Annotated in this window: 104 protein-coding genes, 3 tRNA genes, 3 other RNA genes and 2 pseudogenes (2 of these 112 cut by a window edge); 55 read left to right on the forward strand and 57 right to left on the reverse strand. The window is 36.0% G+C overall.

The genetic code is table 11. The features are described 5' to 3' along the window. The 3 genes in view from J3U56_RS07090 to carA are tightly spaced (at most 42 nt apart) and all read right to left on the reverse strand, a layout consistent with a single transcriptional unit that may run on beyond the window. Positions 1-444: the 5' portion of a fumarylacetoacetate hydrolase family protein gene (locus J3U56_RS07090; protein ID WP_267367183.1), read on the reverse strand. 402 nt of this gene lie to the left of the window's left edge; only the first 444 of its 846 coding nucleotides appear in the window; it begins with the start codon at positions 442-444; its stop codon lies off the left edge, out of view. Between the two features lie 42 nt (positions 445-486). Further along, positions 487-3,702, reverse strand: a complete 3,216-nt coding sequence (gene carB, locus J3U56_RS07095; RefSeq protein WP_267367185.1) for a carbamoyl-phosphate synthase large subunit — start codon at positions 3,700-3,702, stop codon at positions 487-489. Between the two features lies 1 nt (position 3,703). Next, on the reverse strand, positions 3,704-4,864 hold the full coding sequence (gene carA / locus J3U56_RS07100; RefSeq protein WP_267348601.1) for a glutamine-hydrolyzing carbamoyl-phosphate synthase small subunit: 1,161 nt from the start codon (positions 4,862-4,864) through the stop codon (positions 3,704-3,706). A gap of 267 nt (positions 4,865-5,131) precedes the next feature. Here carA and argF point away from each other — a divergent pair, with 267 nt between their 5' ends. Both argF and J3U56_RS07110 read left to right on the forward strand, forming a co-directional pair. Continuing rightward, on the forward strand, positions 5,132-6,142 hold the full coding sequence (gene argF / locus J3U56_RS07105; protein ID WP_267367187.1) for an ornithine carbamoyltransferase: 1,011 nt from the start codon (positions 5,132-5,134) through the stop codon (positions 6,140-6,142). Between the two features lie 94 nt (positions 6,143-6,236). Further along, positions 6,237-6,740, forward strand: a complete 504-nt coding sequence (locus tag J3U56_RS07110; protein WP_267334013.1) for a phosphatidylglycerophosphatase A — start codon at positions 6,237-6,239, stop codon at positions 6,738-6,740. 107 nt (positions 6,741-6,847) lie between these two features. On the opposite strand, the gene nadK is transcribed toward J3U56_RS07110, so the two are convergent. Continuing rightward, entirely contained in the window at positions 6,848-7,726 is an 879-nt protein-coding gene (gene nadK, locus J3U56_RS07115; protein WP_267344474.1) for an NAD(+) kinase, read from the reverse strand. Positions 7,727-7,879: 153 nt separating this feature from the next. Between nadK and grpE the strand changes: the two genes are divergently transcribed. Then, a complete protein-coding gene (gene grpE, locus J3U56_RS07120; protein ID WP_267334015.1) occupies positions 7,880-8,464 on the forward strand; it encodes a nucleotide exchange factor GrpE in 585 nt (194 codons plus the stop codon). Positions 8,465-8,500: 36 nt separating this feature from the next. Here grpE and def read toward each other — a convergent pair whose 3' ends face one another. Then, positions 8,501-9,013, reverse strand: a complete 513-nt coding sequence (gene def, locus J3U56_RS07125) for a peptide deformylase (RefSeq protein ID WP_065633774.1) — start codon at positions 9,011-9,013, stop codon at positions 8,501-8,503. A 159-nt stretch (positions 9,014-9,172) separates the two neighbouring features. Between def and dprA the strand changes: the two genes are divergently transcribed. Continuing rightward, positions 9,173-10,276, forward strand: coding sequence for a DNA-processing protein DprA (dprA, locus tag J3U56_RS07130; RefSeq protein WP_267367188.1), 1,104 nt, complete (start codon positions 9,173-9,175; stop codon positions 10,274-10,276). 86 nt (positions 10,277-10,362) lie between these two features. Here the strand turns inward: dprA and rraA are convergent, their stop codons facing one another. From rraA to J3U56_RS07155, 5 genes are all read right to left on the reverse strand, one after another. Further along, on the reverse strand, positions 10,363-10,854 hold the full coding sequence (gene rraA / locus J3U56_RS07135) for a ribonuclease E activity regulator RraA (protein WP_267334102.1): 492 nt from the start codon (positions 10,852-10,854) through the stop codon (positions 10,363-10,365). Positions 10,855-10,939: 85 nt separating this feature from the next. Beyond that, the gene (locus J3U56_RS07140; RefSeq protein WP_267367189.1) at positions 10,940-11,842 is read right to left on the reverse strand and encodes a 1,4-dihydroxy-2-naphthoate polyprenyltransferase; all 903 of its coding nucleotides are present in this window, start codon (positions 11,840-11,842) and stop codon (positions 10,940-10,942) included. A gap of 87 nt (positions 11,843-11,929) precedes the next feature. Next, positions 11,930-13,045 (reverse strand): ABC transporter permease, encoded by a 1,116-nt coding sequence (locus J3U56_RS07145; protein ID WP_416379604.1) that lies wholly within the window; start codon positions 13,043-13,045, stop codon positions 11,930-11,932. Between the two features lie 58 nt (positions 13,046-13,103). Then, entirely contained in the window at positions 13,104-14,243 is a 1,140-nt protein-coding gene (locus tag J3U56_RS07150) for an ABC transporter permease (RefSeq protein ID WP_065633777.1), read from the reverse strand. After that, positions 14,225-15,196, reverse strand: coding sequence for an HlyD family secretion protein (locus J3U56_RS07155; RefSeq protein ID WP_267344471.1), 972 nt, complete (start codon positions 15,194-15,196; stop codon positions 14,225-14,227). The genes J3U56_RS07150 and J3U56_RS07155 overlap by 19 nt, the downstream gene beginning before the upstream one ends. A gap of 338 nt (positions 15,197-15,534) precedes the next feature. Here J3U56_RS07155 and J3U56_RS07160 point away from each other — a divergent pair, with 338 nt between their 5' ends. Beyond that, positions 15,535-16,824, forward strand: coding sequence for an NAD(P)/FAD-dependent oxidoreductase (locus J3U56_RS07160; RefSeq protein WP_267334020.1), 1,290 nt, complete (start codon positions 15,535-15,537; stop codon positions 16,822-16,824). A 103-nt stretch (positions 16,825-16,927) separates the two neighbouring features. Then, entirely contained in the window at positions 16,928-17,527 is a 600-nt protein-coding gene (locus J3U56_RS07165) for a YiiX family permuted papain-like enzyme (protein WP_267367190.1), read from the forward strand. 2 nt (positions 17,528-17,529) lie between these two features. On the opposite strand, the gene rnhB is transcribed toward J3U56_RS07165, so the two are convergent. Genes rnhB through fabZ form a run of 4 tightly spaced genes read right to left on the reverse strand, consistent with a single transcriptional unit; the run spans position 17,530 to position 20,537 of the window. Next, entirely contained in the window at positions 17,530-18,120 is a 591-nt protein-coding gene (gene rnhB, locus J3U56_RS07170; protein ID WP_267371127.1) for a ribonuclease HII, read from the reverse strand. Further along, the gene (gene lpxB / locus J3U56_RS07175) at positions 18,114-19,268 is read right to left on the reverse strand and encodes a lipid-A-disaccharide synthase (protein WP_267334023.1); all 1,155 of its coding nucleotides are present in this window, start codon (positions 19,266-19,268) and stop codon (positions 18,114-18,116) included. The genes rnhB and lpxB overlap by 7 nt, the downstream gene beginning before the upstream one ends. After that, positions 19,268-20,047, reverse strand: a complete 780-nt coding sequence (lpxA, locus tag J3U56_RS07180) for an acyl-ACP--UDP-N-acetylglucosamine O-acyltransferase (RefSeq protein WP_065633782.1) — start codon at positions 20,045-20,047, stop codon at positions 19,268-19,270. The genes lpxB and lpxA overlap by 1 nt, the downstream gene beginning before the upstream one ends. Positions 20,048-20,090: 43 nt before the next feature. Continuing rightward, positions 20,091-20,537 carry a 3-hydroxyacyl-ACP dehydratase FabZ gene (gene fabZ / locus J3U56_RS07185; RefSeq protein ID WP_065558097.1) on the reverse strand — a complete coding sequence of 149 codons (447 nt, stop codon included), beginning with the start codon at positions 20,535-20,537 and terminating at the stop codon, positions 20,091-20,093. A 229-nt stretch (positions 20,538-20,766) separates the two neighbouring features. On the opposite strand from fabZ, the gene fkpA reads away from it, so the two are divergent. The 3 genes from fkpA to tusC are packed head-to-tail and all read left to right on the forward strand — an operon-like array spanning position 20,767 to position 22,320. Further along, positions 20,767-21,582: an FKBP-type peptidyl-prolyl cis-trans isomerase gene (fkpA, locus tag J3U56_RS07190; RefSeq protein WP_267344468.1), complete on the forward strand. Its 816-nt coding sequence runs from the start codon at positions 20,767-20,769 to the stop codon at positions 21,580-21,582. Beyond that, positions 21,583-21,951: a sulfurtransferase complex subunit TusD gene (gene tusD, locus J3U56_RS07195; protein ID WP_267334025.1), complete on the forward strand. Its 369-nt coding sequence runs from the start codon at positions 21,583-21,585 to the stop codon at positions 21,949-21,951. Between the two features lie 15 nt (positions 21,952-21,966). Beyond that, a complete protein-coding gene (tusC, locus tag J3U56_RS07200) occupies positions 21,967-22,320 on the forward strand; it encodes a sulfurtransferase complex subunit TusC (RefSeq protein ID WP_267367192.1) in 354 nt (117 codons plus the stop codon). A gap of 210 nt (positions 22,321-22,530) precedes the next feature. On the opposite strand, the gene nagE is transcribed toward tusC, so the two are convergent. After that, positions 22,531-24,024 (reverse strand): N-acetylglucosamine-specific PTS transporter subunit IIBC, encoded by a 1,494-nt coding sequence (gene nagE, locus J3U56_RS07205; protein ID WP_267334027.1) that lies wholly within the window; start codon positions 24,022-24,024, stop codon positions 22,531-22,533. A gap of 246 nt (positions 24,025-24,270) precedes the next feature. Here nagE and nagB point away from each other — a divergent pair, with 246 nt between their 5' ends. Genes nagB through J3U56_RS07220 form a run of 3 tightly spaced genes read left to right on the forward strand, consistent with a single transcriptional unit; the run spans position 24,271 to position 27,498 of the window. Continuing rightward, positions 24,271-25,077, forward strand: a complete 807-nt coding sequence (gene nagB / locus J3U56_RS07210; RefSeq protein WP_267334028.1) for a glucosamine-6-phosphate deaminase — start codon at positions 24,271-24,273, stop codon at positions 25,075-25,077. Between the two features lie 11 nt (positions 25,078-25,088). Continuing rightward, positions 25,089-26,231 (forward strand): N-acetylglucosamine-6-phosphate deacetylase, encoded by a 1,143-nt coding sequence (nagA, locus tag J3U56_RS07215; protein ID WP_267334029.1) that lies wholly within the window; start codon positions 25,089-25,091, stop codon positions 26,229-26,231. A 37-nt stretch (positions 26,232-26,268) separates the two neighbouring features. After that, positions 26,269-27,498: an ROK family protein gene (locus tag J3U56_RS07220; protein ID WP_267334030.1), complete on the forward strand. Its 1,230-nt coding sequence runs from the start codon at positions 26,269-26,271 to the stop codon at positions 27,496-27,498. Positions 27,499-27,540: 42 nt separating this feature from the next. On the opposite strand, the gene asd is transcribed toward J3U56_RS07220, so the two are convergent. The 16 genes from asd to J3U56_RS07300 all read right to left on the reverse strand — a co-directional run bounded on the left by asd (position 27,541) and on the right by J3U56_RS07300 (position 39,494). Then, entirely contained in the window at positions 27,541-28,644 is a 1,104-nt protein-coding gene (gene asd / locus J3U56_RS07225) for an aspartate-semialdehyde dehydrogenase (protein WP_267344464.1), read from the reverse strand. Positions 28,645-28,917: 273 nt separating this feature from the next. Continuing rightward, positions 28,918-30,999 carry a prolyl oligopeptidase family serine peptidase gene (locus J3U56_RS07230; protein ID WP_267367193.1) on the reverse strand — a complete coding sequence of 694 codons (2,082 nt, stop codon included), beginning with the start codon at positions 30,997-30,999 and terminating at the stop codon, positions 28,918-28,920. A gap of 148 nt (positions 31,000-31,147) precedes the next feature. Then, entirely contained in the window at positions 31,148-31,579 is a 432-nt protein-coding gene (locus J3U56_RS07235) for a PTS sugar transporter subunit IIA (protein WP_267334033.1), read from the reverse strand. Between the two features lie 14 nt (positions 31,580-31,593). Beyond that, positions 31,594-32,592, reverse strand: coding sequence for an SIS domain-containing protein (locus J3U56_RS07240; protein ID WP_267367195.1), 999 nt, complete (start codon positions 32,590-32,592; stop codon positions 31,594-31,596). After that, entirely contained in the window at positions 32,589-33,674 is a 1,086-nt protein-coding gene (locus tag J3U56_RS07245) for an SIS domain-containing protein (protein ID WP_267367196.1), read from the reverse strand. The genes J3U56_RS07240 and J3U56_RS07245 overlap by 4 nt, the downstream gene beginning before the upstream one ends. A gap of 13 nt (positions 33,675-33,687) precedes the next feature. Then, entirely contained in the window at positions 33,688-34,509 is an 822-nt protein-coding gene (locus tag J3U56_RS07250; protein WP_065633795.1) for a PTS system mannose/fructose/sorbose family transporter subunit IID, read from the reverse strand. Next, positions 34,490-35,326 (reverse strand): PTS mannose/fructose/sorbose/N-acetylgalactosamine transporter subunit IIC, encoded by an 837-nt coding sequence (locus J3U56_RS07255; RefSeq protein ID WP_267334036.1) that lies wholly within the window; start codon positions 35,324-35,326, stop codon positions 34,490-34,492. Before J3U56_RS07255 ends, J3U56_RS07250 begins: the two co-directional genes overlap by 20 nt. A gap of 17 nt (positions 35,327-35,343) precedes the next feature. Then, positions 35,344-35,811 (reverse strand): PTS sugar transporter subunit IIB, encoded by a 468-nt coding sequence (locus J3U56_RS07260; RefSeq protein WP_065633797.1) that lies wholly within the window; start codon positions 35,809-35,811, stop codon positions 35,344-35,346. An 11-nt stretch (positions 35,812-35,822) separates the two neighbouring features. Continuing rightward, positions 35,823-36,506 (reverse strand): GntR family transcriptional regulator, encoded by a 684-nt coding sequence (locus J3U56_RS07265; RefSeq protein ID WP_267334037.1) that lies wholly within the window; start codon positions 36,504-36,506, stop codon positions 35,823-35,825. Then, positions 36,503-37,225, reverse strand: a complete 723-nt coding sequence (locus tag J3U56_RS07270; RefSeq protein ID WP_267344458.1) for a GntR family transcriptional regulator — start codon at positions 37,223-37,225, stop codon at positions 36,503-36,505. Before J3U56_RS07270 ends, J3U56_RS07265 begins: the two co-directional genes overlap by 4 nt. 177 nt (positions 37,226-37,402) lie before the next feature. Beyond that, a non-coding RNA gene (locus J3U56_RS07275) (RtT sRNA) lies at positions 37,403-37,527 on the reverse strand. Positions 37,528-37,568: 41 nt separating this feature from the next. After that, positions 37,569-37,693, reverse strand: a non-coding RNA gene (locus tag J3U56_RS07280) — RtT sRNA. Positions 37,694-37,734: 41 nt separating this feature from the next. Then, positions 37,735-37,859: non-coding RNA, RtT sRNA (locus J3U56_RS07285), on the reverse strand. 41 nt (positions 37,860-37,900) lie between these two features. Continuing rightward, positions 37,901-37,977, reverse strand: a tRNA-Pro gene (locus J3U56_RS07290). 22 nt (positions 37,978-37,999) lie between these two features. Continuing rightward, positions 38,000-38,075, reverse strand: a tRNA-His gene (locus tag J3U56_RS07295). Between the two features lie 123 nt (positions 38,076-38,198). Continuing rightward, positions 38,199-39,494 (reverse strand): serine dehydratase subunit alpha family protein, encoded by a 1,296-nt coding sequence (locus tag J3U56_RS07300; protein WP_267334039.1) that lies wholly within the window; start codon positions 39,492-39,494, stop codon positions 38,199-38,201. A 393-nt stretch (positions 39,495-39,887) separates the two neighbouring features. Here J3U56_RS07300 and J3U56_RS07305 point away from each other — a divergent pair, with 393 nt between their 5' ends. After that, positions 39,888-40,568, forward strand: coding sequence for a response regulator transcription factor (locus tag J3U56_RS07305; protein ID WP_065633815.1), 681 nt, complete (start codon positions 39,888-39,890; stop codon positions 40,566-40,568). 19 nt (positions 40,569-40,587) lie between these two features. After that, a complete protein-coding gene (locus J3U56_RS07310; RefSeq protein WP_065633801.1) occupies positions 40,588-41,883 on the forward strand; it encodes an ATP-binding protein in 1,296 nt (431 codons plus the stop codon). Between the two features lie 7 nt (positions 41,884-41,890). Here J3U56_RS07310 and J3U56_RS07315 read toward each other — a convergent pair whose 3' ends face one another. Beyond that, positions 41,891-42,643, reverse strand: a complete 753-nt coding sequence (locus J3U56_RS07315) for a M15 family metallopeptidase (RefSeq protein WP_267344456.1) — start codon at positions 42,641-42,643, stop codon at positions 41,891-41,893. 122 nt (positions 42,644-42,765) lie between these two features. Between J3U56_RS07315 and J3U56_RS07320 the strand changes: the two genes are divergently transcribed. Together J3U56_RS07320 and J3U56_RS07325 are read left to right on the forward strand one after the other, a co-directional pair. After that, positions 42,766-43,926, forward strand: coding sequence for a bifunctional tRNA (adenosine(37)-C2)-methyltransferase TrmG/ribosomal RNA large subunit methyltransferase RlmN (locus J3U56_RS07320; RefSeq protein ID WP_323849461.1), 1,161 nt, complete (start codon positions 42,766-42,768; stop codon positions 43,924-43,926). A gap of 28 nt (positions 43,927-43,954) precedes the next feature. Beyond that, the gene (locus tag J3U56_RS07325; RefSeq protein ID WP_267344454.1) at positions 43,955-44,569 is read left to right on the forward strand and encodes a hypothetical protein; all 615 of its coding nucleotides are present in this window, start codon (positions 43,955-43,957) and stop codon (positions 44,567-44,569) included. A 309-nt stretch (positions 44,570-44,878) separates the two neighbouring features. Here J3U56_RS07325 and J3U56_RS07330 read toward each other — a convergent pair whose 3' ends face one another. The 5 genes from J3U56_RS07330 to J3U56_RS07350 form a co-directional block, all read right to left on the reverse strand. After that, positions 44,879-47,008 (reverse strand): AAA family ATPase, encoded by a 2,130-nt coding sequence (locus J3U56_RS07330; protein WP_267367197.1) that lies wholly within the window; start codon positions 47,006-47,008, stop codon positions 44,879-44,881. Between the two features lie 18 nt (positions 47,009-47,026). Next, entirely contained in the window at positions 47,027-48,658 is a 1,632-nt protein-coding gene (locus tag J3U56_RS07335) for a hypothetical protein (protein WP_267334044.1), read from the reverse strand. 401 nt (positions 48,659-49,059) lie between these two features. Continuing rightward, a complete protein-coding gene (groL, locus tag J3U56_RS07340) occupies positions 49,060-50,706 on the reverse strand; it encodes a chaperonin GroEL (protein WP_065633806.1) in 1,647 nt (548 codons plus the stop codon). A gap of 46 nt (positions 50,707-50,752) precedes the next feature. After that, on the reverse strand, positions 50,753-51,046 hold the full coding sequence (locus J3U56_RS07345; RefSeq protein WP_034915350.1) for a co-chaperone GroES: 294 nt from the start codon (positions 51,044-51,046) through the stop codon (positions 50,753-50,755). Between the two features lie 133 nt (positions 51,047-51,179). Then, a complete protein-coding gene (locus tag J3U56_RS07350; protein WP_267344452.1) occupies positions 51,180-51,629 on the reverse strand; it encodes an FxsA family protein in 450 nt (149 codons plus the stop codon). Between the two features lie 158 nt (positions 51,630-51,787). On the opposite strand from J3U56_RS07350, the gene J3U56_RS07355 reads away from it, so the two are divergent. From J3U56_RS07355 to J3U56_RS07410, 12 genes are all read left to right on the forward strand, one after another. Further along, a tRNA-Phe gene (locus J3U56_RS07355) sits at positions 51,788-51,863 on the forward strand. A gap of 665 nt (positions 51,864-52,528) precedes the next feature. Then, entirely contained in the window at positions 52,529-53,998 is a 1,470-nt protein-coding gene (locus tag J3U56_RS07360) for a hypothetical protein (protein ID WP_267367198.1), read from the forward strand. Positions 53,999-55,101: 1,103 nt separating this feature from the next. Then, positions 55,102-56,715: an ABC transporter substrate-binding protein gene (locus J3U56_RS07365; protein ID WP_324101594.1), complete on the forward strand. Its 1,614-nt coding sequence runs from the start codon at positions 55,102-55,104 to the stop codon at positions 56,713-56,715. Positions 56,716-56,862: 147 nt separating this feature from the next. After that, positions 56,863-57,879 (forward strand): dipeptide ABC transporter permease DppB, encoded by a 1,017-nt coding sequence (gene dppB, locus J3U56_RS07370; RefSeq protein WP_267344759.1) that lies wholly within the window; start codon positions 56,863-56,865, stop codon positions 57,877-57,879. 14 nt (positions 57,880-57,893) lie between these two features. Beyond that, positions 57,894-58,817: a dipeptide ABC transporter permease DppC gene (gene dppC / locus J3U56_RS07375; protein ID WP_141671486.1), complete on the forward strand. Its 924-nt coding sequence runs from the start codon at positions 57,894-57,896 to the stop codon at positions 58,815-58,817. Between the two features lie 13 nt (positions 58,818-58,830). Continuing rightward, positions 58,831-59,808, forward strand: coding sequence for a dipeptide ABC transporter ATP-binding protein (gene dppD, locus J3U56_RS07380; RefSeq protein ID WP_267344757.1), 978 nt, complete (start codon positions 58,831-58,833; stop codon positions 59,806-59,808). Beyond that, the gene (locus J3U56_RS07385; protein ID WP_267367199.1) at positions 59,798-60,784 is read left to right on the forward strand and encodes a peptide ABC transporter ATP-binding protein; all 987 of its coding nucleotides are present in this window, start codon (positions 59,798-59,800) and stop codon (positions 60,782-60,784) included. The genes dppD and J3U56_RS07385 overlap by 11 nt, the downstream gene beginning before the upstream one ends. A 274-nt stretch (positions 60,785-61,058) precedes the next feature. Further along, the gene (locus J3U56_RS07390; RefSeq protein ID WP_267344755.1) at positions 61,059-62,336 is read left to right on the forward strand and encodes an MFS transporter; all 1,278 of its coding nucleotides are present in this window, start codon (positions 61,059-61,061) and stop codon (positions 62,334-62,336) included. Positions 62,337-62,348: 12 nt separating this feature from the next. Continuing rightward, positions 62,349-63,215 carry a pyridoxal kinase PdxY gene (pdxY, locus tag J3U56_RS07395; RefSeq protein WP_267367201.1) on the forward strand — a complete coding sequence of 289 codons (867 nt, stop codon included), beginning with the start codon at positions 62,349-62,351 and terminating at the stop codon, positions 63,213-63,215. Between the two features lie 127 nt (positions 63,216-63,342). After that, positions 63,343-65,082, forward strand: coding sequence for a gamma-glutamyltransferase (gene ggt / locus J3U56_RS07400; RefSeq protein WP_267367203.1), 1,740 nt, complete (start codon positions 63,343-63,345; stop codon positions 65,080-65,082). A gap of 377 nt (positions 65,083-65,459) precedes the next feature. Continuing rightward, entirely contained in the window at positions 65,460-66,317 is an 858-nt protein-coding gene (locus J3U56_RS07405; protein ID WP_267341148.1) for an NgoPII family restriction endonuclease, read from the forward strand. Between the two features lie 17 nt (positions 66,318-66,334). Beyond that, positions 66,335-67,330: a DNA cytosine methyltransferase gene (locus tag J3U56_RS07410; protein ID WP_065562764.1), complete on the forward strand. Its 996-nt coding sequence runs from the start codon at positions 66,335-66,337 to the stop codon at positions 67,328-67,330. Positions 67,331-67,504: 174 nt separating this feature from the next. Here J3U56_RS07410 and J3U56_RS12180 read toward each other — a convergent pair whose 3' ends face one another. Continuing rightward, positions 67,505-67,693, reverse strand: a complete 189-nt coding sequence (locus tag J3U56_RS12180) for a JAB domain-containing protein (protein WP_081299508.1) — start codon at positions 67,691-67,693, stop codon at positions 67,505-67,507. Here J3U56_RS12180 and J3U56_RS07415 point away from each other — a divergent pair. Next, positions 67,666-68,151 (forward strand): annotated as a pseudogene (locus J3U56_RS07415) (gamma-glutamyltransferase); the annotation flags it as partial. The gene J3U56_RS12180 and the pseudogene J3U56_RS07415 sit on opposite strands and share 28 nt — an antisense overlap. Before the next feature lie 314 nt (positions 68,152-68,465). Here J3U56_RS07415 and J3U56_RS07420 read toward each other — a convergent pair. Beyond that, entirely contained in the window at positions 68,466-69,863 is a 1,398-nt protein-coding gene (locus J3U56_RS07420) for an RtcB family protein (protein WP_267367206.1), read from the reverse strand. A 265-nt stretch (positions 69,864-70,128) separates the two neighbouring features. On the opposite strand from J3U56_RS07420, the gene J3U56_RS12185 reads away from it, so the two are divergent. The 6 genes and pseudogenes from J3U56_RS12185 (at position 70,129) to J3U56_RS07445 (ending at position 75,441) form a co-directional block, all read left to right on the forward strand. Continuing rightward, the gene (locus J3U56_RS12185) at positions 70,129-70,257 is read left to right on the forward strand and encodes a hypothetical protein (protein ID WP_416380313.1); all 129 of its coding nucleotides are present in this window, start codon (positions 70,129-70,131) and stop codon (positions 70,255-70,257) included. Next, the gene (locus tag J3U56_RS07425) at positions 70,199-70,351 is read left to right on the forward strand and encodes a hypothetical protein (RefSeq protein WP_267367208.1); all 153 of its coding nucleotides are present in this window, start codon (positions 70,199-70,201) and stop codon (positions 70,349-70,351) included. The genes J3U56_RS12185 and J3U56_RS07425 overlap by 59 nt, the downstream gene beginning before the upstream one ends. 69 nt (positions 70,352-70,420) lie before the next feature. Beyond that, positions 70,421-71,242, forward strand: a complete 822-nt coding sequence (locus J3U56_RS07430; RefSeq protein WP_267367209.1) for a hypothetical protein — start codon at positions 70,421-70,423, stop codon at positions 71,240-71,242. A gap of 197 nt (positions 71,243-71,439) precedes the next feature. After that, positions 71,440-71,622: pseudogene (locus J3U56_RS07435) on the forward strand (RtcB family protein); the annotation flags it as partial. Between the two features lie 546 nt (positions 71,623-72,168). Next, positions 72,169-73,239 (forward strand): AAA family ATPase, encoded by a 1,071-nt coding sequence (locus tag J3U56_RS07440; RefSeq protein WP_267367211.1) that lies wholly within the window; start codon positions 72,169-72,171, stop codon positions 73,237-73,239. A gap of 3 nt (positions 73,240-73,242) precedes the next feature. After that, positions 73,243-75,441, forward strand: a complete 2,199-nt coding sequence (locus J3U56_RS07445; protein ID WP_267367212.1) for a S8 family peptidase — start codon at positions 73,243-73,245, stop codon at positions 75,439-75,441. A 55-nt stretch (positions 75,442-75,496) separates the two neighbouring features. On the opposite strand, the gene J3U56_RS07450 is transcribed toward J3U56_RS07445, so the two are convergent. Continuing rightward, positions 75,497-76,189 (reverse strand): JAB domain-containing protein, encoded by a 693-nt coding sequence (locus J3U56_RS07450; RefSeq protein WP_267367213.1) that lies wholly within the window; start codon positions 76,187-76,189, stop codon positions 75,497-75,499. Between the two features lie 152 nt (positions 76,190-76,341). On the opposite strand from J3U56_RS07450, the gene J3U56_RS07455 reads away from it, so the two are divergent. The 4 genes from J3U56_RS07455 (at position 76,342) to J3U56_RS07470 (ending at position 80,972) form a co-directional block, all read left to right on the forward strand. Continuing rightward, a complete protein-coding gene (locus tag J3U56_RS07455; RefSeq protein WP_267367214.1) occupies positions 76,342-77,094 on the forward strand; it encodes a hypothetical protein in 753 nt (250 codons plus the stop codon). A 268-nt stretch (positions 77,095-77,362) separates the two neighbouring features. Beyond that, complete coding sequence (locus J3U56_RS07460) at positions 77,363-78,535, forward strand: HlyD family efflux transporter periplasmic adaptor subunit (RefSeq protein WP_267367215.1); 1,173 nt, start codon at positions 77,363-77,365, stop codon at positions 78,533-78,535. Continuing rightward, on the forward strand, positions 78,532-80,061 hold the full coding sequence (locus tag J3U56_RS07465; protein WP_267367217.1) for a DHA2 family efflux MFS transporter permease subunit: 1,530 nt from the start codon (positions 78,532-78,534) through the stop codon (positions 80,059-80,061). The genes J3U56_RS07460 and J3U56_RS07465 overlap by 4 nt, the downstream gene beginning before the upstream one ends. A gap of 101 nt (positions 80,062-80,162) precedes the next feature. Beyond that, positions 80,163-80,972 carry an AraC family transcriptional regulator gene (locus J3U56_RS07470; RefSeq protein ID WP_267367219.1) on the forward strand — a complete coding sequence of 270 codons (810 nt, stop codon included), beginning with the start codon at positions 80,163-80,165 and terminating at the stop codon, positions 80,970-80,972. 58 nt (positions 80,973-81,030) lie between these two features. On the opposite strand, the gene treC is transcribed toward J3U56_RS07470, so the two are convergent. The 3 genes from treC to treR form a co-directional block, all read right to left on the reverse strand. Continuing rightward, on the reverse strand, positions 81,031-82,704 hold the full coding sequence (gene treC, locus J3U56_RS07475) for an alpha,alpha-phosphotrehalase (RefSeq protein WP_267367221.1): 1,674 nt from the start codon (positions 82,702-82,704) through the stop codon (positions 81,031-81,033). Between the two features lie 76 nt (positions 82,705-82,780). After that, positions 82,781-84,208: a PTS trehalose transporter subunit IIBC gene (gene treB / locus J3U56_RS07480; RefSeq protein ID WP_267367223.1), complete on the reverse strand. Its 1,428-nt coding sequence runs from the start codon at positions 84,206-84,208 to the stop codon at positions 82,781-82,783. Positions 84,209-84,374: 166 nt separating this feature from the next. Next, positions 84,375-85,340: a trehalose operon repressor TreR gene (gene treR, locus J3U56_RS07485; protein ID WP_267334061.1), complete on the reverse strand. Its 966-nt coding sequence runs from the start codon at positions 85,338-85,340 to the stop codon at positions 84,375-84,377. Between the two features lie 265 nt (positions 85,341-85,605). On the opposite strand from treR, the gene J3U56_RS07490 reads away from it, so the two are divergent. Beyond that, positions 85,606-86,139, forward strand: a complete 534-nt coding sequence (locus J3U56_RS07490; protein ID WP_267367224.1) for a hypothetical protein — start codon at positions 85,606-85,608, stop codon at positions 86,137-86,139. A gap of 93 nt (positions 86,140-86,232) precedes the next feature. Here the strand turns inward: J3U56_RS07490 and J3U56_RS07495 are convergent, their stop codons facing one another. Next, positions 86,233-86,565: a winged helix-turn-helix transcriptional regulator gene (locus J3U56_RS07495; RefSeq protein WP_267334063.1), complete on the reverse strand. Its 333-nt coding sequence runs from the start codon at positions 86,563-86,565 to the stop codon at positions 86,233-86,235. A 186-nt stretch (positions 86,566-86,751) separates the two neighbouring features. On the opposite strand from J3U56_RS07495, the gene J3U56_RS07500 reads away from it, so the two are divergent. The 5 genes from J3U56_RS07500 to J3U56_RS07520 all read left to right on the forward strand — a co-directional run bounded on the left by J3U56_RS07500 (position 86,752) and on the right by J3U56_RS07520 (position 94,074). Next, positions 86,752-87,387 (forward strand): NAD(P)-dependent oxidoreductase, encoded by a 636-nt coding sequence (locus tag J3U56_RS07500; RefSeq protein WP_267334064.1) that lies wholly within the window; start codon positions 86,752-86,754, stop codon positions 87,385-87,387. Between the two features lie 615 nt (positions 87,388-88,002). Continuing rightward, entirely contained in the window at positions 88,003-89,595 is a 1,593-nt protein-coding gene (gene malX, locus J3U56_RS07505) for a maltose/glucose-specific PTS transporter subunit IIBC (protein WP_267334065.1), read from the forward strand. Between the two features lie 77 nt (positions 89,596-89,672). Then, the gene (locus tag J3U56_RS07510) at positions 89,673-90,845 is read left to right on the forward strand and encodes a MalY/PatB family protein (protein WP_267367253.1); all 1,173 of its coding nucleotides are present in this window, start codon (positions 89,673-89,675) and stop codon (positions 90,843-90,845) included. A 426-nt stretch (positions 90,846-91,271) separates the two neighbouring features. Then, positions 91,272-92,639: an allantoinase AllB gene (allB, locus tag J3U56_RS07515; RefSeq protein ID WP_267367227.1), complete on the forward strand. Its 1,368-nt coding sequence runs from the start codon at positions 91,272-91,274 to the stop codon at positions 92,637-92,639. A 46-nt stretch (positions 92,640-92,685) separates the two neighbouring features. Continuing rightward, complete coding sequence (locus tag J3U56_RS07520) at positions 92,686-94,074, forward strand: NCS1 family transporter (RefSeq protein ID WP_267334067.1); 1,389 nt, start codon at positions 92,686-92,688, stop codon at positions 94,072-94,074. Positions 94,075-94,181: 107 nt separating this feature from the next. On the opposite strand, the gene flhA is transcribed toward J3U56_RS07520, so the two are convergent. The 5 genes from flhA to flgA all read right to left on the reverse strand — a co-directional run bounded on the left by flhA (position 94,182) and on the right by flgA (position 99,049). Then, on the reverse strand, positions 94,182-96,269 hold the full coding sequence (gene flhA / locus J3U56_RS07525) for a flagellar biosynthesis protein FlhA (RefSeq protein WP_267367229.1): 2,088 nt from the start codon (positions 96,267-96,269) through the stop codon (positions 94,182-94,184). 17 nt (positions 96,270-96,286) lie between these two features. Further along, positions 96,287-97,417, reverse strand: coding sequence for a flagellar biosynthesis protein FlhB (gene flhB / locus J3U56_RS07530; RefSeq protein ID WP_267334069.1), 1,131 nt, complete (start codon positions 97,415-97,417; stop codon positions 96,287-96,289). 132 nt (positions 97,418-97,549) lie between these two features. Then, positions 97,550-97,984, reverse strand: coding sequence for a flagella synthesis protein FlgN (locus tag J3U56_RS07535; protein WP_267348675.1), 435 nt, complete (start codon positions 97,982-97,984; stop codon positions 97,550-97,552). A gap of 23 nt (positions 97,985-98,007) precedes the next feature. Further along, positions 98,008-98,307: a flagellar biosynthesis anti-sigma factor FlgM gene (flgM, locus tag J3U56_RS07540; RefSeq protein ID WP_267334071.1), complete on the reverse strand. Its 300-nt coding sequence runs from the start codon at positions 98,305-98,307 to the stop codon at positions 98,008-98,010. A gap of 82 nt (positions 98,308-98,389) precedes the next feature. Then, complete coding sequence (gene flgA / locus J3U56_RS07545; RefSeq protein WP_267334072.1) at positions 98,390-99,049, reverse strand: flagellar basal body P-ring formation chaperone FlgA; 660 nt, start codon at positions 99,047-99,049, stop codon at positions 98,390-98,392. Positions 99,050-99,204: 155 nt separating this feature from the next. Between flgA and flgB the strand changes: the two genes are divergently transcribed. The 9 genes from flgB to flgJ are packed head-to-tail and all read left to right on the forward strand — an operon-like array spanning position 99,205 to position 106,424. Further along, positions 99,205-99,615, forward strand: coding sequence for a flagellar basal body rod protein FlgB (gene flgB / locus J3U56_RS07550; RefSeq protein ID WP_065633081.1), 411 nt, complete (start codon positions 99,205-99,207; stop codon positions 99,613-99,615). Between the two features lie 8 nt (positions 99,616-99,623). Then, on the forward strand, positions 99,624-100,028 hold the full coding sequence (gene flgC / locus J3U56_RS07555) for a flagellar basal body rod protein FlgC (RefSeq protein ID WP_065633067.1): 405 nt from the start codon (positions 99,624-99,626) through the stop codon (positions 100,026-100,028). 13 nt (positions 100,029-100,041) lie between these two features. Then, positions 100,042-100,761 carry a flagellar hook assembly protein FlgD gene (flgD, locus tag J3U56_RS07560; protein WP_081297424.1) on the forward strand — a complete coding sequence of 240 codons (720 nt, stop codon included), beginning with the start codon at positions 100,042-100,044 and terminating at the stop codon, positions 100,759-100,761. Between the two features lie 15 nt (positions 100,762-100,776). Beyond that, on the forward strand, positions 100,777-101,988 hold the full coding sequence (gene flgE, locus J3U56_RS07565) for a flagellar hook protein FlgE (RefSeq protein ID WP_267334073.1): 1,212 nt from the start codon (positions 100,777-100,779) through the stop codon (positions 101,986-101,988). A 14-nt stretch (positions 101,989-102,002) separates the two neighbouring features. Then, on the forward strand, positions 102,003-102,758 hold the full coding sequence (locus J3U56_RS07570; protein ID WP_267367231.1) for a flagellar basal body rod protein FlgF: 756 nt from the start codon (positions 102,003-102,005) through the stop codon (positions 102,756-102,758). A gap of 20 nt (positions 102,759-102,778) precedes the next feature. Further along, a complete protein-coding gene (gene flgG, locus J3U56_RS07575) occupies positions 102,779-103,561 on the forward strand; it encodes a flagellar basal-body rod protein FlgG (RefSeq protein WP_065633064.1) in 783 nt (260 codons plus the stop codon). A gap of 14 nt (positions 103,562-103,575) precedes the next feature. After that, positions 103,576-104,262, forward strand: coding sequence for a flagellar basal body L-ring protein FlgH (locus tag J3U56_RS07580; RefSeq protein WP_065799319.1), 687 nt, complete (start codon positions 103,576-103,578; stop codon positions 104,260-104,262). An 11-nt stretch (positions 104,263-104,273) separates the two neighbouring features. Continuing rightward, entirely contained in the window at positions 104,274-105,383 is a 1,110-nt protein-coding gene (locus tag J3U56_RS07585; protein ID WP_323849470.1) for a flagellar basal body P-ring protein FlgI, read from the forward strand. Between the two features lie 15 nt (positions 105,384-105,398). Beyond that, a complete protein-coding gene (gene flgJ, locus J3U56_RS07590) occupies positions 105,399-106,424 on the forward strand; it encodes a flagellar assembly peptidoglycan hydrolase FlgJ (protein ID WP_267334075.1) in 1,026 nt (341 codons plus the stop codon). Positions 106,425-106,951: 527 nt separating this feature from the next. Here the strand turns inward: flgJ and flgL are convergent. The 8 genes from flgL to J3U56_RS07630 form a co-directional block, all read right to left on the reverse strand. Next, positions 106,952-107,899 carry a flagellar hook-associated protein FlgL gene (flgL, locus tag J3U56_RS07595; protein ID WP_267334076.1) on the reverse strand — a complete coding sequence of 316 codons (948 nt, stop codon included), beginning with the start codon at positions 107,897-107,899 and terminating at the stop codon, positions 106,952-106,954. 15 nt (positions 107,900-107,914) lie between these two features. After that, entirely contained in the window at positions 107,915-109,558 is a 1,644-nt protein-coding gene (gene flgK / locus J3U56_RS07600) for a flagellar hook-associated protein FlgK (protein ID WP_267367233.1), read from the reverse strand. Positions 109,559-109,701: 143 nt separating this feature from the next. Continuing rightward, complete coding sequence (gene motB / locus J3U56_RS07605) at positions 109,702-110,598, reverse strand: flagellar motor protein MotB (RefSeq protein WP_267334078.1); 897 nt, start codon at positions 110,596-110,598, stop codon at positions 109,702-109,704. After that, on the reverse strand, positions 110,595-111,485 hold the full coding sequence (motA, locus tag J3U56_RS07610) for a flagellar motor stator protein MotA (RefSeq protein ID WP_267334079.1): 891 nt from the start codon (positions 111,483-111,485) through the stop codon (positions 110,595-110,597). The genes motB and motA overlap by 4 nt, the downstream gene beginning before the upstream one ends. A gap of 64 nt (positions 111,486-111,549) precedes the next feature. After that, positions 111,550-112,152: a flagellar transcriptional regulator FlhC gene (gene flhC / locus J3U56_RS07615; protein WP_267334080.1), complete on the reverse strand. Its 603-nt coding sequence runs from the start codon at positions 112,150-112,152 to the stop codon at positions 111,550-111,552. Between the two features lie 12 nt (positions 112,153-112,164). Further along, complete coding sequence (gene flhD, locus J3U56_RS07620) at positions 112,165-112,485, reverse strand: flagellar transcriptional regulator FlhD (protein ID WP_141671490.1); 321 nt, start codon at positions 112,483-112,485, stop codon at positions 112,165-112,167. 178 nt (positions 112,486-112,663) lie between these two features. Beyond that, positions 112,664-113,380, reverse strand: a complete 717-nt coding sequence (locus J3U56_RS07625; RefSeq protein ID WP_267334081.1) for an RNA polymerase sigma factor FliA — start codon at positions 113,378-113,380, stop codon at positions 112,664-112,666. Positions 113,381-113,552: 172 nt separating this feature from the next. Next, positions 113,553-114,365 (reverse strand): flagellin, encoded by an 813-nt coding sequence (locus J3U56_RS07630; protein WP_267334082.1) that lies wholly within the window; start codon positions 114,363-114,365, stop codon positions 113,553-113,555. Between the two features lie 315 nt (positions 114,366-114,680). On the opposite strand from J3U56_RS07630, the gene fliD reads away from it, so the two are divergent. After that, positions 114,681-115,343, forward strand: partial view of a flagellar filament capping protein FliD gene (fliD, locus tag J3U56_RS07635; RefSeq protein ID WP_267334083.1) — the 5' end (the start) only. The gene runs 771 nt beyond the window's last position; the window shows 663 of its 1,434 coding nt (coding positions 1-663); it begins with the start codon at positions 114,681-114,683; the stop codon falls past the right edge of the window.

Here is a 115,343-nt window from a genome sequence, read left to right on the forward strand (position 1 = left end):
AGCAATATAAGTTAATGCCTCTTGCTCTTGAATATATTTGCCTTCTTTGCCTATGACAATACCTAGCTCTACTTCCCAATCGGTATGGGTTGAGCCTCGGGGTAATACAATATTATCATTAGCACCACTAATGGCACTGGTCCATTTATTGAAAATAACTGGTTCGTTAGGAATTGGCGCGCCAGTTTCTTTTGCATGATCGATATAGTTCAAACCAATACAGATAAATTTACCGACTTTACCAACACAAGGGGCAATACGCTCAGGACGATTAACTATTGGTAGCGTATCAATATCCATTTGGCTAATTTTTGTTAGCACATTATCGGCTAATGTTTGTGCATCAATATCGGCAATTACCGCACTGAGATCGCGCAGTTGATCTTTATCATCTAAGATGGCTGGTTTCTCATTTCCTTTCAAACCATAACGCAGTAATCGCATATTACTCCCCCTATCATTTTACAGGCTGATTTTGCCCAAAACTTATTGGTACAGTGCTTGTAATGGTATAACGGTTTTTGCCGGATCGCAATCGAGTGCAGCGGTGGTGGCATAGGCTGCATTCATCGTTGTATCGTAGTGTACTTTATATTGTATTGCACTTCGACGCAGGATTTTTGATGCTTCAATGGCTGCGCGTCCCGAAGTGGTATTAAGAATATAACTATATTCACCATTTTTAATGTGGTCATGAATATTGGGTCGACCTTCGTTCTCTTTTTTAACGATTTGACAAGCAATACCGGCTTGTTGCAATATTTTAGCTGTGCCGATGGTGGCATCAATTGTAAAGCCATGCGCAACAAGTCGCTTAGCCACTTGGAGTAGGCGAGTTTTATCTTGATCACGAACTGATAAGAGCGCTTTCCCCGATTTTTTCATATTCGATAAACTACCCAACTGTGCTTTAGCAAAGGCTTCGGCAAAGGTTTTACCAATTCCCATTACTTCACCAGTGGATCGCATTTCAGGTCCTAAAATGGGGTCAACGCCGCTAAATTTATTAAACGGTAATACCACCTCTTTAACTGAGTAATAAGACGGGATGATTTCTTTCGTAATATGTTGTTCAGCAAGTGATTGTCCTGTCATTACTCTAGCTGCAATTTTTGCTAAGGGCAAACCAGTCGCTTTCGATACAAATGGTACTGTACGTGCGGCTCGAGGATTGATTTCGATCAGATACACATCATTATTTTTAATCGCAAATTGACCGTTCATCAAACCTTTAACATGAAGTTCCTGTGCTAATTGTTTGGCTTGCTTGCGTAATTTATCTAAAATTTCTGGACTGAGAGTATACGTTGGTAATGAACAAGCAGAATCCCCCGAGTGAATGCCGGCTTGTTCAATATGTTCCATAATGCCACCAATGACAATTTGTTCACCGTCGGCAATCACATCAATATCAACTTCAATGGCATCATCTAGGAAGTGATCAAGTAATACCGGTGCATTATTCGATTCACTGACCGCAGTTTTAAAATAACGCCGTAGGTCTTGTTCGTTATAGACAATTTCCATTGCTCGTCCACCTAAAACATAAGATGGCCGAACCACTAAGGGATAACCAATCTGTTCGGCCTTAATCACCGCATCTTCAATATCGGTAACAGTAGCATTAACGGGCTGTTTTAATTTTAATTTTTCAACAATAGCTTGAAAGCGTTTTCGGTCTTCCGCTTTATCGATCGAATCAGGTGAGGTACCAATAATCGGTATGCCAGCCGCTTCAAGCGCACGAGCCAATTTTAAAGGTGTCTGTCCGCCATACTGCACAATAACCCCATTTGGTTTTTCTACATAAGCAATTTCTAATACATCTTCAAGCGTGACAGGCTCAAAATAGAGTCGATCTGAAGTATCATAATCGGTTGATACCGTTTCGGGATTGCAATTCACCATAATGGTTTCATAGCCATCTTCACGTAGCGCCAGCGCTGCATGCACGCAACAGTAATCAAACTCAATTCCTTGCCCAATTCGATTCGGTCCACCACCTAATATCATGATTTTAGGACGACTAAATTGCGGCTTAGCTTCGCACTCTTGCTCATAAGTTGAGTAAAGATAGGCGGTGTCGGTTGCAAACTCAGCGGCACAAGTATCAACGCGTTTATAAACCGGATGAATATCGTATTGGTTTCGTCGATCACGAACGTCTTGTTCTTTAACATTCAACAGGTTAGCAATACGTAAATCTGAAAAACCTTTACGCTTAAGTTGCCATAATGATTCTGAATTAAGGCTAGCTAATGATTGTGATTTTAGTTGGTTTTCAAGGCGAATAAGTTCTTCAATCTGCACTAAAAACCAGCGATCGATATTTGTTAGTGTGAAGATTTCATCTAAACTAAAGCCTGCTCGAAAAGCATCTGCGATATACCAAATACGTTCAGCCCCCGCTTCTTGCAGTTCATACCGTATTTTGCTGAGATTTTTTTCATCATCATAATTTTCAATTTTCGGATCAAAACCACACGCACCGACTTCAAGTCCTCGTAGTGCCTTTTGTAATGATTCTTGAAAAGTTCGACCAATAGCCATCACTTCGCCCACTGATTTCATTTGGGTAGTTAAGCGGTCATTACATCCGGCAAATTTTTCGAAGTTAAAGCGAGGTATTTTTGTCACAACATAATCGATAGACGGCTCAAATGATGCAGGTGTTTTACCGCCAGTAATGTCATTGGAAAGTTCATCAAGCGTATAACCAACCGCTAACTTAGCGGCGATTTTGGCAATAGGAAAGCCAGTTGCTTTTGATGCTAGTGCAGATGAGCGTGATACTCGTGGGTTCATTTCGATAACAATGAGTCGCCCTGTTTTAGGATCGACCGAAAATTGTACATTGGAACCGCCGGTTTCGACACCGATTTCACGCAGTACCGCAATCGACGCATTACGCATGATTTGGTATTCTTTATCGGTCAAGGTTTGAGCCGGAGCAACGGTAATAGAATCACCCGTATGGATGCCCATTGGATCAAAATTTTCGATCGAACAAACAATAATACAGTTATCATTTTTGTCTCGAACAACTTCCATTTCATACTCTTTCCAACCTATCAAAGATTCATCAATCAATAGTTCATTGGTGGGAGAAAGATCCAATCCTCGAACGCAAATCTCTTCAAACTCTTCGGTGTTATAGGCAATACCACCGCCAGTTCCACCCATCGTAAATGAAGGACGAATAATGCAAGGAAAGCCAACTTGTTCAAGTACGGCATAAGCCTCTTTTAATGAGTGCGCAATACCTGAACGTGCTGTATCAAGTCCAATTTTTTTCATCGCTTGGTCAAAGCGCTTACGATCTTCTGCTTTATCGATAGCATCAGCGGTGGCACCGATCATTTCAACATTAAATTGTTTTAAAATACCTTGCTTTTCAAGCGCTAAAGCGCAATTTAGTGCCGTTTGCCCGCCCATAGTTGGTAAAATAGCGTCAGGTCTTTCTTGTTCGATGATTTTGGCAACAGTTGACCAGTGAATAGGTTCTATATAGGTGGCATCAGCCATCTCTGGATCTGTCATAATGGTTGCCGGATTGGAATTGACTAAAATAACGCGGTAACCTTCTTCACGCAGGGCTTTGCAGGCTTGGGCGCCTGAATAATCAAATTCACATGCTTGACCAATAACAATTGGGCCAGCGCCAATGATTAAAATCGATTTGATATCTGTTCGCTTAGCCATATTATTGCTCCTGCTTATAAATTTTTATTAATTCAATAAAGTGATCAAAAAGTGGGGCGGCATCATGGGGGCCTGGGCTTGCTTCAGGATGGCCTTGAAAGCTAAAAGCCGGTTTTTGATTGTGATGAATACCTTGTAATGAATCATCAAATAAAGATTTATGTGTGGCGCGTAAATTGCTTGGCAAACTGGCTTCATCGACAGCAAAACCATGATTTTGCGCAGTGATCATGACGCGATTATTTTCTAAATCTTTGACAGGATGATTACCGCCATGATGCCCAAATTTCATTTTGACGGTTTTAGCACCACACGCCAGTGCTAACAGTTGATGGCCTAAGCAGATACCAAAGATAGGAATATCGGTGGTTAAAAATGCCTTAATTGCATCTATAGCATAAGTACAGGGGGCGGGATCACCAGGACCATTTGATAGGAATATGCCATCTGGGTTTAGTGCTAATACTTCAGCCGCGGGTGTTTTAGCGGGTACCACTGTTAATTTACATCCACGCTCAACTAACATACGTAAAATATTTCGTTTTACGCCAAAATCATAAGCAATAACATGCAAAGGTAGTGTGTTCTCTGCTTTCGGCATAGGATTTTCATTCTCGCTTGTCCATACACTTTGTGTCCATGTATAGCTTTTAGCGCAGGTCACCTCTTTCGCTAAATCTAACCCTGATAATCCTTTAAAATTTATTGCTTGTTGCTTGGCTGCTTGAGCATTATCCAATAAGGTTTGTTTATTTGTTGCTGTTATGATTACGCCATGTTGTGCACCTTTTTCACGCAAGATTCGAGTTAAACGACGGGTGTCGATATCTGCAATAGCAATGACATTATGCTTTTTTAAATAGCTTGAAAGATCAAGCTTACTACGGTAATTGCTAGTTATTAGGGGCAAATCACGAATGATTAAACCTTTAGCATAAACTTGATTAGATTCGGCATCGGCATCATTCGTGCCGACATTACCAATGTGTGGATAAGTTAAGGTAACGATTTGCTCGCAATAAGAGGGATCAGTTAGGATTTCTTGATAGCCAGTCATTGATGTATTAAAAACGACTTCGCCAACTGTTTGTCCGTCAGCGCCGATTGATTTACCAATAAATGTTGAACCATCTTGTAACATAAGGAGGGCATAAGTTTGCATAATTAAAAAGACCTTTTGAATAAAAATATATTTAAATTGAATAAAAATTCAATCTTGCTTATCTTTCTATATACAGCACTTGGCTAGTTTATTACAATATTTTAAATAAAAAAAGTATTATTATTAAAAATAACTAAATAATAATGTCTAATTTTTGAGATTTTAGTTGGGTTTTGGGGTTTGTTATTGATTTTTGAAAAATTGGCTTGAAAGTGAATAATTATTCAAATAAAATTATTTGAATCATGATAACTAAAGGGGTATTGCATGCACGGGTTTTATCAGCGCCATTTCTTAAGATTACTCGATTTCACACCAGCAGAAATTAATCAATTAATTAATCTTGCTATTGAATTAAAACAGGCGAAGCACCAAGGAGCGGAAAAAAAACATTTATCAGGTAAAAATATCGCTTTAATTTTTGAAAAAGACTCTACTCGTACCCGCTGTGCATTTGAAGTTGGTGCTTACGATCAAGGTGCGCAAGTGACTTATTTGGGGCCAAGCGGTAGCCAAATTGGTCATAAAGAGTCGATTGCTGATACTGCACGAGTGCTTGGTCGAATGTATGACGGTATTGAATATCGAGGTTATGGGCAAGATATTGTTGAAACCTTAGCAAAATATGCTGGTGTGCCAGTTTGGAATGGTTTAACTACCGAAGCGCATCCGACCCAAATCCTTGCTGACTTTATGACCATGCAAGAGCATATTGGAAAGCGAGCTTTAAATAGTGTTAAATTTGCTTACTTGGGAGATGCTCGTAATAATATGGGCAACTCATTAATGGAAGGCGCGGCATTAATGGGAATGGAAATTCGCTTAGTTGCGCCGAAAGCTTGCCAACCTGAAGCTGAACTGGTGCAAAAATGCCAAGCGATAGCCAAAACCACTGGTGCTAAAATTATCTTAACAGAAGATGTTGCCGAAGGTGTAAAAGATGTTGATTTCCTCTATACCGATGTTTGGGTATCAATGGGTGAACCGAAAGAAGTATGGGATGAGCGAGTAAAATTATTAACTCCATACCAAGTCAACCAAAATGTGATCAAATTAACCGGCAACCCTAAAGTTAAATTTATGCATTGCCTACCAGCTTTTCATGATATGAATACGACTGTAGGAAAACAGATGGCTGCCCAATATGGTTTGAAAAATGGCTTAGAAGTGACTGATGAAGTCTTTGAATCCGAGCATAGTATTGTTTTTGATGAAGCCGAAAATCGACTACACACCATTAAAGCTGTCATGGTTGCAACCTTAACTAAAGACGAATAATATACCTATCTGGACTTAATGCTTATAAGGCATTAGCTTTTTATAATTTGCCGACTTTAGTCGGCAAAATTTTATCAATAAGAATCACGACATAATGACTAAACAAGATCGCAATAAAGATTTTAAAAAATACCTAAAACTTACCAATCCAATCCATTTTTTAGCGGTTGGGCTAGGCAGTGGTTTATCGCCTATTATGCCAGGAACCATGGGCTCATTAATGGCAATTCCGTGTTGGTTATTATTTAATGGCTTGCAACCCATTTTATACTGGGTATTGATGGTTGTTGCCTTTATATTTGGTTGTTTTTTATGTCAAAAAACATCTGATGATACGCATACTCATGATTCGGGACATATCGTTTGGGATGAATTTGTCGGCATGTGGATAACTTTATTTTTTATTCCACAAGTTTCTATTCTCTGGGTCATGATTGCTTTTGTTGCATTTAGAATATTCGATATGGCAAAACCGTGGCCTATTCGTTGGTTTGATAAGCGTGTACCAGGTGGATTTGGGATTATGGTCGATGATGTTATCGCCGCTATTTTTTCTTCTATTACTGTTTATCTATTCACTTATCTGATTAACTGCTGATTTAAAAACAATATTGTTTTGCTTTCTCTTATTCTCGCTTGTTTTTATCTTAACAAGCGAGTTGTCTTTCATAACGATGATAGCTAAAAAAGAGCCATTTAAATTGGCTAATACATTTTTTGTGACCAGCCAAGTTTAGTTGAAAGATTATTAAAGTAATCATAGTCTTTAGAGTGAATCAGGTTAAATTCATACTCTGAACGGCGAATAATCACATCCTGACTTGGTTTCACCGGTAAAATTATTTGACTGTCACAGGCGATATTTAGATCGAGTGCGGTGGTTGGAAATTTAAGATGAATAGGTTTGTCACTTTTAATAACTAATGGCCTAACTGCTAATGAATGCGGAAACATAGGTGTAATAATTAAAGCATCTAAATGTGGGGCTAAAATAGGTCCGCCCGCAGATAAAGAATAGGCTGTTGAGCCAGTTGGTGTGGCAATAATTAAGCCATCAGCCCGCTGTGAAAAGGCATTACGTTCATTGATGTAAACATCATAATCAATCATATGCGCAACCGTATTAGGTGTAACGACAATTTCATTAACGGCAAAACCCGAGTTGATTAATTTGCCATTATCATAAATAGAGACTTCGACTAAAAAGCGAGGATCATCATCATATTCACCTGCAATCACTGGGCTTAACTGCTCGATCACTTTTTCATGTGAAATATCGGTTAAAAAACCCAGATTGCCACGATTGACGCCAATTACCTTAATTTTATAGTGTGATAAGCAACGTGCTGAGCGCAACATATTACCATCGCCACCTACCACGATAGCCAAATCTGCTTGTTCACCGATTTTATCTAGTGAAGCATAAATGTTGTTCGGGAATTTAATATATTCCGCTAATCGGTCTTCAACTAAAACCTCAATTCCCAATTTAACCAGCCAATCATAGAGTACGCTATGTGTTTCGATTGCCTCAAGTTTTCTTGGAATGCCAATTAAGCCAATGCATTTAAATGGTGCACGCATAGAATATCCTTGTTATTGTTAGATATAAATCGCTGTATTTTTTTATAACAGCCAAAAAAATATCTATCAACTTATTGTTAAGCTTGTAATAATAAAATTTGTCCCCATAATAACCGTTATTAACTAAGTTTTCGACTACATTTGGAGTACCGTATGACAGAGCAAGATAAGAATATGTCAGAAAATGAATCTAACATTGATACCGCAACCGAATCATCAACCGAGCAAGCTACACAAGCTCAACCTAATGTTGATGAGCAATTAAAAGCGAAAGATGCACGAATTGCCGAGCTTGAACAAGAATTACAAATCGCTAAAAAGAATGAAAGCGAAGCCATGATTCGTGCTCGTGCCGAGATCGACAATGTGCGCAAACGTGTTGAGCAAGATGTTGATAAAGCCCGTAAATTTGCGCTTGAAAAGTTTTCGAACGAATTATTACCTGTCATTGATAATCTAGAACGTGCTTTAGAATCAACTGATAAGGATAATCCACAGCATCAAGCAATGGTTGAAGGCTTAGAGCTGACCTTAAAATCATTTTTAGATACCGTGAAAAAATTTGGTATTGAAGTGATTAACACCCAAGATTCACAATTAAATCCAGATTTACATCAAGCGATTAGTATGGTTGAGTCACCTGAACATCAATCAGGTCAAATCGTAAATACCATTCAAAAAGGTTATACGTTAAATGGTCGATTAATTCGTCCAGCTATGGTAATTGTTGCTAAATAAAGTAAAAAATGAGCCGCCTTAAAAGGGCGGCTAAACTTATTTATTGCGTTGCTCTTCTCGCGTCAATTTTTTCATTTTTTGTTCAATTCGTTGACGTTTTAATGGTGAAAGGTAATCAACAAATAATTTACCTTTTAAGTGATCCATTTCATGTTGAATACAAATAGCAAATAATTCATCGGCATCAATTTGGTAAGGGTTACCATGGCGATCAAGTGCTTTAATTTTAATTTTTTCTGCTCTTGGTACAAATCCACGGCAATCAGGAACTGATAAACAACCTTCTTCAATACCTGTTTCACCTTCTTGACTAATAACCTCTGGATTAATAATGACATAAACTTGACTTTTGTCTTCCGAAACATCAATAACAATAATTTGTTCATGTACATCGACTTGAGTTGCCGCAAGTCCAATACCATTTTCGGCGTACATTGTCTCAATCATATTATCAATGATGGTTTGTAGCTCAGGTGTAAAATTAGTTACAGGTTTTGCAACTTTGCGAAGTCGTTCGTCAGGAAAACGTAATACCGGTAAAATAGCCATAAATTGTTTGATCTACTCCTCATTTGTTAGGTTTTATCAACTTGCTCACATTGTAAACATTTATCTTGGTAATGAATAGCCTTAGTTGGCTATTGATAAAATATATCTTATCAATTCAAGGTAAGGCATCTGTTTTAGATGTGAATCAAGAGGAATGTAATGAGTAAATATGAATTCTTGCTTCGAATTTCAATGCTTGGTCACGGAAAACTGGCTATTTTTAAAAAATTGAGTCAGTTTTTTGTATCTGGTCTACCTAATCAAATTAAGGATGTGCCTTTTTTATTAGAAAAATTAGGCTTAAGCAAAACTCAACAAACACATTGCTTATCTATCTCTTATTTACATTTTGAACCGGTGCTCAATTGGTTAAATAATTCTTGCCCACCTAGATCGTTGATCGCTTATTGTGATTTACACTATCCCGCTTTACTAAAGCAAATCAGTTCGCCCCCTATATTTTTATTTGTAATGGGAAATGCTCAGCTGTTATCTTCCCCCCAAATTGCGATGGTCGGTAGCCGTGAATTTAGTGAATATGGTGCGCAATGGGGGCGATATTTTGCCGGTGAACTTGCGATTAATGGTTTAACGATAACCAGTGGTTTAGCGCTTGGTTTAGATGCAATTTGCCATCGGGGTGCACTTGAAGTCGCGGGTGATACTATAGCTGTTCTTGGTAGTGGCTTAGCTAAGATTGCGCCCGTATCTAATCTTAAACTTGCGCAAGATATTTTGGCACAAAATGGTGCGTTAGTATCTGAATTTTTGCCCTTTGAAAACGCGAGATCTGAGTACTTTCCAAGACGCAATCGAATTATTAGTGGATTAAGTTTAGGTACGTTTGTGGTTGAAGCCTCTGAAAAAAGTGGATCGTTAATTACTGCGCGTTATGCTATTGAACAAAATCGTGATGTGTTTGCTTTACCTGGGGATATTGATAATCAAAACTGTAGTGGAACCCATTATTTAATTAAACAAGGTGCCTATTTAGTGACTCAACCTATCGATATTTTAGAACACTATAGTGGTTATTTATCAACAATGGATCGGCAAGTAAAAAAACAACATGATGACACTAACAATAATATTTTGTATCCCGAAATTTTTGCTGTGATCCATCACCAACCTATAGCTGTTGATGTGATAGCCTCATTAGTTGATTTACCGATTCCAGAACTAACCAGTAAACTATTAGAGATGGAAATTGCTGGATTAATTATGACAGTAACTGGCGGTTTTATTCGTACAAGAACTTGCTAATACATTTTATATTGTCGTAAATATTTAGCTGGATTATAGGCTAAGAATAACTGCCACCGATATGAATCGGTGGGGGAATATACTTTTTATTTTTCTTCAATTTCTAATGCAATTTCAGATAGGATAATACCGGTGTTATCGGCATAGACAAAATCACCTGAAAAGAAAGTTACACCGCCAAAGTTAACGCGGATATCGACTTCACCCACACCTTGATCTTCTGAGCCGACAGGAATTGATGCAAGAGCTTGAATACCGATTTCAGCATCAGCAAGATAATCAACTTGACGAACCGCACCATAAACAATTATGCCTTCCCATTGATTTTGAATAGCAATATCAATTAATTCTGCATCAATCAGTGCTCGTCGAACCGATCCTCCACCATCAATCACCAATATTTTGCCAGTACCATTAGATTGTAAGACTTCGTATAATAAGCCGTTATCTTCAAAACATTTTACTGTTACAGCTTGACCTGAAAATGACGATACACCACCAAAATTGCTGAAAATTGGTTCAACGACGTTAACATCTTCTGGGTAATAATCGCAAAGAATTGAAGTATCAAACTCCATCATCGAGTCTCCTTTTGCATTTTAAATTGTGTTTAGTATAACGCTAACATTGATTAACACGATATAAAATTTAAATAAACGTGAGCTAGCTCAAAATAATACCCAAACAATAAAGTAAATTAGTTAATAAAGCAAGTTTGACCATCTGTATTAACAAAGGTAATGCTTCATTTGAATTGCGATATTGTAAAACCGCATAAATATGTTTGCCATATGGTGGTAAGATTATTAAGAATAATCCACTGTAAATAGTGTGTAGTTGATAATAAGCAAACAAGCTAAAAAAGCTTAGAGAACAGAGCAATAACAATATATGATAGTATCGTCCAAGCGTGTTTCCCATCAAAACTACAAGCGTTGTTTTATGATTGAGCCGATCACTGTCAATATCGCGTAAGTTATTAATATTAAGAACCGCTACGGCCAATAAGCCGCTTCCAATAGATGGTAAGATAATCGATACAGATAATAATTTAGTTTGTAAATAATAACTGCCCATTACCCCAACTAAGCCAAAAAAGAGCAATACGGATAAATCACCTAGTGCAATATAACCGTAAGGTTTTTTGCCAATGGTGTAAGTGATGGCTGCGATAATCGCCAAAAGTCCTAACAGGATAAAGCTTAATAATTGATAAACACTATTACAGGCAACAATAATTAAAATTAATCCCGATAAGATACATAACAAAATGTTAATCCATAATGCTATCTTTAATTGCTTTAAGGTAATTAAACCTAATTGAATGCCTCGAGCATGTGCGCTGAGATTTTGCTTATCACTCCCTTTAATGGCATCACCATAGTCATTGGCTAAATTAGATAATATTTGTAATAGAGCGGCTGTGGTGATTGAAAACAGCATAATAAATAGATTGAATGCGTGCTGCCAATAAGCTAGCGCATTACCCATAAGAATTGCAGAAAGCGAAAGTACTAATGTTTTTGGACGTAAACTAATCATCCACGGATAACATTTCATTGACATTTAACATGTTATTTAAATTTAAAAAATTTGTAGTCATCATAACAGTAATTGATATTAACTGCTAATGATGAACTAAGTGAATTTTATTTATCTAATTTTAGCAATATAAGTTCTTTTCATTTTTTTAAAGAATCGTCTTACTTGCCCTTGTCTTAATGCGGCAATAAAAAAACCAAGCGAGCCGTACATCACGCCAAGCATTAAAATCATAAATACATTAAACCAATTATCTGTTAGGCCTAAACCCATTTGATTAACGCCGGCGATCATATTGGTTGCCCAAGTTGAGGGTAACATTCTTGAAACTGTTTGCACCCAAAGAGGCATGGCATCGAGCGGCCAAATTGTACCGGATAAGTAAAATACAGGCGTTGTTAAAAATGCCAGTGTTAAATAGATCATTTCTGCTCTACGTAAACACTCGGTCAGTAATTTGCTGAGACCTAAAACTGCAAGCAATAATGGAAATGTCATAATTAAAATTTCTGGTATGTTTGCCAATTGCCTGTATCCTAAAACCCAAGGCCATAAACCAAATAGCACAATTGATAAGAATAACCAAATTGGAATTAAACCGCATAAACTACCTATTACCGCGATTTTGGGTGGTTTTCCTTGAGGCAGTGAGTTTAAAGTTATATTCGTGCGCGTTGAAGCAATCAAAAATGAGTGTTGTAATAACATCACTAATAAACCCGGGAACGTTATTGCAGCAAAGCTAATTCCAGCATTATAAAGAGGCTCAGTTTGACCATTTATTGGTGAAAGAATGACATTGATTTGTTTGTCTGAAAAACCATTATTTCGCATAATTCGGCTGTTAAATTCCGTTAATATTTGCTGATAAATGCCCTTTATGTCCACCTGTATTAAGCCATTAGCTAAACGGCTTGAAGCATCACCATAAGCTGGGATTGTCACTTCTTGACCACTTAAGATCCGTTTTTCAAAATCTCGGGGAATGGTGAAAACAGCAAACAGTTTACGATTATTGATATCGTCATAAGCTTCTAATGAACCTTCGTATATAATTGTTTCAATCTTGGAACTGGTATTTAAAGAACGAATAAGGCTACGGCTGGTTGCGGTATGATCTTGATCAACAATTGCTACAGGTAAACTCGTAATCGTACCATTACTATACACTAAGCTCATCAACGAGACAGATACTAAGAGCAACAACCACATCGGGCGTATTAGCATAAATAAAAATATTTTTGCAAATGAAGACCAAAATATTTTAACCACCAAATGTTTCCTCTTACTGTGAATGTAGCCGTCTAACTAAGCGTTTTCGAACTAACACTGTAATAATTATTGGGTAAATCATTAAAATACTACAGGTTTTTAGTACTGAAAGATAACTAGAATGCCGCAAAAATAGATCAAACAATTTATTTAGAGCATAGGTTAACGGCTCAAGAGATGAGATAAATCTTGCAATCCAAGGCATCGATAATTCGGGTACAACTACACCAGAATAAGTGAGTGCCAAACCAACCAAGACACCAATATAGGTGTAGGCATCTAAAGAGGTTTTGGTAAATGTGTAAAGCAAAATACCAATACTTTGTGCAGCAATAACATAAAAGAACACCACCACAATCATCGCAAAGGGTGAACCTGATACGCGAGCATGCGAAAATAGCACCAACATGGCGATTTCGAAAATGAGTAACATGGTATACCAAATGGTATAAGGTGCTAACTTACCGAGCACAAACGGATAATTTGGGCGAGTACGTTTAGGTAGCTGCGCTAAAATATGAATTGTGGTTGTGACTACAAATAGTTGTAACAAATGCACGACAGCAGAGAACTGTTGGAAGTACATCGAGTTACCGCTCGCATTAAATAGCCCATCATAATTGAAGTTAACTTTTGCCAACGTTGGAACAGGTAAGCCAACACTGGTTGCCATTGTGGTTCGATATTGAGTATTTAATGTGGCAATCAAACCTGAATAATCCATAATTGAATACAGCCCTGCACTATAATACAACGCATTATAATAAAGCATAGGCGTAGGTTGACGACCGGCTAATACGTCCGCTTCAAAATTGGGTGGAATATACAAAATGGCATAAATTTTAGCTTTTTGTAAATCACGTTCAGCAATAGAAAGTTGGCTATCATAATTGATAAGATTAGCATGTGCGCCAGCATTGAGATCGCGCACTATTTCACGTGATAAACTACTTTTGTCATTATCAATATAGCCAACTGGCAAATCAAATAATACCCCACGATGGAAGATACTACTGATTAATATGAAAATAATCAGCGGTAAAATCCACATTAACCAGTGGAAGGTAAACCGTCTAAATATGACTGGTATTTCAGCGTTAAATGCTTGTTTAAAACGCTGCCAAAAGTCTAAAATTAGTTGTCTAATTTCCATAAGGTGCTCATGCCAGCGCGTAAACCTGCAATAGGTGTAGTTGGATAAAGTCTAACTTCAAATGTTTTTAAGTCAAAGTCGCCGGTGGCACGAGTTGCGCGCTTAGTTGCGTAATCACCCATAGGCGCGATATAACGAATTTCCGCTTCAACCTCTTTATTGCCAAGTGCAGGTACTTCTAATTTAACGTGATCACCTTTGTGGATATTAGGCATAATATTTTCACGAAGATTAAATACAAAATAGGCTTCGGGTAATCGAATTATGGTTAATAATGGACTATTTGCATTAAATAACTCACCAACTTCAGCCGGGATAGAGCCAATTTCACCTTCAACTGGGGCTTTAACTTTCAAGTCATCGTATTGGATTTGTAACTGTTTAAGTTGTTCTTCTGCTTGCTTTAATTGCGCATCATAAATTTGACGTTGTTCAACTCGGTCACCATTTTTGGCTTGATCTAAATTAGCTTGCGCAGATTGAACTTGTTGAAAAGCAGCGTCGCGAGTTTTTAAAGCATTATCTAATATTGATTGAGAGACAAATCCTTTGCTTGAAATGGCTTTATTACGTTCATACTCTTTTGATGCATTGTTGTAATCTACTGTGGCTTGTTTAAGTAGTGCTTCGTAGTAACGAATACTTTCTTCCCGTGTGCCATGTTCTGAAAGTTCGACTTGCGCCTGAGCTTGATCGCGAGCCGCTTCGGCCGCTTTGACTTGCGCTAAAAGCTCAGGACTATCAAGGGTAATAACAATCTGATTTGGCTTAACATCATCGCCTCGATTGACATTGATGACTTGTACCCGACCTTTCGCTTTTGACGAGATACTGACATTAGGCGCATCAACTTCACCTTGTAATATGAGTTGATTATTGTGTGATCGAATTAAAATTGTCATTGAAATTAAAATAACAATTAATGCAATAATAATAAAAGTTCTTTTATTCATAAATTTTTTAAGAGTGACAGTAATTAGATAAGGCCTAAAGAGTTAGGATAATTGTATGCAATATGGATTTTACATACGTAAATTGTAACTATTCTTTATATTATACGAAATGTGTTTTATTTAAACAACGAAAGCACGTTCTTTGTTTAAAGAATACGTAAATATTGGCACTTTTATTGATTTTACTATTATTTTATTTGGACGATATATAAATTTCAATCATTCTAAACTACTATTTTAATAGATTTTATTTATGAATGAGATTAGTTAAAAGAAATAGATAAAAACCGACTTATTTAGTATGATATTTAAAATTGAAATACTAAGGCCTAAAATTTATGAAAAAAATAATTATTATTGGTGGTGGCGCTGGTGGTTTAGAGCTAGCGACAGACCTAGGCGATAAGCTGGGAAAAAGTAATAAAGCACAGATAACGTTGATCGATAAAAATAGTTATCATCTTTGGAAACCACTATTACATGAAGTTGCAACTGGTGTTCTTGATGAACAAGTTGATAATATTTATTACTCTTCTCAAGGGCAAGATCATGGTTTTGGATTTACTCAAGGTACGTTTACCGATATAGATCGTGATAACAAATTAGTTAAAATTATCGACAATAATAATGAAACAACGTCCCTTGCGTATGATTTTTTAGTGATAGCAATTGGTAGCACTTCTAATGATTTTGGTACGCCAGGTGTGAAAGAGCATTGTATCTTTTTAGATGATCAAAACGCGGCAATTAAGTTACGTGAAACCTTAATTTCTAAATTTACCAGTTTTTGCTCTATTATTGATGAGAGCGAAACAAAAGATGAAGATAAAATCCGTATTGCTATTGTAGGTGGTGGCGCAACAGGTGTTGAATTAGCCTCGGAGCTACCTCATATGGTTGAAACCTTCGGTGCTTGTGGGCGCAATAAAATGTGTTCTGATTTGTTAGATGTTTCGGTAATTGAAGCAACAGATCGAATTCTACCAGCCTTACCAGAAAAAACAGCGGAAAGTATTACTCAAACTTTACAAAAACGTGGTATACATGTGTTGACTAAAACCATGATTACCAAAGCTGAAAGTGACGGTTTTTACCCTAAAGAAGGGGACGAGATTAAAGCCGATATTATGATCTGGACTGCTGGTGTTAAAGCCCCTGACTTTTTAAAAGAGATTGCCGGTTTAGAATCGAGCCGCTCTAATCAATTGGTCGTCAAACCGACATTACAAACTACGCGAGATGATAGTATTTTTGTTATTGGTGATTGTGCCTATGCTATGCAAGATAACGGCCATGCATCTCCTCCTACCGCGCAAGCCGCACATCAAATGGCAAAAATATGTTATGAAAACATTGTTAACTTGTTTAATAATCAACCAATGAAGTCATTTAAATATTCTGACAAAGGTACCATAATTTCGTTGCACGATACTGCACAAGGAGTGGTTAAATTGGGCAGTAAAAGTGAAATGAGTGTTAAAGGCTTTTTAGCGTTAATGATTCATCGGTTACTTTATCGTACACATCAGGCAAGTTTGCTTGGCGTATTTAAAACCATTCGGTTTGCTAGCGCAAGTAAAGTGATGTATAAAGCTAAAGCATCGTCGATTTTTACTAACAGAGATTAGTTTTTACATAAAAACATATAGCTACTTATAAGAATAAAAATTATAAGTAGCTATTTTTTTATATAATTTCAGCTAATGAGTTTAGCTGTTTGGGTTTTTATTGATGCATTTTGTTTCTGTACTGGTGTTATTATTAACCAGTTTTATTTGTGTTGCTGACTACAAACCTCAAGATGGGGATATTATCTTTCAATTCTCTCAATCCCGTCAAAGTCTTGCTGTTCAACAAGCTACTAACTCACCTTATAGTCATATGGGAATAATTTTTATTAAAAATGGAAAACCTTATGTCTTTGAAGCGGCAAATAAAGTGGTCTATACACCGTTTGAGAAATGGATAAATCGAGGAAAAAACAGAAAATATATAATTAAACGTCTAAAAGATCACCCTTTATCACAGCAAGAAATTTCTCATTTAAAACAAGTTGCTCATTCATTTGAAAATAAGCCTTACGATATTTGGTTTGGTTGGGACGATACATATATTTATTGCTCAGAATTAGTTTGGAAAATTTATGACCGAGCATTAGCGTTGAAAATTGGACAATTACAAAGAATTAAAGATTTTAATCTGTCAGCACCAGCAGTTAAACAAAAATTGAAAGAGCGCTATGGGAATAATATTCCTTATCAAGAAAAAGTGATTTCGCCTGTCGCTATGTTTAACTCGCCATTATTGGTTACTGTTGATAAGCATTGGTAGTGTTAAACTAACAGTAATTTTTTTATCGGAGCAAAGCTTTTTCGGTATAAGTGATTAATACCGTGCGCTTCAATGGCAATTAAATGGGCTTTAGTTGGATAACCTTTATGCTGAGCCAGTCCATATTGTGGATACAATTTGTCTAATTCAACCATTTCACGATCACGCGTCACTTTTGCAAGAATTGACGCAGCACTAATTTCAGCAACAAGTAAATCACCTTTAACCACGGCTTGTGTTTGAATGCCGAATTTAGGACAACGGTTACCATCTACCAAAACAAAATTGGGTTTAATCGATAATCCATCTACAGCTCGTTGCATAGCTAACATGGTAGCGTGTAAAATGTTTAACTTGTCTATTTCTTCAACAGATGCCCTTGCAACACACCAAGCTAATGCATTTTCTTTAATAATGTCAAATAGTTGTTCGCGTTTTTTTTCTGACAGTTTTTTGGAGTCTGTTAATCCCTTAATCGGTTTATTGGGATCTAAAATAACCGCCGCGGTAACGACATCCCCGCATAATGGTCCTCGTCCAACTTCATCAACACCGGCAATTAATGTGGCATCAGGGTAGGTAAATTCTAACAACAAGGTGAGTCCTCTAAAACATCAAGTACTGCTTGAGCGGCTTGTTCATCGGCATTACAACGAATTTGCTTATGTAACGATAAAAAGGTTGCTTTCAATTCTGTATTATCACTCTCTAAGAGAGGAATAACGTGATTAGCGATATTTTCGGGTGTACAGTCATGCTGAAGTAATTCAGGTACAATCGCTTTACCGGCTAAAATGTTAGGTAATGAAACATAAGGAGTTTTGATTAATTTTTTAGCTAGCCAAAACGTAAAGGCTTTCATTTTATACCCAACCACCATTGGGCATTTAGCCAACATACATTCTAAAGCAACCGTTCCTGATGCCAAAATAGCTGCATTACTTGCAATCATTGCTTCACGCGCCTGACCATCGAATAATTGAACCTTAAGATTAGGGGCGATTTGTGCTTTGATTTGTTCAAACTCTTGTCGCCTTTTTGCATTTGCTAAAGGTACAACAATATGTAAATCTGGAAAACGTTGCTCTAGCAACTGAGCAGCTTGTAAAAAAGGCGCCGATAATAGCGTGACTTCAGCATGACGGCTTCCCGGCAGTAGCGCTAAACAACGACTATTAAGTGGGATACCTAATTGTTGGCGCATTGCGAATTGATCGGGTATTAAAGGGATATCATCCGCCATTTTATGACCAATAAAACGACACGGCACATCAAACTTATCATAAAACGCTTTTTCGAACGGTAAAAAGACCAAAATCAGATTTGTATTACGTTTAATCTTAAACACGCGTTTTTGCTTCCATGCCCAAACTGATGGGCTCACATAATGTATGGTTTTAATACCGGCTTGTTTTAGCCTACCTTCTAAAGAGAGATTAAAGTCAGGGGCATCAATACCAATAAAAACATCTGGTTTAAGGGCGATTAAGCGTTTAGTGATATCTTGGCGGATGGATAAAATGCGGCGCAATCTTCCTAATACTTCGACAATTCCCATTACCGATAACTCATCCATTTCATACCAAGCTTGACAACCTTCGGCTTGCATTTTGGGGCCAGCGATACCGATAAATTGAATATTGGGATGAAGTTTTCTTAAAGCGCAGATTAGACCTGCGCCAAGAATATCGCCAGAGGTTTCGCCGGCAACTAAAGCGACAGTAAAGGGCTTATCTGCCATTAACGAATCATGCCACGTGTTGAGCGCGCAAAAAAGTCGACAAATAATTGTACTTCTGGATGCTGTTTTGCGAGTGTTTCAATTTCTATTTTAGCTTCATCTAAACTTAATCCGTTTCGATAAAGAATTTTGTAGCTATTACGAATGGCTTGTAGCGCTTCTTTACTAAATCCACGGCGTTTTAAACCTTCATAATTAACACCATGCGGAGTGGCATGATTACCTTGGGCAATCACATAAGGGGGGACATCTTGCGCAACACCTGAACAGCCACCTACCATTACGTGTGATCCTATTACACAAAATTGGTGTACAGCTGTCATACCACCAATAATGACATAATCGTCTAATTGAACATGCCCACCAAGTGTTGCATTGTTGGCTAAAATGCAATGATTTCCAATATGGCAATCGTGTGCAATATGGGCATTTATCATAAATAAATTATCACTGCCAATACGCGTTAACTCACCACCTTGAACCGTTCCTCGATGGATAGTCACACTTTCACGAATCATATTACGATCGCCAATTTCGGTGCGAGTTGGCTCACCTCGATATTTTAAATCTTGATTAACTTCACCGATTGAAGCAAATTGATAAATTTGATTATCGTTACCAATTTTAGTATGACCATTGATGACAACATGTGATTTTAAAAAAGTCCCATTGCCAATTTCAACATTTTCACCAATAAAGCAAAAAGGTCCAATTTTGACGTTATCGCCAATTTTTGCGCCTTTTTCAATTACTGAACTTGGGTGTATTTCCGTTGCCATAGCAGTTCCTTAATACTGTTTTAGGGATATTTTAAAAACCAAGTTATTTACGAGCACACATCATTTCTGCTTCGCAAACCAACTTGCCATCAACAGTTGCAACTCCATGGAATAGTGCAATACCACGACGTTCTTTAATATATTCAACATCAAGCACGATTTGATCGCCTGGTACAACCGGTCTTTTAAAGCGCGCTTTATCAATTGATGCAAAATAATAAAGTTGTCCTGGTGATAACTCTTCAATACTTTTAAACGCTAAAATTCCCGTAGCTTGTGCCATAGCTTCTAAAATTAATACGCCAGGAAAAATCGGTTTATTTGGAAAGTGACCTTGGAAGAAAGGTTCATTAACTGTGACATTTTTAATCGCTTTTAATGTTTTACCTTTTTCATAACTAATTACCCGATCAACCATTAAAAATGGATAACGATGAGGTAATAAACTGATGATTTCTTCAATATCAAGGGTATTAAGTTCGGTAGTCAAAATAGCTATCCTTTTACATTATTTTCTATAAATTTTGTATATTATAACTGAGGATGCCACTATCACTCAAGGATGATTTAAATCCCCCGTTTTGTTTAACTATAGCTATTATTGCTATATTAATAATAGTTTTATTAAATAAATGATCTGTAAATACTATATTATCCTATATCAAATCATATATAATAATCTGAAATTTAGCTAAAAAGTTCCTAACTTGGAGAGTAGTATGAAATCATTGATTAAAATGACGTTAGTAAGTAGTGCAATTGTATTGGCTTTGGTTGGCTGTGATGATAAAAAAACATCTCAAGAAAAAACACAGTCAGGAACAGATAAAATTACCATTTCAAATGATGCACAAAAAGAAGCTTATGCTTTGGGTTCATCATTTGCAACTTACATGAAAGCAAATTTAGAACAAAATCAAATTAAAGCCGACCAAGATTATATCATTAGTGGCTTTAATGAAACTTTCCGTGATGCATCTCAACTTTCAAAAGATGAAGTAAAAAATGTTTTAGAAGCATTCGGTAAACGTATTCAAGAAGAAAGTAAAGCGCGTTTTGAAAAAGAAAAAGCCGATAATACTGCCGCTGGTGATAAATTCCGTGCAGATTTTGCTAAACAAGATGGCGTTAAACAAACTAAGTCTGGATTACTTTATCAAATTCTTAAAGAAGGTTCAGATCGTCATCCAACTGCCGATGACACCGTTATTGTTCACTATACTGGAACATTAACCGATGGACGTAAATTCGATAGTTCTTATGACCGTGGCGAAACAGCAACATTCCCATTAAGCGGAGTTATTAAAGGTTGGACAGAAGGAATTCAATTAATTGGTGTTGGTGGTAAAATTAAGTTGGTTGTGCCGCCTGATTTAGCTTATGGTGATCAAAGCTTCCCTGGACAAGGTGATAAAGCTTCAATTCAACCTGGTTCAACATTAATTTTTGAAGTTGAATTACTTGGTATCGATAATGGTGATGCTAATAGCGAAAACCAAAATACTCAATCAGCCCAACCAAAGGCAACAAACTAATTGAGTAATTCATTAAGTTACACTCTTGTTGTTTTGGGTCCTGCTTATGGGACCCAATCTGCTTATTGTGCCTATCAATTTGCTCAATCACTGTTAAGCCAAACTTCTTATCGTATTGAAAATATCTTTTTCTATGGCGATGGCGTGTATAATGCTAACGATTATACCGATCCGGCAAATGATGAATTTAATTTAATTTCAGCTTGGCAACAATTAGCAGAAAAATATGCATTAAAGTTAGGTGTTTGTGTCGCTGCTGCACAAAGGCGAGGTGTGACTAAAAATAATCTTGCACAATATTTTGAATTAACTGGGCTTGGAGAGCTAAGTGAATCCATGGCGACTTCAGATCGGACTATTCAATTTTAACTTAAGGTTATTACAATGAAGAAAATTACCATTATTATTAGCGCTTTACCTCATGGTGATGCTAAAGGTCGGGAAGCACTTGATATTGCACTTGCTGCATCGGCTATAAACGCTATTTCGGTACTATTTATTGATGATGGGGTATTTCATTTATTGCCAAATCAGTATCCTGATAAAATTTTAATGCGCGATTATATTGCTACTTTTAACCTGTTAGAGCTTTATGATATTGATGATGTTTATGTTTGTCAGTCTGCGTTAAACTCACGAAATCTGACTAATATCAACTTAAATATTCCGCATAAGGTGCTTGATGCACCATCTTTAAAACAATTATTAGCTAGTCAAGATGTGGTTTTACGGTTTTAATTATTAAAACTAAAAACACAAATCAGTTTTAACTCTACCCTCTGTTTAGATCTTTTTTACTTCTATTTGATATATTGAATGTGTATGGATGTTTTTATAACAAAATACTAATGATATAAGTTATTAATCCAACCTATTACTTTGCTAACCTCAGCCATAGGTTGGATTATTGTTATTAAAATAACTTATAGAAATTGAGTCATAACTCGATTAAACCAATTTTTTCATTTGGTCGGCAATTTTTTCAGCTTGCTGTCCAACCACAATTTGCACGCCTGTTTTACCTAATTTGATTACTGCCATTGCACCAAGTGCTTTTGCTGCTTGTTCATCAATTAAGTCAGAATCATTAACACTTAGGCGTAAACGAGTAATACATGAGTCGATATTGGTTAAGTTCTCTTTACCACCAACAACAAGTAAATATTGCTGTGCAAGTTGAGATGCATCGCTAATAGCAAGTCCTGATTGTGAATTTTGGCTATTTGTTGTTACTGTTTCATCATCTTCACGACCCGGTGTTTTAAGATTGAATTTAACAATCACAAAACGGAATACAACATAGTAGACAACAAAGAACACTAAACCTTGTAATATCAACATATACCAATGTACAGCTAAAGGATTGCGGCTGGATAACAGCATATCGATTAAACCTGCACTAAAGCCAAAGCCAGCTATCCATTGCATGGTTGCAGCGATAAATAGTGAAATTCCAGTCAAAATAGCATGGATCACATAAAGTAAAGGTGCTACAAACATAAAAGCAAATTCTAAAGGTTCAGTAACCCCAGTGAAAAATGCGGCAAATGAAGCGGCTAACATGATCGATGCGGTTTTATCTTTATTGCCTTTCTTAGCTGTATGATACATGGCTAATGCTGCCCCCGGTAAACCAAACATCATAATTGGGAAGAAACCTGCTTGATAGCGACCGGTAATACCAATGGTTGCTAATCCATCATCAATTGATTTTTGTCCACCAAGGAAGGTTGGTATATCATTGATGCCAGCCACATCAAACCAAAATACCGAGTTAAGTGCGTGGTGTAAGCCGACCGGAATTAACAAACGGTTAAAGAAGCCATAAATACCCGCTCCAATAGAGCCTAAATCTTTAATGTATTTACCAAAAGCAACTAATGCATCATAAATAGATGGCCATATAAAATATAAAACAGCAGAAACTAATAGCATCACGATAGAAACAATAATAGGAACTAATCGTTTACCACTAAAAAAAGCTAACGCTTTATGTAATTCAACAGAACTGAATCGGTTATATAATTCAGCTGCAATAATGCCAACTAAAATACCAACAAACTGATTATTAATTTTTTTAAACGCAGGGGAAATTTGTGATTGCCAACCATCAACACTGGTATCAATACCATTAAATAATGCAATAGAACTTGGTGAAAGTAATGTTGTGACAACTAAAAAACCGACTAATCCAGATAATGCAGCTGCACCATCTTTATCTTTAGACATACCATAAGCAACACCTATAGCAAAGAGGATTGGCATGTTTTCAATAATTGCACCACCAGATTTTATTAAAAAGGCAGCAATAATGCTATTTTGTCCCCAACCATTTGGATCAATCCAGTAGCCTATACCAAGCAGTATTGCCGCCGCAGGTAATACTGCCACCGGCACCATTAATGAACGCCCAATGCGTTGTAAATACGCTAAAATTCCCATAAGTTAACCTCATATATTGTTAAACAATATCTAAAAAAGTTAAGTTAAAAACAGTTGTTAGATATTAGTTGTTATTTTTTTATATTTGATATTATATTATTTTACTTCGCAAATTAATTATTTGCTTTTTGTGATTTTTGTCACTAATTTTTTTGATTAAATACTTTAATATAGTAAAATATAGTCAACATATTTTACTTTAAAAAAAAAGAAGTTATTTTATTATATCAGAAGAGGTAGTAGCACATGAGACTTATTCCTTTAGAAAATGCGCAACAAGTTGGCGCTTGGGTGGCACAGCGTATTGTTAATAAAATTAATCAATTTAAACCGACAGCGGATCGTCCGTTTTTATTAGGTTTACCAACGGGAAGTTCACCTTTAGTTATGTATCAACAATTAATCAAACATTATCAAGCAGGTCATGTCAGTTTTAAACACGTTGTGACCTTTAATATGGATGAATATGTTGGGTTACCGGAAGATCACCCTCAAAGTTACCATACTTTTATGCATGAAAACTTTTTTGATCATATTGATATCGATAAAAATAATATCAATATTTTAAATGGTAATGCTCCTGATATCGATGCAGAATGTCGTCAATATGAAGAAAAAATTAAAGCTTATGGTAAAATTAATATCTTTGTTGGTGGGGTGGGTCAAGATGGACATATTGCATTTAACGAACCAGGCTCTTCACTTTGTTCAAGAACACGGATTAAAACTTTAACTGAAGATACCATTATTGCTAATTCTCGCTTTTTTAATAATGATAAAAATCAAGTACCAAAACACGCACTGACTATTGGTGTTGCAACATTAATGGATGCACAAGAGGTAATTTTACTTGTTTGTGGTCATAATAAGAGTTTAGCACTACAAGCCGGTGTTGAAGGTTCAATTAATCATTTATGGACTGTGACTGCATTACAAATGCACCCAGCATCAATTATTGTTTGTGATGAGCCAAGTACTGATGATCTTAAAGTCAAAACCTTAAAATATTTTAAACAGATGGAAGCAGATAATCTTAAAATAACTGTTTTATAAAGGATAACTCAATGTACGCATTAACAAATTGTCGTATTTATACTGGTTATGAAATTCTTGAAAATCACGCCGTTATTATTGACGGCGATAAGATTAGCAAAGTTTGTAAACAAGAACAATTGCCAGCTGGCATCACTATTGACGATTTACAAGGTGCTATTGTTGCACCGGGTCTTATTGATATTCAAGTCAATGGCTGTGGCGGGGTGCAGTTTAATGAAACACTTGATGCTTTGAGTGTGAAAACACTAGAAGCAATGCAAGCAACAAACCTTGTTCATGGTTGTACCAGTTATTTACCGACTTTGATTACTTCAACAGATGAATTTATGATAAAAGCGGTGAATGTTATGCGTGAATATTTAGCCACGCATCCTAACCAAGCTTTGGGATTACATCTTGAAGGACCTTATATCAATCCAGAAAAGAAAGGTATTCATGATCCTAATATTATTCGTCAACCGTCGCAAAAAATGATTGATTTTCTTTGCGAAAATGCTGATGTGATTAAAATTATTACCCTGGCACCAGAAAAAGTTGAAAGTCATTTTATTCAACAGTTGGTTAATGCAGGTATTCATGTATCAGTAGGTCATTCTAATGCGCATTATGATGATTGTCGTCGAGGATTTAATGACGGTATTCGTTTAGGCACGCATCTATTTAATGCTATGCCTTATATTTCTGGGCGAGAACCGGGTGTAGTTGGTGCGATTTATGATGAACCAGAGGTTTACGTCGGCATTATTGCTGATGGTCATCATGTGAGCTGGGCTAATATTCGTAATAGCCATAAAATAAAGCAAGATCATTTAATTTTAATAACTGATGCGATGTTACTTGCTGGTTCAAATTTAACTTCGGGCGTGTTTGCTGGAAAAACTATCTATTATAAAGATGGGCGTTGCGTTGATGAAAATGGCACATTAGGTGGATCAGCCCTAACCATGATTGAGGCGGTAAAAAACGCAGTTGAATATGTAGGCATTGCATTGGATGAGGCATTAAGAATGGCAACGCTTTATCCCGCAAAAGCCATAGGTGTCGATAAACAACTGGGTACAATTAATGCAGGTAAAATAGCCAATCTTGTTGTTTTTAATCGTGACTTTAGAATAATTAAAACGGTTGTTAATGGGGTGATGACCCGCTAGAATGTCAGATAACGAATGAAATTATCTGAGTTAATTTATGACATTTAATTATCTGAACTTAGTTGGCAATGCTGAGCTAATCAAGCAACTTAATTATGCAATGATTTATCGTTTGATTGTTCAGCAAGCGCCAATTTCTCGAATACAACTTGCTGAAATTAGCCACTTAGCTCCAGCAAGTATCACAAAAATTACCCGCCAACTACTTAAAAATAAATTGATTAAAGAAGTTGATGCACAACAATCAACAGGTGGGCGTCCAGCTGTTTCTATACAAGCTAAGTTTAGTTATTATCAAACTATTGGCGTACAATTAAGTCGTTCACATGTTACCATTGAACTTTATGATTTAGGTGCGCATAGTATAGCGTTAGAGGTTTATCCGTTAACCGATTTTACTGAGCAAGAAGTGCAAGACTATCTTGTTGCTTTACTCAAAGAATTTATTCATAAAAATAGTAAAAAAGTGAAACGCCTGATAGCCATAGCGGTCGTACTTCCTGGTTTGATCGACTCTGTACGCGGTATTGTTCGATACGCTCCGCATATTCAAGTTAAAGAGTGGCATTTAGGTGATGTATTACATCGTGAGTTTAATGTCACTATCTTTTTAGGCAATGATATTCAAAGTTTAGCGCTTGCTGAAAGTTACTTTGGCACCACACAAGATGTCGATGATTCAATATTGATACGGGTTCATCGAGGAGTAGGATCAGGCGTAATTGTTAATCAACAATTATTAACCAATCACAACCAAAGTGCTTGTGAAGTGGGTCATATTCAGGTCGATACACTAGGGGAACGTTGTCATTGTGGTAATTTTGGTTGTTTAGAAAATCGCGTCGTAAATAACGCTATAGAGCGCCGAGCTAAACAGATGATCGAACAAGGTTATCCGACTAAATTAACGCTTACTGAGTGTAATATTGCAAATATTTGCAGTTGTGCCAATCAAGGCGATGAGCTAGCTATTAAATTAGTTAAAGACGCGGGTGAAAATTTGGGGCGAGCTGTCGCAATTATGGTAAATATATTTAACCCACAACGTATTGTACTCGCAGGGGAATTAATTAAATCACCCGAAATATTGTTACATGCTGTAAATAGTGCATTGAATGCTCAAAGTTTAGAGGGATTAAGAAAAAACCTCACCATTAATTGTTCAGTGTTAAATGATTGTTCAGCTATAGGCGCTTTTGCTCTTATTCAACAAGCATTATTTAATGGTTCGTTGTTAATGACATTAGTTGAAGATAGTGAACAATAGTTTTTTGATGATAAAAAAAGCCCGAGGGTTCGGGCTTTTTTATTAGGCTAAAATCCGTAACATTCTTCTTAATGGTTCTGCCGCGCCCCATAATAGTTGGTCGCCAACGGTAAATGCTGATAAATAGTCTTTACCCATATTAAGTTTACGTAAACGTCCAACTGGTGTTGTTAACGTACCAGTAACGGCAGCTGGTGTTAATTCTCGCATTGAAATTTCACGATCATTAGGTACCACTTTTACCCAATCATTATGTGCAGCTAATAATTTTTCAACTTCTGGCACGCTGATATCTTTGTTTAATTTAATCGTGAATGATTGACTGTGGCAACGTAGAGCGCCAATTCGAACACAAAGTCCATCAACAGGGATAATTTGGCTGGTTCCTAAAATCTTATTGGTTTCAGCTTGGCCTTTCCACTCTTCTTTACTTTGGCCATTATCCAGTGCTTTATCGATCCAAGGAATCAAGCTACCGGCTAAAGGCACACCAAAATTATCGGTAGGTAAGCTTCCATCGCGCATTTTTTGTGTGACTTTACGTTCGATATCTAAAATTGAAGAATGCGGATCTTGCAATTCTTTAGCAACTTCGGCATTTAGCATTCCCATTTGGGTTAACAGTTCACGCATATGACGTGCACCACCGCCAGATGCTGCTTGATAAGTTGAGACTGATACCCAATCTATCAAGTTTTCAGCAAATAAACCACCTAAAGACATTAGCATTAAACTGACGGTACAGTTACCACCAACAAAGGTTTTAATGCCTTTATCTAGAGCTGCGTGGATATTCGCTTTGTTAACGGGATCAAGCACAATAACAGCATCATCTTCCATACGTAAAGTTGATGCAGCATCAATCCAGTAGCCTTGCCAGCCTGTCGCGCGTAGTTTTGAATAGATTTGGGAAGTGTAATCACCCCCTTGGCAGGTGACAATAATGTCTAATGCTTTTAGTGCATCAATATTATCTGCACGTTGTAACGTGCCTGTTTTTCCACCAAAAGTTGGCGCAGCAGCACCAGCTTGAGAAGTTGAGAAAAAAACAGGGTTAATATAATCAAAATCGTGTTCTTCAACCATACGTTGCATCAGAACAGAACCCACCATTCCACGCCATCCGACAAAACCAACATTTTTCATAATTTATTTCCAAAAAGTAGATGTTATATAAATAGTCACTTTTACTATTAAAGCAAAATATCATCATAAATCAAAGTAAGATAAGAATTATTTTTTTAGATTATGAAAAGATAACAGCGAATTATATAAAACTATTGTTATTTAAATTACTAGCTAGTTTTTATTGATGTCCGTTACCTATTCTTTTTTTACAATGATAAGTGCGCTTAAGTAACCTATTTGATGATAAAGATTGTCATAAATAATATTTACTTTAACGTTAGCCATTTTTAATTATGGTGTTGGCATGGTTTGCCAAATAAAAAACTCGACAGTATTGAGAAAATTATCCAAAAAATGCCCTTCATATTGATCTGCAATAACGAATACCTGCTGTTTTTTGCTATGGTTTATCGCATTAAGACGAGCAATAAATTTAGCACTTTGCCATGGTGCGACACGTTCATCTTTCAAACCTAGTGAAATCATAACCGGTGGATACGTAACATTATCTTTTAAGTTTAAATAGGCATCTATTTTAGATAAATCATTTAACTGTTTTGCGTTTAATGGCGAACCAAACTCGGCAAAATTTGCGTTGCCAATGGCGATGTTATCTAATCGGCTCATATTTAACATACCCACATTAATTGATGCCGCAGCAAAAAGTTCAGGATGTTTAGCTAATGCCATGCCAATTATAATACCACCCGCACTTTCACCGCTGATAACTAGCTTAGATGGTTGGGTAATATGATGATTAATCAAATATTGTGCGCATTTTATAAAGTCATCAACTGAGTTTTGTTTATTCGCTAAGCTACCGCCAATATGCCAATTTTTGCCTAATTCTCCACCGCCTCGAACGTGAGCAATTGCAATTATTCCACCTCTTTCAAGCCAAATTAAACGTGTTGCATCAAAAAAAGCGAGCTGACTTACACCATATGCGCCATAGGTCGTTAACCATGTAGGAGCAGTACCATCATATTTGATCCCTTTAGGATGAATAATCGTCATGGGAATGAGTGTGCCATCGCTTGATTTTATCCATTGTTGTTCAGCCTCATAGTTGGCAAACGAAAAAGCACTGGGATTAATCATTTTTGTATCTTGAATTAACCCATTATCAGGATCATAACTAAATATTTTGGGTGGGACAGTCCAATTTTGAGCAGTAAATAATATTTCTTTGCGATCTGCGTTACTAAAAATGGCCGTTACTTCTTCATTATTGGCAAGTGGAATCAATTTAACATGATGAGTGTCAGCAAAAGGGATAGTTACAAAGTAGGGGATTGTTGACTCATGATAAGCTAAGTAAATAGCATCTTTGCTTGCGGCAAATTGGGTCAATTCTCCATTTTGCCATGCCATAATTTTTTCTTCTGGTTGGCCATTCTTATTTAGATTCACGCGCGAAATAGTATAACCAGACAAATCATTATATTTAGCTAAATATAACCAATCATCTTTCAGAATAAAATTGGTCACATTTTGTTTTCTATCGATGATTTTTTGCCAATGAGCATTGTTTTTTTGAAGATCATCATAAGGTGTTATATACAAATCGATACTATAACCCGATATAGAAGGTGAGACCGAAGCAATAGCCCAATTTGACGAAAAGGATAATGAAGTGTTTTGATCAGTAAAGGGGTTATAATCGGATATCTGGCCAGTACCAAATATTAAAACATCATTTTGTCTATTTGCGTTTAAATAGTGACGATAGACCTCTTCTGTGCCGGATTTTTGACTATTGTGTTGATATCTATCATTTCTTTTATAAAAAAAAGATAAATTATCTTTAGACCAAATGATACTTGGATCTGATATACCGGTTATATCATCGTTAAGATGTGATTTGGTCTTTACATTAATAATTTTTATTGATGATATCTCAGCACCATTTTCATAAATGCTATAAGCAATATATTGACCATCATGTGAAGGATAAAAGTCATATATACCATAGCCAATAGGGGGATCGATTAATACTTTTTCATTATTGAAGCGATCTTTAACAAAAAGACGATTATACGGATGATCTGCTGTTTGTTTAAAATAAAAACAATTATCGCCTACGTATTGAATATCAGATATTCTAGGTTCAGCGCCAAAATCTGTTAACTCATCAAACCGCTGACTCACTGTTTTTTGCCAAGGTAACGCATTTAGTGTTTTGACAGTACGTTCAGATTCAGACAATAACCAATTATTGATTAACTGTGGTTGATTTTCCATCCAACGATATTTATCGTTCGTGTCGATTTGTTTTAATGTTAATTCATTATTAGTTTTACAACAGCTACAAATACTACTTAATAATAGAATCAATATGATGATAGCTGTTTTATCTTTGAATATAGTCAAATTTGCCTACCTATTTATTCGATGATCAATGTAAGGCTTTAAATAGAAAGGTATTACTCGTAATGGATAAAAGCAAATATAATTTTATTTGCGTTAAAAATATATTTGCCTTATTAAAGTTAAATTAATTGTTTTTTATTTGACCAGTTTAAAACTCTTCATCTTCTATTATTGATGACGTCATTGACACCATATTATAGTGTTCAATACTTTGTTTAGCGGTTTGCATTAGTTCTGGTAATAAATCATCTAACGCCATTTGCGTTCTTAGCATAAATGTTGCCAATAACATGGGTATATTCACCCCAGTAACAATTTCGAGATTTGGGTAATTTGCCATTAGTCTGGTTAATGTATTAAAGGGGGTGCCACCTTTTAAATCAACAAAACAAAGTAGAGTTTGTCCTTCCTGTGTTAGCATTGTCAATGTTTGTTCAATTTGCTGTTGAAAATCATCTAACGATTGCTCTGTTAAAAAAGGGACTGCTTCACATTGTGTTTGTTTACCACAAATCATTTCAGCACTTTCAATAATGCTGTTTGCCATTGGTCCATGGGTGCTGACTAATACTGCAATCATTGGCAATGTTCTCCTTAGTAATCTAAGCAACGATAATAACGACGAATTGACATTGGATGACGATTTAAGTGTTCGACATAAGCATCAATTCGATTATTGATAGTACGAAAAACAAACGGTGATAAGTGTCCACGATATTTTTCAGCGATACCCGGTAATTCATAATCTTTGGTATCAATAATGGTGTAATTTCCACAAATTTGTGGTAAGAATTTAGCGACACGTTCACTTAATGGACGCTGTGTATCTTCACCAACATAAACAGTAACTGCCGTATCACGATCGATCACTTCTAATGTACCATGAAAAAATTCAGCTGACTCAATGGATTTTGAACGTAACCAATGTTGCTCTTCCCAATAACACATAGCATGAGAATACGTTGCTCCCCATTGATTGCCCGCACCAACAAAATAGTGCATTGTATCGTTATGGTGTTTTTCAGCAACTTCTTGACCAAATTTATCGGCTTTTTTAGCAACAGCAACAATATTTTTAGCAAAGTGTTGATCCATTTGTTGATAAAACTCATCATAATCAGGGAACTCACCGGCTAAATACATTAAACGATCTGCTGTCATAAAGAATTTTAATTGTTCATTCATTGGGTAAGTAATAACATGATGTGCCATTTTCCCTAATGGCGTATCAGCTTTATCCATGAAAGCGAATATGGTTGAACCCACTTCTTTTTGAATTTTCTCAATAGCTGCAACGACTTCTTGTGTGGTACCTGTGACAGATGAAATAATGATTAATGTGTCTTTAGTGATACGTTTGTTTCCTGTTACTAGATATTCAGCCGCATGTTGAACAAAAGTTTCAATGGCTGTTTTTTCTTTCATATGGACAACTGCTTGCATTGATGATGCATACGTACCACCAATACCTAACCAGCAAACATTGCTGTAACCACGTTTATGAATTTTATCAATAAACTCATTAATTTGTGGACGTAACGCTAATGCACCATTCATGCTGTCGAGTTCTTTTTGTTCGTCATATTTTCTCATACTGTAACCCTCTTTATTTTAGATTTAGTGATTTCATCAAATTCTGGATATGTTGATTTTTCTAGATTGTGACCTTTTAATTGCGACACTTGATAACTGAGTAAGTGAATTGGGATAGTCATAAACAGTGATGATAAAAGTTCATCACACTCAATATTTAAGCACAAATCGGCTATTTTCGGTGTTTTGGTATCATGTGCATAAATAGTTGCAATGTTTTGCACATATTGTTTTAAAAACTGTTTTAACAACTCAGCTCTGTCCATGAGTCGACCTTGTGGTTCAATAAAAACGATATAATCATCGCGATGCAAGCCAAGATAAGGGCCATGCATATACTCTTCTAATTCTTTGCCAAATGCTGTATTGCGGACGGTTTCAGTGAATTTGGTTTCACCTTCGCGTGCAATGCCGTATGTTGCGCCATAACCGATAAAAATCACACGGTTAGTTTGATTGAATTGATCTTGATGTTTCGCAACCCAAGCTTGTGACTGCAAAATGGCTTGTGGCAATAGTTGGGTTATTTTTTGTATTTGTGTGAAATAACTTTCAAATTGTTGAGCGTTTATACGCGCTAGTTTTTGACTAATAGCTAAAGCGATTAACATCAAGTCGAGTATGGTTACACTATAACCTGCACTGACATAAGGCATCTCTTCAATTGGCATTCCCATTGATAAAATATGATTACTCACTTTATACAATGGACTGCTTGGATTGCTGGTTAAACTGTATATAGTTTGATTATTCTCAACAAATTGTTTAACTAAATGAATCGTTGAGTAGCTTTCACCGCCTTGCGAAATAGCAAAATATAAATTGTTGGGATCATTGTAATATGAATAATTAGCCGCAATAGAAGGATCTTCTATATAAACTGGCACGTTTAATATTTTACTCATAAAAGGGCGAGCGCTATAGGCCGCATTAGCGCTTGAACCTGTTGCAAAAATAACAATTGCGTTAAGTTGTTTGATCTGGCTTAAATCGATAATATTGGCAAATAACGTTTGGTAATTATCGAGTATATGTTGATAATACTCAGGTTCTAAAGCCACATAATCTGCGATACTTTTCATTGTTTTCCTCTCATTAACCTAACAAACCGCTCCAGGCACCAAAAATACCTATTGCCGCAATTAATAATAGAATCCAATGTGCTTTCACTTCTTTTTTAACAAGTACAAAAATAAACAGCGTAAAAAGTAACGGTAATATTTGTGGCACAATTCCATCAAATATATCTTGCAGTGATGCCGCGTCTGAACCTGAACCAATTTTTAATGGCATATTTAAGGTAACCATGGTGGCAACCATCGCCCCGACCACACAAAGCCCTAATACCGAAGCGCCATAGGATAATTTATCCATCAAACCTGTTTTTTGAACTTTGTCGATAAATGAAGTGCCGATGTTATAGCCTATGAGTAAGCCAAAATACCGCGCCAAAATTGCCGGGACATTAAAGATTAGTAAAAATAAAAGTGGGCCTAAAATATTGCCTTGCAACGCTAACGAGGTACCAATGCCTGTTGCGATGACACGTAGTGTTCCCCAAAAAAATGAGTCACCCAAACCACTTAATGGTCCCATTAGGGCAATTTTAACGTCATTGATTGAGTTTTTATCAAACTCACTGTCTGTAGCGTGTTGCTCTTCCATGGCAATACAAATACCCAATGGAAAAGTGATTAACCATGGTGTGATATTATAAAATTCAAGGTGTCGTTGATAGGCATCGGTTAATTCTACTTTGTTATTGCTGTAGATTTTATCCAAAGCCGGACGCATAGCATAGGCATAGCCTAAATTCATTTGTCGTTCATAGTTCCATGACCATTCAGCGGTAAACGAGCGCCAAAAGGTTCTGTTTAATTCTTTATTGGTTACTAATTTAGAATTCTTCATTTTCATAATCGATCTCCTGTGATGCTAATGCATTACCCGTATTGGTATTGAGCTGTTGATTACCTTCGTCTATTGCGCCTTTTTTGCCATTAAATGCAGAATAACCGGTCAAAATTAAGGCAAGACAAGCGCCAAAAATAGCCACGCCGGTAACAGGTACTTTCATGTATACCGCTAATGCAAAGCCAAGAACAAAGAAGGTAGTATTGGTTTTTTTGATCATAATTTTCATTAACATTGCAAAACCAAAAGCTGGTAGTAGCCCTGTGGCAATACCTAAACCATCAATGATAAATTTAGGTATCATCTCTAATAAGTTGTTAACAGCGGCACTACCAAATAAATAGGAAAATCCGACAACTAACCCAATTGGAAGATTGATTGAGAAAAATCCACCTAAGATATTCATTCTATCCATCCCTTTACCATTGCCTTCACTGGCATATTTGTCTGCTTTGTGAACAAAATAAGGAAGAATAAAAAGGAAGCAGAGGTTTTTGACTAATAACACCAGTGACGCAATTGGAATACCTAATGTTAAAGCAATTTCGGTACTTTTGCCTGCACCAATAGCAAATGCGGTACCTAAAACACTGCCTGAAATTATTTCGGGTGGAATCGACCCCCCAATAGAAAACGATCCAACAAAAGCTAACTCTAAGGTTGCACCAATGATAATGCCTTGAGTGATATCCCCCATAACTAAACCTGCTAAAGTACAGGTGACAAGTGGGCGAGATAACATTGATGATCCTAAAAAGTATTCAGCATTTGCTAACATCGCAATTAAAGCTAATAGAAGTGCTGTTAATTCGATACTCATGTGTTGTATCCTCTAAATTATTTTTCAAATTTTTGCTTTGCTTCACTCGGAACTTGTTGAATGTAAATATCAATGCCATCTTGTTTTAATGCAGTTAATAAATCTGCTTCTTGCTCAGTTAGATTGATCGTTTTAGAGTAGCTCTTCGTGCCTTCGCGTGGTTTTGTGCCACCTAAATTGAGGCTGGTTATTTTTCCTTGAGTGCCTCTAATTAGCTTTTCAGCATCGGCAACCGATTCAACAACAATCAGCATTTGATATTTATCAGTTACACCCGAATTAATTGCCTCAATGCTGTCATCAATGGATTTCATGACTAATTTGCCATGTTCAGGTTTAGCTAGTCGAATAGCTGATTTGCGTAGTTCGTCATTTGCCACCGTATCATTAGCGACCAAAATAGTATTGGCCCCAACGCTATCGAACCATGAAACAACAACTTGACCATGTAATAAACGATGATCAACACGTAATAATTTAATCATTAATTTTCCTCCTAGGTGAAATCGACAACATATTTAGTATTAGTAGCAAATTTATATTCAATGGCTATTGGTTCGCTGTTAATATCAAAATAGTGGTTAGAAATTTTAAATAATGGGTTATTAATTTTGATACCTAGCTGTTTGGCAAGTTCAGCATTGGCAACAATTAATTGTAAATCTTGTTCTAATTTATCAACTTTCTTTTTACTCGAATTGACAATTTCCAGCGCCGATAACACTTTTATGATGGAAAGTTGAAAATCAGGAAAATAGTTAAGAGGTAACAAAAATATAGCTTTTACGACACTGTTTTTTGCCACTTCAAGAAAGCTGATATAATAAATAAGCTCGGACGATTTTATTTTTAATAATTGACTGTAGTAGCTTCCTGCTTGTCTTAAATAAGACTCTTTAATCACTTTTTTATCATTTTGATAATCATAGGGTTTGATGATGCCCGTCATTTCTAGAATATTTTGCGTTGAAAGTTTAGGTGCGACAAATAAACCCACCCCTTTCTTTCTTACAACTTGATTTTTTTCAACTAATCGATCTATTGCTTTACGAATAGTTGTTCTACTTACGCCGTAGTTTTGTTGTAGCTGGCCTTCTGGCGGTAATGCGGCACCAACACCATACCTACCTGTATCTATTAGCTCGCCTAATTGAACTGCAATTTTTTCAAATAACTTCATTTATCTGTCTCGCTATAATTGAAGATATTTTTAGCCGATAAGTGATATTTAAATCGGTTACCTATTAAATATTGCTCAGTGTGTTCAAAAGGCTCAAAGTTATTATCGTAGTTATAACTTGAAACTTTATAGATTGGTGTTTGTTCTTTGATACCTAAATACTTGGCACATTCTTTAGTTGCGGTTTCGTAGGTAATTTCTTCCCGACCATGACTCGGGATGAGCTGGTAATGATCTTTTAAATATTGATAAAGCGACACATTGCTCAAATTTTGTGTTTCTAAACCTCTGAATTTTTCGAAGGGTAAATAACAGATCTCGTAAGATAAAGGCATTTCACCTAATACGCGTTGCCTAATTATTTTGAGTAATTGGTGATTAAAATTAAAGAATTTTGTCAATTCTGAGGGAATCTTGATAATTTGGTTGGAAAGAACTTTGATTTTAATTTGTTTAGGATTTTCTTTATCTATTTCTTCACTAAATGAAGACATTTTTAACATATTGATTTCAAAGATTGTTGGATATTGCGTATTTTTTTTATCAAAAAAAACATAGCCTTCCATGGCCAAATCATTTAACGCTTTTCTAACCGTTGTTCGACTGACGCCAAAATATTCGGCAAGCCCACGTTCTGTGAATTTATCCTTAATTATGGCTGGATTGGCTTTAATTTGCTCTTCAACAGCTGTTTTGACCGCAATATCACGATATTCCAATAGTCATCCCCTTCCTTTTTTGGATCGTAATATCTAAAAGATATATCTTAAATCCATTTTTATTGGTTAAAAATTAATTAAAAAAATATATCTTGTCAATCTTAAGTACCAAAATTGTTGTTGTGATCACAATATTTATTGTTAGTAACATTAAATCAGTAAGATAATAAAAAATAGAGCGGGGGAAGAGAGGATGACTCGCATTTTATGCTCGCCCTTCGGGCCGTTGCTTTGGCAACGTTGTCTCGCGATGCTCGGCTCGAACCTCTGTTGGTTCACATCCTTTAAGCTAAAGCGGATAATAAAAAAGCCCACTTAATGAGCAGGCTTTTTTATTTAAAATTGGTCGGCGAGAGAGGATGACTCGCATTTTATGCTCGCCCGTTGGGCCGTTGCTTTGGCAACGTTGTCTCGCGATGCTCGGCTCGAACCTCCGTCGGTTCTCATCCTTTAAGCTAAAGTGGATAATAAAAAAGCCCACTCAATGAGCAGGCTTTTTTATTTAAAATTGGTCGGCGAGAGAGGATGACTCGCATTTTATGCTCGCCCTTCGGGCCGTTGCTTTAGCAACGTTGTCTCGCTGCGCTCGGCTCGAACCTCCGTCGGTTCTCATCCTTTAAGCTAAAGCGAATAATAAAAAAGCCCACTCAATGAGCAGGCTTTTTTATTTAAAATTGGTCGGCGAGAGAGGATTCGAACCTCCGACCCACTGGTCCCAAACCAGTTGCGCTACCAAGCTGCGCTACTCGCCGTTAGATTTTTTGCTTCATAAAATGGGGTGGCTAATGGGATTCGAACCCACGACAACTGGAATCACAATCCAGGGCTCTACCAACTGAGCTATAGCCACCATTGAAGCAGGACGAAATATTACGCATAAAAAACAACATTGTCCAGCATATTTTTTAAAAAATATACCAATTGGTTATATTAAAAGCGCTAAAAGTTTAATCTTTTAGCACTAAAACGTAGTTTAAGCCTTATGTGACATGATATCAATAATCTGAGTATCAGTTGCTTTCATGCTATTACTAGCGATAGCCCCTAAGTTGTTGATTGAATTTTCAACACTATCACAGACTATACCTTCGTTTCCTGTGACCCGAATATGGTTTAAAGCCATCAGTACAGCTTTAAACGCTGATGAAACAGATGTTGAAACTTTCATTGCACAGCTATTTGAAGCGCCATCACAAATGATGCCTGATAAGTCGCCAATCATATTACAAATTGCCATATCGACAGGTTCATATCTACCTTGACCAAGTAACCATGCCATACCCGCTGCTGCGCCCATAGCGGCTGTTGATGCTGCACAAAGAGCCGATAAAGGTGGAAACTTACTATGAATATAAATGGCAATAGTATGGGATAATATTAATGCTCGAGCTAATTGTTCAGGTGTTGCATCTAAATAGTCTGCTACCACCACAACCGGCATGGTGGCAGTGATCCCTTGATTACCTGAACCTGAATTGCTCATGGCTGGTAACGTTGCGCCCCCCATACGAGCATCAGATGCAGCGGTTGTGCGAATAATGACCTTTGAAAGCAAATCATCAGCTAATAATCCTGTTTGGGTTTGTTCATGTAATGTTGAGGCAATACTTAATCCATAAGCATGCTTTAATCCTTCTTGAGATAGGGCGCAATTTAATTCGGCAGAGTGTAAAATGAATTGAATATCTTCGAAATTTGCATAGGTTGCAAAGTCATAAATTAATCTGACTGATACCTGTTTGATGATATCGTTATTGTTTAATTGATTTGCAGTAATGTTATTTTGTTTAAAAATAACGCTACTGTTTTTTTCAATCAAAATAACATTGGTATGTGAATTTTCGATGCATACTTTAACATGATCGTGTTGAGTATAAATATTGACTTCACAGTAGATAGCTTGATTATTGTTGGCTATTTTCACATTCACTTTGTTATCCACTAACATTTTTTTAGCTAAGGTGATTTGCTCTGTTGTAATATTTTTTAATACTTCAAGTTCTGCATTTGCATCGCCACCTATTGCGCCAATTGCTGCGGCAATAGGTAATCCAACCATACCAGTGCCAGGCACAGTCACGCCCATACCGTTCTTCATTAAGTTAGGTGAAACATAAGCATCAATTTTTTCAATATTATTTTTGTTTAGATATTGAGCCGCAACTGCAGCGGCAAATGCTAATGATATCGGTTCAGTACAACCGAGTGCGGGTAATACTTCGTGTTTCACCAATTTAATTAACTCTTGCCACATTACTTGTTGTTTCATTATTTATCTCCATATTTTAATGGTAATGTTGATGGTGAAATGTTACCTTCTTGATAGCATACTATTTTATTTAATATTTATTGAAAATTGAACGATGTGATTGCAGCGTAAACAGTATAAGACTTAGTTATTTGCTGTTTGATATTAATAACCAATCTGACAATTTTGACTTAAATAATATGGTAAGTAATTTAACTGATAAATACTATTCAAATTCTTTCAAAAAATATAATAAGAGATAATATTTATCTTAAATTTTTTATATGGTTGGTTAGTAAATTAAATAATCAGGAATAGTTCAAAATATGTAATATTTTAGTAAAACTACCTGACTTTTTTTTAATTATTGCAATAATGTAAAGACCTAAAATTTAGATAATAATGGCGATTATGATAAATATTTTATTAATTGATGATGATATTGAATTATCACAAATGCTAAGTGAATATTTGACCAATGAAGGTTTTAATATTAAAAGTGTTTATTTGGGTAAAGATGGTATTGATGAAGCATTATCGGGTAAGTATCGTGCCGCAATTTTAGATGTCATGCTACCTGATATTAATGGTATTGATGTATTAAAAAGCATACGTCAGCAATGTAATATGCCCGTTATTATGTTAACAGCTAAAGGCGATAATATTGATCGGGTGTTAGGCTTAGAGCTTGGTGCTGATGATTATATTCCTAAACCTTGTTATCCACGAGAATTATTAGCTAGGTTGCGAGCGGTTTTACGTCGGTTTGATGAACGTTCAGTTGAGATGGTTGATGACAAAAAATACCATTTTAATGGTTTAACGCTTGATTTACCGCAGCGACTTTGTACTTGGAATGGGCAAGTTATTGATTTGACATCAACTGAATTCAATTTATTAGTTTTATTAGTCAAACATAGTGAACGGGTTGTGACTAAAGAAGAGCTATCTGAAATAGGATTAGGTCGAGCTAGAGAGCTTTATGATCGTAGCGTGGATGTCCATATTAGTAATATTCGTCAAAAACTGTCTCAAGTAGCACAAAACGATGTGACAATTGAAACCATTCGAGCAGTAGGTTACCGTATCCGTTAACGATAGAATAGGCTTTGGTATGAATCGTCGATTATTTTGGAAAATACTGATTATATTTTGTGTGATTTTTTATCTTACCTTTCAGTTAACCTGGATAGCTTTCTCCTTTTATGTAGAAAATAGAAATCAACGTTTTCTTAATCATATGCCGACCAAAGTCGATATGATTGCGCAATTGTTACATGTTGCGGGTGAAGATGAAACACTTAATTTTATTGCGCATTTACCTGAACGTGAACGGGCGTTGTTATCAATAAAATTAATTTCCCCACAAAATGATCAAGTTAATATATTGACCGATGAATTAGAGTCACCAACTTATATTTATCAACGAACAGCAATTGCGCCTGATGGCACTTTATATGCTGTTTCGTTTAAAGAAGATAAAGATGATCGTAGCAAAAAGGTATTTTTTAGTATGCCATTGCCAATTATGTTAATGGGGGGATTTGTTGGTTTAGCTTTTAGTCTATTTTTAGCATGGAACTTAACTCGGCCAATGCGCTTATTGCGACAAGGTTTTTTTCGTGTATCACAAGGTGATCTTTCTGTCAGGTTATTTAAAAAATTAAAGCCTAGACGTGATGAACTCAGTGAGTTGGGTAAAGATTTTGATATGATGGTTGAACAATTAAATATTTTAATTTCAGATCGTCAAGCACTTTTACATGATGTGTCACATGAGTTGCGTACACCGCTTGCGCGTTTACAGTTAGCCATTGGGCTTGCTCAACAAAATAAACAAAATATTGATACTGCTTTAGCGAGAATTGAATTAGAGTCGGAACGATTAGATCAGTTAATTGGTGAAATTTTAAATTATTCACGCGCCGAAATGAATAATCGTACTGATGAATATTTTGATTTAAAAGATTTAATTAGTGTGGTGATTAGTGATGCTAATTATGAAGCCAATCATCAATTAATTGATGTACATTTTAATTTAGCATCCATAACGCATTCTATTATTAAAGGTAATTCGGAACAAATTCGCCGAGCAGTTGAAAATATTATTCGTAATGCAATTCGTTTTTCTAAAGCTGGGCAAGCTGTCGAAGTGTCGTTAAAAGAAGTGGGTAAATATTTGCAAATTGAAGTCAAAGACCGTGGTCCAGGTGTTGATTCAAATAAATTATCGAGTATTTTTGAACCGTTTGTTCGTATCCAGTCAGCGCAATTAGGCAAAGGTTATGGTTTAGGTCTGGCAATTGCAAGAAAGACCGTCATTATGCATAACGGTACGATTCAAGCAAATAATCGTGATGGTGGGGGATTAGTGGTCACTATCAAACTTCCTTATTGGCGAAACCACTAATGTATTATTAATAACACTCAGAATTAACCGTTAATACATATTGTTTGACTAAACTTTCAAGTGTAATTTTGTCGTGACCAGTAAAATTGAGCCTTTGTATAATTTTATCAGGCTCACTGTCTAATATAGCTTTATATTGCGCGATATATTGGCTGGAAATAGGTTTGTATGACCAGTGCCACTCTTCTGGCAAATATCCTCCTTTACGACCTTCATTGAATGGCTGGCAAAAACCATACTTAGGTAAATTTTTTTGTAGCCATTGGTAAAGTATGATGCCTTTTTTATCATTTCTAAAATAACTTGATGAAACACTGGTAATGTCAATATCTGTTCCCCAATGATGTCTTGAGGTACCTGGCATAGATGATAGTTTTAAAATTTGCTCAGCAATTTTTTGTGGTTCATGAAGTTTTGGTAACAAGTCATCCCATTTACGTTGCCAGATGCCATTTTGATACGTGTAATTACGAGTTGCGCTCACAACTATAAACGGTATATCTGGATAAGACTTTTTAAAGTCGTTATAAGCTTTAATTAACTGCTCGGCAGGTTCTTTTTGCAGATACATGCCTTTTTTATTAACAGGCAAAATTGTTGAATCTAACGCAATAAAATTGTTATCTTTCTTTTCGTCAAATTGACCTGTTAATTTATCTAATGGAATTGGTTGTGCCATAGCGAATGTTGAACATAAAAGTAAAGTTATTGTATGAGTAATCGTTAACGTTTTTTTTAAAATTGTTGAATTCATTTTCATTTATATATCACAAATATTTATTAGCCAGATAAGGTGAAAGCCAGTATAATCCTTTCCCTAAAAATTTAAATAGCCATAATGTGTAAAAACGAGGCCTTATGTTAACATCATCAACACCGAACATGTCTGTAAATTGTGCAGATGCTGCAAAAATAACACAAACTACTCCAGCAACCAATGAAAAAATTAATCTACTCAATTTTACCCGCCAGCAATTGAGAGAGTTTTTTATATCATTAGGTGAAAAACCTTTTAGAGCAGATCAAGTGATGAAGTGGATCTATCATTTTGGAATAGATGACTTTGATCAAATGACTGACATTAATAAAAAATTACGTGAACAATTAAAAACGTTAGCCGAAATTAAAGCTCCAATAATAGCGATGGAACAGCGCTCATCTGATGGTACTATTAAATGGGCATTGGATGTTGGCAATAATCAGATGATTGAGTCGGTGTATATTCCTGAGCGCGATCGCGCAACTTTGTGTGTGTCCTCACAAGTAGGATGTGCTTTGGAATGTAAATTCTGTTCAACCGCCCAGCAAGGTTTTAATCGTAATTTAACCGTTTCTGAAATAATCGGCCAAGTTTGGCGTGCATCAAATGCCATTGGTGTGACAGGAAAATTAGCTGATAGGCCTATTACGAATGTTGTTATGATGGGAATGGGGGAACCTTTACTCAACTTATCTAACGTTGCACCGGCAATGGAAATCATGTTAGATGATTTTGGTTACGGTTTATCAAAAAGACGTGTTACGCTTTCAACTTCTGGTGTTGTTCCTGCTTTAGATAAGTTGGCAGGAATGATTGATGTTGCGTTAGCGATTTCACTTCATGCTCCAAATGATGCGATACGTAGTGAAATTATGCCAATTAACCAAAAGTATAATATGGCGATGTTACGCGATTCAATTTTACGTTATTTATCTACTTCAAATGCCAATCATGGCAAGGTAACAATTGAGTATGTATTACTAAATCAGATTAATGACGGCGTAGAACATGCCCATGAATTAGCTCAATTCTTAAAAAATGTACCAAGTAAAATTAATTTAATTCCATGGAATCCGTTCCCTGGTGCTCCTTACTCTCGTTGCTCAAATACACGTATAGACCGTTTTATGAAAACATTAATGGGTTATGGATTTACGGTTATTGTACGTAAAACCCGCGGCGATGATATAGATGCAGCATGTGGTCAGTTAGCCGGTGAAGTTGTCGACAGGACTAAAAGAACATTGTATAAAAAGCAAAACTTGGTTCAGCAAACCGCATAAAAATAGACAACGGAAAAGGGAAAAGTTAATGAAAATATGGTTAGTCATCTTCAGCTGTTTATCCATGATTGCTTTAACAGGTTGCCAAGTTAAAGGACATGAAGAATTTGATCCCGAAGCTGCCGCATTATCTAGAACGCGATTAGGTTTAGCTTATTTGGCTAAAGCTGATGAGTCACCAGAAAATATCAAAGCTGCACATTATAACTTGAAATTGGCTGCCCAATATTCACCTAATAACCCTCAAGTTATGCTAGCAATGGCAATGTTTGATCAGCATGTTGGTGAATATAATGAAGCTGAAATGATTTACAAACGTATCACCTTAATGCAACCCGGTAATGGACTGTATCATGTCCATTATGGCTCTTTTTTATGTGGTAGAAATCGTTATCAAGAAGCCAAACAACAATTTCAACAAAGTATTGATTTAGATCGCCACCGTTGGAAAGCCGATGCGTATGAACAGTATGGTTATTGTGCAATTCAAAACGGTGATCAAAAAACTGCTGATTTAATGTTTAAGCAGCTTTTTAATTACGATGCATCTCGACAAGAAAGTGTCATTAAAACGGCTCAATTATACCAAAAAAATGGTGATACTAAGGTGGCTAATTATCTATTTTCTGTTGCGAAAAAATAAATATTGATAACGATATCGTGCTTGTACAAAGCGGAAGTTTACACCCTAGGCTTGTTGCGTAAGTTTAATTAAATTATGTTAGTAAACCATTTTGGGTGATGGTTTACTTTACGTAATATAACTATGAGAAAAAATCACAACGGATAATTTATTTACCACTGCTATTGGGTATTTTCTGATAATTTACGTGGCTACGCTAAAAAGTTTTGGATTGAAGACAGGTTATATAATTGAAGCTAAAGGAACATTTCCTGTTAGCTTCAATTTATTGTAGTAAATTCACTTCGCTAAAAACGAAGTGAAGCGTTTTTAATTTTTACAAAATTCCATATCAAAACTATGCGTTTGTTGGTTATACACTATTTTAAACGTGCCTTGATCAAGTGGGTTTTGTAATATGTGATTGACGATAAACGGTCGAATATTGGCTTTAATATAACCTGGTAAACCTCTTGCACCACGAATAATATCATAATGATCATGACAAAATGCACTAAGACAAGCGTCTTGTACTTCTATAGTTAGGTTTCGAGGTTGATAAGCTTGATTGAGTTTATCAATTTCACGGCGGATAATCTTCTCGATAACTTCCATTGGTAGTCGTTTAAAGTGAACGATATTTTCTCTACCATTAAAACGATTCAGTAATTCTGAACGATAGGTATTATTTAGCTCATTTGTTGCTAGTTCGCGTGCTGCCTCATCAGATAGATTAGGATCAAGATAATAAGGCTGACCAATATTTGATGTCATAATAATCATTATGTCAGAAAAATCGACCGTACGACCGATATTATCGGTTAAACGTCCGTCTGATAAGATCTGCAAGAAAATATTAAATACATCTGGATGTGCTTTTTCGATTTCATCAAATAGGTAGATACCAACCGGTTTAGCCCTAACTGAATTAGTCAAAATACCACCAGCTTCAAACCCTTCATATCCTGGCGGTGCACCAATTAATTTAGCAACTGCATGTTTTTCCATATATTCTGACATATCAAATCGCACTAATGATTTTTCGTCACCATATACGTATTGCGCTAAAGCTTTTGCCATTTCTGTTTTGCCTACACCGGATGGCCCTAAAAAGAGGTAAGACATTGCTGGACCAGACTCTTTTAGTGCATCGACTTTAGCAACTTTAACCGAATTAGCTACATGTTTGACGATTTCATCCTGACCAAAAATACGTGACAATAAATGCGCTTCTAAATTAATTAAATTTTCAACTTCGTTTTCATCGAGTTTATTGGTTGATATTCCCGAAATTTTACTAAATTCAGTAATTACTTCTTGTCGATTTAGTCGTAAATCTTTATTGGCAAGCATTACTAGTTTTTTATGTTGCTCATTATTTTGTGCAATTTCGGCATCAATTTGTCGAATTTTTTCTTTCAATTTGGTGACAGCTGGCGAGTCAAATCCACCTGCTGTCAATTGAGCAAAGGTTTTTATGGCCGCAGAATCAGAAATTTTGTTTTCCTCTTCTTGCTCCTGAATTTGGGTGATTTCGTCTTGTAGCTGGAAGCGTAATGTTTCAGCATCACGTTGATATTGATATGTTTTGCTAATTTCTGATTTCAAATCTTGCCAATCTTGTTGCCATTGATTTAATTGCTGTTGCAAAGTTTGACGTTCTGTTTCATCAGTACTTTTCGCAATTTTAGCCATTAATTCAGCAATTTTAGGGTGCTGTTTATGCGTCAGTTGGCGGTAGCTTGCTAGTGCGCGATCAAGCAAGGATATTGCGCGTTGAGGCTGTGCTCCACCTAAACCCAAACTATCACGATATTTGCTTGTTAAGTGTATTGCTTCGTCAATAGCATTATCGTCAACTTCGATTTGATGATGTTCAGATAGCTCTTTTGCAACAACTGTAACAATTGCTTTTAAATCACTTCCTGTTGGCTCTTTTACATCATAAAGCGTGTAGAGCTCTGGCATTTTAGTACTAGCTTTTAGCACACTACTAAGTTTATCATCACGAACTTCTAGAATTACTTGAAAATTACCTGATTTATCAGCGTTATTTAATGCATTAATAAAATGAGCATTACCGGTATTGTGTGCCGCTTCTAAAAAATTAGCTGTATCAGTAATAATTAAAACCGATTCAGGTGTTTGCAGTAATTTTTTTAAAATATTTTGAAATTCGTTATTAATTTTAGTGCTATCACCACTGGAAAACAGTGCATCACTATTTAACCAAAATAGTTTTTTAACAATTAAGTCAAATGGTGTGTCAGGACTATTTTTAGCTGCTTGTAAACCAAGGGTAAGCGCCGAAACGCCTACACCAGCTGGTCCTGTTAGTAAAAGTGAGTTTGATGATTGTCGGATCAGAATTGATGATATTCTTTCTAAATCATGCTCTCTTCCCACTAATGAAAAATTGGGATGTTGCGCTAAATATTCACGCCCTCTAACTAGGTACATTGTGCATTCCTTCGTCAGTTATAGTTTAAAAGGGGACGTAGTATTTTTAGTTTCTTTTTTGGCTTCACTCTTTTCAGATAAAACATCACCAGTTACTGCAATAAATTCACGAGTATCACCTTGAACATCTTTGGACATTTTTTCGATTTCTTCTAAATTAGCGCGCATTGTTTCAAGGGCAGAACGGGTGATTTCTGTTGCTTCACGTTGAGTATCGCCAAATTCAGCTAAGTTTTGTAGCATAGCTTCTAAGTCGTTATTGATTTCATCACGACCCGTTGCAATTCGTATTGCTTCGTTCTTAGCAATATCGTTAGTTACTCTCGCCATTTCAGCTAAAGTATTTCCTGCCATGGATTGCGCTTCATTAATCGCTGCTGAGTTAACCGCTGTTACCACAACGCTAAGTTGTGAAGCGACTGATGCAATACCGCGTGAATGCATTGCTCTTGCACTTTCTACTTGTTTTTTAGTTGCAGCTTGCATGTTACGTATTTTAATTGCTTCGGTAGTTAATTCGCCATAGGTTTGCATAGTATCGACAGTTGCGGTTGATACGGTATCGATATGTTCATCTAAATTACGTCGAGTTTCTTCCAGTTTCATTGACTCTAACAAATTGTCACCAACATCTTTATTTTCGAGTTCTTGTCGGCGTTCACGATGGACTTTTTCAACTTGTTTGGTCGCTTCGTTCATAATGGCATAAATTTGGATCATATTACCATTATTGTCGCTAAGCCCTTCGATTTGTTTAACCATCTTTTCAAGATGACCACGAATAGCACCAAAACGCTCTTTACCTTGGTTAACGAATTTTAAGGCAGATTCAACCATATCAGCTTGTCGTAATGTGTGTTCATCTGATGTTAAATTCAGTAGCTCTTTTAATTTCTCAACATCAAGTGATTCACTACGTTGCGCATGGCGGTGTTTAATTTCTTCTTCAAGATTTGCTAATTGTGTATTTTTATTTTGTATATCTTGTTCTAATTGCGCTATTTTTTCTTGATTAATTGCTATTTTCGCTTTTGAAGCCGCTTTAATTTTTCCAAGTCCGAAGAATATTCTATCTTGCTCTAAAGTATGAATTTCTTCTTTTAGTTTGGTTATTAGTGTATTGTTATTTGTGATTTCATCTTGTATTTGTTTTTTTTCGGCTTGCTTCTCATCATCCCATTCTTGATCTGCTTTTATTTGCGCTAGAGCGTTACGTGTTTCACCATTTTGGCGTAAGTTATAAAGCGCATCAGTTATCTCGGTAAGCGGTTTGATTTTATCAATAAAATCATTAAGGTCATTATTAAAATCAGCATAGACTCGTTGCAATTCAGCGAACACTTCGGTATCAGTCATTTCGATACGTTGCTTAGACATCTCTTCAGAGATTGATTGTAGATATTCTTTGAACTTATCAAACTCTTCTACTTTTTCACGATCTATTTCTTTATTATCGGTAAATTCTAAAATTTGTGTAACTTCTTGAACTTTTTGTTCAAGAGAAAGATTATCGGAAAAAATAACTTTGAAAAAAGTATTATTTTGAATGTTAGCTTGAGGGGATTCTGTTCGGGTAGATTTTTGTCGTTGTCTTACTGAATAATCATTTTGTTGAACTGTTGCAGCTTTTTTACTGGACGATACACTCATTGTTCTATTCCTTTTTATATTCACTTATTATTTAATAACTTTATATCTTATTTCATATAAAGTAATAAAGTTTGGTATAATTAATTTATTTTTATAGAAAAAATAAACCTCATTTTTTCATCATGTTATTATCTATTTTACATTTCATTTTGACAAGAAAAAAACAACATACTTGGTTCATTTCTAAAAAAGCGTAACTAAAAGTCATAAAGAAAAATTAGATGTATTGCTATTTTCAACAACAATTAGTGTAAATGGACTTTTATTTGATATTCACGGTGTTGATTATGTGATTAAGTTGTGAAGTTAATGAGTATTTGATAGAAGGAAAATAAATAAAAAACCACCCGATAAAAGGGTGGTTTTTTAACAGGTTTTGGGTTGTAACGAAATAGGATGAATTACATCATTCCGCCCATTCCACCCATGCCGCCCATACCACCAGCAGCACCTAAATCAGCTTTATCATCTTTAGGTAAATCAGTAACCATACATTCAGTTGTGATCATAAGACCTGCAACAGATGCAGCATATTGTAATGCGCTACGCGTTACTTTAGTTGGATCTAAGATACCCATTGCGATCATATCGCCGTACTCTTCAGTTGAAGCATTGTAACCATAGTTACCTTTGCCACCTTTAACTGCGTTAACAACAACAGATGCTTCTTCACCACAGTTAGTCACGATTTGACGTAATGGTGCTTCCATCGCGCGTAAAGCTACTTTAATACCAACGTTTTGATCTTCGTTTGCACCTTTAAGGTCTAAAATTGCAGATGCAGCACGAACTAACGCAACACCACCGCCGGCAACCACACCTTCTTCAACCGCTGCACGAGTCGCGTGTAATGCATCTTCAACACGTGCTTTTTTCTCTTTCATTTCAACTTCAGTTGCTGCACCAACTTTAATTACTGCAACACCGCCAGCAAGTTTAGCGACACGTTCTTGAAGTTTTTCTTTATCGTAGTCAGAAGTTGATTCTTCGATTTGTTTACGGATTTGTTCAACGCGCGCAGTAATTAAAGACTCTTCACCAACGCCATCGATAATAGTGGTATTGTCTTTATTGATAACAACACGTTTAGCTTGACCAAGATCTTCTAACGTTGCTTTTTCAAGCTCTAAACCGATTTCTTCTGAAATTACAGTACCAGCTGTTAAAATCGCGATGTCTTGTAACATTGCTTTACGACGGTCACCAAAACCAGGTGCTTTAACTGCGGCAACTTTAACAATACCACGCATAGTATTAACAACTAATGTTGCTAATGCTTCGCCTTCAACATCTTCAGCAATGATTAATAGTGATTTACCTGCTTTAGCAACTGCTTCTAATACTGGTAGTAATTCACGGATGTTAGAGATTTTTTTATCAGCTAATAAAATATATGGGCTGTCTAATTCAACCGTTGCTGTTTCTGGTTTATTGATGAAATATGGTGATAAATAACCACGGTCAAATTGCATACCTTCAACAACATCAAGTTCGTCTTGTAAACCGGTGCCGTCTTCAACAGTGATAACACCTTCTTTACCCACTTTTTCCATTGCTTGTGCAATTAAAGTACCTACAGTTTCATCAGAGTTTGCTGAAATAGTACCAACTTGTGCAATCGCTTTAGAGTCTGCGCATGGTGAAGATAATTTTTTAAGCTCTTCAACTGCTGCAACAACAGCTTTATCGATACCACGTTTTAAATCCATTGGGTTCATGCCAGCCGCAACCGCTTTTAAACCTTCATTAACAATCGCTTGAGCAAGGACTGTTGCAGTAGTTGTACCGTCACCAGCAGCATCATTTGCTTTTGAAGCTACTTCTTTAACCATTTGTGCACCCATGTTTTCGAATTTATCTTCTAATTCGATTTCACGAGCAACTGACACACCATCTTTAGTAATAGTTGGTGCACCAAATGATTTATCTAATACTACGTTACGTCCTTTTGGACCTAAAGTGACTTTAACTGCATCAGCTAGTACATTAACGCCTTTAAGCATTTTAACGCGAGCGTCATTACCAAATTTTACATCTTTAGCTGCCATTTTGTATTTCTCCTGAATTCTGTCTATAAATTAAATTATTTGCCAATTACGCTTGAACAATGGCTAAAATATCGCTTTCAGATAAGATAAGCACTTCTTCGTTATCAATTTTTTCTGTTTTAACGCCATATCCTTCATTGAAAATAACGATATCGCCAACTTTAACGTCTAATGGTTGAACTTGACCATTTTCTAAAATGCGACCATTACCAACAGCTAAAACTTCACCACGTGTTGATTTACCCGCAGCTGAACCTGTTAAAACAATACCGCCAGCTGATTTTGATTCTACTTCTTTGCGTTTAATGATCACACGATCATGCAATGGACGAATTTTCATTAGTTATCTCCTAGCACTAATTTAAATTAAATAATTATTAACAATAAATCATCAAATTATGATCTATATAATATAGTGAATACTACATGGGGTTTGTTTTAAATTCTTCAAGAGAATAAAATCAAAATATTTTTTAATTGATTAATTCTTCATCATCTTTACGAATAAATTCTCCCTCAATAATATCAGCATTTTTATCAGTGCGTTGGTATGATGAAAATATTGATTTTTTGGGCATTTTTCTCACAATGAAATTAACAATCGATTCTTGCACATAAGGAATTAATAAAATAGCGCCTAAAATGTCGGTCAAAAAACCAGGGATAAGTAATAGAAAACCAGCAAACAATAAAGCAACACTTTTAATAATTTGATTTTTAGGGCTCTGATTTTCTGCTATTTTTTGTTGCATTTCGCGCAGGTTTTTTAAACCTTGTGTTTTAACTAATGAAAAACCAATAATAGATGTTGCAATAATACAAATTAAGGCAAGAAAAACGCCAATAGCGTTAGCTACCATCATAAATGTACTAATCTCAAAATAGAGATAAATAAAAAAAACAATAAAGCCTAGATATCGCATATAACAATTCCTTAAAAAGTGACGTTATATTATTAAAATTAGATCCAGATATATAGATGATTAGTTATTTTTCAACCAAACAATCTATTTTTTTTAAAATATCTTACAAAAGGGATTGACGGATAATCTCAGATCGTGTTTAATGTGCATCCATTGTTGCCCGGATAGCTCAGTCGGTAGAGCAGGGGATTGAAAATCCCCGTGTCCGTGGTTCGATTCCGCGTCCGGGCACCAATTCCAAAAAAGAACACCAGCGAAAGCTGGTTTTTTTATGTCTAAAGCCTTTTCTGATAAGCTTTGCAATGCATTTTCTTATCAATCAACTTTCACCAATATTAAATCAAATCAAGTACAATATCGAATACACAGACAGGTAGATTGGCTTCAATAATGGCATGTATCGGTAATATGGCTTTAATGCCTTTATATATTAAGGTTAATAAGCATGACAAGAACGTTACTGACTTAAGTCTATTTTCTACTTTCTCGCAATTTTAGCTAAATAACGTATAAGCAGAAATTAATAACTTTCAGATAGTAATAACATTCCCTATTCATTTACCATTCTTTACAAATAATCGCCGTTAATCGGTAGTTAAATTTTACTAAGGTGTTATACTCTGAACGATAAATTAACCGTTTTTTTCCGCGCACTATAATGGAAAAGTGTAAATAAAACATAAATTTGCTTGAAGGATTGCGCATTATGCTTTATAATATAAAGACACAAGACACAAGACACAAGACATTGGCAGCCTTACGTCAAAAATCTATATCAACACACTTTAGCTGATTTATTACACCTAAAGCTTAATTTAAAACTTAGTTTAGTATTCGATTTAGTCTCTCGTTTTCTGCTCAAATTAAAGTGTGATTGTGTATCTAATTTTAGGCAGAGGTTGCTATCTGGTTTAGTATCGCACGTTCGCCAACCCAGCTCTCAACATCATTGTCGACGACAGCTATTATTGGTTAATCGTCCGCCATATATTGTTTTCAATATAAAACGCTATTTAGCTTTAATACCTTTGTTATTATTACCTTATGCCACTACGACTCAAGCGTTGTCGGCGACTACGGCGCAAGTCATTCATGGTAGTCAGCCCTATTTAACTTTTGATAATGGTAAGACTAAAATTACCACTACTGAGGGGCTGTTAGGTATTACGTTATCCGATGGTACCCGCATTACACCTTCCAATAATACTTCAACCTTAGATAATCCAATAGTGTTACCTAAAGAAAACCAAAGCTTTATTGATATTGCTATGTTGGTGCCACCCACTGCTGATGCTATCGCTTTGAACACCTTAATTGGCGAGCCTTACAATTATTGGGGGGATGATGATGGAGATACTGACGTTATAGCTACCGGTTCTCTAAGTTTATCTATCGTTGATAAAAGAGGTCAACGGGTATCACGTAGTACTGTGCCAGAGATTTGTAAGGCACCTTATAAGGTTACGTTATCCAGTACTAACGGCACATTAACTACCCGTTACGGAGTTCCTAATAGTAGTAATTTCAATGCAAGTAGTGTGACTTATTTCGTCGATCCTAAGGCTACGCCTGAGGTTTGTTTTTCTCGGCCTGATTTGACTTACGCTTCAGATCGATTTGCAGGTCCGGCTTCGATGTTGGACCCTACTAATGGTTTTCTTTCTCAGTCAACTGACCCATCACGTTATGGTCAAAACTTTCCTACTACTGGTTCTAATGGATTGTACTTTGATTTACTCATTACCGGTAGTAAACAGCTTTTGTCTTGGTCTCCGGTCTCTCAGGGAGGTATCACAGCTACAATGAGTAATTCTACTGCTACAAGCGTACGCGTTACTTTAACTGGTCCTTTCGCTACCGAATCCCAGCAAAATTCGGACAATCCTGGTCTTATTTCTAAACCTACTTTGCCCCAGACATTCGAGTTGGTCGGTCGTGACAGTCGAGGTAATGCTGTCGTTAAATATGGTTTTACTTTGAAGCAGTGGTTCGTCAACCGATCTACTAAAGACTACAGTCATTCTAAAACCTTATCTTGGTGTAATAGTATTGGTTATCGATTACCTAAGGTAAAGGATTTGACAAATGCATCTTGTACGTCTGATTTTCCATTAACCTTCTGTAGCGGTTTAGTCGGCGCTTCTCCTTCCTCACCTGGTGATTATTACATGCGTTATATAGGTGCGGGCTTTTTCGCGGAGTGGGGCTCTATGGCTTATTATCCAGCCATTGGTCTCAAAGGCCAATGGTACTGGACTAGTGAACCGAGTAATGCTGATGGTGACCTGGCTATAGTGAACGTAGACATAGGTACTGCGCGCTTTGTCAACAACTTTAACACACATAACGCGCTTTGCGCCTATCCTTAGTGCTTAGTCCTTAAGTTGTGGGAGTATATAAGAGGTAATAAAGGATAAACTGCCAATGTAAAGTCGCAGCGGCATGGGCAATCCGAGCCGAAAGAGTTGGCGAGAAAAGAGCGGTAGTTGCTTTAGCGACAACCGCTTACGACCGACAACGCCAACGGTGGTGTTGGCGGCTCGAAAAAAGAGTAATCAGGCATTGTCGAAATAAAATTGAAGAAAATAAGTATTGATATGTCAGTATTTGATAAAGTTGATCTAACTAAAGAGATTTGAATTAGTATTTTTTAATCTGTCATTTTGTAACTAGTATTACTAAACTAGCTTTTTACAAAGTATTTAAATTTTGTATTGTAGACCGAATTTTAATAAAACACTAAATTTTTTTGATAGAAGTTTGGTTAAAACATGAAAGATGTTAACGGAGTAAAAATGCCTTTAAAAAAAGATTAATTTTAAGAATACAAACACAAATACTTTTTTCTACCTAAAATTCCTTATCCCAACTCCTCATATTTTAAGCTATATCTTCATTTCCCATCAGGCACCAATCCTAAAATTATAAAACCTCCTAAAACCACGCTTCAACTATATTTTAGTTGCATGAAATCAAGTTGAAAATTTAATTTTATATTATTAATTTGGTGATTATTTTATTTACACTAACTATAATACATTTAATAAAAATCAATTAGTAAGTGATTATTTATATAAAAAGTTAAGGGTGATACTTAAATTGATCACAACTAAAACATATTTTTGATATAGATTTGCAAATTGAAACTGGCACTAATTTTGCATATTTTTATTTGTTTGGCGGTATCTAACTTTTGTTGCGTTAATGTTAGCAGTCATTTCAATTAAAAATGGTGTGTTAATGTAAATGCCTATGTCACACGTTGATTTTAATTATGGTGCTTTTTGCACTATATCTGTGCGGAAGATGGTAAAAATATGGATTTAATCAAGATTAAATTTTTTTGTTGTAAGAACTAAAATTAAGATATTTTATCAAATTTGTATATTAAAGATATCAAAAATACAATGCTCTTAACTTTGTTTACGTGTGACAAAATAGGTTTAATATAGTTGATAATTAGGATGATTTTATGAGAAATATAAGTAAATATAAACCAAAATTTTTATTGAGTGCTGCACTAATAACGTTGCTCACCAGTGCACAATCGTATGCTGATGGAACGTTAGTTTATTGTGCAGAAGCTTCACCTGAAACATTTAATCCACAGCTTGTGACAAGCGGTATTTCGATGGATGCGGGTGCAGTTCCTGTTTATAATCGTTTGGTGGAATTTAAATTAGGCACTACCGAAATTGAACCTTCTTTAGCTAAATCTTGGGATATTAGCCAAGATGGTCTAACTTATACTTTTCATTTACGTGATGATGTTAAATGGCATAACAGTAAAGAATTTAAACCAACCCGAAATTTAAATGCTGATGATGTTGTTTTTACATTTATGCGACAAAAGGATAAAAATCATCCTTATAACAAAGTTTCTGGTGGCCAATATGAATATTTTGAAAGTATGGGATTACCTAATTTAATTAAAGAGGTTAGAAAGGTTGATGATCATACTGTCGTATTTGAGTTAAGTCAGCCAGAAGCGCCTTTCTTAGCCGATTTAGCGATGTCCTTCGCTTCAATTTTATCAGCAGAATATGCCGATGCTATGCTTAAAAATGGCACACCAGAGAAAGTCGATTTACTACCTATTGGAACCGGCCCATTTACTTTTGTTCAATATCAAAAAGATTCACGAATCCTTTATAAAGCGAACCCAGATTATTTTGGTCCTAAAGCTAAACTTGATCGTTTAGTTTTTTCAATTACACCTGATGCTGCAATGCGTTATGCTAAGTTACAAAAAGGAGAGTGTCATGCAATGCCATTTCCAAATGTAGCGGATGTTGAACGAATGAAATCAGATAATAACATTGTTGTTAAAGAAATGGCAGGGACTAATATTGGCTATTTAGCTTACAATATGGATAAACCACCACTAGATAATTTAAAAGTTCGTCAAGCTCTAAATATGGCTGTCAACAAGGATGCGATCATTAAAGCTGTATTTCAGGGGGCAGCTGAACCAGCTAAAAACTTTATTCCACCATCAATGTGGGGTTATAACGATGCTGTAAAAGATTATCCTTATGATCCTGCACAAGCAAAAGAATTATTAAAATCAGCCGGATTAGAGAACGGGTTTACTATTAATTTATGGGCAATGCCAGTACAACGACCATATAATCCTAATGCGCGCCGTATGGCTGAAATGATTCAAGCGGATTGGGCTAAAATTGGGGTAACTGCTAAAATTGTTAGTTATGAATGGGGAGAGTATCTATCCCGAATTCGTGATGGTGAACATGATGCAGTATTAATGGGATGGTCGGGAGATAACGGTGATCCAGATAACTTTTATTCAGTTTTGATGAGTTGCGATGCGGTTAAATCTGGTTCGAATTATTCACATTGGTGTTATAAACCATTCGATGATTTATTACAACAAGCTCGAATTGAACCAAATCATGAAAAACGGGTTGAACTCTATAAACAAGCACAAGTTGAGATGCATGATCAAGCACCAGCATTAATGATTGCTCACTCAATGGTTTATATGCCGATACGTAAAGAGGTTAAAGGCTATATAATGGATCCTTTAGCATTACATAACTTCAACCAAGTTGCTCTTGAAAAATAGCATTCCTAGCGATTAACCTCTATTATGCGGTTAATCGCTGCGTTGGGTTTTACCTAATTTAATATTATCAATATATTATTTTATAACAATAAAAAGTTTATCTATTTGATAGACAATAATTTAGAAGCAATACTTAAGAGCCACTACATGTTTCGATTTCTTTTAAAGCGGTTAGGTATACTTATTCCGACTTTTATCAGTATTACACTGCTGACTTTTATTTTCGTTCACCTTATTCCTGGTGATCCCATTACTGTTCTTGCCGGAGAGCGAGGTTTATCGCCAGAACGTCATGCCGAATTAATGACTCAATTAGGTTTAGATAAACCGCTATATGAGCAATATTTTCAATACATTATTGGAATGCTGCATGGTGATTTAGGGATATCGTTTAAAAGCCAAATTCCAGTTTGGGAGGAATTTGTTCCCCGATTTAAAGCAACTTTTGAGCTTGGATTTTGTGCGATGGTGTTTGCGATTAGTTTTGGGATTCCAATTGGCGTGCTTGCGGCAGTGAAACGTGGATCAATATTTGATCACACCGCTATAGGTTTGTCTTTAACGGGATATTCCATGCCGATTTTTTGGTGGGGAATGATGCTCATTATGTTGGTCTCTGTACACTTAAATTTAACCCCAGTATCAGGTCGTGTCAGCGACATGCTTTTTTTAGATGAAAGTCAACCTTTAACCGGATTTATGTTAATTGATACTTTTTTATGGGGAGAAAAGGAAGATTTTATTGATGCTGTTACTCACTTAATTTTACCATCCATTGTATTAGGTACTATCCCATTAGCAGTAATTGTGCGTATGACCCGTTCTTCTATGTTAGAAGTGTTGAGTGAAGACTATATCCGAACAGCACGAGCGAAAGGAGTTAGCCGACTGCGAATCATTCTTATCCATGCGTTACGTAATGCGATGATTCCTGTAATTACCGTTATCGGTTTACAAGTTGGTTCTATGCTTGCTGGCGCAATATTGACCGAAACTGTCTTTTCATGGCCGGGAATTGGTCGTTGGTTAATTGAAGCACTACAACGTCGAGATTACCCAGTTGTGCAAAGTGGTGTTTTGATTGTTGCAGGCATGATTATTTTGGTGAATTTATTGGTTGATATGTTGTACGGTGTTATCAATCCCCGTATAAGACATAAATAAGAGTGTGTTTACAGATGAATAAACAGGTTATTACTGAAGCCACTAATGAGCAAGACACAAGTTTGGTGGTACCTCAACCATTAACCCCTTTACGTGAATTTTGGTTTTATTTTTCACAAAATAAAGGAGCTTTAGTTGGTTTGATCTTTATTGCGATTGTTATATTACTTGCTATTTTGGCTAATTTTATTGCGCCGCATTCACCTTCTGAACAATTTAGAGATGCATTATTAGCGCCCCCAGTTTGGATGGATGGCGGGAGTTGGCAATTTATTTTAGGCACTGATGATGTGGGTCGAGATATCTTATCTAGACTTATTTATGGTGCACGTTTATCGCTGCTAGTCGGCTGTTTGGTTGTTATTATTTCGCTGATTTTAGGAATTACATTGGGATTGATTGCGGGTTATGTTGGTGGCTTTGTCGATAATATAATTATGCGTGCTGTCGATATCATGCTTGCCTTACCTAGCTTATTACTTGCACTTGTTTTAGTTGCAATATTTGGTCCCTCTATTGTTAATGCTTCTATGGCATTAGCATTTGTCGCGTTACCACATTATGTCCGCTTAACGCGCGGAGCGGCGTTAGCTGAAATTAATAAAGATTATGTTATTGCTTCCCGTGTTGCCGGCGCTGGCGCCTTACGGCAGATGTTTATAAATATTTTACCAAACTGTTTAGCGCCATTAATTGTTCAAGCTTCATTAGGATTTTCAAATGCAATTTTAGATATGGCAGCATTAGGCTTTTTGGGAATGGGAGCACAGCCACCGACACCTGAATGGGGAACAATGCTTGCTGATGTATTGCAATTTGCACAATCTGCATGGTGGGTTGTTACCTTCCCAGGTTTAGTCATTTTAATGACAGTGTTAGCTTTTAACTTAATGGGCGACGGTTTGCGAGATGCGCTTGATCCCAAATTGAAACAGTAATGGAGATTCAGTCATGGCACTATTAGAAGTAAAAGAATTATCTGTTCAATTTGGTGGATTTAAAGCAGTAGATCACATTAGTTATGATGTTGAACAAGGACAAGTGGTTGGCATTGTAGGAGAATCAGGATCAGGAAAATCAGTGAGTTCACTAGCCATAATGGGATTAATTGATTATCCGGGTAAAGTTAATGCAAATGCATTACATTTTGACGGTAAAGATCTTCAACAGATCTCAGCTAAAATGCGTCGTAATATTGTGGGTGCAGATGTGGCGATGATCTTTCAAGATCCAATGACAAGTTTAAATCCATGTTTTACCATAGGTTATCAAATCATTGAAACACTAAAAATCCATCAAGGTGGTAGGAAAAAAGCACTCAAAGCAAGAGCAATTGAGTTACTTAAATTAGTCGGTATTCCTGATGCTGAAAATCGACTCAATGTTTATCCTCATCAGTTATCTGGCGGGATGAGTCAGCGAGTAATGATTGCAATAGCGATTGCATGTAATCCCAAACTGTTAATTGCTGATGAACCAACCACAGCACTGGATGTAACAATTCAAGGACAAATTATTGAGTTATTGCTTGATTTGCAACGCAAAAATAATATGGCATTAGTTCTCATTACTCATGATTTGGCCTTAGTTTCAGAGGCTGCGCAAAAAATTATTGTCATGTATGCTGGACAGGTAGTTGAAATAGGTGATGCGGAGATCATTTTTAAAGTTCCACTACACCCTTACACACAAGCACTATTACGCTCGCTTCCTGAATTTACTCAAGATAAACAGCGGTTAGCATCGTTAGCGGGTGTTGTTCCGGGGAAATATGATCGGCCAATGGGCTGTTTACTTAATCCTCGATGTCCTTATGCTACCGAACGTTGTTATACTGAGGAGCCAGCATTGATAAGTTACTCTCAAACCAGGCAAGTAAAATGTCATTATCCACTATCGAGCGAAGGAATACCACAATATGAACAATAATATGGAAAATAACGAATTATTGCTTGATGCCCGAAACTTGACAAAATATTATCATGTTAAAACTGGTTTTTTTTCTGAACCTAAACAAGTTAAGGCTGTTGATGGTGTATCTTTTACGTTAGGTAAAGCCAAAACACTTGCAATTGTTGGTGAATCAGGCTGTGGCAAATCCTCATTAGCAAGATTATTGACAATGATTGAAAAACCCACATCGGGAGAACTTTATTTTAAAGATCAGAATCTTTTAGATAATGATTTAAAAGCGCAAAAATTGCGTCGCCAAAAGATTCAAATTGTTTTCCAAAATCCATATTCATCATTGAATCCACGCAAAAAAATTGGCTCTATTCTAGAAGAGCCACTCATTATCAATACGGATTTAACTGCAAGTGATCGTAAAGCAAAAGTGTTAGCAATGATGCAAAAAGTTGGATTAAAGGAAGAGTTTTATAACCGTTATCCACATATGTTTTCAGGCGGACAGCGACAACGTATTGCTATCGCAAGGGGATTAATGCTTGATCCTGAAATCGTGGTTGCTGACGAACCTGTTTCTGCATTAGATGTTTCTGTGCGCGCACAAGTGCTAAATTTGATGATGGATCTACAACAAGAACTCGGTTTATCTTATATTTTTATCTCTCATGATCTTTCTGTCGTTGAACATATTGCTGATGAGGTAATGGTGATGTATTTAGGTCGCTGTGTTGAACAAGGACAAAAAGATGAAATCTATGGTAATCCTGAACATCCATACACGCAGGCATTATTATCAGCAACACCTAGATTAAATCCCGATCTTAGACGTGAAAGGATTAAATTAGAAGGAGAATTACCAAGCCCACTTAATCCTCCTTTAGGTTGTGCTTTCAATGCTCGATGCCGTTTAGCGTTTTCACGCTGCACAATTGAACAACCGCAACTTATCAATTATAACGGTCATAAAATTGCGTGTTTCTGTACAGAAAAAAGATAATAAAGGTGACAGTGAATTCTGTCACCGTATACTGTAATAAATCTATTTATTGTATTGTTTAATGATATAAACATGTTGTTGGTAAAAGTCATAAATTAACAGCTAATAATCAGCGAACTAGCAATTTAATACATTAGAAAGCAGCAGCATATCCCAATATTTTGTATAATTTTCACCTCTTTCCTGATAACAAATTGTGATATTTATGGTTTTGTGTTAGTTTCATACTCATCACTCACATAAAAATAGGTATTGGTTTATCCAAGGTTTACTTATGTCAAATTCATCTGCAAAAAAAGTGGCTTTTGCTGCTTTTATTGGTACTACTATTGAATGGTATGATTTTTATATCTATGCGTTAGCATCGGTATTGATTTTTGGTCAGCTATTTTTTCCGTCTGATAACGAGTTTGTACAAATTTTAGGGGCGTTTGCTACCTTTGCAGTAGGTTTTTTATCCCGTCCTTTAGGTGCTATGTTATTTGGCCATATTGGTGACCGTTTAGGGCGTAAAAAATCACTTATTATCACTTTGCTTTTAATGGGGACGGCGACCACTTTTGTTGGGTTATTACCGTCTTATCAACAAGCAGGTATTTTGGCACCAACGTTATTGGTTGCGTTGCGAATTTTACAAGGTGTTGCTGTTGGTGGTGAGTGGGGTGGTGCCGTATTGATGACGAATGAACATGCGCCGAAAGGGTTGAAAAACTTCTTTTCATCCTTTGCTCAGTGGGGAAGCCCAGCAGGCAATATTTTAGCATTACTGGTTTTTTCTTATATTATTCGTTTACCTGTTAATGAACTGATTGATAGTGGTTATTGGCGTATTCCTTTTTTAGCCAGTGCTATTTTGTTAATTATTGGCATTATTGCCAGAGTGACGTTAACCGAATCGCCAGTTTTTGTTGAAGCATCTAAAAAACAAGCAGACTTAAAGCAAGAGTCAGCACCGATTATTGAAGTATTTAAAAAAGCATTGCCATTATTACTATTAGCGATTGGTGCTAATGTGCTGTCATTTAGTGGCATCTTTTCCAATACCTTAATGATTGGTTATACTACTTTGGTACTTGGTGTCGAAAAATCAGTGATAGTTGATGCACTGTTTTGGATCGCTATTGTCCATTTTGTTGCTCAACCGTTTATCTCTTATTGGTCAGAAAAATTCTCGGCAACACGCTTTTTGATTTGTACAGCAATGTTGGCAATGGCATCGGTATTCTTGTTATTCCCGATTATAAATTCAGGCACAAAAACCAGTTTTATTATTGGGATTTCGTTAAATGTGATTTGTTACAGCGGCTTTTATGGTGTAATAGCAGGGTACTTAAGTCGCATTTTCCCTGCCAGAATGCGTTATACTGGGCTCTCAATGAGTTATCAAGGGTGTGCGGCTATTTTTGGTAGCTTAATTCCGATGATAGGTGGTTATGTTATTTATACCTTCAAAAGTTTTTGGTTACCCTTAGCCTTGTTTTATTGCGGTTTAGCACTGATATCCATTATCTGCATCTACTTGATAAGCAAATATCGTTATTATGATGAATAATAAGGTCAATATATGAAAACCGTTTTATCAATTCAGTCCAATGTTGTTTATGGTTATGCCGGTAATAAAGTGGCGACGCTAGCGATGCAATTACAAGGTGTCGAAGTGATGCCAATACACACCGTTCAGTTATCGAGTAATACGGTTTATCCACATTATGACGGCATTGTGCTGGGCGCTCAGCAAATCACTCGAATCGTCAATAGTTTGGAAAAAATTGGCGTATTGTCATCCATTGACGCCATTATTTCGGGCTATATTGGACTTGCCGAACAAGGTGAAGAGATCCTTGAGGCCGTAAAAAAGATAAAATTTTATAATCCTAATGCGATTTATGTTTGCGATCCGGTGATGGGTGGCGACATCAATAAAGGCAGTTCCCTGCCACAAAATATTATTGATTTCTTCACAAAGCAAGCAATCAAATACGCTGATTATATCACGCCAAATTTATTGGAATTACAGATATTATCGAATCTGGAAATTAAAACCTTTAACGATGTGCTTAACGCCATAAAAACACTGCAAAATAAGCCGATTCAAGCCATATTGGTTAAAAATCTGCTACATGCCGGTAAAACGACGGAATTATTTGAAATGATTTTAGCCACACCATCACAAAGCTATCATCTGGCTCGACCATTATATGATTTTCCACACCGTCCATTGGGCGTGGGCGATTTAATTTGTAGTCTGTTTACTGCCCATTTAGTCAATGGACAATCCCAATTAACCGCCTTTGAACTGGCCGCCAATGCCGCTAATCATGTTCTCGACATCACCAAACAAAAAAATGTCCAAGAGCTGGCGATTATTGATGCCCAGCAGTGGATTAAACAGCCGGATTTGGAGTATCGCGGAACACCGTTAGCATTATAAGGCAATTCAAATCGGTATTATTGTCATTGGTCATAATCATTTTAGCTGCAAAATTTAATTAGTTTATTCTTGGCACAGAAAATGCATTCCTCAAAATGTTACTGTTAACAATTGAGGAACGACTAAAATGTGGAAAAGACACCCAATATTATTAAGTTTATTGCTTATTAATCCTTTATCTGGTGCTGCTGATATACCGCTATCAGAGACAGGAAAGTACTGTGATACCCCTTCCCGTTGTCTTAACCCGATAACGACCAATGTTATGGTAACGTCCCCCAATTATTTAGCGACTCAAGCTGGAATTGATATATTACGCAAAGGAGGCAATGCGGTTGATGCAGCGATTGCCGTAGCCTCAACGCTTGCTGTTGTTTATCCTCAAATGAATACCATTGGTGGCGATAACTTTTGGTTAATTTACAACGCTAAAACCAAAGAACTAAAAGGGCTAAATGCCAGCGGTCGTTCTGGTAGTTTGGCCACGATAGACTATTATAAAAATCAAGGTTTCCATAAAATTCCGTCGCGAGGTTATCTGGCAGCCAATACCGTTCCAGGGGTGGTTTCCGGTTGGGATGAGGCGTACCAATATGCATCTAAAAATATGAAAAATTCACTACCGTGGAACACGTTATTCGCATCAGCAATTGATTATGCCGAAAATGGATTTTCGGTTTCACCTAGCCTAAATTATTGGTCTACGGTTAATATTGATCCAAAAGACAAAGAGTTCCGGGAGTTACAGCGTTTTTCGGAGTTTAAAAAAGTATTCTTAAAAAACAATGGACAAGCTTACCAAATCGGCGAAATCCTTAAACAACCCGATTTAGCTAACACATTAAAAACTATAGCAAATAAAGGCGCTAAGGAATTTTATCAGGGTGATATTGCCAAAAATATTGTCAACGATCTGCAAAGCCATGGTGGTGTGTTAACTTTAGATGATTTTGCTAAGCATCGTGCTAAATGGGTAGCCCCGATCCATGTTAATTATCGACAATATACTGCCTATAATCTACCACCCAATACACAAGGTATGGCATCGTTAGAGATTCTAAATATACTCAATAATTTTGATATAAAATCCTTGGGTGAAGGTAGCGCAGATTATTACCATTTAATTATTGAAGCAACAAAACAAGCATTTGCTGATCGAGATAAATACCTTACCGATCCTGATTTTAATGAGATTCCGCTTGCTCTCTTATTATCTACCCAACATGGTCAGCAACAAGCAAAACAGATTGATATGCAAAAGGCACGTGTAGAGACAAAGCCATTAGATCCTAAAGGCGATACCGTTTGGTTTGGTGTTGTTGATGCAGAAGGAAATGCAGTTTCTATTATTCAAAGTATTTATCATGATTTTGGTTCCGGTATTGTTGCTAAAGATACAGGAATTTTATTGCAAAATCGTGGTAGTTTTTTCTCGTTAGATCCTAACCATATTAATCGTTTAGAGCCAAATAAACGCACCTTTCATACGTTAAATCCAGCCATGCTTTTAAAAGATAATAAACCTTATCTGGTTTATGGCACCATGGGCGGAGAAGGACAACCACAAACGCAAGCGGCAATTGTGACACGAATTGTTGATTTTGATATGACACCACAAGATGCCATTAATGCACCAAGATGGTTATATGGCCGCACATGGGGTGTATCTTCCAATAATCTTAAAGTTGAAGGGCGCATACCTAACGATGTAATTCATTCCCTCAAATTACGTGGGCATGATGTGCAAATTGTTGATGATTACACCGATACCATGGGTCATGCCGGTGCCATTCTTATCGATACCAATCATCATCTACTAATGGGCGCAACCGACCCGAGAGGGGATGGTTTAGCGGCTGGGTATTGATACTATTTGGGTATAGCTATTAAATAAAGTTGCTCAATGCAGAAAAATCCCTTTTAAACTAAATAATTATATAATCTTGTTAAGGTTTCCACCGTTAAATGTTGGAAACCTTAAACCAGATAACGGTATAGACTCCTCAATATTTTTTACAAATTTTAATAAGCAATAACTATTGGCTTGGTATTGTTTGCTATAAACAAGTTGTTGTGAGTTTTTTGCTTTATTTATTAATCTCTTTGTCTGATTTATACTTAATCAGTTTTATAATGCTAATAAATTAATCTTACAAATATTAGGAATCTGTAATAAGAAGTTTTATTATTAATTGTCGAGCATGATTCTAGTACAATATTATCATTTAATATGAGAGTTTTTGAATGGAAACCAATTTAATAAAAGCTATTTTATACTTAGTAAAATCGCCAGTATCTCAAATACTGCAAATGAATAGTGGAAGAAATAGAATAAATAATCAAGGTAAAGGACTTGAAGAATTTATTATTGATCTCTTTTGTGGAACTGTTGGTGAAATAGATGAACAACTACGTATTAGAAGGCGAAATGAATTGTTTAGTTATCTAGGGAATCAAAATAATCCGCCTGACGCCATGATATATGCTGGTGATGCGATCGAAATTAAAAAAATTGAAACTACAAATGCTGCTATTGCTTTGAATTCGTCTTATCCAAAAGCGAAATTATTTTCAAATAGTCCAATGCTTGTCAAATCTTGTGTTTCTTGTGAGGATTGGATTGAAAAAGATATGATTTATGCAATAGGTCAGATAAATAATCAGAATTTACTTCATTCCTTATGCTTTGTTTATGGCGTAGATTATGCGGCCAGTTTAGATATTTACGAAAGAATTAAATTAAAAATTAAACAAGGAATTCTAACCATAGAGGGTGTTGAATTTTCTGAAACAAAAGAATTAGGTAGAGTAAATAAAGTCGACCCTTTAGGAATTACAAATTTAAGAATTCGTGGTATGTGGCATATTGATAACCCTATTAAGGTATTTAATTATATTTATGAACCTCAAAAAAGTGCTTCTTTCAACATGATGGCACTAATTAATATTGAAAAATATTTAACATTTAGTGATGAAGATCGCAATGAATTAGAAAAAAATGAAAAAGAATTAGAAAATCTAGTGATAAAAGACGTAAAGATTAAATGTCCAGATAATCCAGCAAAACTTAAAGATGCTAAACTAATCACCTTTTTCTTATAGCCAAAAGAGTCGTATATATGAATATTATTTCTTTATTTTCGGGAGCCGGCGGACTTGATTTAGGTTTCAAAAATGCAGGTTTTCAAATAGTTGTTGCTAACGAATATGATAAATCCATTTGGGAAACTTATGAAAAAAACCACTCTACACCATTAATTAAAGGTGACATTCGAAATATAAACTCAGATATTTTTTTAAAAAATACAAATAAAATTGATGGAATCATTGGCGGTCCACCATGTCAAAGTTGGTCTGAAGCTGGTGCACTAAGGGGAATTAGAGACGAAAGAGGAAAATTATTTTTTGAATTTATTCGACTTTTAGAGGATTTACAACCTAAATTTTTTGTTGCTGAAAATGTTTCTGGGATGATGTCAAAAAGACATTTAGAAGCCGTTCAAAATATAATTTATTTATTTGATCAAGCAGGATTAGGTTATGATGTTTCTATTCAAACATTAAATGCCAGTGATTACGGTGTTCCACAAGACCGAAAACGTGTATTTTATGTTGGTTTTAGGAAAGATCTTGAAGTTAAATTTGAATTTCCAACACCTTTAAAAACAAAAGTATCATTGAAAGATTCTATTTTTGATTTACAAAATTCTGCTGTTCCCGCATTAGAAAAAAATAAATCTCATGGGGATAAATTATCTATACTAAATCATGAATATTTTACGGGTGATTTTTCAACAATCTTTATGTCTCGTAACAGAGTAAGGACATGGGATCAGCAGAGTTTTACTATTCAAGCTGGAGCTCGGCATGCGCCTATCCATCCTCAAGCCCCGATTATGATTAATGTCGGTAAAGATAAATTTCAATTTGTTGAAGGTAAGGAAAAATTATATCGACGATTGTCAGTTAGGGAGTGTGCAAGAATTCAAACTTTTCCTGATGATTTTAAATTTTATTATAACTCACTTGCCGATGCGTATAAAATGATTGGAAATGCTGTACCAGTAAAGTTAGCAGAAGCTGTAGCTAATCAAATTAAAGTATTTTTACGGTAAATAAAAATTTTTCTTAAATTCTGTGTTCTTTTAGTAACAATTCGAAATAACACAGAAAATAAGAATCTTTATCAAAAATTAATTTATTTATGTAATCCTCTCCACTGCCTTCACCGTTATCCCCAAATCTTAGCAAATTCATCAACCGAAACTCCTTTTCCAACAATGCATTAATCAATATTTTCTTTTAAGACTTTGCTCTAACTTGCCCATAAGATTAGTACTGCGAAAGCTAATATAGGGTTTAGGAGTGATGATTAGGTGGTCGATTAGGTCGATGTTTAAAATACGACCGACTGGAATTAGGCGATCAGTAATATCTTTATCCGCTTCGGATAGTGGAGGATGATACTGGGATTTTATTGCAAAATCGTGATAGTTTTTTCTCGTTAGATCCTAACCATATTAATCGTTTAGAGCCAAATAAACGCACCTTTCATACATTAAATCCAGCCATGCTTTTAAAAGATAATAAACCTTATCTGGTTTATGGCACCATGGGCGGAGAAGGACAACCACAAACGCAAGCGGCAATTGTGACACGAATTGTTGATTTTGATATGACACCACAAGATGCCATTAATGCACCAAGATGGTTACATGGTCGCACATGGGGTGTATCTTCCAATAATCTTAAAGTTGAAGGGCGCATACCTAACGATGTAATTCATTCCCTCAAATTACGTGGGCATGATGTGCAAATTGTTGATGATTACACCGATACCATGGGTCATGCCGGTGCCATTCTTATCGATACTAATCATCATCTACTAATGGGCGCAACCGACCCGAGAGGAGATGGTTTAGCGGCTGGGTATTGATACTATTTGGGTAATGAATTGATAGCGGTTGAATAAAGTTGCTCAATGCAGAAAAATCCCTTTTAAACTATGACATTATATAATCTTGTTAAGGTTTCCACCGTTAAATGTTGGAAACCTTAAACCGGATAACGGTATAGACTCCTCAATAATTTTTACAGAATTTAATTTTAATAAGCAATAACTATTGGCTTGGTATTGTTTGCTATAAACAAGTTGTTGTGAGTTTTTTTGCTGATTTAGCCAATGCTTGCGCAAACAAAGTAATTTTTAAAACCGCATCAAACCAATTCAATGCGGTTGTTGTATAAAAATTACACCTTAAACGTAATCCACGGTTTAAGTTTAACCACTGTTTGAATCAAACCGGCGTTTTGTTGTGCTTCAATCACTGGTGTGATCGGTTTGTAGGCTGTGGGCGCCTCTTCACGTAGCCGTTCTTCTTTTAAGGTAATACATTGCCATGGCAAATTAACCTTATCATATTCGACTTTTTTGCTACGCATAGCTTGTCGTCTTTCTGCTCGACCTGCACCGTGTGAACAAGACCATAACCAATCTGCATTACCTTTACCTACTGCCACATAAGAGTGATCACCCATCGAACCTGGGATTAAAGCTATCTGACCAGCATAAGCCGGCGTTGCCCCTTTACGATGAATATTCATCTCATGTTCAGGCAAAATGATATTGTGCGAAATGTCGACCACGAGTTGACTATCATCTTGATGAAAAATAGTTGCAAGTGATTTACGTATCAATTCGGTAATCACAATTCGATTAATCCAAGCATAACGCGCAGCAACGCCCATAGCTTGTAAATAGGCTTGTGCGTGACTATCTGTTAAACCAAACAATCCTGATTTTGGTTGCTTTTCATTAGTCGGCCATAAAGCTTTTGCTTTATCTTGCCAACGCTGACCAATGTAAAAACCGACATCACGCGATCCGGTATGAATCATGACGACGACACTATTTTTTTCAAGGCCTAATTGATAAGCTAAATGTCGATCGATAATATCAGCAACAATTTGTAACTCGACAAAATGATTACCAGATCCGACAGTACCTAAACTCGCTGGGCGGATAATATCGCGCTTTTCAAAAAAGGCTTCAGGTGCATACTGACTATCTGCCTTAATTAAATGATTACCCGATATTTTATTAAGCTCTGCGTGTAATCGTTCATAATTAACTGAATTCCACAAACCTTGCTGCGGTAACGCCGATAACCATGCTGCAAGACCTTGATCGAATAATGCCTGAAAAGATTGCGGCGTAACAGGTACATCACGCTCATCTTGCAATAACACACGTTTTAATTGTGCAATAATTGTCGATTTTTGTTCACACACCTGATCAAAGCTTAAACCCGTGGTAAAAAGCCGCATACCGCAATTAATATCGGTACCAATTGCTGCCGGAATAACTAAATCCTGAGTAGTAGCAACAATACTACCAACAGGCGCAACCGCACCAGGATGAAAATCAGGTGTAGCACGAGCCATGCAAACTTTTCCTACACTATTAGGGACGTTCACTGATGCAAAGTTCAGAAGCTGTTCTACCGCTTTTTGCTCTAATGGCAATGGACTCGGTAACAAAATCTGAGCAGAAGTATTTTCTTTATTTAAAGTATAAATATCATTATTAAAATGACTTTCAATCCCAAGACGGGACAAACGTTTTTGTAAACGGGAAAATGTAGACATAATAGCCACCTAGAAAACAATAAAAAAGCGTCTCCTCAAATTGAGAAGATAATTACTGTTTTCCTGCAGCAGCACTATTCAGGAAAGCGGGTGAATTTTATACGCTGATTATTTATTTGTAAAGGATAAAATTGATATAGTAAGTCTGATAAATTTATTTTTATGACTTGCTCATTTGCTTTAAAATAGCAAACTCACCGATAAATTGATGAAGTTTATTTAAATCTTAAAAGGTGTTATTGATGGTCAACCTTGGCAGATTGATATGCAAAAACAGCCGATCATTTTGGGTGATGATTTGTATTTTTCAATCCAAATATTGGGAAGGTTTTCCTATGCTTCCGAAACTTTGTTTTGGGCTTGGGCAAGTGTTAACACACTATTTGCTTGCTAAAGATTATCACGTGACTTTGAATGACGGATCGAAGCTAATTGAAGTAAAAGAAAAACATCACATCACTGCTGAATCTGATCATTTATCGCAATGAGTTAAACTCAATGGCTAGAGGGCTTACTCGTGCTAATTCAATATAAAATAGATAATATACGGTGATTAAATGGACAAAAAAGCAAAAAAGATTCTGTTTCAAACCTATTGGAAAAATGGCTGGAAAGACAGAAAAGAGATAAAAACAGAGCCGAACGACTTCGCGTATGCGAAAGAAAAAGGATTAATGTTTGATCCCATTACCATATCACACGATGATTGTGTCAATAAAATCATAGACATCGTCTCCACAATCACACTTGAACACGTTGCCAAAGCATTTTTGAGCAGCTTATCAACGCGGCGACTTGATTGGCGCTCAGGTATTGCATCATACTTTATCGCCAAATTAATGACAGCGCATCAATATACGCCAGTCGTGTCTGGTCAATCTTATCAAGATGGTCAAATGAGTCATTCATCCTATACGTGTCAGGTTTGCCGAGATCTCAAATATGGCATGATAGGTAATGAAAACTACGTCGAAGCAGATTTAAATATCTTAAACTTTGAACGAATAAAGTGGGGAGGAGTGCGTCATGGTGATTTACTTTATACCTACTTTGATCTCATGCAATTCACTAAACAGGCAATCTCTGAACCGACCAAAGATGATATAGCTATTTTAAAAGGGATATTAGCCATTATTGCATCTTGTCAGCAAGATGATTATCCGGGTTCACTGAGTGATAAACTGACGGATGTACCTAACTTTAAATCCAATCAGGATGAACGTAACACCGTTATTGAGATTTTGGCTTGTGTGGGGATTTTACAACCCGCTTCTTATGAACGCCCAACAAGGGGAAAACACGATTGGGTATATGCCACTTATTGGCGTGGTCAGGATAAATACAATCAACAAATGGTAAAGCAATTATTTGGTCTTTAATGCATAATCTCTAATTTGCTCTAGGGGCTGTTGAATCTCATCCCAACTCAGCCCACCAAATATTTTTTCAGCCTGTCGGCATCATTATTCTTCTGTTTTTTGGTTCTTGAAACAACAAAAAGATATATTTAACAATAATTTACCAAATGAGATGGTTTTTTCACATTGTGTAGTGAGTGATAAGCCCAGCAGCGACGAGAAACAGATTTACCATTAAAGATCAAATCAAAGCAACGGCACATGTCGAATGTCGAAAAGATGCTAATGTGATTGATGAAATCCCAATGGCATACAAAGATATTGATGCAGTGATGACAGCGCAAAATGAATTGGTTGAGATAGTGCATCAATTAAGGCAAGTGGTGTGTGTGAAGGGGTAAAAATTATCGAGTAGCAATCCTCGATTTTTATTTAATCTTTACTACTATCAACTTTAAATTGCCAAACTTACTAATTACCATAATTTTCTTCGATAAGATATTTGTAGATTTCCCTTTAGGTTAGTGCAATTGATTTCACCTTGAAAGCAGCCGTGCAATATTGATGTTCAAGTGTTCAGGCAACCGAGGGGTTCAAACCAACCGCTCCGGCTCGCCCGTTCCACTACGCGTGGGGTGTAGGGCGAATATTTGACAGGTTTGGGGGTGGGTAGTTGGTTTATATGCTAATTGGATTATTGAGGTGAAAGTTAAGGGATGTGATTTTTTTGCGATGTAATTTGCAATTTATTTATTAAAATAAATAATGATGAACACACATATATAATAGACAGTTAATATGATGTTCCAAATTCAATCATATTTTGTCCTAATGGATTCAATATATAAAAAAGTGGTGCTTATATTTATTTATTTAGTCTATTTTGGTTTTATGTTTTGTCTAATTGGTATAGAATTATGTAAAATTCGGCTTAAGAGTGGTTCTGTATGATTAATATAAAAGATGATATTTTCTTAGATTTGTTAACTGATGGATTAATGGGAAATAGAGACAGCTTAACGATGAGAATTCGTGTACTTATTCGAAAAGTTAAATCAAGTTCTCCTGAGTTAGCAAAAAATTTAAATGAATTGTTGGTCAAAAATATATCTGTCACTCCTTTAAGGGGGCTTTCATCTAACAAACCGCCAGTTCCTGTTGATGCAGATAGTAGGCAAAAATTATTAGTAGAAAACTATCCAGTAGTTTTGGAGACTAAGCCACTATGGACTGATAATGTAGAAACTTCGCTAAAAAGAATCATTTTAGAATGGGAGAAAAGGGAAGATTTGGTTAAAAATGGGCTTTCTCCTTCAAAATCTTTATTGATGGAAGGTCCTCCTGGTGTAGGGAAAACATTAGCGGCAAAATGGCTTGCTCAAAACTTGAATTTACCACTTTTAACTCTAGATCTTGCTAATGTCATGAGTAGCTTTTTAGGTAAAACAGGCTCTAATATAAAAGCCGTTTTAGATTACGCAAGATCATTTCCTTGTGTTTTATTATTGGATGAATTTGATTCAATAGCTAAAAAAAGAGATGATTATTCGGATGTTGGTGAATTAAAAAGGTTAGTAACAGTCTTACTACAGGCTATTGATGATTGGCCAACGACATCTATTCTTGTTGCAGCAACAAATCATTGTGAGTTATTAGATTTAGCTGTTTGGCGACGATTTGATCAAATTATCCATTTTGATTTGCCCTCAAAAGAGTTAATTACTGAATATTTATTATTTCATGATATTCCAGCATATATTTCAAACTCTATAAGCGACAAGTATGTAGGGCAATCTTTTGCAGTAGTTGAACGTTCTATTAATAATGCTAAACGAAATGCGGTTTTGGAAGGTATATCTATCTATCGAGGTTTATTGAAAGAACTTAATTTAGATGGAGCTTTAGAACATATTGTATTAGAGATGAATGCTGATGGTTTTTCTCAACGACAAATAGCCAAAGAACTAAAAATAGCAAGAGTTACTGTTAGTAAAATAATTCAAAATAGTAAGGAATAGTTTATGAATAATAAAAATCTTTTATTAGGTTATGGTGAGACTTTGACTGCTCCAGTTGAATTAAAAGGTGGTCATGGTAGTAAAAACTATCCTTATACTTATGATGAAAATAGACCAATTATATTAAAAGAACTTGATGATTTTATAAATGTATCGAACAAAATTTTGGATATAGCTAAACCAAGCAATAACGTTGTTGCTAAATTACTATTACACCCTGCATTCCTTCCTAAAACTCATTTTCCTCAAGCGTTGTTACGAGCATTTTCTTTAAATTTGATTGGTAGTAAATCTGTAAATATAGTACCAAGGGGCTATTCTAAAAAAATAAAAAAATCAAATGAAACTGGCGAATTATCTAGTGCTTGTTTATATATTGCAGGTTCCGTTGAGTCATTCCAAACTTTACACGATCACTTAGAATCGAATGATTTAACCGAAAAATTAAAGAATGAAATAAAAAAAATAGAAAAAATAGAGCTTTTTGATAATAACGATAAGATTAAACATATCGATCCATCTAAAATAGAGAGAAAGATTGAGGTTGCGATTCATACACCTGATGATTATCAAAATATCCTGCCACTTTTTGCAAGTTATGCAGGATTGTGTGGTGCTAAAGTCGATATGAATCGGGTTTTATCCGTTAAAGGATTATCCTTTTTGCCGATGATTGCTACACCAGAAGTTATTAATCATGTTGCTGAATTTACTTTTTTGCGTACCGTGAGAGATCTTCCATCTCTTCGAATCAATAATCCTGTTTTTACCAGAACTATCGATACCACAAAAAAGTTTTTATTACCTGACTCCTCTGCTTTAGATAAGAATATTAAAGTTGCTATTTTTGATGGCGGTATTGGTTGTAATGATTATAATCAATGGGTTAATGAGATTAAGTGTAATCCGATTGCAAACACGTCTTCTGATTTGTTAAATCATGGTCAAGATGTGACATCTACCGTTTTATTTGGACCTATTGTTAATGGTCAAAAAGAATTACCTGTACCATATGCGAATATTGACCATTATAGAGTCTTAGATGATTCAATTAGTGCTGATTCTGATTTATTTGATGTATTAATTCGAATTAAATCGGTATTGGAAAAGAATGATTATCAATATGTAAATTTAAGTTTAGGTCCAAGATTACCCGTTGATGATGATGATGTGCATGTTTGGACATCAGTTCTCGAGCAATATTTTTCTGATGGTAAAACATTATGTACTGTTGCGGTAGGGAATGATGGATCATTACCAACATCATTAAATAGAATTCAACCACCTTCTGATCTAGTTAACGCGTTAGCTGTTGGTGCCGCAGATTCACTAGCCGATAACTGGAATCGCTGTGAATACAGTTGTGTTGGGCCGGGAAGAAGTCCTGGATACGTTAAACCAGATGGTGTTGCATTTGGAGGGTCGGTAGAAGAACCTTTCACGGTTTATAATCCATATTTAGGCGGTGTTTCTCAAACTGCCGGCACTAGTTTTGCTTCTCCATTTGTTTTACGGCAAGCAATTGGTTTAGCTGCGAGTTTACAACATAATATTACTCCTTTAACAGCTAAAACATTATTAATTCATCATGCCTCTAATGGTTCTCATGATAAAAAAGAGGTTGGATGGGGGCGATTTCCAACTAATCTAGATGAAATGTTGTATTGTGGTGATGATGAAGTAAAAGTAATATATCAAGGTGAATTAGCGCCATCACAACATGTGAGAATACCTATACCATTTCCGAGCATTCCGATAAATGGCAAAGTTCATATTAAAGCAACCTTTTGTTTTTCATCTGCTGTAGATGCTGAACATCCACTAAATTATACAAGAAATGGGTTAGTGGTAGTTTTCAGAACGGATAAGGATATACAAAATAGTACTAAATCTTTTTTCAATTTAAAAGGTGTATATTCTACAGAGCAAGAGCTTCGTGAAGATGCGCATAAATGGGAAACAACCCTACATAAAGCACAGACTTTTCTAAAAGGTACACTTAATAATCCTTGTTTTGATGTTATTTATTATGGAAGAGAGGCTGGAATGTCTATTGATACTAAGCAATTAGAACCATTGCCTTACGTATTGGTAGTGAGTGTAAAAGCTGATAACACACCTGAGCTATATAATAACATTGTACAAAGATATCAGACGTTATCCCCTATAAAGATTAAGCAACAAGTTAGAATTAATATTTAGTACTAATGATTGTTTGTATAACATTCTGAATCTTTTATTATAAGGTTCTAGAATGTTATTTATCTTTTATAAGTCTCTCCACCGCTTTAACCGTTATCCCCAAAATCTTAGCAATATCTTCGATTGATACACCTTTGTCACGTAAAGCGGTTGCTGTTGCCAGTTCTAGTTTTTCCCGACGTTCCTTTTCCGCTTTTGCTTTTTGTTGAGCTGTTTTTGTCTTATCCTTTTCAACCGCCAACTTCTCTTTAGCAATCAACTTTTCTTCCTTACGGATGCGTTCAACTACTTGATAAGTCGGTACGTATTTTAGGCTTTGTTCTAACTCGTCCATAAGTTTAGTACTGCGGAAGCTGATATAGGTTTTTGGGGTGATGATTAGGTGGTCGATTAGGTCGATATTTAAAATACGGCCAACTTGAATGAGGCGATCGGTGATATCTTTATCGGCATCCGACGGCGTCAGCGATCCTGACGGATGATTATGAACTAATATCACGCGTGAGGCGTTTTTCATCACCGCAACACGAAATACATTCATCGGTTCAACGTCGACCGATTTATAACTGCCAAGCGCAATCAGTTCGATGTACAGAATATAACCAGCTTGATTCATGCCAATCATCCAAAGATGTTCTTTTTCTTGGTCGATTTGGTTATCACGCAATAACACACGTTGCATAATGCTGTACACATCGTCTGTGCCTTCAATATAGCGTTTGTCATGCTTAGTCAGTTTAATATCCATCGTATCACCTTGTAAAATCAGTTAAAAAATAATATAACATATTCTGTTTAGGCTGGGCAGTCGTTAATTAAACAATTCCAAGAGTTTACTTTTTAGGTTATAGTGTTTGTAAAAATTATTGAGGAGTCTATACCGTTATAAGGAGCGTAATAATGTATCATGCAATTTTACCGAGTAAGCAACAGCCTGCTGCTGAGCGATTTTTGCAACAGTTGCCCAAGTTTGTTGCAGCAAATCCTTTATACCAGCGCCTTAAACCGACATCATTACTGATTGATATTGCTGCGTATACCTTAACGGCTCAGCCCCACAGTTTTATTGCAGCTCAGTTCAACCTGTCACCACGAGCAGCTCGTAGACGGGATAATGTTATTCGGCAATTGCTGGAACAGCATGAGCCTGACCTTTATCAAGCGGTATTAGACCTTGAGAAAACCACCCCTAACCAGGTCAGTCAGCAAGCGCAAGCATTTAAATCATGGCTTAAAGATTTGCTCAGTACATCCGTCATGCCTTGCGATTATTGCCAATCACCTCTGACGGTTCGTATTGGTCACCGCCTTAATTTTCGTTGCCGAAGCTGTCGACGTACGTTTAATCCGCTCAAAAAATATCAATTAAATCATTTATCCCATTGCGAACTGTGGTTGCCTTTTGTTGACTTATTGCTACAAGGTGAAACCCTTAAAACCGCCAATCAACAATTAGGGATTAGCCCCAATACCGCTGCTAAATGGCAGTCCTGTTTTCTATGGATAATGGAAAAGCAAGGGTTTTCCATATTGGCGAATTATTGCCGAGTAAAGCGACGCCAACGTTATCGGCAAATTTGGTTAGATGTTAAAGCCGGAGCAACATTTTTACCCACCGTTGGCTCTCGTTTTAGGCATAAATCACATTTTTGATTCATATCTCTGTAAAAAATATTGAGGAGTCTATACCGTTTCAATAAGCACGTTAAATGATTTCTCTTTAAAATCGCGATTATAGAATTTTGACTGCTGTTTTTGCTTTCTACATCCTATAGTCGATATATTAACCAAGATTCATTCAAATAAATCAGCTATATCAATTTAAAATCAAGTTAGCTACTTTATTCAAGACAAAGCCAATTATCTATCTAATACTACTGTTTTCTACCCTTAATTATGTTGTAGTTAGACGGATAAAAGTATGGATAAAGAGATAGATTCGCCACCGCAGCCAATTAAACGTAAAAAGAAGCTGATTATATTAACGCTATTATTTCTTTTTTTTGCTTTGGCTTATGGCGTTTATTGGTTTATGTTTAGTCGATTTAATCAATCAACTGATAATGCCTATGTTATGGGTAATCAGGTCCCAGTTGATGCGCAAGTAAATGGTGGAATAGTAGAGATTAATGTCGATAATAACGATTTTATTCAACAAAATGATGTGATAGCAACGATTGATGCAGTTGATGCAGAAAATGAATTTGGTTATGCCAAAAATGCGTTAATCAAAGCGATTAGAGAGTTGCATCAAATTCAGATCACAAATGAAAAACTTTCAGCCAGCATTCAGTTAAAACAAGTCACGTTAGACAAACTTAAGCAAGATCTTGAACGCCGGGAGAATCTTTGGTCACGAAAGGTCATTTCAAAAGAAGAGATTATTCATGCAAGGCAAGATGTCGATTTTGCTATTAATGATTTAAAGATATCTCAGCATGAATTAGCCATTAATAATGCGCTACTAATGAAAACGCCATTATTAGAACAACCAAGTATTCAGCAAGCAATTTTTAAATTAAAACAAGCTTGGCTTAACTTAAAGCGAACCAAAATCACCGCACCTGTAACTGGGTATGTCGCGAGGCGAAGTGTCCAAGTTGGTACACAAGTGACTAAAGGTGAGCGTTTAATGGTTATTGTTCCGTTAGATCAAGTATGGGTAGAAGCAAATTTTAAAGAGGTACAGTTAAACGATATTCGTATCGGTCAGCCAGTTACCTTAGAAAGTGATTACTATGGTGAAAAAGTTGAGTATAAAGGAAAGATAAGTGGTATTGCGATGGGTACTGGCGGTGCTTTTTCTTTGCTACCTGCACAAAATGCGACAGGAAATTGGATCAAAGTGATTCAACGTTTACCGGTACGGATTGAATTAGACAAAGCGCAACTTAAACAATTTCCATTACGTATAGGCTTATCAATGAATGTTAATGTGGATACGCATGATACGTCAGGTAAGCTTTTAACCGATATTCCAGCGAAGACGATAAAATATCAAACGGATTCACTTTCTTTTGATGAAAGTGAATTTGAGCAGCTCGTTGAGGATATTGTAAAAACCAATTTCTACGCTACGCAGATTATTCAATGAATCAAAGTAAAGCGTCCTCATTGCCTTTAACTGGCATCAGATTTATCTTACTAATTATTTTATTAGCGGTAATCGCGTTTTTACAGATTTTGGATTTAACAATTACTAATGTGGCGTTATCAACCATTACGGGTAATCTTGGTGCTTCAAATTCGCAAGGAACGTGGGTTATCACCTCTTTTGCCGTTGCTAATGCTATTTCGATCCCCTTAACGGGATGGTTAGCTCAGCGTTTTGGTGAAGTGAAATTATTTACTTATTCTATCTTATTTTTCGTAGTCACTTCTTGGCTTTGTGGTATTTCAAATAGTTTAGCCATGCTGATTTTTTCAAGATTATTGCAAGGTATGGTTTCTGGACCAATCATCCCTCTATCGCAAAGCTTGCTATTAGCGTATTGCCCGCCGGCCAAAAAAAATATGTCATTAGCCATATGGTCAATGACAATTATTATTGCGCCAATCTGTGGTCCAATTCTAGGTGGTTGGATTAGTGATAATTATTTTTGGGGATGGATCTTTTTAATCAATATTCCTTTCGGGATCATCATTTGGTTTGGTGTCCACCTTTTATTAAAAGATCGTGAAACGGCTACCAGCAAATTACCCATTGATAGGATTGGATTAGTTTTATTTATAGCTGGCGTGGGGTGTTTACAACTGGTATTAGATAGAGGAAAAGAGCTTGATTGGTTTAATTCTAATCAGATTATTATTCTTTCTGTATTAGCTGTTGTTTTTATTAGTTATTTTATTGTTTGGGAACAAACAACAGATTATCCAATTATTGATTTATCCGTTTTTAAATCTCGAAATTTTACCATTGGCACAATTTGTATTAGTTTGGCATTTTTACTCCATATTGGCACGCTGGTTATTCAACCACAATTATTACAACGTGTGTTTGGTTATACTGCAACTTACGCCGGTTTAGTGTTGGCGCCAATTGGTTTGGTTCCTATTTTTCTTGCGCCAATAATTGGCCGATTTGCTTCAAATGTTGATATGCGAAAAGTGGTGACGTTTAGCTTTATTGTGTTTGCACTCTGTTTTTTTTGGCGAGCATATACATTTGAATCAAACATGACTTTTGCTGATGCAGCATGGCCGCAGTTTTATCAAGGCTTTGCGATAGCATGTTTTATTATGCCCTTAAATATTATTATTTTATCTGATATTCCTATTCATAAATTAGCAATTGCCGGCAGTATTTTTAACTTTTTTAGAACGTTGTCGACATCAGTTGGTACCTCGTTAACCGCTACTTTATGGGAGCGTCGTGAAGTGATTCATCACAGTCAATTGACTGATATAATTTATCAAAATTCCCAAGCATTAAATTACACTTATCAACAGTTCAATCAACTAGATTTATCTGACATGCAAGTGTCAGCTATGCTGGCACAACAGATTACCAATCAAAGTTTATTAATTGGCATTAATGAAATTTTTTGGCTATATGGTATGATATTTTTAGGTTTAATTGGTATAGTATGGTTAGCAAAATCTTCGGTGAAGGTTAATTGATACTTGGCTAATTAAATCAACGTGATTTTTATTTTGTGGCAGGAGTAAAGTATCAATCAGTGGTATAGTATTCAGATATAAAATAAGCAGGAGAGCGCATTTTGCATATTGATTCAGTGATTCAATTAGATGAACAAGATTCAGCAACTTTGTACTTTCTCCATAACGTTAATACCGATTTTCATCGCCATCCTTGTTTACAATTAACGATATCACTAAACGATATTTTTTTAAGTTTAGAAACAGAAGATAAAAAGTATCGTGAATTTGGTTTTATTATTCGTTCAAATCTGTCACATAAATTAAATACAACTTGCGCTATCAATTTTTTACTCGAACCCGACGCGCCTTATTTTCATTTATTGTCACATTTTACCGAAAACGATCCTATTTATCGTTTATCGCGTGAAGAAGCCTCAATACTGGCACAATATTTTATACATATTATTGAAAATAAACAGGTATTCGATATCGAGCATATTGTTAATTTATTATATCGCCCTAATACCAGTTGTCTTTGTCGGCAAGATAGTCGAATAGTTAAAGCGACCTCAATAATTTCGTTATTGCCGGTAAAACAGATATCCTCAAAAGAAATTGCTGATAAAATTTATTTATCCGAAAGTCGTTTTTTACATCTATTTCGAGAAAATCTAGGTATCAATTTCCGAGGCTACCTGTTATGGAAAAGATTGCGTGATGTTATTAATACGCTTGACGCATCGGCAACTTTAACAACGTTAGCTAATAATATGGGCTTTGCCGATTCAGCTCACTTTAGCCGAACTTGTGTTGCAAATTTCGGATTAAGACCCTCAGAGCTGAAACGAGCGTTAATTTATAATCAAAAATTGCCAAACAATAAACATGGTAAACATATTTATTGTTTGTATAAGCCAGCAGAAAAATAACTCACCAGACCCAGCTGAACCATTCAATTTTGCGTTAATTTTAGTATGTTAAAAATTGCTAATTATTTTCGTGCAACAAATACGTTGCTTCATAAGGCTGTAATACCATTTCACCTTCGAGCACTGTTTGATTTGAGTAATTACTTAACAATTTTTTCCAAGAACTATTTTCTAATGCTTTAGGCAATTGCCATTTAACCCTATTTTCGGTCAGATTGGCTATCACAATTAACGTTTGATTATTCCAATGTCTGATATAGCACCAACAATCAGCATTATCAGGCGTTAGATCTTGATAGTCACCGAAAATAAAGATCGGGTATGTTTTGCGTAATTTGATTAAAGTTTGATAGCAATAAAAAATGGAATTAGGATCATCAAGCGCTGCTTTAACATTGATTTTCGGGTAATTGTTTGCCACCTCAATCCAAGGTTTACCTTGGCTAAATCCGGCATTGGCGGTGTTGTCCCACTGCATTGGCGTTCGGCTATTGTCCCGTGATTTACTGGCAAGAATCGCTAACATATCAGACTCTGACATACCTTCGGCAATTTTTTCTTGGTAGATATTAAGACTTTCTACATCTTTATATTGCGAAATATGAGTAAAATGGGGGTTTGTCATCCCGATCTCTTCACCTTGATAAAGGTACGGTGTGCCTTGGAGTCCATAAAGAATCATCGCTAGCATTTTTGCCGATTCGCTGTGGTATTGGTCTTCATTACCTAAACGTGACACAATGCGAGGTTGATCGTGATTACACCAGAAAATCGCATTCCACGCCTTACCGTGCATACCCACTTGCCAATAGCCAAGTATTTTTTTGAGTTCAAGTAAATCAGGCTTAGCCAGCGTCCATTTTTCCCCATTTGGATAATCAATCTTTAAATGATGAAAATTAAACGTCATGGTCAACTCTTTGCCATCCAATGCGGCATATTTTTGACAGTTTTCAAGCGTAGTGGACGACATTTCACCCACGGTTTTTAAACCATTAGGTTGAAAAACATCTCGACTTAACTCTTGTAAAAATTCGTGTATTTTCGGGCCGTCCGTATAATATCTTCGTCCGTCACCATTCATGTCATCCGGAAAGTCTTGCTGTTTAGAGACCAAATTAATCACATCAAGCCTTAATGCATCAACCCCTTTATCCGCCCAAAATTGACAGACATGTTTAATCTCTTGGCGGACAGTTGGATTTTCCCAGTTAAGATCGGCTTGCTGTTTTGCAAATAGGTGTAAATAGTATTGTTTGGATTGCTCATGCCACTGCCAAGCTTTGCCGCCAAATTTAGATCGCCAATTGTTGGGTTCTGATCCGTCAGCTTTGGCATCTTTCCAAATATAAAACGATCGAAATGGGCTGGTTTTATCTAAGGCGGATTTAAACCATGGATGCTGTGTTGAAGTATGGTTAAATACCATATCCATCATAATCCGGATATCACGTTCATGCGCCTGCTTAACCAATAATTCAAAGTCGTCCATCGTGCCATAAGCCGGATCAATATCATAGTAATCCGATACATCATAACCATTATCAACTTGCGGAGAGGGATAAATTGGCGTTAACCAAATCGCACTAATGCCCAAATTTTTCAGATAATCTAATCGACTAATAATGCCTAATAAATCCCCCGTTGAACCCGCGCCACTGGCTTGAAAGCTTTTGGGATAGATTTGATAGATAGTACCATTTTGCCACCACGGGATATCTATTTTATTCATTGCTTACTCTTTATTTTTTAATCTGACATGAATTAACCATTCAGTAATCGAATGGTTAACGGATATTAATTCGTGTTTAGCGAATATTTAATGTGCCTTTTTTCAATTTTAATTTATAAACAGCTGCTGTTAAAACAATTGGCACAACTATTGCCACCAACATAGCTAAGGCATAAATTCCCCAATAAACGGGTTGAATCGATAAGATGCCTGGTAATCCGCCGACTCCAATACCATTAGATAACACACCAAATAGACCACAAACTAAGCCAGCAAACGCAGCACCGATCATGGCACATAGCATCGGGAATTTATAACGTAAATTGATCCCGTACATAGCTGGTTCAGTCACGCCCAGATAAGCTGATATGGCAGCCGGAACCGACACTTCACGTTCGTTATGTTTTTTACTAACTAAAATAATGCCAACAACCGCCGAGGCTTGAGCAATATTGGATAGGGCAATAATTGGCCAAATCGGTGTGCCCCCCATATTTTGGGTCATCTGCATATCAATGGCCAACGTTGTATGGTGAATACCGGTGATCACCAACGGTGAGTATAAAAAACCAAAAATGGCTGAACCAATAAAGGCATAATCACCCGTCATCAAATATCTAACCCCATAGGCAATACCATTACCTAACATACGCCCTAAAGGACCTAATAAAAAATGCGCTAAAAAAACAGCAAGTAGTAGTGATACAATCGGAACAATCACTAACGTAAGATAATCAGGGATAATTTTACGTAATCGCGTTTCGATCCATCCTAGTGCTAAACCGGCAAAAATCGATGGAATCACTTGTGCTTGATAGCCGACTTTTTGGATAGTGAACCAGCCAAAATCCCACACTTCAGGTATTTTACTGCCAAGATCGTAAGCGTTCATCAATTGTGGTGAAACCAATGTTATGCCTAAAACGATACCTAACACAGGCGACCCGCCCATTTTTTTGACTGTAGACCAGCAAATTGCCACCGGTAGAAAATGGAAAATTGCTTCACAAGGTAGCCAAAGTATATTGTAAATAGGTGCTAACCAATGATAAGTTTGAATTAATGGCTTATCATCTATGGTGGGCATATCACCAATAATGTTGCGTAATCCCAATAACAAACCGCCAGCAATTAAAGCAGGCAGCAAAGGTACAAAAATTTCAGCTAAGTTCGAAATTAATCTTTCAAAAACAGACATATTTTGCTTAGATGCAGCTTTTGTTTGTTCTTTGGTTGCTTCGGTTAAATTTAACTGCTGGATTAGTACTTTGTAATAATCATCCACATTCGTGCCAATAATCACTTGAAATTGCCCAGCATTGTTAAAGCATCCTTTGATAAAAGGTAACGTTTCGATAGCTTGGATATTGGCGGTTTTAGGATCAACCAAAGCAAACCTTAATCGAGTCAAACAGTGGCTTACACTCGCAATGTTTTGTTTGCCGCCAACAAATTCAATTAATTGCATGATCGATTCTGTTGATATTTTCGAATCTTTAGCCATCGCAAGTCTCCTTTCAATTAGTACTTTCGCTGTTTTATTACATCAATAATTTGGCTATTTTATATCAATAGTTATCATAAATTGAATTCAATAAATAATAAATGGGAACGTTCCCAAATTGTGATTCAATTCACAATTTTTTAGCGTATAATTCGAATCAGATTGATTATTGATTCGTTAATTGGCAAGGAACCGTGATAGTTTTACCGGTAATTTTACCTTGTAACATATTAAGTAACTCTTGAGCAGCATAAATACCGGCTCTATCAAAACCTAGTTCTATAACGACAGTTTGTGGAAACAAAAAAGTAAGCAGTTCACTATGACCAACGCTAGCCACAACGATATGATTGCGTTTTTTTTCACTTAAATATTTATTTAGTCCTAATGCGATAGCATCGGTAGCACAAATGATAGCCGAAGGTGAATGCTTTAAAACTGATTGAGCAAGGTTATAGCCAGAACGGTAACTTAATTTGCCTAAGTAAGCATTAGGTATGGTGTGATGTGCTAAGCAACAATCTTGATAGGCTTGATATCGCAGTGCGCCAGTTGTTTGATCTTGCTTATCTACACCAATATAAGCAATATTTTGATGTTTTTTATTTTGGTGTAGATAGTTAAATAAATTTGTTACCGCTCCAACATCATCATAACAAACACAAGTATATTCGGAAAACGATCTTGCCAATATCACACACCTATTTTTCCAGTCAGATAATAAAGATTTATCAAGCCCGGTAAACGCAAATATTACTACCGCATCTGCTTGTTTCTCTTTTAGCATTGCTAGGTGTTCTTGCACCTTATCAATGTTAAATTGGCTTTCCATAATGATAGGATCGTAACCACGCTGGTAAAAAATAGGTAACATTGAGCGCACTGCTTGATTTTCAGACATCGAATCAAGGCGAGTTACAATAATACCAATCACTTTATTACCATAACCACGCATTGCCCTGGCTGATTTTGATGGGGTAAATTGATACTGCTCAATTATCGCCATGACTTTATTACGCGTCACTTCCTTCACCATAGGATCGTGATTTATTACCCTTGAAACAGTGGACTTACTTACCCCACAAAGTTTGGCAATATCTTTAATGGTTAAGTTATTGGAAGACTCGCGCATAGTTAGTTCAGTGAATGAAAATCAGTTAAATCATAGTAATATAGTTTAAGGGAAATTGCGATATTCATATTGCATGGCTCACTTTTGTTTTGAGAAAAAATAGTATCTTTTGATACAAAAAAAGTCATAATAGCGTTTATGAAAAACTTCAATGTTTAGACAAAAAAGACTTTTATCAAAAGCCAGCAATATGTTGTTTGGTCGGTTAAATAAATTTAATTAGCTGAATATTTACATGTATGGTTTAGGATTTTATAAGGAACATATGAAAACACACTATAAGATTTTCGGTGGTATAGTACTTATGTTGGGCTTACAAGGGGTGGCATTGGCTAATCCAAAAGCAGCCACCGTTGAAGATGAATTTAAAGCTGCTTTATTCTGCCAAACCGAGGCTTTTGATGCGCGCGATGCCAAAACAGTAGCGCGGCTACGTGAACACAATATTAAAGTTAAAAATTTGGAAGAAGATGGACTGATTAATCAGGAATTTCATTTTGCCACACCGTTTAACATTGATAATGTTACAGTATCTGTTGTGCGTTATCTTGGTGATAGTGGGTCTTATTTTTTTGCTATCGCTAAAGGGGATATGAATAATTTTGCTCAATCGATTGGCGCAAAACCAATTCCTAATGAGCTAAAACAAAGGCTTTCTTGGGGTAATATCAATCAATATTATAAATATACTGCCCCTGTGACTACTGATAATCCTTATCCAAAGACAGTGCTTATTGGTCGTGATCAAGACGCTAAAACCGGTGAATTTTATTTTGGTTGTCTGGAAGTGGATAACTAACTGTATTTGATTGAAGAATGGTAAGTTGTTTACCACTCTTTGGGGTTTTAGTTATGCGTTTTTAGTTATATTTACATGATTGATTTGTAATTATTATTGCTGATTCTTTCTTGATTTATACGCTTGTCCCCAATCTAACATCGCATCATGTACTTGTTTTAAACTTTGCCCGACTTCGGTAAGAGTATATTCAACTTTAGGGGGAACCTCAGCATAGACTTTACGATGAATAAGACCACTTTTTTCCATTGCTCTTAAATGTTGAGTTAACACTTTTTGTGATATGCCATTTAGTGATTTTTTTAATTCGCCAAAACGTTTAGTGCCGGTCAGTAAGTCTCGGATAATCAGAACTTTCCATTTATCACCCATTAGCATTAATGTAGTTTCAACAGGGCAAGGTGGTAAATTGTCAATGGTTAACATATCAATAATTCCTTTAAATTCAACAATGGTTCCAAATTGGATACTATATTACTACTTAGTACCTACTTTACAATAGAAACTTTGAATATTAATCTAAATATCGTGTTTGGGTCGTAGATGCTCAGTAAATTAGGCATTAACCAAAATTTAAAATATTTTATTTAGATAAGACAAAAGGAGTGGATAATGAAGATTGCAGTTATTGGTGCTAATGGTAAATCAGGTAGTTTGATTGTTAAAGAAGCGCTATCGCGTGGACATGATGTTACCGCCATTGTACGTAAAGCTGATGCGAAAGTTGATCCTAAAGCAAACGTGCTAGTTAAAGATCTTTTTCAACTTACATACGACGATTTGAAATCTTTTGATGTCATTATTGATGCGTTCGCGGCGTGGACGCCCGACACCCTTCCACAACATCAAACTAGCTTAAAACATTTAACTGATATTTTAAGTGGTAAACCTAATCGCTTGTTAGTTGTTGGTGGAGCGGGAAGCTTGTACGTTAACCCAGAACAAACAGTTCGTTTAGTTGATACACCTCAATTCCCTGACGAGTTTAAACCGCTAGCCAATAATATGGCTAAAGGCCTTGATCAATTGAAAAAATGCGATGACGTGCAATGGACCTATTTAAGTCCAGCTATTGAGTTTATCGCTGATGGACCAAGAACCGGTCATTACACTTCTGGCGGTGAGCAAGTTTTATTCAATAGTAACGGTAAAAGCCACGTTAGCTATGCCGATTATGCAATTGCTATGATCGACGAAGCTGAACATGCTAAACATATTAAACAACGTTTTACTATTGTTACTGAGTAATCTTTAGACATTACCTTACATTAAGTCGTTGTGATTAATGTAAGGTAGTTAAAACCGATCACCTTTCCCCCAATAAACCACTCTATTTATCAACTATTAATAACCATTTTTATCGTATTTGGTTGAGTAGCTGTTTATTAATCATTTACAGATAAATTTAGGAAAATAGGATAAGTGAAAACTCGAATTCGTTTAGTACTTTATATGATTTATATGATAAATGTTGTGTCATACATTAACAACTTTAGCTAATGATATGAGGTTAGCCGATTCAGCTCACTTTTGCCGAACTAGTGTTGCAAGTTTTTGATTAAGGCCATCAGCGCTTAAACGAGTGTTAATTTATAATCTAAAATTGCCAAACAATAAACACGGTAAGCATATTTATTGTTTGCATAGGCAAAATTCAGCTATAAATTAAACTTTAGGTAAATATAGGCAAACTAATCATGCTGCTTAATCTGGTCAGATTCTATTAATGTTATTTTTATTCATATAGTTATTATACACATTATATTTTATTATTATTATTGAGATAATTCCCTCATTTCATCTATGGTAAAAAATAGAGTATTGAGCTAAATTAAATGTGTTTTTATAAAAATGGATGAAATTATGGAAAATAAAACAACAAATAAAGTAACATTTTGGGAATTTTTTCAGAGTTTAGGTAAGACATTTATGCTACCTGTAGCTTTGCTCTCATTTTGTGGGATTATGCTTGGAATTGGGAGTTCATTAGCTAGCCAGGATGTGCGGGATTTACTTCCTTTCTTAGATAATGCCTTTTGTATTACCATTTTCACATGGATGAGTAAAGTTGGTTCTTTTGCATTTAGCTTTCTTCCGGTAATGTTTGCAATCGCTATTCCTTTAGGTTTAGCTAGAGAAGATAAAGGCGTTGCTGCTTTTTCTGGTTTTGTTGGTTACATTGTACTTAACCTAAGTATTAACTTTTATTTGACTATTTCTGGTATTTTACCGACTACAGACCCAGCGGTCTTAAGAGCTAATGATATTCAGTCGATATTTGGTATTCAATCAATTAATACTGGTATTTTAGGCGCTATTTTTGTTGGTATTTTGGTTTATATATTACATGAACGATTCCGAGCAATTCGTTTGCCAAATGCATTAGCTTTTTTTGGTGGTAATCGTTTTGTGCCAATTATTACAACTGTTACTTTCGGTATTTTGGGATTATTAGTACCTTTAATTTGGCCATTTTTTGCCAAAGGTATTAGTGGATTAGGTTATATTGTCAATAGTACTGGTGATTTTGGTCCATTTATTTTTGGTACTGGCGAACGACTGTTATTACCTTTTGGATTACACCATATTTTAGTTGCTTTGGTGCGTTTTACTGATGCTGGTGGCACAATGGAAGTTTGTAATGAAACAGTTAGTGGGGCATTAACTATATTCCAAGCACAATTATCTTGTCCTACAACGACTGAATTCTCAGAAAGCGCAACGCGATTTTTATCTCAAGGTAAAATGCCATCATTTTTAGGGGGATTACCTGGAGCGGCATTGGCTATGTATGTCTGCGCTAAGCCAGAAAATAGACATAAAATAAAAGGATTGCTAATTTCAGGTATTGTAGCTTGTACTATTGGTGGAATAACTGAACCATTAGAATTTTTGTTCTTATTTGTATCCCCAGTTTTATATGTTATCCATGCTGTTTTAACTGGACTTGGTTTTATGGTAATGTCACTGCTCGGTGTAACAATTGGTAATACTGACGGTAATATTATCGATCTTGTGGTCTTTGGTATTTTACATGGTACTGCCACTAAATGGTATTTAGTACCCGTTGTTGCTGCTTTTTGGTTTGTTATTTACTTCTTTATTTTTAGATTTTTCATACTGAAATTCAATATAAAAACTCCAGGCAGAGAAAGTGATAACGAATTTGATACCGATAGTACTCCTCAAGCTAAGAATAATTTAGCGACTAATTCTGGTTATAACACTATTGAAATTCTTGAAGCATTAGGTGGTGTGGACAATATCATCTCTTTGGACAATTGCATTACTAGATTAAGATTGTCTGTAAAAGATATTAATCTTGTCGATGATGCTAAATTAAAAGCTAACAAAGCTATTGGCGTGGTTAGACTTAATGATCATAATTTACAAGTGGTGATAGGCCCCCAAGTTCAAGTTGTAAAAGATGATTTACAAAAATATTTGAATAATTAATTATATACCCTAAAGGAAGAGTACTTATACTCTCCCTTTTGTTTGCAAGGAATATGGACATGACGTTATCAAACGACATTTTTGATTTTGACCAACCTGTTAATCGATTAGGGACATGGTGTACACAGTGGGATTATGTTCAAGATCGTTTTGGCGTTGCTAATTTAACACCTTTTACCATTTCAGATATGGATTTTAAAATAGCACCTTGTATCAAAAAAGCACTGGAAAAAAGAATTGAACATGGGGTTTTAGGTTATAGTCGTTGGAAGAATGAAGAATATCTAGGTGCTATTAAATATTGGTTTTCATCTCAATTTGATACCTCAATTGATCCTGAAATGATTGTCTATGGCCCATCAGTTATTTATATAATATCAAAATTAATTTCTTTATGGAGTGACGAAGGGGATAGTGTCGTATTGCATACTCCGGCATATGATGCTTTTTATAAAACCATTTTAGGTAATAAAAGAAAAGTACAATCATGTCCTTTAATTAAACAAAATAATAATTGGGAATGTGACCTCAATTATCTTGAAACAATCTTATCTAAAAAAGATGTCAAAATACTATTGTTATGCAATCCTCATAACCCTACCGGTAAGGTCTGGAATCACCAAGAGTTAAAGGTTATATCGAGTTTATGTGATAAATATAATGTGAAAGTCATTAGTGATGAAATTCATATGGATATGGTATGGGTTGGCAAGCATATTCCATGGAGCCAATATGGTAAAAATAACTGGGCTATAGTTTCTTCTGCTTCTAAAAGCTTCAACATTCCTGCTTTAACCGGTGCTTACGGTATCATCCAAAGTGAAGAGACTAGAAATGATTATCTACAACAGCTTAAATCTTGTGATGGACTCTCATCACCCGCGGTTTTGTCATTAGTTGCAACAATTGCTGCCTATCAGGAGGGTTTACCTTGGCTTTCTCAGTTAAAAACTTATTTGCAAGCTAATTTAAATTTTGTTGCTGATGAATTAAATAAAGCTTTTCCTCAATTAAATTGTACTCCTCCTGATTCAACTTATTTAGCTTGGATTGATTTAAGATCGTTTCATTTAAATGATGAGAAATTACAACATCAACTCATCTTTAAAGAAAAAGTTGCCATTATGCCTGGATCCACCTATGGAGATGCTGGACTAGGATTTTTAAGATTAAATGTAGGTTGTGCCCGCAGTAAAGTAGAAATTGGAGTTAATGCCATAATAAAATCCATTAAAGATATAATAGATTGATTTTTTGTAAGATAAAATCTATATAAAAATATAGTATATTGAAACTTTATAAAAAAGTATTTTCGATAGAGCAAAACGTCGTTCTTATTTAAGTAAGTAACACTTTACATAAATAACAAATAGAACCTAGTTTTATACTGATATTAATAATTAAAATACATCACCATTTAAATTATTTGATATGACGTTGCTGATACGTTTTGGTGTTGCTTAACCTAATGCACCATAATGTTTAAAAACAGTCTGCAATAATTATAAAGTGGATCATTTTGGTGCGTAAAGATCAAATAAGTAGCAATGATACGTGGTTTTTGCCTTGGTATGTTTTTTGCACAAAAATGTAGTAATGAACAGTAATAATGAATAAGATGAACAATAAGCGTTATTACAAGTATATTTTTTACTAATCATTTTTGGAAAATTATTATGCAGTATGATCGAATTATAAAAAATGGTATTGTCATTTTAGAATCAGGTGAAGTCCGTACTGATGTTGCCATTAAAAATGGCAAAATTGCAGCCATTGCTCCAGATCTAAATGGTGCACATGAAGTTATTGATGCTCAAGGTTTAATTGTTAGCCCAGGTATGGTTGATGTACATGTACATATAAGCGAACCTGGCGGTATTCGTTGTGAGTGGGAAGGTTATGTCACTGGTACCAAAGCTTGCGCTAAAGGTGGCGTGACAACCTTTGTTGAAATGCCACTTAATCAACTGCCAGCAACCACTTGTGGTGATACACTTCGACAAAAATACGCTGCCGGTGAGGGCAAACTCTATGTTGATGTTGCTTCATTTGGCGGTTTAGTTCCTTATAACCTCACTAATGGTGGCATTGAAGCACAAGTTAAAGAGGGGGTAACCGCATTTAAATGTTTTATGGCAACGTGTGGCGATCCTACTTTAGAGGGCGATTTTGCAAACGTTAATGACTATGCACTTTGGGAGGGCATGCGTCAAATTGCTAAAACCGGTAAGTTACTGGCTATTCATGCTGAGAATGCCGCCATTACCGACATGTTAGGTAAACAAGCCAAAGATCGAGGTGAAACGCGCGTTTCACAGTATGTGGCAACCCGTCCTATTTTTACAGAAGTAGAAGCAATTCGCCGGGCAATCTTTTTTGCTAAACAAACGGGGTGCCGTATTCATATTTGTCATGTGGCGTGCCCAGAAGGCGTTGAAGAGGTGATAAAAGCGCGTCAAGAAGGGGTTGATGTCACTTGCGAAACCTGTATTCATTATCTCTATTTTACCACCGATGAACTTGATGCTATCGGACCTTTAGCAAAATGTTCACCCCCTATTCGTGATAAACAAGCCCAAGATGGATTATGGAAATATCTATTTTCTGGTCACATTATTACCGCCGTATCTGACCATTCTCCTTGTACTTATGAAATGAAAAATAAAACTAATGCATTTGATGCATGGGGTGGAATTTCGGGTGTACAAAATAATGTCGATATTTTCTTTGATGAAGCGGTGCAAAAACGCGGTATGTCATTAAAACAGTTTGCCGATATCATCGCTAAAAATCCTGCTGAGCGTTATAACTTACCAACTAAAGGTTCAATTCAGATTGGCAAAGATGCGGATATTATCTTTATCAAACCCCAATCAAGTTATGTGGTAAGGGCAGAAGATCTTGAATATCGTAACAAATTTAGTCCTTATGTTGGACGACAAATTAACGCACAAGTGGTACGTACGTTATTACGTGGCGAAACAGTTTACAATTTCACTACGGGTATTGAATCGACACCAAAAGGATCATTTATTCGTCGTTAGTTTGAATATAGCGGCGTTAAAAAGTTAAGTACGAAAGGAATAGGTAATGAATAATAATCGCCCTCAATTATCTAATAACCAATTAAATATTGATAAATCACTATTACCCAAAACACCACAACAGCGTACGGTTAATCCTTTGGCATATGCTTTTATGTGGATTGGTGATGGCGTGAATCTTGGCAATATGACCTTAGGCGCCAGTTTAGTGGTTGCCGGTTTTGCCACTATGAATATTGTGCAAACTTTTATGGCGGCTTTGATTGCTATTTTAATTATTACCAGTATTTTTGTACTTAATGATCGCTTAGGTTACCGTACTGGCATTCCTTATGTTGTCCAACTTAGAATGTCATTTGGTATAAAAGGTTCGATAATCTCTTCACTGCTTCGTGGTATTCCAGGTATTGTCTGGTATGGCTTTCAAAGTTGGATAGGTGGCACGGCACTTAATGAAATTATCAAAATTCTATCCAATGAGAGTTTTGATAATGTCTTTATCTGTTTTGTGGTTTTACAATTTATACAAATTGGGTTATCACTGTATGGCTTTCATGCGATTAAATGGGTTGAGATATTAATATCATTAGTTATTCTATCCGCACTTGTCTATGCTTTTATTTTATTACTTCGCAATCATCAAACTGTCATTATTGAAAAATGGATTAATACTCAAGGAACTTGGGGATTACCTTTTTTTGGTTTTATTATGATGTTTTTAGGTAATTATGCTGCAATATTTTTGAGTGCGGCGGATTATTCACGCGAACTCAAATCAGGTATCAGTAACGGTAAACGCGGACTGTTATATTTTGTACCTATCACCATTGCCTATGGATTTGTTATCACAATTGGTGCTATGTTAGCATCGGTGACAGGCAACAGTAACCCAGTTAAAGCTTTTGCAATTGTTGTTGATAATTCTTATATTACTGTTGCGGTATCGTCATTTATTGTACTTGGGGCGATTGCAGTTAACATGGTGGCAAATATTATTCCACCGGCATATGTGATTAGTTTATTAACTAAAGTCAAATATAAATCAGCGGTAACGATCACGGGGTTACTCGCCATTGCTTCTTTTCCTTGGATCTTAGTGCAAGACTCATCAGCCAAGGGCTTAGGCCTATTTATTTTGATCTATTCTGCGTTCTTAGGGCCAATTGTGGCAATTTTACTTGTAGAGTATTATCTATTAAGGCGCCAACAAGTCGATATTAATGAACTCTATAATAAAAATGGTCAATTTGCAGGCTTTAATAAAGCTGCTATTTTAGCAATGTTTATTGGCTCGGCTGCCGCGTTTTGTGAAGTGAGTTTATCGTGGCTAATTGGCTTTTTTGTTGGTGGATTGAGTTATATTCTATTAACAAAATATGCCTTTAAACAATCCCCATTTAGAAAAGGTACTATTTTTGAAAAAAGTAATAAGTGATATTGAATGATGATCATTACTGATAATGATCATCTTTGTTAACTCAGTTATGCTTTAGCGACTTTCGCTAGTCAACCAATTTTAATGCTTATTTATGTTATGTTCTATTAGGTATTGCCAATTTGGCATGTCACCTTAATTTCACGATTATCAGTAATTTCAAGATTAGATAATACCGCCACTTGTGGAAAATTAGGTCGCAAAAACTGTGATAGCATCAGCCTTAGTGAGTGGTTAACTAATAATACTGGTGGCGCGCCGATTGCTTCTTGTTGATGAAGTGCTTGTTTAAGTTGTTCAATGATCTGCTCGGCAAGCCCCGGTTCAACATGACTGGTATTTTGCATGGCTTGCAGTAATAAACGTTCTAAATTGATATCTAAGCCAATCACCTCGATTGGATTGTTACCTGCAAACCATTGTTGAGTGATGACTCTACCTAAAGCAATCCTGACTATACTCAATAATTGATAAACATCATTTTGATTTGGTGCGTTTTCACAAATGGTTTCAATAATAGTGCGCATATCACGAATAGACACTTTTTCCGCTATTAAATTTTGTAGTATTTTATGAAAGGTTGTTAACGTTACAACCTCTGGAATAAAATCTTCAACTAACTTAGGTACCTCTTGTTTCAGGCGGTCAAGCAGTTCTTGGGTTTCTAATCTGCCTAATAATTCGCTGGCAAATTGTTGTAGTAAGTGGTTAAAATGTGTGGCAATCATGGTGCTGGTATCGACAACGGTATAACCTAATATTTGTGCATTTTCTTTATTGCTTTCATCTATCCAGATTGCCGGTAATCCAAAAGCCGGCTCGGTTGTTGCAATACCCTCAATGGTTTCTACCACTTTACCTGGATTGATTGCCAACCATTTATTATTCATAATTTCACCTTGCCCAATTTCACCACCTTTTATAAATAATTTGTATTGGTAAGGGGCTAAGGACAAATTGTCACGAATATGTACTTGTGGTGGTAAAAATCCAAAAGTTTGTGCAAATTTTTTACGTAAACTGCGTATTCGACCAAGTAATTCGCCATTTTGTGATTGATCAACCATTGGAATTAACCCATATCCGACTTCCATCGCTAAAGTATCTTCAATATTGACATCCGACCAAGATGCTTCAATATTACTTGGTGTAGTGGCATCGACATTGACTTGTTTGGTTTGTTGTTTAACCTCATTTTTTTTATATTTAGCTAACCACCAAGCAATAGCCAATAATAGACCGGTAAACAATAAAAACACTAAATTTGGCATACCAGGAATCAAACCAAGTAGCCCTATCACAGCCGCTGTTAAAATTAATACTTGTGGATTTTTAAATAACTGGTTGAGCATCTGCTCACTAATATTTTCTTGCGAGCTGACTCTAGTTACAATCACGCCTGCGGCGGTTGAAATAATCAGTGAGGGAATTTGAGCGACTAAACCATCACCAATGGTTAGTAAGACATAAGTTTTACTGGCATCAGCAAGTGTCATATCATGTTGCATAATACCAACCATTAAACCACCAATAATGGTAATGGCCATGATTAATAAGCCGGCAATGGCATCGCCACGGACAAATTTACTGGCACCATCCATCGAACCATAAAAATCAGCTTCTTGCGTGACTTCGGCTCGGCGCGCTTTGGCTTCGTCTTCACCAATTAATCCAGCATTAAGATCAGCATCAATCGCCATTTGTTTACCTGGCATACCATCAAGCGCAAAGCGCGCACCCACTTCGGCTATACGCCCAGCCCCTTTGGTGATAACCATAAAGTTAATAATCACCAAAATAATAAACACCACAATGCCTATTGCAAAATTACCACCAACCAAGAAATGGCCAAAAGCTTCAATAACTCGCCCTGCGGCAGCACTACCTGTATGACCTTTTAATAACACGACGCGCGTTGACGCAACATTCAACGATAATCGCAATAAGGTGGCAAAAAGTAAAACAGTTGGAAAGGCAGCAAAATCAAGTACTCGCTTAGTAAATAATGCAACAATTAAAATAATAATCGACAAAGCAATGTTAAAGGTAAAAAACAGATCTAATACAAATGCCGGTAAGGGCAATACCATCATCGATAGTATTAATAAAATCAGTAATGGACCGGCCAATATTTGATAATGACCAGTTTTTAATGCGTTTATTGATAATATATTGAGTAATTTAGATTTAATCATAAAAATAGTGGTTGCCTTTATTTATTTTCAGATAAAAAATCGGGTATGGGTAAGTTATTGGGTTTTGCTGGTTTGTTGCCACCATGTTTACGCCAATGTTTTAATTGATACACCCAAGCTAAAATTTGCGCGACAGCGGTATAAAGTTCAGTCGGAATGGTTTGACCAATTTCACCGTGACGATATAACGCGCGAGCAAGTGGTGGTGCTTCTAATTGTGGAATATCATGTTCACTGGCGATTTCTTTAATCCGTAAAGCCGTGTTATCGGTGCCTTTGGCAAGTAATTTAGGGGCCGCCATAGTTTTTTCATCATAGTGTAAAGCCACCGCATAATGGGTTGGATTGGTGATAATCACATTTGCCTTACTTACATCGTTCATCATTCGGCGCCTTGCCATCGCTTGTTGCACTTGACGAATGCGCCCTTTGATTTGCGGATTGCCCTCTTGCTCTTTAAACTCATCTTTAATCTCTTGTTTCGACATGCGCAATTTTTTTAAATTGCTCCATATTTGATAAAAAATATCAAACCCCACCATTGGAATTAAAGATATGACGGCAAATAACCCACAAATCATAATTAATTGTGCGGCTTTTGCTAACGCATTGCTTAAATACATGTTGGGCAATGAGAGTATGGTAGAAAATTGGTGTAATAAAAAAAGTGCGCATGCAGCAGAAATTAACACGACTTTAAGGATAGATTTGAGTAGTTCAGAAAAAATTTTCGTACTAAATAATCGACCGAATCCGGCAATTGGATTGAGTTTTTTAAAATTAGGTTTAATTGATTGCAAACTAAATAGTAAGCCGCCAACACAAAGCGGCGCTAGGATAGCTACAATCACTAAACCTAAAAAAATTGGCAAAATAGACCAAAAACCAGCTGTGAATAAATTAACCAAATTAAAAATGACTAGCTTATCATCCAAAACATGATTAGACACTTTCATTGCTGTTTTGATAATAACGATCAAATTGCCAACTAAATTGGCACCGATCATCGAAAATAGTGTAATACCTACCAGTAATATGATTAACGAAGTTAGTTCACGCGATCGTGGAATCTGCCCCTTTTCTTTAGCTTTTTTGATTTTACTATCTGTGGGTTGTTCGCTTTTATCTAAATCACTGTCGTCAGCCATATTGAGCTTAAATAAAATTTAGGGGATAAGAATAGTGACAGTATGAACTCAACTCGAAAAAGTTATTGGCTAGAAAAGACCCTAAATTACGGGGTATTTATCGCGTTTACTAACATATAATATCTTTTATCACTAAACTTTGGCGCGTTTTGATGAAATAATTTCGGTCTGTTGATAACCGTGATTAGTATAAACAACCGGATTATTAATGCTTTTTAGATAATCAATTGATTGTTGTGTTAAGTTCATACGTTTTTGAATAATCATGCCATTTTCACGATTAATTAGCGCTAATTGTTGTGTGGTATTGACAATAAATTGCCATTTATCAGCAAGCTTTGCTTTTTCACTATAAGGTGATTGGATATTATGCTGTTTGCTAAATTTTATACGCTTTTCGTCGAGTAATTTTAACTCAATGAGTAGTTGGTTTTTTTGGTTAATAACTGCATTGAGTTGATTGATAGCACTATTTTCAATCAATATTTGCTGTTCATTGTTAAGAACGTCGGATAATGTTTGCAACATAATGATGACGTTATCTAAAATGTTGTCTAATTCTAACATTTTTATTTCCCTTCAGTTTTGAATTAGCTTTTAATATCTTCAATAGTTTGTTGAATTAACGCATCTGCAATTTTACTTGGATTAATCACTAAACTACCGTTGCTAATTGCCTGCTTTATTGTCTTTATTTTTTCGATATCAATATCGTTCTCACTGCACTGCAATTGTGCCATAACATGTTGACTTAACCTTAAGTCAGTGCAAGTGGTTGAATCATTTTTTTCTGGTACAGATGCCTTTGGATTTTTTTGTTGTTCATTGATTACCTCACGGCTGAGTAGTCCCGATATTGTTGTCACCAATTTAGTTGCATCTATACTCATAAAATACCTTTAATTGAAGTTCAAATTTAAATGATTTGTTTAATGGTATTATCGGCAAAAATTTGAAAATCATTAATTTTATTTATTGATTAATTATTATACCTTGCTCACTGACAATACCTTCAACAATCGTGCCTGTATTGAGTTTAACGTGAATATAATCACCCGAGGCACCATTAGCCAACGTTTTACCTTTAGTTGCCACTAAATAACCATCTCCATTGATGATCACTTTAACCTGTTGTCCGGCTTTAACCTGCCAGTGTCTTTTAATCATTGAAGTTTTTATGGGTTCTTGTGGATCGATATGCCGTATTGCAATATGGTTAATAATTTGGCTTTTATCTAAAATGATTGTGGCCGGGAGTTTGTCTAATTGACCTGATTGCTCTGTTATGTGTTGTTCTGTAATTTTGGTGTCGGCATTTATTGCTTGATTGGCAACAATATAACTGCCAACCACATCGACATAGAGTTGGATATATTTGGTTTGATTTTTACATTTTGCACTCAGGGTAAGGTTGCCCCATAGTTTATTTTTACTTAGTAATTTTAATGTTGGTTTACGGCAGTTTAAATCAGGTTGAGCGGCTAGATAACGAATCGCAATATGATCGATTTTTTTATCTTGCAATTGTTCCAAAATAAAATGATGGATCTGATTATCAAGTACATCAGCAAACGATGTTTTCCAGCCTAATAGTATAAAAATGCAAAATATCAATCTAATAAAAAATGTCATAGTTACTTGTTTTTAAAATTATTTATGGTCGAATTTTACTGTATGCGTAAATGGTTTGAATGTTGAAATAAGGACAATTTTTGGTGTTATTTGTACGATGATTTTTTTTTGATTCACTTAAAATTCAAAACATCAATAAAGGTGAGATGATTTTTATGCTGAATAAATTAGATACATTTGTGAATTTTCATCAACAAGCATTAAATATACGTGAAACACGTCAACAGATTTTAGCTGCAAATATTGCTAACAGTGATACGCCGCATTATCAGGCTAGAGATATTGATTTTAATGCTGAATTAAACAAAGCACTGAATAATCAAAATAATATTAATGGCGTAAAACTGCAAGTGACTAACAAAAATCATATTGCAATTCAATCACCTATAACAACCAATACCAATCTTCTTTATCGTATTGCTTATCAAGCTTCGGCTGATGGGAATACTGTCGAAATGGATCAAGAGCGCACGGAATTTATCGACAACACGATTCATTATCAAAGCAATTTAACCTTTTTAGGTGAACAATTTAAGAATGTAATGTCAGTATTACAGCAAGGATAACAATAGATATGAGTTTCTCTATTTTTTCAATTTCAGCTTCAGCCTTAATGGCGCAAACGCAGCGGATGAATGTCAGTGCCAGTAACCTTGCTAATGCTGACAGTGTGACCAGTACTTCAGGTCAAGCTTATCGCGCTAAACAGGTGGTGTTTAGTGTTGATCATCAGGGCTATCAAAATCACATTGCTGGTGTAAAAGTTACCCAAGTTATTGATGATCCAACTCCGATGAATTTAGTTTACGAACCCCATCATCCACTGGCTGATGAGCAAGGTTATATTCAAAAACCTAATGTTGATATTGTCGGTGAAATGGTTAACACGATTTCGGCTTCGCGCAGTTATCAGGCAAATGTAGAAGTCATTAATACGGTAAAAAGTTTAATGTTAAAAACACTGACCTTAGGACAGTAGTAAGGAGTCATTTATGGGAGTGTCTAACGTACCGGTTTCGGAATCATCAACGATAAAAAGCCCACAATCCATGCAAAAAAGTGCAGCGGAAGCAAATTCAAGTAAAGAGTTGCAAGATAACTTTTTAACGCTGCTTATTGCTCAAATGAAGAATCAAGATCCAACTAATCCAATGGATAACAGCCAATTAACTTCGCAGCTGGCTCAAATTAATACCTTAGCTGGCATTGAAAGGTTAAACACAACATTAGGGGTAGTATCTGGTCAAATTGACGACAGTCTTTCTGTTAATGCCAGTAACCTGATTGGTAAAGGTGTGATGGTACCAGGTAATAAAATTTTGGTTGCTACCTCAGAACAAGATGAGAGCGGTGGTGAGCGCGAAACCATTACTACCCCATTTGGTTTTGAATTAGCCCGTGATGCGGATTCTGTTGTTATTACCATTAAAGATGAAAATGGAAATGTGGTACGTGAAGTTGATTTAGGTTCGATTTCCGCTGGGGTGAGCTCTTTTACTTGGGATGGTGAACTTAATGATGGAACAACAGCCCCGGATGGCAGTTATACCTTTACCGTTAAGGCGACAAGCGATGGGCAAAGTGTATCGTCAACGTCACTATCTTATTCTGTCGTTTATGGCGTTATAAATAGTCAAGTGAATAATAAAGTCTTACTTGATTTAGGCATACTTGGTTCAATTAGTATTGACGAAGTTCGTCAAATTCTTTAGGGAGATAAAGTTTATATGGGATTTTCTCAAGCAATTAGCGGTATGAATGCCGCATCAAAACAGTTAGATGTTATTGGTAATAATATTGCTAACTCTGCAACAGTAGGCTTTAAAAGTGCGAGTATTTCATTTGCCGATATTTATGCTGGCTCAAAAGTCGGTATGGGCGTGAAAGTGGCGGCTGTTATGCAAAATTTTAATGATGGCACCGCAACTTCAACCAATAATAGTTTAGATGTTGCTATCTCGGGGAATGGTTTTTTTCGTTTAGTGGATAGTAGTGGTCAAGTTTACTATACCCGTAATGGGCAATTTCAATTAGATGCTGAGCGCAATATTATTTCTGCTGATGGTTTGCAATTAACGGGTTATCTGGCATCAGGTACACCGCCCAAAGTACAACAAGGTAGTGCGCCTGGACCTCTTAAAATTTCGCAAGAAATGTTAAATGCATCAGCGACAACCAAGGCATCGTTACAAACCAATTTAAATTCAAACAGCAAAATACCTGAAAAACAACCTGTCAATGCGCTTGATGCTGATACGTTCAATTATTCCACAACTGTTACTACTTATGATTCATTGGGTAATCAACGTAATGTTCAGCTTTTTTATGTCAAAACTGCCGACAATCAATGGGATGTGCATTATATCGATGGTAGTGATCCGAGCAGTAATTTACAAAAAATTGGGCAGATGGAGTTTGATTCCTCGGGAAAACTCATTAGCAATCCTGAAATGACGATTAATATTAAAGGACTTAACGGATCGGCTGATAATACCTTTACTTTATCATTAGCCAATAGCTCGCAACAAAATATGGGTAAGGAAGTTGGCAGCATCAAAACACCTGTGGTCGATGGTTATGCACCGGGGGATTTAGTCGGTTACAGTATTAGTGATGATGGTTCGATTTATGGTATCTATTCTAATCAACAAACGATGTTACTGGGTCAAATTGCGATGGCTGATTTTGCCAATGTCAATGGATTGGAATCAGCCGGCAACAATAACTGGCGCTCAACCATTAATTCTGGTGCTGAAGTGCTCGGTATTGCAAATTCGGGGACTTTAGGTGCATTAACCAGTGGCGCAGTTGAGTCATCAAATGTCGATATGAGTCAAGAATTGGTCAATATGATTGTTGCTCAACGTAACTACCAATCTAATTCACAAACAATTAAGACTCAAGATCAGATCTTAAATACACTAGTGAATCTTCGTTGATATAAAGGTTATTTATGGATCGCGTTATTTATACTGCTATGTCAGCAGCGAGTCAGACACTTCATCAGCAGTCTATTACTGCCAATAATCTTGCTAATGTATCGACAGTAGGATTTCGAGCACAGCTAACAGCGATGAAAGCTGTTCCTATCATTGGCAATGATAGACCAACAAGGACTATGGTTACCGCGACAACACCAACCTTTGATTCGCAAATGGGGACATTTAATTATACCGGACGTGATTTAGATGTTGCATTGGCAAAAGATCATTGGTTGGCCGTGCAACTACCTGATGGTAGCGAAGCATACACGCGCAATGGCGCTATCGAGATTGATGAAAATGGCACGCTTAAAGTACAAGGTTATCCATTACTCGGTGATAATGATGTATTAACTGTGCCCCAAGGTTCACAAGTTACTATTAGTTCTGATGGAACCTTATCGGCTTTGGGGGCGGGTGACCAGCCAACGACAATTGCGCAAGTGGGTAAAATAAAAAAAGTACAGCTTGAACGTAATGAAATTGTACGGGGTGATAATGGCTTGTTCCAATTAACACAAGCAACACGCGATACCCGAGGCGCGGTTATGCAAGATAACCCTAATACTAAATTGATGTTAGGGGTTTTAGAGGGCAGTAATGTTAATCCGGTTGCTGCTATGGTTAATTTAATTAGCCACTCGCGTCAGTTTGAAATGCAGATGAAAGAGATTATGACGGCTGACGAAAATGCACAAAAAGCCAATCAAATTTTATCATTAACTTAAATGGAATAGGAAAAACAACCATGATTAAATCATTATGGATAGCCAAAACAGGCTTAACTGCCCAGCAAATGAATATGGATATTATTTCTAATAATTTGGCTAACGTTAGTACCGGTGGATTCAAACGGCAACGGGCTGTTTTTGAAGATTTGCTTTATCAAACTATCCGCCAGCCAGGTGCACAATCTTCAGAGCAAACCACCTTACCTTCTGGATTACAAATTGGTACAGGAGTAAGACCGGTTGCAACTGAACGTATTCATAGTCAAGGTAATTTAGAATTAACTGACAATAGCAGTGATATTGCTATTAATGGGCAAGGTTTCTTTCAAGTTTTAATGCCCGATGGCACGCAAGCTTATACGCGCAGTGGTGCTTTTCAAGTCAATCAAAATGGACAGCTAGTGACCGCGGCCGGTTATGAAATTCAGCCAACAATCAATATTCCATCAAACGCAATTAAAATGACCGTAGGCCGTGATGGCGTTGTCAATGTCACGTTAGCTAATCAATCAACACAAGTGCAAGTCGGGCAGTTAACATTACACACTTTTATTAATGATACCGGGCTTGAAAGTGTTGGTGAAAACCTTTACCTCGAAACCGAAAGTTCTGGTGCACCAACTGAAAACACACCAGGGTTAAATGGCGCAGGTTTGTTATATCAAGGTTATATAGAAACATCGAATGTCAACGTTGCTGAAGAATTAGTTAACATGATTCAAGTGCAACGTGCTTATGAAATTAATAGTAAAGCTATTTCGGCCTCAGACCAAATGCTACAACGATTAAATCAACTCTAAACAGTAATCATGCGATGAACATAATGCGATATCTTGGTATTTTAACCGTATTTCTTTTGTTGGGTTGTGCCCAATTACCTAAAAAACCTTTAGTTGAGGGCGAAACAAGCATTGAACCAATGCTGCCTGTAATAGGTAATTCAACCGGTTCGATTTATCAGTCTTCACAACCCACTAGTTTTGGTTATCAACCGATGTTTGAAGATCGTCGTCCTCGTAACATTGGTGATGTGTTAACTATTGTGTTACAAGAAAATGTAAGCGCCAGTAAAAGTTCATCAATCAATGCGGGGCGAAACGGTTCAACCGATTTAAGTGTCAAAGCCGTGCCGCAATTTCTTGATGGCCTAATTGGACGAGGCAAAGTTGATACTGATATTTCTGGTGCAAATGATTTTAAAGGGTCTGGCGGGGCGAATGCAAAAAACACCTTTAGCGGCACGATTACAGTGACGGTTCAAGATGTCATGGTCAATGGTAATTTAAAAGTCATTGGTGAAAAACAAATAGCTATAAATCAAGGCACCGAGTTTATTCGATTTTCAGGTGTGGTTAATCCAAGAACTATTAGTGGCAACAATACGGTTATTTCAACACAAGTTGCTGATGCGCGTATTGAGTATGTCGGTAATGGTTACATTGACGAGGCACAAACCATGGGTTGGTTGCAGCGTCTATTTTTTAATTTTTCTCCATTTTAATGAGTAGTGTTATGCTGAAAAATTTGCGTTTTATTCTCTGTTTTAGTTTGACAATGATCGCAGGTATGCCACTGAGTCATGCTGAGCGTATACGTGATTTAGTCTCTATTCAAGGTGTCAGAGAAAATGCTTTAGTGGGTTATGGTTTGGTTGTGGGGCTTGATGGTACTGGCGACCAAACATCGCAAACTCCATTTACTATTCAAAGTATCACTAACATGCTTTCTCAACTCGGTATTACGGTGCCATCGGGCAGCAACATGCAGCTTAAAAATGTGGCTGCGGTGATGGTAACAGCAAAATTGCCTTCTTACGCCCGAGTGGGACAGCAAATTGATGTGGTGGTGTCCTCACTGGGTAATGCTAAAAGCTTACGAGGCGGAACATTGATTATGACGCCGTTAAAAGGGGCAGATAATCAAGTTTATGCCATTGCACAGGGCAATCTTTTTGTTGGCGGCATGGGCGCAAACAGTAAAAATAGCAGTGTGAGTATTAATCAAATGTCAGGCGCAACCATTCCAAATGGTGCGACAATTGAACGCGAATTGGCAACGCGATTAGATGAACAAAATACAATGTATTTGCATCTAAACCATTTTGATTTTACCCAAGCGTTGAAAATTGCTGATGCGATTAATAAGTTACAAAAAAATACAGCAGTCGCTTTAGATGGGACTACTGTTAGCCTATCTATGCCCAAAGACAGCCAAGCAAGGGTGAAATTTTTATCACAAATTCAAAATTTAGAAATTGGTGTGACGCCAATCTCAGCTAAAGTGGTGATAAATACGCGAACCGGTGTTGTGGTGATGAATCAAAAAGTAAAATTAGATAATTGTGCAGTCGCACATGGTAACTTATCTGTTGTGGTCAATAATAAACTAAAAGTCAGTCAACCCAACACGCCATTAGCAGGCGGTGCAACTGCTATTATCCCTGATGATCAAGTCAGTATAACGCAAGATGGTGGGGCACTACATAATCTCGCTTCAGGTACAGATTTGAAACATGTGATTAATTCGCTAAATGTATTAGGCGCCACCCCAACCGAATTGATGTCAATACTTGAAGCATTAAAAACCGCAGGCTGTTTGCATGCAGCATTAGAAACAATTTAAATTTGAAAATTGAAGATGAATAATAAAATTGGCCAGAGTTTTAACCGTTTTGCTTATGATTTATCGAGTTTGCATCATTTAAAACGAAATGTGACAACCGGTGCAAATGATAGTATCAAACAAGTTGCCGAACAATTTGAAACACTTTTTATTAATATGATGATGCAATCAATGCGTAAGGCTGTACCAGAAGGGGGATTATTTACTAGTGCAGCCACTCAGCTGTTTACCTCGATGTTTGATCAGCAAATAGCACAACAATCTGCAGGTAAAGGATTGGGATTAGCCAATATGCTCACTCAACAATTAACCAAGTCTTCACCTGATGCAGCCAAGATTAACATGCAGTCTAATAGCAATAATAAACATCCTAATTTAAAATTGGCTCAATCTTTATTTTCTGAAAATACTTCGCATCTTTCACCTCAAGCATTAGGGCAAATGCTGTATCATCAACATAAGGCAGACAATGCATCACAACTTAAGTCAAATGAGTTAGCTTTTGACACTACGCGCCAAGATCTTGATGCTGATCATGTTACAACCTTCGTGCAACAGTGGCTTAAACCCGCTAAGCAAGCATCGGGGATTTCTGGTATTCCTTATGAAGTTATAATTGCACAAGCAGCATTAGAAACGGGCTGGGGGCAAAAGGAAATTAAAACAGCAGATAATCTCACCAGTCACAATTACTTTGGGATTAAAGCGACGCCTGCCTGGAAAGGTAGTTCAACGCGCTTAACCACTCAAGAATTTGTGAATAATCGGATGATAAAAATTCAGGATGAATTTAAAGTTTATAACAGTAAACAACATGCATTGACTGATTATCTCAATTTATTAACCAAAAGTCCTCGTTATCGTGCTGTGGTTAATGCGCCTGATGCTCGCTCAGCTGCCAAAGCATTACAAGCGGCAAATTATGCTACCGATCCAAACTATAGTGATAAACTAATTCAAATTATTGGTCGTATTGAGCAAATTGCAGCAACAATACCATCGATATCCACCCGTGGTTTTAAACAAATTGCTTTTAACTAAGCGCACTTTGGTTGTTGGCGCGAGTTGCTATAATCAAAAAGGCGGGTAAACCCGCCTTTAATTTTTAGAGATGTCTTACTGATGATTGCAACAAGTATCATCGCGATAAACTAATTCAAATCATTAGTCGTATTGAGCAAATTGCAGCAACAATACCATCAATATCCACCCGTGGTTTTAAACAAATTGCTTTTAACTAAGCGCACCTTAGTTATTGACGCGAGTTGCTATAATCAAAAAGGCGGGTAAACCCGCCTTTAATTTTTTGAGATAGATCTTACTGATGATGATTGCAATAAGTATCATCGCAATAAACTAATTCAAATTATTGGTCGTATTGAGCAAATTGCAGCAACAATACCATCAATATCCACCCGTGGTTTTAAACAAATTGCTTTTAACTAAGCGCACTTTGGTTGTTGGCGCGAGTTGCTATAATCAAAAAGGCGGGTAAACCCGCCTTTAATTTTTAGAGATGTCTTACTGATGATGATTGCAACAAAAGTACAACTATTAAAAATAGTTAATTACTTCATTTGAAATAAAGACATACTTTGCATATTCATAAAAGTATATTGCGCAGCTTGTAAATTTGCCTGTAACATTACATAATCTGAAATTGCTTCATACCAGTCGACATCTTCAATTTGACTGATTTGGGTTTCAAATTCAATATCTAAGCTGTCACCTAAAGCCGATAATCTTTCTACTTCTGCTAATACTGTTCCGCCAGCCGCTCTTAAAGTTGATATGTTATCAAAAGCATTATCAATCCCTAAACTTGCTTGAGTTAATCCTGCTCGAAATTGCTTAATGGCATCTTCATCGTTATTGTCTAATTTCATATTTAACGCATCAAGCGCATAATCTAGGCTGGCAAAGATGTCGCTTGGTGCATCAGGTTGGTTTGGATTGGCGCCACTCATAAAGGTTTGTGCACCGGTAAAACTAAGTGAAACTTCGCGCGTGTCATCAATCAAAACGTTAATTTGTGATGTTCCACCCACATAATTGACTTTACCTGCTTCATCAACAACAAATGGTGGTGTGTCGTTTTTGTTACCGGCAAATAAATAATTACCATTGGTATCTTTAGCATTGGCTAATGAAATAAGTTGATCTTTTAAACCTTGTAATTTATTGGCAAGATCTTGGCGGTTTTCGTCATTTAATGTTTCGTTTCCGGCATAAACTAACGTTTCTTGAATAGTTTGAATGACGGTATTAACTTCTTTTAAAATCGTATCTTGTCGGCTTAATGATTTATCAACACTTTCGCGTGCTGCTTGGAATTGATCGTTCTTCGACTGTGCTTGTTTAAGGATCAGTGCTTGTGATGCCCCCATCGGATCATCTGAAGGTGTTAAAATTTTCTTACCTGTTGCTAAATGTAATCCAGATTTTTGCCATTTATTGTTAGTATTTAAGATACTATTTAAATTTTTTTGATACATTGAATTAGTACTAATTCGCATTATTAAACCCTTTTATCAATTAGCCAAACCTAAGATGGTATCGAATAGTGTTGTTGCAGCATCAATTACTTTTGCATTAGCTTGATAATACTGCATATAAACCTGCATCGAAATATACTCTTCTTCAATATTAACCCCTGATATAGATTGATTTTGCTCATAAATCTGATCTGTAATATTTTGGTTGGATTGCAGAGAAATTTTGGCGGTATGCGTTTCACTGCCAATATAACTTACTAAGGTGTTGTAAGCACTGTTTAATGTTTTGGTGCCATTAATTAATTTTTCATTTTGTATCTCTAAAAATTTTGCCACATTACGATTGTCACCAGTACCGTTTTCGTCATCGGCAAGCCCAGTAGCAAGTTGATTAACATCTTTTACCAACAATTGTAATGACGAAGCAATATTAGCAACTGGTTTAAGCATAAACGAATCGCCATTAACTGGTGTACCAGTGATTTTTATTGATAAACCATCAAAGTTTAATGCACCATTCTCAACTTGAGGCGTGATTTGCTGATTGTCAGATAATCGCGTTACTATCCAATCACTACCATTAAATTCGATTTTATAATCAGACGCTTTAATATCCTTAACTGATTGATAATCAATGGTTACCGCGGCATTTCCTTGATTTTTAATATTGGCGATACTGCTAGGCGCATTGTAATCAAATAATTTTTCGCCAGCATTACCATTGATATCAACACCTGACATATGGACTTGATTAAATCTTTCAGCCAAATTTAATGCAATTAAACCTAATTGATTACGTGCTTCTAGGAGTGGTCCATCACGAGAAGTTAATAATCCATTTAATCGGCCTGATGTGATATGTTGACTTGTGAGTTCTTGAGTCGCACCAGAAGGATGAGTGTAAATAATTGTATTTAAAGAAGGGTCATCTGTTGAAGGTTGTACTGATAGTTGATTAACTGATGCACCTTGTACTAAATTTAAGCCATTACTAAGCGAAATATTATATTGACCATTTTGTTCGGTGACAGTGATGCCGATAATTTCACTTAATTCATTGACTAGCTGATCGCGTTCATCAAGCAGCGCATTAGGTTGGTTTGCTTCACCCACAGCCTGTAGTTTTGAAATTTTTTGATTTAGTTCTGCAATTTGTTTGGTATAAGCGTTGATTTGATTAACGTTATTGCTTAGTTCAGTATTAATATTGGCAATTTGATTTTTTAAATTTAATTCGGTTTTATTAAATTGATTTACTAGTGAAGTGAGATCGCTAATCACCGTTTGCTTAGTTGCAGCGTCAGCGGCATTTGATGAAAGTTTATTTAAGCTAGAAAATAAATTATTGAGTTGTGATGCAATACTATTTTCATTTTCAGCTAATAAATTATCCACTTTAGATAATTCATTGTAATACGCTTTTATTGAACCATTTTGTGACTGTGCTTGGCGTAATTGTCCAACAACAAATCCATTAAAGGCTCGATTAACAGCACTGACGCACACACCATTACCAACAAAACCAAAACCATATTTAGTACTATTTGCTTGGCTTAAAATTTGTTGTTGACGATTATAACCCGTAGTATGTGCATTACTGATATTATTGCTTATAATATTAAGCATATTTTGTGCTGCATTTAATCCACTAATACCAGTATTCATCAATGAATTTGACATAAAAACTCCCAAATATAGTGTTAGTTAGTCACGCAATAATTAACTAAACGAATATTGTCTATATCGGATTAATTGCTAAAAACTTTAATTATTTTTTGCAAAATTAAACAACGCTGATTTTTGGTAAAACTTTTTATGCTGCATTATTCGGATTGAATTTTTTGTGATTGTTTTAAAAAATCAATGCCAGTCATATTATTTTCATCTTCAATATATTGTTGTGCTGATTTATTTAAGATTAAAATACTGATACGACGATTGGCATCATTACTGTAATTGGGTTTATTTAAGCTTACGGTATCAGCCAATCCAATAATACGAATAATTTTGTTTGAATCTAAGCCACCAGCAATCAGTTCTCTTCTTGATGAGTTTGCTCTGTCAGCTGATAACTCCCAATTACTATAACCCCGATCACCTGTGATATACTGGCGTTCATCGGTATGACCCGATAGCGTAATTTTGTTAGGTAGTGAATTAATGATTGGTGCTAATGCATTTAAAATTTCTTGCATATTAGGGTGAATCACAGCACTGCCGACATCAAACATGGGCTTATCATCGCTAGCCAAAATTTGGATTCGTAACCCCATTTCAGTCAATTCTATAATTAAATTTGCCGCTAATTTTTTAAGTCGTGGATCGAGTTCAAATACTTCATTAATTTTGCGTGCGGTTTCGATTAACTGTAATTTTTCAACCTGTTTTTTCTCAGAATCAGTCAGGTCTTGATGCAAGGTGGTATTGTTTTCTTCCCCTATTTTTTTGTGAAAATCATCGCCACCGCCAGGTATTGGACTTTCACTATCACTGAGGTTTTTTCCGCCATTTTGCCCCAGTATTAAAGGGGTTCTAAAATATTCAGCAATGCCTTGTAATTCTTGAGGGCTAGCTTTAGCAATTAACCACATGACTAAAAATAGTGCCATCATAGCGGTCATAAAGTCGGCATAGGCGATTTTCCAAGAACCACCATGATGCCCACCACTATGCCCAGATTTTTTTTTAGAGATAATTATTTTTACTGAGTTGTTTTTCATTGTTCACTGTTTTCTGTTTGCTGAGTATTTTTTTCTTTGATTTCTTGTAGGTATTTTTCTAATTCAAAGAAAGAAGGTCTTTCATGAGAAAATATGGTTTTACGTCCAAATTCAATACAAATTTGAGGGGCATAGTCATGCATACTTGCAATTAATATCACTTTGACACATTCCAAGATTTTTACACTGTCGGCGTTTTTTTGTCTTAAAAGTGCAGCTAAAGGTGAAACAAAACCGTAGGCGAGTAATATACCTAAAAACGTTCCTACCATCGCGTGAGCAATTAATTCTCCTAATTCGCTTGCCGGTCTGTCAGCTTGTGCTAACGTATTAATAACCCCCATAACGGCCGCAACGATACCAAATGCGGGTAAGCCATCGCCTACACTTGAAATGGCATCGACTGGTTTTTCTAATTCATGTAACTTGGTTTCAATTTCTTCATTCATTAATGCTTCAATTTCGTATACTTCCATGTTGCCACTAATCATTAATCGCAAATAATCTGTTATAAAATCACAGATTTGAGGATTTGCTAAAATAAGTGGATAAGCTTTAAATAGTTCACTTTCTTTCGGGTTATCAATATCAGCCTCGATAGATAATCCGCCATTTTGGCGAACTTTAGTTAAAATGGTGTACATTAAATTAATCAGAGTTAAGTACAATGTTTTATTATATTTTGATGTCTTAAATAATTGACCTAACGATTTAAGTGTAGCGATAATGATTTTTTTTTCGTTACTGACAATAAACGCGCCGATAGCGGTTCCGCCGATAATTAGAAATTCTAACGGTTGAAAAAGTACGGCTAAATACCCTCCACTAAGTACATACCCAACTAGGGCAGAAGCGATAACAACGATATATCCTACAATGATGAGCATTGGCTTTCCTTTTTCTCCATAAACTGATCGTGATTAACTATGCTTATTTTTTTATAATGTTGATTTAAGCTGTCATTTGTTTTGCAATAATCGAATTAAAACCATTGGGTATTGATAATACTTGTAAGCATTTTGCATGGTTTTCTTTCTGTGTTTTGTTATTTTTTTCTGCCCTTGACGGTGGTTGGCATAAACTACAAATAAAACTATTATGCGGTTGATAAGCATGGGTAATAAATCGCCCTTTACATGCTTTGCAGCATGATTGTTGCATTACATTGCTTTCAACAAATTTGACTAAGATCCACGCTCTGGTAAGTCCTAAAACTGGCTCTTCATTATAAGACGGACATTGCTCTAAATACAGTTGGTAGGCTTTTAGAATTGATTGAATGCCGGGTTTGGTACCATGTTTCACCAAAAAGTGATAAGCATTATAAAAAATACTAGAGTGAATATTGGGTTCCCATGTCATAAACCAGGTGGTCGAAAAGGGTAATAATCCTTTAGGCGGTGGACAACCTTGGATCTCTTTATATAATTTGATTAATTTACCACGACTTAAGTTGGTTTCGCTTTCCAGCATTTGAATTCTAGCACCTAACGAAATTAGTCGAATGGCCAGTTGAACTTCCTTATATTTTTGAATAATACTTGTGCATCTCATCCTAATTTCCTATTACTTATTGATTGAATCTAATAGTAAACTAGATAAAAGAATTCCCGTATGCATCTGCTTAATGTCACTCACACGAGATTCTTCGGTTAGTTTTTTCATCATTTCTGAATTTTCAAAACGTAATTTAAATGTTAATTGGTTGGTTTCAGACAACACTAACATTTGAGAAGCACTGAGATTACTAAGCATGTCTGCTGTTTCTTCATCAATACCTAGTCGATACATCGCCATTACTTTATCTTTTTCAAGCATGCGTTGACTTAGTAGTAATGTTGAAAGATTCAAATGATGTATGCATTTAAGAATATCGTCATCTAATATATTACCCAATTTAATCACCAATCCCTATTCAGTAAAATTCGCATTAAAAAGTGCGAAATAAATAAATTTTTATTAGAAATATTTTTTTATGCTTAAAATTACATTTTTAAACGAAAAAAATCAATAAAAAAATAATTTCAATTTATTTTCGATTAATTAAATTTTATTTAGCTCTTTTTTATAAGCTAATTTTACTTTGTATTCTTTTTATTGCTTGGCTGTGTAATTGGCTGACTCGTGACTCACTAATATCCATAATTTTACCAATCTCTTTTAAATTGAGCTCTTCCTGATAGTAAAGCGCCAACACCATTTTTTCTTTTTCTGGCAGTTTTTCTATTTGTTCAATAATGATATTACGCATTTCATCGTTAATGATGTTGGAAAAAGGCGTGTTATCATCTTGATAGTCAATCATCGCATCCAAACTGTCACCAAGTTTTTTTTGTATTTCGTCGTAAGAATATAGTTGGCTATAATTGGAATCTAATAATATTTTTCGATATTCGCTTAGAGATAATTGTAAGTAATTGGCAATTTGTTGATCAGTTGGTGCAACACCTAACTGCTGTTCAAGTTGATGAATTGCCTGAGTGACATCTTTAATTTTTTTGCGTGTTTGTCTAGGTAGCCAATCTCGACTACGTAACTCATCTAACATGGCGCCTTTGATTCGCGGGATGGCGAAGGTTGTAAACGTATTACCTTGTGATGCATCATAACGTTTTATTGTGTCTAATAAACCGATATAACCAACTTGTAATAAATCATCAAGCTCTACTGTTGTAGGTAAACGTACTGCTAATTTTAGTGCTTCATTACGAACCAAATGAGTATATTTTTGCCAATCAGCTTCATTCATTACACCTTGTGAGTTATAAAGCTTATCATTCATTTTATGAACCAATGTAAAAAATGCCTGATGGTATTATGGTGATAATCGGTTAATTTAATGGCGAGAATAGCGTAATAAATAATAGGTATTTGGCATTATTAGCAATAACGGAAATTAAACCGTTATTGCTAAGTTCAAAATTAGAGTAACCAGAAAAATTTAGATTAAAAACTTATTGTAATAAAGATAGTACTGATTGTGGTACTTGGTTAGCTTGTGCTAATACAGATGTACCTGCTTGTTGTAAAATTTGACCGCGCGTCATATTAGATACTTCGGTTGCATAATCAGCATCTTCAATTCGGCTACGTGCAGAACTTAAGTTATTTACTGTGTTATTGATGTTATTCACAGTTGATTCAAAACGGTTTTGTACCGCACCAAGCTCACCACGTAATGCATCAATTTTTGATAATGCTGCATCAAGTGTTTTTAATGGATCTGCTGTTGGTGTGTTTGATACATTGAAAGCGGCTAGACCTAATTCTGTACTATCAATTTTTTTCAAATTGATTTCAATGGTTTCGCCGTCATTTGCGCCAACTTGGATTTTTAGTGATTTATCTGCTGACAATACTTTAGAACCATTGAAATCAGTTTGTTTAGATACACGGTCGATCTCTTCTAAACGTTGATCGATTTCGTTTTGGATTGACTCTAAATCGCTTTGAGAGTTAGTGCCGTTTGCTGCTTGAACGGTTAATTCACGAATACGTTGTACGTTGTTATTAATTTCGTTTAATGCACCTTCAGTTGTTTGCGCAAGTGAGATACCATCATTTGCATTACGTGCTGCTTGAGTTAAACCTTTAATGTTTGAAGAAAAACGGTTAGCGATAGCTTGACCTGCTGCGTCATCTTTAGCGCTGTTAATACGCATACCAGATGAAAGACGTTCAATAGCTGTGCCAAGCACACTTTGTGAATTGTTAAGGTTATTTTTTGCCATTAAAGACATCGTATTAGTATTAATTACTTGTGCCATTTTTATCTCCTTTAATATTATTAGTAAAATCAACGTGATACTGATTATTAATTCAATATTCTTGCTGACAGATAATGTATCGGTAGTAAAAAAAGAAACTTTAATTTTTTTCTACATTATGGTTGATTTTACTCAGTTTTAATGGCGATTTTTGTTAGGTAAATTGATATAAATCATTTAATTAAATTATTTTTTATGTTTTATAAAAACGCACCGTTTTTATTATGTCTCGATAAAATTTCAAACCTGATTAAACTTTTTAGTAAGTTAGCCGATATAAAACTTATCGAATAATTGTTATAGGTTGATCAGATAATGGCAATGAGTGTGTTAGGTATCGGTTCAGGAATCGATCTTAATGAAGTTTTAAATCAATTAGAGTCTGTTGAAAAAACACGTTTAACTCCAATTAAATCACAACAAAAAGCGGTTAATGCCAAAATTAGTGGATTTGGTAAGTTAAAAAGTGCGTTAACGGCATTTAATTCAGCCACCGAAAAATTGCAGAAAAAAGATTTATTTCAAAGCAAACTCGCAACTGGCAATGATAGTTATTTTACAGCTAAAGTAAATAGTCAAGCACAATCAGGTAATTATGCTGTGAGCGTTGAGCAATTAGCGACTTCGCATAGCGTTGCAACAACGTCAATTAATGATAAAAATATGAGTCTAGGAAGTGATAGTGAAAGCCGCACAATGACCATTAAGCAAGCTAATGGTAGTGAACTCAATATTGTGTTATCTAAAGATGAAACCTCGCTAGAGTCAATTGCTAATGCAATTAATCACGCCAAAGTAACGAATGCTGATGGTAGCACGAGTGAATCGACGATGAATGCAGCCGTTGTTCGTTCAGGTACAGGAAGTTATCAGTTAGTTATCACCGCTAAAGAGACCGGTGAACAACAGACTATTACGTCCATTTCGTCAGATGATGAGCAGTTAAATAACATAATTGGCTTTGACTATAATCAAAAA

The organism is Gilliamella sp. B2824 (assembly GCF_026536245.1).
GTDB lineage: Bacteria > Pseudomonadota > Gammaproteobacteria > Enterobacterales > Orbaceae > Gilliamella.

What these genes read in the sequence shown, in the direction of transcription:
- carB (WP_267367185.1), bottom strand. Translation starts at nt 3,702, where the DNA reads ATGGCTAAGCGAACAGATATCAAATCGATTTTAATCATTGGCGCTGGC.
- carA (WP_267348601.1), bottom strand. Translation starts at nt 4,864, where the DNA reads ATGCAAACTTATGCCCTCCTTATGTTACAAGATGGTTCAACATTTATT.
- argF (WP_267367187.1), top strand. Translation starts at nt 5,132, where the DNA reads ATGCACGGGTTTTATCAGCGCCATTTCTTAAGATTACTCGATTTCACA.
- J3U56_RS07110 (WP_267334013.1), top strand. Translation starts at nt 6,237, where the DNA reads ATGACTAAACAAGATCGCAATAAAGATTTTAAAAAATACCTAAAACTT.
- nadK (WP_267344474.1), bottom strand. Translation starts at nt 7,726, where the DNA reads ATGCGTGCACCATTTAAATGCATTGGCTTAATTGGCATTCCAAGAAAA.
- grpE (WP_267334015.1), top strand. Translation starts at nt 7,880, where the DNA reads ATGACAGAGCAAGATAAGAATATGTCAGAAAATGAATCTAACATTGAT.
- def (WP_065633774.1), bottom strand. Translation starts at nt 9,013, where the DNA reads ATGGCTATTTTACCGGTATTACGTTTTCCTGACGAACGACTTCGCAAA.
- dprA (WP_267367188.1), top strand. Translation starts at nt 9,173, where the DNA reads ATGAGTAAATATGAATTCTTGCTTCGAATTTCAATGCTTGGTCACGGA.
- rraA (WP_267334102.1), bottom strand. Translation starts at nt 10,854, where the DNA reads ATGGAGTTTGATACTTCAATTCTTTGCGATTATTACCCAGAAGATGTT.
- J3U56_RS07140 (WP_267367189.1), bottom strand. Translation starts at nt 11,842, where the DNA reads ATGTCAATGAAATGTTATCCGTGGATGATTAGTTTACGTCCAAAAACA.
- J3U56_RS07145 (WP_416379604.1), bottom strand. Translation starts at nt 13,045, where the DNA reads ATGCTAATACGCCCGATGTGGTTGTTGCTCTTAGTATCTGTCTCGTTG.
- J3U56_RS07150 (WP_065633777.1), bottom strand. Translation starts at nt 14,243, where the DNA reads ATGGAAATTAGACAACTAATTTTAGACTTTTGGCAGCGTTTTAAACAA.
- J3U56_RS07155 (WP_267344471.1), bottom strand. Translation starts at nt 15,196, where the DNA reads ATGAATAAAAGAACTTTTATTATTATTGCATTAATTGTTATTTTAATT.
- J3U56_RS07160 (WP_267334020.1), top strand. Translation starts at nt 15,535, where the DNA reads ATGAAAAAAATAATTATTATTGGTGGTGGCGCTGGTGGTTTAGAGCTA.
- J3U56_RS07165 (WP_267367190.1), top strand. Translation starts at nt 16,928, where the DNA reads ATGCATTTTGTTTCTGTACTGGTGTTATTATTAACCAGTTTTATTTGT.
- lpxB (WP_267334023.1), bottom strand. Translation starts at nt 19,268, where the DNA reads ATGGCAGATAAGCCCTTTACTGTCGCTTTAGTTGCCGGCGAAACCTCT.
- lpxA (WP_065633782.1), bottom strand. Translation starts at nt 20,047, where the DNA reads ATGGCAACGGAAATACACCCAAGTTCAGTAATTGAAAAAGGCGCAAAA.
- fkpA (WP_267344468.1), top strand. Translation starts at nt 20,767, where the DNA reads ATGAAATCATTGATTAAAATGACGTTAGTAAGTAGTGCAATTGTATTG.
- tusC (WP_267367192.1), top strand. Translation starts at nt 21,967, where the DNA reads ATGAAGAAAATTACCATTATTATTAGCGCTTTACCTCATGGTGATGCT.
- nagE (WP_267334027.1), bottom strand. Translation starts at nt 24,024, where the DNA reads ATGGGAATTTTAGCGTATTTACAACGCATTGGGCGTTCATTAATGGTG.
- nagB (WP_267334028.1), top strand. Translation starts at nt 24,271, where the DNA reads ATGAGACTTATTCCTTTAGAAAATGCGCAACAAGTTGGCGCTTGGGTG.
- nagA (WP_267334029.1), top strand. Translation starts at nt 25,089, where the DNA reads ATGTACGCATTAACAAATTGTCGTATTTATACTGGTTATGAAATTCTT.
- J3U56_RS07220 (WP_267334030.1), top strand. Translation starts at nt 26,269, where the DNA reads ATGACATTTAATTATCTGAACTTAGTTGGCAATGCTGAGCTAATCAAG.
- asd (WP_267344464.1), bottom strand. Translation starts at nt 28,644, where the DNA reads ATGAAAAATGTTGGTTTTGTCGGATGGCGTGGAATGGTGGGTTCTGTT.
- J3U56_RS07235 (WP_267334033.1), bottom strand. Translation starts at nt 31,579, where the DNA reads ATGATTGCAGTATTAGTCAGCACCCATGGACCAATGGCAAACAGCATT.
- J3U56_RS07240 (WP_267367195.1), bottom strand. Translation starts at nt 32,592, where the DNA reads ATGAGAAAATATGACGAACAAAAAGAACTCGACAGCATGAATGGTGCA.
- J3U56_RS07245 (WP_267367196.1), bottom strand. Translation starts at nt 33,674, where the DNA reads ATGAAAAGTATCGCAGATTATGTGGCTTTAGAACCTGAGTATTATCAA.
- J3U56_RS07250 (WP_065633795.1), bottom strand. Translation starts at nt 34,509, where the DNA reads ATGAAAATGAAGAATTCTAAATTAGTAACCAATAAAGAATTAAACAGA.
- J3U56_RS07255 (WP_267334036.1), bottom strand. Translation starts at nt 35,326, where the DNA reads ATGAGTATCGAATTAACAGCACTTCTATTAGCTTTAATTGCGATGTTA.
- J3U56_RS07260 (WP_065633797.1), bottom strand. Translation starts at nt 35,811, where the DNA reads ATGATTAAATTATTACGTGTTGATCATCGTTTATTACATGGTCAAGTT.
- J3U56_RS07265 (WP_267334037.1), bottom strand. Translation starts at nt 36,506, where the DNA reads ATGAAGTTATTTGAAAAAATTGCAGTTCAATTAGGCGAGCTAATAGAT.
- J3U56_RS07300 (WP_267334039.1), bottom strand. Translation starts at nt 39,494, where the DNA reads ATGAAACAACAAGTAATGTGGCAAGAGTTAATTAAATTGGTGAAACAC.
- J3U56_RS07310 (WP_065633801.1), top strand. Translation starts at nt 40,588, where the DNA reads ATGAATCGTCGATTATTTTGGAAAATACTGATTATATTTTGTGTGATT.
- J3U56_RS07315 (WP_267344456.1), bottom strand. Translation starts at nt 42,643, where the DNA reads ATGAAAATGAATTCAACAATTTTAAAAAAAACGTTAACGATTACTCAT.
- J3U56_RS07320 (WP_323849461.1), top strand. Translation starts at nt 42,766, where the DNA reads ATGTCTGTAAATTGTGCAGATGCTGCAAAAATAACACAAACTACTCCA.
- J3U56_RS07325 (WP_267344454.1), top strand. Translation starts at nt 43,955, where the DNA reads ATGAAAATATGGTTAGTCATCTTCAGCTGTTTATCCATGATTGCTTTA.
- J3U56_RS07330 (WP_267367197.1), bottom strand. Translation starts at nt 47,008, where the DNA reads ATGTACCTAGTTAGAGGGCGTGAATATTTAGCGCAACATCCCAATTTT.
- J3U56_RS07335 (WP_267334044.1), bottom strand. Translation starts at nt 48,658, where the DNA reads ATGAGTGTATCGTCCAGTAAAAAAGCTGCAACAGTTCAACAAAATGAT.
- groL (WP_065633806.1), bottom strand. Translation starts at nt 50,706, where the DNA reads ATGGCAGCTAAAGATGTAAAATTTGGTAATGACGCTCGCGTTAAAATG.
- J3U56_RS07345 (WP_034915350.1), bottom strand. Translation starts at nt 51,046, where the DNA reads ATGAAAATTCGTCCATTGCATGATCGTGTGATCATTAAACGCAAAGAA.
- J3U56_RS07350 (WP_267344452.1), bottom strand. Translation starts at nt 51,629, where the DNA reads ATGCGATATCTAGGCTTTATTGTTTTTTTTATTTATCTCTATTTTGAG.
- J3U56_RS07365 (WP_324101594.1), top strand. Translation starts at nt 55,102, where the DNA reads ATGAGAAATATAAGTAAATATAAACCAAAATTTTTATTGAGTGCTGCA.
- dppB (WP_267344759.1), top strand. Translation starts at nt 56,863, where the DNA reads ATGTTTCGATTTCTTTTAAAGCGGTTAGGTATACTTATTCCGACTTTT.
- dppC (WP_141671486.1), top strand. Translation starts at nt 57,894, where the DNA reads ATGAATAAACAGGTTATTACTGAAGCCACTAATGAGCAAGACACAAGT.
- dppD (WP_267344757.1), top strand. Translation starts at nt 58,831, where the DNA reads ATGGCACTATTAGAAGTAAAAGAATTATCTGTTCAATTTGGTGGATTT.
- J3U56_RS07385 (WP_267367199.1), top strand. Translation starts at nt 59,798, where the DNA reads ATGAACAATAATATGGAAAATAACGAATTATTGCTTGATGCCCGAAAC.
- J3U56_RS07390 (WP_267344755.1), top strand. Translation starts at nt 61,059, where the DNA reads ATGTCAAATTCATCTGCAAAAAAAGTGGCTTTTGCTGCTTTTATTGGT.
- pdxY (WP_267367201.1), top strand. Translation starts at nt 62,349, where the DNA reads ATGAAAACCGTTTTATCAATTCAGTCCAATGTTGTTTATGGTTATGCC.
- ggt (WP_267367203.1), top strand. Translation starts at nt 63,343, where the DNA reads ATGTGGAAAAGACACCCAATATTATTAAGTTTATTGCTTATTAATCCT.
- J3U56_RS07405 (WP_267341148.1), top strand. Translation starts at nt 65,460, where the DNA reads ATGGAAACCAATTTAATAAAAGCTATTTTATACTTAGTAAAATCGCCA.
- J3U56_RS07410 (WP_065562764.1), top strand. Translation starts at nt 66,335, where the DNA reads ATGAATATTATTTCTTTATTTTCGGGAGCCGGCGGACTTGATTTAGGT.
- J3U56_RS07420 (WP_267367206.1), bottom strand. Translation starts at nt 69,863, where the DNA reads ATGTCTACATTTTCCCGTTTACAAAAACGTTTGTCCCGTCTTGGGATT.
- J3U56_RS12185 (WP_416380313.1), top strand. Translation starts at nt 70,129, where the DNA reads ATGCAAAAACAGCCGATCATTTTGGGTGATGATTTGTATTTTTCAATC.
- J3U56_RS07425 (WP_267367208.1), top strand. Translation starts at nt 70,199, where the DNA reads ATGCTTCCGAAACTTTGTTTTGGGCTTGGGCAAGTGTTAACACACTAT.
- J3U56_RS07430 (WP_267367209.1), top strand. Translation starts at nt 70,421, where the DNA reads ATGGACAAAAAAGCAAAAAAGATTCTGTTTCAAACCTATTGGAAAAAT.
- J3U56_RS07440 (WP_267367211.1), top strand. Translation starts at nt 72,169, where the DNA reads ATGATTAATATAAAAGATGATATTTTCTTAGATTTGTTAACTGATGGA.
- J3U56_RS07445 (WP_267367212.1), top strand. Translation starts at nt 73,243, where the DNA reads ATGAATAATAAAAATCTTTTATTAGGTTATGGTGAGACTTTGACTGCT.
- J3U56_RS07450 (WP_267367213.1), bottom strand. Translation starts at nt 76,189, where the DNA reads ATGGATATTAAACTGACTAAGCATGACAAACGCTATATTGAAGGCACA.
- J3U56_RS07455 (WP_267367214.1), top strand. Translation starts at nt 76,342, where the DNA reads ATGTATCATGCAATTTTACCGAGTAAGCAACAGCCTGCTGCTGAGCGA.
- J3U56_RS07460 (WP_267367215.1), top strand. Translation starts at nt 77,363, where the DNA reads ATGGATAAAGAGATAGATTCGCCACCGCAGCCAATTAAACGTAAAAAG.
- J3U56_RS07465 (WP_267367217.1), top strand. Translation starts at nt 78,532, where the DNA reads ATGAATCAAAGTAAAGCGTCCTCATTGCCTTTAACTGGCATCAGATTT.
- treC (WP_267367221.1), bottom strand. Translation starts at nt 82,704, where the DNA reads ATGAATAAAATAGATATCCCGTGGTGGCAAAATGGTACTATCTATCAA.
- treB (WP_267367223.1), bottom strand. Translation starts at nt 84,208, where the DNA reads ATGGCTAAAGATTCGAAAATATCAACAGAATCGATCATGCAATTAATT.
- treR (WP_267334061.1), bottom strand. Translation starts at nt 85,340, where the DNA reads ATGCGCGAGTCTTCCAATAACTTAACCATTAAAGATATTGCCAAACTT.
- J3U56_RS07490 (WP_267367224.1), top strand. Translation starts at nt 85,606, where the DNA reads ATGAAAACACACTATAAGATTTTCGGTGGTATAGTACTTATGTTGGGC.
- J3U56_RS07495 (WP_267334063.1), bottom strand. Translation starts at nt 86,565, where the DNA reads ATGTTAACCATTGACAATTTACCACCTTGCCCTGTTGAAACTACATTA.
- J3U56_RS07500 (WP_267334064.1), top strand. Translation starts at nt 86,752, where the DNA reads ATGAAGATTGCAGTTATTGGTGCTAATGGTAAATCAGGTAGTTTGATT.
- malX (WP_267334065.1), top strand. Translation starts at nt 88,003, where the DNA reads ATGGAAAATAAAACAACAAATAAAGTAACATTTTGGGAATTTTTTCAG.
- allB (WP_267367227.1), top strand. Translation starts at nt 91,272, where the DNA reads ATGCAGTATGATCGAATTATAAAAAATGGTATTGTCATTTTAGAATCA.
- J3U56_RS07520 (WP_267334067.1), top strand. Translation starts at nt 92,686, where the DNA reads ATGAATAATAATCGCCCTCAATTATCTAATAACCAATTAAATATTGAT.
- flhA (WP_267367229.1), bottom strand. Translation starts at nt 96,269, where the DNA reads ATGATTAAATCTAAATTACTCAATATATTATCAATAAACGCATTAAAA.
- flhB (WP_267334069.1), bottom strand. Translation starts at nt 97,417, where the DNA reads ATGGCTGACGACAGTGATTTAGATAAAAGCGAACAACCCACAGATAGT.
- J3U56_RS07535 (WP_267348675.1), bottom strand. Translation starts at nt 97,984, where the DNA reads ATGTTAGAATTAGACAACATTTTAGATAACGTCATCATTATGTTGCAA.
- flgM (WP_267334071.1), bottom strand. Translation starts at nt 98,307, where the DNA reads ATGAGTATAGATGCAACTAAATTGGTGACAACAATATCGGGACTACTC.
- flgA (WP_267334072.1), bottom strand. Translation starts at nt 99,049, where the DNA reads ATGACATTTTTTATTAGATTGATATTTTGCATTTTTATACTATTAGGC.
- flgB (WP_065633081.1), top strand. Translation starts at nt 99,205, where the DNA reads ATGCTGAATAAATTAGATACATTTGTGAATTTTCATCAACAAGCATTA.
- flgC (WP_065633067.1), top strand. Translation starts at nt 99,624, where the DNA reads ATGAGTTTCTCTATTTTTTCAATTTCAGCTTCAGCCTTAATGGCGCAA.
- flgD (WP_081297424.1), top strand. Translation starts at nt 100,042, where the DNA reads ATGGGAGTGTCTAACGTACCGGTTTCGGAATCATCAACGATAAAAAGC.
- flgE (WP_267334073.1), top strand. Translation starts at nt 100,777, where the DNA reads ATGGGATTTTCTCAAGCAATTAGCGGTATGAATGCCGCATCAAAACAG.
- J3U56_RS07570 (WP_267367231.1), top strand. Translation starts at nt 102,003, where the DNA reads ATGGATCGCGTTATTTATACTGCTATGTCAGCAGCGAGTCAGACACTT.
- flgG (WP_065633064.1), top strand. Translation starts at nt 102,779, where the DNA reads ATGATTAAATCATTATGGATAGCCAAAACAGGCTTAACTGCCCAGCAA.
- J3U56_RS07580 (WP_065799319.1), top strand. Translation starts at nt 103,576, where the DNA reads ATGAACATAATGCGATATCTTGGTATTTTAACCGTATTTCTTTTGTTG.
- J3U56_RS07585 (WP_323849470.1), top strand. Translation starts at nt 104,274, where the DNA reads ATGCTGAAAAATTTGCGTTTTATTCTCTGTTTTAGTTTGACAATGATC.
- flgJ (WP_267334075.1), top strand. Translation starts at nt 105,399, where the DNA reads ATGAATAATAAAATTGGCCAGAGTTTTAACCGTTTTGCTTATGATTTA.
- flgL (WP_267334076.1), bottom strand. Translation starts at nt 107,899, where the DNA reads ATGCGAATTAGTACTAATTCAATGTATCAAAAAAATTTAAATAGTATC.
- flgK (WP_267367233.1), bottom strand. Translation starts at nt 109,558, where the DNA reads ATGTCAAATTCATTGATGAATACTGGTATTAGTGGATTAAATGCAGCA.
- motB (WP_267334078.1), bottom strand. Translation starts at nt 110,598, where the DNA reads ATGAAAAACAACTCAGTAAAAATAATTATCTCTAAAAAAAAATCTGGG.
- motA (WP_267334079.1), bottom strand. Translation starts at nt 111,485, where the DNA reads ATGCTCATCATTGTAGGATATATCGTTGTTATCGCTTCTGCCCTAGTT.
- flhC (WP_267334080.1), bottom strand. Translation starts at nt 112,152, where the DNA reads ATGAGATGCACAAGTATTATTCAAAAATATAAGGAAGTTCAACTGGCC.
- J3U56_RS07625 (WP_267334081.1), bottom strand. Translation starts at nt 113,380, where the DNA reads ATGAATGATAAGCTTTATAACTCACAAGGTGTAATGAATGAAGCTGAT.
- J3U56_RS07630 (WP_267334082.1), bottom strand. Translation starts at nt 114,365, where the DNA reads ATGGCACAAGTAATTAATACTAATACGATGTCTTTAATGGCAAAAAAT.